This is a genomic window from Sulfurimonas lacustris, from assembly GCF_059705355.1.
The window spans coordinates 856774-971712 of record NZ_AP046125.1; the positions used below are offsets into that span (position 1 = coordinate 856774).

Consider the following 114939-nt stretch of genomic DNA (forward strand, 5'->3'; position numbering starts at 1 on the left):
GGAAGAGTTTTTAGGCAGAGGAAATTACCTCATACTTAAGGTGCAAAAAGTTGAGATTACTACATGGGACATGATAGCCGTATTTGCAGAGTTGCTCGATGTTCCTGCCCAAAAGATAGGTTATGCAGGGCTTAAAGACAAACACGCAACGACAACGCAGTATATTTCGCTAGAGTCAAAACATGAAAGAGCATTGATTAACTTTCAACATAAACAGATAAAGATTTTAGAAAAAACACGTCACTCTCACTCCATCAGAATGGGAGATTTGGCTGGAAACAGGTTCAGTATCAACCTTTATGAACTAGATGCCATGGATGCAGGCAAGATAGAAAAAGTTGCCAGAAAAATCGCTAAAAGCGGACTTCCAAACTACTTTGGCTACCAGAGATTTGGGCGTGATGCGGGCAGTATAGAACAAGCCAGAGAGATGATAAAGGGTGAACTTTTCATCGAAGACGCAAAGCTCAAGAGCTTTTTAATCTCTGTTTATCAGAGCTATTACTTTAACGAATGGTTGAGAGAGCGAGTGATGCTGAGCAAAGAGAGCGGTTCATCGGAGTTTATGCTTCTTAGCGGTGATGTCTTTGTCGCAAAAGATGGCAAACTCTCCACGCCAAAGCTCATACCATCAAAAGAGTTTGCAGCAAAAAAAGTTGTTCCAACAGGGCTTTTATGTGGCAGAGATACATTTCGTGCAAAGTATGACGCTGTCGAGATAGAAAACAAACATGATGATGCTTTTTTACAAGAAAAAGGGCAGAGACGTGAAGCGCTTGTTTATCCAAGCGACATCGATTGTAAGTATGTAAAAAAAGAGACTATGATGCAACTCTCCTTTACTATGCCAAAAGGCTCTTATGCAACGGTGTTTTTAGAGAGCATTGCAGGGAAAAACTATAGTGCAAAAGATGTGAAACAGGAGAAAACGAAAAAAAAGTAGATAAAAAATCTACTTTATTATGAAAGTTTAATCCAAGTTTTACTATAATCACACAATTTTTACGAGACAGGGAGTACACCTATGGGTGAATTGTTTACATTTTTCGGTCTAATTTCTCACGAAAAGACCTTTATCTATATGACACATATGCTACTTGCAGCAGGTATCGCTTTGATGCTTGTGAAGATGGCTATGTCAAACTTGAAAGTAGTTCCAACAGGAACTCAAAATGTAATGGAAGCGTACATCTCAGGTGTTTTGAAGATGGGAACGGATGTTATGGGACAAGAAGCTGCTCGTCGCTATCTTCCGCTTGTTGCTACTATCGGTCTTTTTGTTGGTATCGCAAACCTTATTGGTGTTATTCCAGGGTTTGAAGCTCCTACTGCATTTTTAGAGTTTGCATTTACACTTGCTCTTGCTGTATTTGTTTACTATAACTTTGAGGGTATCCGTCGTCAAGGTGTTGTAAACTACTTCAAACACTTCTTAGGACCTGTTTGGTGGTTATACTGGTTGATGTTCCCGATTGAAATCGTTTCTCACTTCTCTCGTCTTGTTTCTCTTAGTTTCCGTCTTTTTGGAAATGTTAAAGGGGATGATATGTTCTTGATGGTTATTTTGATGCTAGCTCCGTGGGTTCTTCCTATGATTCCTTATGCACTTCTAACTTTCATGGCGTTCTTACAAGCGTTCATTTTTATGATGCTTACGTATGTTTATCTCGGTAGTGCTATCGCGGTAGAAGAGCACCACTAACAAATACTTTTGATGCAAAAAGAAAAATTCGACAGAATTATCAGCTTTTTGCTCGGAGCATCATGGGCGATAGTCGTCTTTGGTGCTCTTATAACCTTTCAACTCTTCTCTCCTTTTGGAGTTTCACTCGCACTTTTTATCACAATCTTTTTTGTAGTTGTTGCTTTTTTCCTTATCTTGGCACTTGATGCATTTGCTATCAACAGAGAAAAACTCTACGAAGCACAAAAACAGACACAGCTTTTAGAAAAAATCTACGCTAAACATACAAAATAACAGATTTTTATCAAAATATTGCCAAAAATAGAGACATTTTAAGATTTTTTTGTTAAAATCTAAAAAGTAACTTAACTTCAAATTTTTAACTCAAAGGTCTTTTATGCGATACTTTATCTCCGTTCTTGTTTTTGTACTCTTCATGCTAACTCCACTAAGTGCCAACAGTAGGGCTGATGTTTTTCATAAAATAGAAAAAGACCTTGATTCTATCATAGTAAAAGATTTATCAAGCAATAAAACAATCTTCAAAAAAAATGAAGAAAAGTCGGTAAGACCTGCAAGTTTAACAAAGATAATGACATCTATTTTGGCTATTGAGAGTGGCAAGATGGATGATGTAGTGACTATAACAAAACCTATGATAGATGTTGAGCCAACAAAGCTTGGTTTACAAGTAGGAGACAAAGTTAGACTTAAAGATTTGGTACATGCCGCACTTATAAGATCAACAAACGATGCTGCGTATTCGATAGCTTACTACTTGGGTGGTGGAGATAAAAATAAATTTTTAGAGATGATGAACAAAAAAGCAAAAACGATTGGAATGAAGCGCACAAACTTTTCAAATCCTGCTGGTTTTGATACACCAAATCATAAAAGCACAGCATCTGATTTAATGCAATTGACCGAGTATGCTATAAAAAGCACTACATTTAACAAAATCGTAAATTTAAATACCTACAGCTTTTCGACAGTAAACACAAACAAAAGATTTCAGGTTTTCACAAGCAATAAATTAAAAAGAGCAAACAAATACGTAGTCGGAGTAAAAACAGGCTATACAAATGAAGCAGGTGCATGCCTAATCGCAAGAGGCAAAAAAGATGGAAAAGATATTTTGCTCGTCATGCTCAATGCCGACAACAGATGGGTAAATGCGAAAAAAGCACTCGATGAGCTAGTAAATGAAAAAAAAGTAACTACTACAAAACAGAAAAAACGACACGCGTGATGCATTTGCTAAGTATGAAAGAGAAGTAAAAAAACTCTCTTTATATTTATCTATCTAGCCTCTTCCTTCACGCTTTTACGCTAACTCTTAAAAAAAATCATCAAACACTAATCAAACACTCTTTATTTATACTTCGCTTTTAATCCATAGAAGTTCGTAAAGGAAAGAGTTTATGCAGTATGTAAAGTATGGAACTGTAAACGAAATCTTAGAACTCTTTGATGCGCATACCAAGCAGATAGAAGCACTTGTCTTTACTATTGAGATACGAGATGCATACACACAAGGGCACTCTAAACGAGTGGCTCAGTATGCTGCACATTTGGCAGAGTGGATGCAGATGGATGAGTATTTTATAAAAGCTATTTATATAGTCGGTATGCTTCATGACTTAGGTAAGATAGGAATCCCAGATGAAATTTTACTCAAACCAAGTGCGCTGACTGAGATAGAGTACAATCTTATAAAATTCCACAGTACGCTCTCTGAAAAAATCATTCAAAAACTAGAGCTCTTTCCAGAACTTCTCTTAGCGGTACGTCATCATCATGAAAATTTTGATGGAAGCGGGTACCCTGATGGGCTAGTAGGAGAAGCTATCCCCTTGATGTCAAGGATGATTTGTGTTATGGATGTATTTGACGCGCTCACTACAAGAAGAGTTTATAGGGATTTGATGCCTATGGAACGGGCTATGGAGATTATGGAAGAGGAGTTTAAAAAAGGAAAATTTGATCCCGAGATTTATGAGATTTTTAAAAAAAATATCTACCAACTCGGCGTTTTAGATTTGGGGCATCTTTTGGAGTTTCAATACCCTGAGCTTGAAGAGAGGCGCAACACTTTTTACTTTAAAAATCCCATTACAAACTTGCCTAACAAAACTGCATTGTTGACTTTGTTAAGCAAGGGTGCGAGCAAAGACCAATCTGCGTTTTTAGCAGAGATAAATATAAGTGCCTTTAGCGAATTCAACAAAACATACGGACTGTTGCGAGGGGATGAGTTGTTGAAAAAAGTCGGAACTTTTTTGATGAAAAAATTTGGAAATCCAAATGAGTTTGAAATATCGCTTAGTCATAAAATCTCTATTTTTCATGGATATGCGGATAAATTTTATCTTTTAGAGTTTGGTTTTAGAGATACCTACCTTAAGATGAGATTGGACAAAGTTGTTACAAGTGCGCAAGAGGAGATAAACACTCCACTTTACTATAAAGTGCTGCTTCAAGGTGAAAAGATTCCTAAAAATATCCACAATAAAGTGGGGTATCTCCTATGAAACGTATTTTTAATTGCGCCATAACCAACCAAATCGAACTCCTCTATGCAAAAACGAGCTTGAAAAATTTTCTAAAAAGCTACACCACGCCAGATGCGCATTTTTTGGAGTTTGCGGTTATGGAGCTTGGTACAAATCTGATCAAGTATGCCAGTGGAGGAGAGTTGTGGTTTTTGCTTATCAACGAGAAACTCTCTCTTGCTTCTGTTGATTTTGGAGTTGGGGCAGATGATATAGATACGATTGTGCAAAGAGGCTACTCTTCATCAACGCAAGAGTCTTTGGGGCTTGGTCTTTATTCGTTGGTTTCTCATGACTCTTATGTGTTAGAAATAGCCTCTTTTTCGAAACAAAACAGCAGTTCTATCACAGGAAGTGTTTTTGTGCTTTATGAAAAAAATCTTGAACAAAGCTCTTTTTGTTCTATGAGTTTGCCTCTGTATGACGCTATGTACAATGGAGATTTTCTTGTACAAAAGGGGAAATATGTTTTTTTTGGAGATGTTGCAGGGCATGGAAAAAAAGCTTTTTTAAGTGCATCGGAGATTATAAAACACTTTTTTGAGAGTTCGATTGGTGAGGGTCAAGTTGATGCATATTTTCAAAAGTTGCATACGTTTATCATTGAGAACTCACTTCGCAGTGTTGTTGGGGCTTTGGTGGAGTGCAACAAAGATTTTTGGAGGATTTATGGTGTTGGAAATATATCTTTAGCGATGAAGCAAAAAAATGATTGCACTCTTAATGCATTTGCGCAAGGGATAGTGGGAGAGACTTTTAACCATGTCTCCTCTTTTGAGTTGTTCAAGGAACAAAATATGATGCTCATACTTATGACGGATGGCATAGATGCAAAAAAAGCCATAGAGGTAGTGCAGAGATTTGGCAATCTCTCCAAAGAGTCTTTAGCCATTGCAATTACACATTTTGCAGGTGTGCATGATGATAAAACAGTTGCACTATTTATTTAAATTGGGAGAAGAAGAATGAATCAAAAAATAAAAGAACAGTTACAAAATCTCATAAAAACAGACTCATCGGAGCTTATAGAAGAGTGGGTGAAATTTTTTTAGTGAGAGCCAAAAAGAGGTGCAAAGCCGTTATTACGATGACTTTTTAGGTTTTTTTGAAGAGTGTGTCGAGGAAAATTTGGATGTACAGAGCGAATCGGCACAAACGATGTCCATGTTTTTGGGCAAACTTTATGAGATACTCGGCGATGAGTACTTTTTTAATTTTCAAGAGTCTGTCTATACGTGCTATATGAAGTTTCCTATATTTGCTATTTTAGATAAAAGAGATGAGTTTCATTATGAGATTGCAAAAACGCTCACGGCATTTTTTGAATCGATGACTTCTAAAATGATTATAAAGTTGTTATATAAAAATCAAGAACTTGTAGAGTCAACCAACTCTGAACTAGAGGAGCGAGAAGCTCCCATGAGCGAGATATCTGAGGGTGTTTTGATGGTTACTCTTGTGGGAACGCTTGATTCAAACCGTATCTTAAAGATTATCGATAAGGTTTTGAAAAACTTAGAAAATGTCAATATTACTGATGTTATTGTCGAGATAAACTCTATCTTTGATATCAACAGTGAAATAGCGCAGCAGATTGTTAAGCTAAACAATGCTATCCATTTTATGGGTTCTCGCTCCTACATAAGCGGTGTCAATGCAAATATCGCTAAAAGTCTCACGCACCTTGGCATATCTTTGGGTGATGTAAAAACGTATAGAACCACCAAAGAGGCTATGAAGAGCATCCAACTCTCTAAAGGAGTAGGGACAAATGCTTGATTTTATAGCTGCTGGAGCGCTTTTTGATGCTTCTACAAAAAAGATAGTTGAATCGACTCAGACTTTTAGTGTCATGTTTGGGGAACAGATATCTTTAGAGAAACTTTTAGCAAACCTCGACATAGAGGCAGATCCTGATGAACTCCCCTATGCAGAGTGGAGAATTATCAACAATGAGAACTATTTTTTTACTATAAGATTTCTGCAAAAGTCCATAGCTGTGATTTTATATCACGATCCGCTTATCGAAGAGCTTTATGTAACGCTTAGAAATGAATCGCTTTATGACTCTTTAACAGAGGGGCTTTACAAAAACCACGGAGAAGCGCGTATTTGCAATGAGTTAAAACTCTATTCACGTTACTCTGAAAATGCCTTTTGTGTTTTGATCTATGATATCGATTTTTTTAAAAAAGTCAATGATACGTACGGTCATTTGGCAGGTGACTTGATACTCAAAGAGCTCTCTTTGAGAGTTAAAACGATTTTAAGAGATACAGATGTCTTTATTCGCTTTGGAGGAGAGGAGTTTTTGATACTTCTGCCCATGACAAAAACAGCGGGTGCAATGGTTATCGCAAAGAGGATTTTGAGCATTACAGCATCTGAGACTTTTCTTTTTCAAAATCATAAAATCGATGTAACGGTGAGCATAGGGATAACTTCTCCTCTGAAGAGTGACACGATAGCAACACTTATAGCAAGGGCAGATGAAGCGCTTTATAAAGCAAAAACAAACGGTCGCAACAGGATAGAGTATCTTTAGGAAAAATTTAAGCACTTTTCAAACATAGCAAAGGGAGTTTTTAAGATGATTCACATCGATTTTAATAAAAAAATTTTTTGGGTTATTGCCATTTTTGTGGTTTTGTTTAACACGCTTCTTACATATGAGATGTACAAAAAAGAGAAAAAAAATATCGAAGTAAGAGCGCTAACAAAAGCCCAAAATCTTAAAAACTATTTTATCTCGATGCGAACTATTTACCATCATCAGTTTTTAGATAGTAATCTTGAAATAAACGAATCAACCGTAAAACTCCTGCCTGCATATGCTTCTACTATCATTAGCGATAAGTTTGCGGAACTCTCACATGATGGAACAACCATAAGAAGTGTAACAGACAGAGTTAGAAATGTAAAAAACACAGCGGATAGTTTTGAGCTAGAAGCCATTGAGTACTTTAAGAAAAACCCTCACAAAACCATGCTTATGAAAAAAATAAAACAAAATAACAGAGATTTTTTCAATTTTACTTCACCACTTATCATAGAGCCTTACTGTCTTATGTGCCATGGGAAAAAAGAGGAAACATTACCATCAATTCAAAAAAATTATGATACTGCTTATGATTATAAAGTAGGCGATATACGTGGTGTTGTAAGCATAAAAATTCCCTCTGAAAAACTAGCTTACGAGAGTATGCATAGTTTTTACAATATAGCGATTTTTAGTTTTATCTCTACATTTTTCTTGCTTGTCATCATCTACTATGTCATTAGAGAACTCACCATTAAAGACGTGGAGCAGAAAAAAGCTCTTGAAAATGAGATTGACAAACTCTCTTACTATGATCAACTCACAAATCTTCCCAATCAAAATCTTTTTGAGCAGCATCTCAAGGAGGCGTTTATGAAAAGCAGTGAGAGTTTAAAGCATGGGGCTGTTTTACTGTTGGATTTTGATGATTTTAAAAATGTAAATGACCTTGTAGGCAAAGAGAGAGGGGATGAAGTTTTAAAAGAGATGGCAAAGAGACTTGTCTCAAAAACAGATAAGCTCTCTATGGTTTCGAGATTTGGCGGAGATAAATTTTTTATTTTAGTCAAAGAGCTCTCACGGGAAGAACAAGAGTCTGCAATTATCTTAAAACAGCTTGCAAAAAAAGTAGTTGCAGCCGCAAAAGAACCATTTGTCTTAGATAAAAAAACGTTTCATCTAACGTGCAGTGTGGGAATTGCTCTGTTTTTTGACAATAAACTTGCTCCACAAACAGTTCTCAATCAAGCAGAGCATGCTATGCGTGTTGCAAAAAAGAGTGGAAAAAACCTTATAAAATTTTATGACCAAACACTTCAAGATATGACAAATGCACGTTCTTTGATGTTACAAAATCTCAAAGAGGCGGTTTTGGAGCGTCAATTTGTCCTTTACTACCAAAAACAGGTGGATAACGATGCCAATGTTGTAGGTGTTGAAGCGCTCATAAGATGGCAGCATCCAAAGCTTGGTTTTGTGCCTCCAAACGAGTTTATCCCGCTTGCAGAGGAGAGTGATATCATCAAAGAGATAGGTGCGTATGTGCTAGATGAAGCTACAAATCTCATCATAAAATGGTCCAATGATGAGGTAAAAAAAGAGTGGCGCATCTCTGTCAACATCAGCCCAAAACAGTTTAGAGATGAAGGCTTTGTGGAAAATATCAAAAACTTAGTTATCTCAAAAAATATAGACCCAAAGAAGCTGAGAATCGAACTAACAGAGAGCGTCGCCATAGATAATCAAGAGAGCGCCATGCAAAAACTCGATGCATTAAATAGCTTTGGTGTCTCTATCTCGATTGATGATTTTGGGACGGGATACTCAAATCTGAGGTACCTCAAGCACCTGCGCATAGATGAGCTAAAAATAGACCAATCATTCGTCTTTGGACTAGGCAAGAACTCTTCGGATAAAACCATCATAAAAACCATTCTGATGATGGGAGAAGAGTTTGGTTTTGAGGTGATTGCAGAGGGCGTTGAGACAAAAGAGCAGCTTGAAGAGCTTAAAAATCTCGGATGCAGCTATTTTCAAGGCTATCTTTTTGCAAAACCATGCCCAGAAAATGAGCTTTAAAGAGTTAAAAGTTACAATATTACAAAATATTAATACCATTTAAATAGAAAAGGAAATATCAGATTGGACTATTTACTACTTATCGTGCCTCTTGCTTTGGTAGCGGTTTTTTACTACAGAGGATTGTACAAAAAAGAGAGCAAAGAGAAGCAAGATATCGCAAATGAACGTGATTTGCTTGGAAAACAGCAGGTTTTTTTTGTACGCAAAATGATTCACGAGATGAAGACGCCTCTAAGTGCCATAGAGTTGCATCTCTCCATTATGGCAAAAGAGCATTGCAGTGCGAAAAATGTTGCCATGATAAAAAGTTCAACCCGTATGCTTGCCACCATTTATGATGATATCGCCTTTCATGCAGGCAAAGAGAAGCTCTGTTATCCTGCTGAGTGGATAGAGCTAGAGGAGTTTATCGCCGATAGAGTGCTCTACTTTGATGCGATGGCGAGTGTGAAAAATATTTTTCTGGATTTTTACGCGGATAGTGATTTGTATATCCTTATGAGCAGGGTAGAACTCCAAAGACTCATCGACAATACACTCTCAAACGCCATAAAGTACTCAACAAAATCATCTGCAGTTGTAGAAATTATCATCGCAAGTGATAACGAAGAACTGAACCTCATAGTCAGAGATAAAGGTGTCGGCATGAGCCAAGAGGAGGTTCAAAGCCTCTTTAAAGAGTACTACAGAGTGAGCAGCAACATTCAAGGGCTTGGGCTTGGAATGAGCATCATCAAAGAGATTTGTGATGACTACGGCATCGCTATCAAAATCCAAAGTATTAAGAAAGAGGGGACGACTTTTGTCTATAAAATTCCAAAAGAGATAGTCAAAAGAGAAGCAAAAAGTAGGGATAAAGTATGAAAGTGCTTCTTTTAGAGGATGATTTTAGCACCAATGCCGCCATGGTAGATGAACTTGAGGAGTTTGGATTTATCGTGGACTCTTGCTTAGATGGGGAGAGCGCTATGAATCTTGTATATGAAAAGAAGCACGACCTTTACGTTCTTGATATCAATGTTCCCAATTTTGATGGTTATGAGGTTTTAAAATTTATTGTCGAGAAGTATCCCAATGCTCTGACGATTATGATTTCGACGCATATCGAAATTGAGTATCTTAAAAAAGCTTTTGCTCTTGGGAGTAACGATTTTTTGAAAAAACCTTTTGAGATGGAGGAGCTTCTTCTTCGCATTAGAAATATCATGCGTCTTGTGAATCCTCAAGGGAACCAAGAGGGGTGTGATTTGTCGCAAGGATATACCTACTCACTTCTTAGCGGCGAACTTCTTTACCATGGGATAAACGTAAAACTGACAAAAAAAGAGTCTCTTTTACTGCGTCTTTTGGTGCAAAATTTGGGAAATGTAGTGAGTTTTGAAACGATACAAAACTACGTTTGGGACAACGAAGAGGTCTCCGCCATTACCATCCGTTACTGGGTTTGTGCGCTCATAAAAAAGCTAAAAAACGGGATGATTGTCAACGTAAGAGGAGAGGGGTATCGCTTAAGAAAACTCTCCTAAGCGATTGTAGCAAACAACCTGATTGCGACCCCTCTCTTTGGCTCTGTAAAGCGCTTTGTCGGCATTGTCTATGAGGGATTGGATGTCGTCTTGCTCTATAGCGCTTTTTGAGCGGTTTATGAAACATAAAAGCATTAATTGGATAAAATCTCCCTAATATTGCCATTTTTCACTATGAAGGAAAACTATGTTTGAAGTAGTTATCGGACTTGAAGTCCATGTTCAGCTCAACACAAAAACAAAACTTTTTTGCTCATGCCCTACGAGTTTTAACCACAAACAAAATACCAACACATGTCCAACGTGTCTCGCACTCCCCGGTGCGCTTCCCGTTTTAAACAAAGAGGTGCTTCATAAGTCTGTTATGTTTGGTACGGCGATTGATGCTACTATCAACCAAACATCTTATTTCGATAGAAAAAGCTACTTTTATCCAGATAGCCCCTCTGCGTACCAGATTACACAGCTCTATACTCCTGTAGTTGAGCATGGAAAACTCCGCATTGATTTTGAAGACGGCTCACATAAAGTTGTCCGTATCAACCGTGCGCATATCGAGGCGGATGCGGGGAAAAACATCCATGACGGTGCTATCTCAAAAGTCGATTTGAACCGTGCGGGAACGCCGCTTTTGGAGATTGTAAGCGAACCTGATCTAAGAAGTGCGGAGGAGGTAACGCTCTATCTTAAAAAACTTCACTCCATCATCCGCTATCTTGATATCGGCGATGCAAACATGCAAGAGGGGTCGTTTCGTGTGGATGTAAACGTCTCTATCCGTCCAAAAGGGGATGAGAAACTCTACACTCGTGTTGAGATAAAAAACATTAACTCATTTCGTTTTATCCAAAAAGCAATAGAAGTTGAAGTTGAACGCCAGATAGAGGCTTGGGAAGACGGAGTTTACGATAAAGAGATAGTTCAAGAAACACGCCTTTTTGACCAAGTAAGACAAGAGACTCGCTCTATGAGAGGCAAGGAAGAGGCGGCGGATTATCGTTACTTTCCTGAGCCGGATTTGCTTAAAGCGGTTATTACCGATGAGATGATGCAAGAGTTTAGCGTGATTCCTGAACTTCCTGATGAGAAGATGGAGCGTTTCGTGCGTGAGTATGGCATGAATGAGTACAACGCAAGTGTGCTTACATCGGCGGTGGAGATGGCACACTACTTTGAGAGTATGATGGAAGAGGGCATTAGCACTAAAAATGCACTGACATGGCTCACCGTCGAGCTTCTTGCAAGATTTAAAGGCGAGGTAAATATCTCAAATTCTCCTCTTGAAGCGAAAAAACTCGCTCTTTTAGTTAAGAGAATTGAGGATGGCACTATAAGCGGCAAAGCGGCAAAAGAGGTGCTTGACTCTCTTATGGAAAAAGGCGGCGATGTAGATAGCACGATTGAAGCACTTGGGTTGAAGCAGGTAAGCGACACTGGTGCTCTTGAAGCGATTTGCGACACGGTTATCGCTGCTAATGCTGATAAAGTGACAGAGTACAAAAATGGCAAAGAGCAGCTTTTTGGGTTCTTTGTCGGTCAAGTGATGAAAGCGTCTAAAGGGAGTGCAAACCCTGCAGCAGTCAACGAGATACTAAAAGCAAAGCTGGGGTAGATGAATTTTTTTACAAGGTTAGTGGTCGATTTTGCCTACTTTTTAAACGCGTCCATAGCCTATCAGCGTCAAAAACGTTTCTTTTATGATGTCTTAGAAAACGACAAATACCCCTACAAAAAACACTTTGATATCTTTATGATAGCGCTTATCTTCTCAAGCGTTGCCATTTTGATAGTGGAAGTAAAGTCTGAGATAAACATCTATCTCAAGATTTTTAACATCTATGTTATCTCCATAATATTTCTTGTTGAGTATGTTCTAAGGTTTTGGATAAGCAGCAGTGTCAGTGATATGATTATCAAAAAGAGTGAACATGCTGTTGCGCTGGGCAGGAAGTTTTATCTTTACAAAGCGCTCTTAAGTGCTGCAAAAGAGAAGCTTCGGTTTGTGTTGTCTATAAAAGCGATTATAGATTTACTGGCCATCTTGCCACTTTTCCATGAACTTAGGCTGTTGCGCCTCTTTGTTGTTTTTAGAGTTTTTAAATTTTTTCGTTATACAAAGAGCTTTCAAGCTTTTGTTTCCGTTCTTGCTACGAAAAAATTTGAATTTTTCATCCTTTTCATCTTCTCCTCTATCGTTATTTTCGTCTCTTCCGTACTTGTCTATGTCATGGAAGCCCAAAACCCAAAATCTCCCATCAACACTCTTTTTGATGCGCTTTACTGGTCTATAGTGACCATAGCGACGGTTGGGTATGGCGATATAGTCGCTGTAACGACTGAGGGGAGGATGGTTGCTATCTTTGTCATCATCGCTGGTATCTCTGTTTTGGCATTTACAACATCCATCGTTGTCTCCGCTTTCACCGAAAAACTAGATGAGGTAAGAGAGATACGAACAGTGGACACTATCCGAGGATTGAAACATTTTTATCTTATTTGCGGCTATGAGAGTGTGGCGCAAGAGGTTGTAAAAAAACTCAAAAATACAAAGTACGGTGTTATCGTTTTGGATGAAGATGCCCAAAGAGTAGAAAATGCGAAAAAAGATGGGCTTATAGCCATAAACTATGACCCAGGGGACGTGGAGAGTTACGAAAAGCTCGGCATAGATATCAACCTGCAAGTCAAGACGATTCTTTGTCTAAGAGAGAGCGACATAGAAAATGTTTATACGACACTGACTGTACGCTCCATCAGCAAGGATGTCAATATCATCTCTCTGCTTATGGATGATGCGAACCGAAAAAAGCTCATTTTTGCGGGTGCAAATGAGATTTTTTATCCAAAAGGATTGGTGGGCATGATTGCAAAAGAGCTTACAGGACGACCTGTTGCTTTTGAGGTGATTCATGCGCTTCGCAATGACTACTATGGTGTGGACGTAGAAGAGATTTTGGTGGATGAGAGAATGAGCCAAAATATCCTCTATGTGAGTGAGTTAAACTGCGCCAAATTTAGAATTATCTTGCTTGGAATCTATAAAAAAAATACAAAGAGATTTTTCTTCAACCCCCTAGAAGAGACGATGCTTGAGAGTGGTGACTACCTGCTTTTCATAGGAAATAACGCTTTTATGGGAGAGTTTGAAAAATATCTACACAAGAAGATAAGACGATGAAAAAAGCAGCCTTGATTTTTGGATATAACGATTACGCTTTGGAGATTGCTAAAAATCTTAAGAGTGGATACGAAAAAGTCACTATTTATGCTCTTGGCAGTGAGGTGGACGCACTCAAAAATAGCCATGATGTAGAGATAAAGAGTTTTGATTTGAGCGATAACTGGAGCAATATCGATGAAGATACCGATAGAGAAAACTCCATCGCATTTTGTGTTTTAGAAGATAGCGCGGAAAATATCTTTTTAACGATTTCGCTACGCTCCTCTTTTGAAAACCTTAACATCATAGCACTCTCAAACAACAAACAAACTGCAAGTAAACTCCAAATGGCGGGTGCTAACAAGGTGATACCACTTGTGCAAACAACCGCTGAAATGATTGCTGAGATGCTTCAAAAACCCATAGTTAAGGAAGTTTTTCATAATATTTTATTTCAAAATAGTACACTCAAAATAGCGCAAGTCAAAATGAACGAGGGAAATATTTATGTGGGTAAAGAGATTTCTGAGATAGACTGGAGCATCAAGTATGGTGTGGTAGTTTTGGCACTTGTGCACAAAGATATGAGCAGTGAATTTATCTATTCGTACAAAATAAAGCATCATATCATCGATAAAGATGATGTTTTTATCGTCGTGGGATATGCAAAAGATATCAAAGAGTTTGAAGAGATGACAGGGAGCAGATGTGACTAAAGTAGGAGTGATTGGAGCTGGAAAATGGGGAAGCGCTTTGGCTTTTGCGCTGAGTGAGAAGTGTGAAGTATATATAACTTCAAGGAGACCCAGAGAGCTAAAGAACTTTGTTTCATTGGATGAGATTTTAAAGTTGGAGTATCTCGTTATCGCCATTCCTGCACAGCAAATCGCATCGTGGCTAAGGGACAATTTTGTCTATAACAATCACAAAATATTGGTTGCGGCAAAAGGGATAGAGGCGAGTTCTGGAAGATTTTTAAATGAGATTTATGATGCCTATGTTCCACAAAACAACATCGCTTTTTTGTCAGGTCCCTCTTTTGCCGCAGAGGTTATGCGCTCACTCCCAACCGCACTCGTGGTCAATGCCAAAAACGAGGAGTTAAGCAAAACTTTTGCCTCCTTTTTCCCATCTTTCATCAAAACTTACACCTCTACAGATGTTGTTGGTGCTGAGGTGGCGGGGGCGTACAAAAACGTTATCGCCATAGCAGCGGGCATTTGTGAAGGTTTAGGGCTTGGTAAAAATGCCGCGGCTTCACTTATCGCAAGAGGGCTTGTAGAGATGCACCGTTTTGGTCTCTCTTATGGAGCAAAAGATGAAACATTTATAGGACTTAGCGGAGCAGGAGACCTTTTCTTGACTGCATCATCGACTATGAGCAGAAACTTTCGTGTGGGGCTTGGCATCGCAGAGGGCAAATCTAAAGAACAGATAGTCAAAGAGCTAGGAGAGGTCGCCGAGGGCGTAGGAACTGCTTATGCACTTCATAAAATAGCTAAAGATAAAGATTTGTATCTTCCAATCGCACGAGAAGTTTACAATATGCTTGAAGGCTTAGACCCGCGCATAAGCCTCCGCAATTTTCTTGCTAATTAAAACTTTTTCTCTAAAATGTAAGTTGAAATCTGTCTGATTTCCTCTTGGGTTACTTTGCCTTTAAGTGAAGGCATTACACCAAACTTCTCTTTTGTCTCTTTTGGAAAAAGCATCTTGTCTTCTGTCGGAGAAAAAGCGTAGTCAACGATATATTTGATCTTATCTTCCTCTTTTTCGTACTTCTCTCTTGCCTTTTTAGCAATCGCCCAGTAAGGAGGCGCTTTCATATTACTTAATTTCTCTTTTGTTATCTCACCCATAAGATGACACTCACCACATTTCGCAACCGCCAAAGCCTCTATCTCCGCATCTGAAGCAGACGCTAAAACAAGAGTGCCTATAATCAAAGATAAACTTACAATTTTTTTCATGACAACACCTTTTATAAATTTGAATAATTAGGATTATAACATACTATTATTAAAAGAGTGCAAGTTTTTTAAGAGCTTATATATGGAAAAAAAGATAAGATAAATAAATTTTACTGAATTTACTTATACACGATGATATTAATACATAAGCAGTGAATATGAATCTAAACCTTAACGAATCACAAAACATCGAATTTAAACAAATCTGGAAAGATGAGTATATCAAGTGGCTTAGTGCATTTGGTAATAGTGACGGCGGGAAGCTCTATATCGGTGTAGATGATGATGGAAAAATCGTCGGCATTGATAATGCAAAAAAACTCCTAGAAGATATACCAAACAAAGTGCGAGATATTTTGGGCATTTTAGTAGATGTCAATCTTGTGCAAGATGAAGATAAAGAGTACCTTGAAATCATCACAGATAAATACCCATACCCTATAAGCTACAGAGGTTCGTACTATTACAGAAGCGGAAGCAGTACACAAGAGCTAAAAGGTGCTGCGCTTGATAAATTTTTACTCTCCCGTCAAGGTAAAAAATGGGACGGTGTGCCTGTGCCTTATTTTGGATTTGATGATTTAGACCCTTTCGCATTTAGATTATTTAGAGATAAAGCAGAAAAAAAGAAGAGAATCGATGCTGAGCTTTTAAAAGAGAGTGATGAGGTGCTAGTGGATAAACTTCATCTCAAAGAGGGTGATTATCTAAAACGAGCAGCAACACTTCTTTTTGCAAAAGAGCCTCAAAAGTATGTAACCGGAAGCACCATAAAAATAGGATATTTTAAATCAAATAGCGATTTAGTTTATCAAGATGTTATAGAGGGAAATCTTTTTGAGCAAGTAGATAAAGCTATGGAGCTTATATTTACAAAGTATCTAAAAGCTATCATCTCTTATGAAGGGGTGCAAAGGGTTGAGAGTTTTCCTATCTCTGAACTAGCCTTTAGGGAAGCTCTTATCAATGCGGTAGTTCATAAAGATTATAGCTCGCAACAAACTATTCAAATAAGTGTATATGATGATAAATTGCTTATGTGGAATGCGGGAGATTTACCGCCACACTGGACGCTAGATACCTTGATGCAAAAGCATAACTCAGAACCTCATAACCCTGCTATTGCCGCTCCTTTTTTCTTGGCAGGTTATATAGAATCTTGGGGAAGAGGGATAGAAAAGATAGTTGATGAATCACGAAAATTTAATGGAATCACACCACAGTTTAGATGGCTAAATGGTTTGTGGGTGGAGTTTTATTTTAATACTAAAAAAAGTTTACCTAATAGGTTGGGTGAAAAGTTGGGTAAAAAGTTGGGTGAAACACAGAAAAACATCATAAAGTTTATGCAAGGCAATCCAAAAATTGCAATTACGGCACTTGCGAGTGAACTTGGAATAAGCACAACGGCGATAGAAAAACATATCAAAACACTAAAAGAGCAAAATATCATTAAACGAATCGGCGGCGCTAAAGGCGGGCATTGGGAGATTTTAAGCATATAAAAGGGAAAAAATGGGCGAAAGTAGCGTGATTTATAAAAAACTAGCCGTAGCGTTTTTGGTGGCATTTGGAATTTTTGCGGCGGCGTTTATGCTTTTTTCTCCCATGCAGTCACTCCTTTTAGGGGTAATTGCTTTTTTGGTGACACTTTGGACAAATGAAGGATTGCCTCTTGGTGTGGTCTCTTTGCTTCCCATCATCCTGTTTCCCTCTTTTTCTATCCTCTCTGTATCGCAAACTACACAAAACTATGCAAATCCCATTATTTTTCTTTTTTTGGGTGGTTTTTTGCTTGCTATCGGTGTTGAAAAGACGAAGCTTCATGAGTGGATAGCGCAAAAAATGTTCTCTTTTTTTCCGGCAACGCCCAGAGGTATTATCTTCTCTCTTGTCATAACATCAGGACTTCTTAGTTCACTTCTCTCAAACACCACAACAACGCTTCTTCTTATCTCTATAGCACTCTACCTTACGCAAAATCCAAAACTCAAGATGCGTTTTGCCCTCTCCATCGCCTATGGTGCGAGTATCGGCGGTATTTTAACGCCCATCGGAACGCCTCCAAATCTTATTTTGCTTGGATTTATGCAAGAAAAAGGGATGGAGTTGTTCTCTTTTATGGAGTGGAGCTGGATGATGTTGCCTCTGGTTTTTACCATGTTCTTTGTTGCCGCTTTTTTGCTTAGTATCGGCGTAGATGGAGTTGCGATAAAGGTAGAAAATGAGAGCAAAAAACTCACAAAAGAGCAAAAAAAGGTACTCCTGCTCTTAGGAGGAGTCGTTTTACTTCTTCTGCTCAACGCTCCTTTTAAACCCTATTGGAATGGGCTTGGATGGAGTGAAACCGTCATCTTGCTTGGGTTTGGTCTTTTGTTGTTTGTGCCGCCGTTTCACACGCTTAAATGGATGGACGACAAAGCAAAGATTCCATTTCGCATTATGTTTTTATTTGGGGCAGGATTTTCCATAGCCTCTGCTTTTAGTGCCACAGGTTTGGCAGACAGTGTTGCTTCCTATCTTGTTGCTCTAATGGAACTTGAACCCATTTTGATACTTTTAGCCGTTGCTGTTCTTGTCACATTTACAACCGAGATAACATCCAACACTGCTCTTATCTCTGTTATGTTGCCCATCATTTATGCTCTCTTGCAGCAGTCTGGTTTGGATGCAAAACTCTTTATGATAGTAGCAACGGTATGTGCTAGTTACGCCTTTATGCTCCCCATAGCCACCCCGCCAAATGCCATCGCCATGAGTTCTGGAACACTCAAGGTAAGTGACATGGCAAAGTACGGATTTGTACTCAATATAGCTGGCATTTTGCTTGTGGTCTTTATCGCGGAGTTTTTTTGGAAGTAGAAGTCTCCTTAACAATTTTTAGCTAAAATTTCGCAAAAAAGGAGTTTTGCATGGTAGTTCATATTGTTATGTTTAGATTTAAAGAAGAGAATAAAGAGGCAAATATCCAAGCGGTTGCAGTGAGACTAAATGCACTCGTAGCACTTGTTCCATCACTCATATCGATGGAAGTAGGGGTAAACTTTACAAACTCTGAGAGGGCGTTTGACCTCTCTTTATACTCCACTTTTGAGACCAAAGAAGACCTTGATGCTTACGCTATCGACCCAGAACACCTCAAAGTGGTAGAGTTTATAAAGTCTGTGACTTTGGAGTCAAAAGTGGTTGACTATATTTTATAAATGCTAGAATTGCGAAAAATTTAAACCCTAAAGGCAGTTTTATGGTAATGAGTATTGTAGGAATCTATACGCTTTTTGTGCTTCTGACTATCTATATCAGCGTGATGCAGATAGGTTATGTAAACCAAGCAAAACGAGGCAAAGCAGTTCTTCTTAGTGAGAGTGAGTTTATAAAGGCTGGAAACTACGCTATCGCTAAAGAGAAGATGAGCATAGCTTCGACATTTGTGGAGTATATCGCTTTTTTGTTTTGGGTCGGTTTTGGGATAAAGTTTTTAGAGAACAGCTTCTCTTTTGAGAGTGAGACACTTTTAAGTGTCTCTGTTGTAATGGGCTTTTTGGTTATAAACTCTCTTGTTTCGCTTCCTTTTGGCTATTATGAGAAGTTTGTACTTGACGCACAGTTTGGTTTCAACAAATCAACTATGAAGCAGTGGATTAAAGATACGGCGATATCTTTTGCCATGACGCTTCTTTTTGGCTCACTTGTCGTTTGGGGTGTTTATGCCATCATCTCAAGTTTTACACTTTGGTGGCTCTGGAGTTTTCTCTTTATCTTTGGTGTTGTTATCCTTGTCAATATGCTCTTTCCAACCTTTCGTGCGCTCTTTTTCGACAAACTTACACCTCTTCAAAATGAGGAGCTTGATGCGCAGATAAAAGAGTTGATGGACAGAACAGGTTTTGTAAGTTCCGGCGTTTTTATGAGCGATGCTAGCAAGAGAGATGCGAGGTTAAATGCCTATTTTGGCGGACTTGGCAAGACAAAAAGAGTGGTGCTTTTTGATACGCTTATAGAAAAACTGACCACCAAAGAGCTTTTGGCTGTTTTGGGGCATGAGCTGGGACACTTTGCGCATGGCGACATCTACAAAAATATCGCTATGGTGGGTGCGATGCTCTTTGGTATGTTTGCACTATTTGGTAACCTTCCATCCTCACTCTACGTGGAGCTTGGCATCAAAGAAGCTCCTTATGCGATTATGATTTTGCTACTTCTTTTTATGCCTGTTCTTGGCTTTTTGATGATGCCGCTTATGGGGATTGTGAGCAGACACAACGAGTATGCGGCAGATAGAATGGGAAGTGAGCTTGGCGGAGCAGCTGGAGCGATTGAGCTTGCAAATGCACTCACAAAGCTTGTCAATGAGAACAAAAGTTTTCCGCTCTCTCATCCGCTTTATATCTTTTTTCACTACACACACCCGCCGGTTTTGGAGCGTCTCAAAGAGCTTGGTGTGGCACTGGATGGAGTTGACAAAAGTGCTTTAGGGGCGGCATGTCAAGCAGATATCTAGTCAAAGATGCCATCAGAGAGATAACCGATGCTCTTTCTCACATACATAGGGCTTCAAGAGAGGCGCAATTGCTTTTGATGTACCATCTGAGCGTGGATGAACTCTGGCTTTTGACGCATCAAGAAGATGAGGTCAAAGAGAGTGAAAAACTTCTGGAGTGGGTAGGGCGCAGAGCCAAAAATGAGCCGCTTGAGTACATAACGCAGAGGGTAAGTTTTTATAGCGAGGAGTTTTTTATCGCCAAAGGCGCACTCATCCCACGCCCTGAGACGGAGCTTCTTATAGATGAGGTTTTAAAAAATAGTGAAGACAAAAACGCACCCCTTACCATCGTCGAGGTGGGTGTGGGTAGCGGTATCATCTCTATCATGCTTGCAAAATTTTTACCAAATGCAAGATTTATAGCGGTGGATATCTCTAAAGATGCCCTTGTTATCGCACAAAAAAATATCGAGAAATTTGGACTCTCGCATAGAATAGAACTAAGAGAGGGTTCGCTTTTAGAGCCTGTAACTGAACATGTAGACTATCTTGTCTCCAACCCTCCCTACATCGCAAACGCTGCACCGCTAGAATCAAACCTCTCCTATGAGCCGAAAAATGCGCTCTTTGGAGGAGAAGAGGGGGATGAGATCATCAAAGAACTTCTTGATGAACTCTTAAAGAGAGAGATTAACTTTTTTAGCTGTGAGATGGGTTATGACCAAAAAGATAAAATACGCAACTATTTAAAAAAAACGCCCATAAAATCACTCTCTTTTTATAAAGATTACAGTGATTTTGACAGGGGTTTTACACTAAGGTTATAGCTATGAAGCGCAATGTTTATATGGATTTTAGTTACCTGCTTCTTTTGGCTGCAACTTTTGGCGCAGTTATCATTCTTGGTGCATTCGTCGCTCCTGTCGTTTTTAACACCCAAAACCTTCTTTTTGGAGTAGAGTTAAGCAACTACAACGAGGGAGTTATCATGGCAGAGATTTTTCGCCGTTTTAGCTACTGGGTTACTATTTTAGCTTTTTTTATAGCTCTTTATGAGATAGTAATGTACAAAAACGGGCAAAGAGATGCAGTTGTTTTTGGTGCTTCTGTTACTGCCATCTTCTCAGCTTTGATGTTTAGCGGGGTTTATGCGCCAAAAATCGTCTCCATGCAAAGACTTGGTGAAGAGGCGACACTGAGTGATACTTTTATCAACCTCCATCAGGCGAGTGAGCTTGATTTTAAGATTTTAGCAATAGCAATACTTATATTATTTATAAGAAGATTAATGCTTCTTAGGATAAAATAGCCTCTTAAATTTCTCAAAAAGAGGCTCTTCATGTTAAAAAAAATCCTTGCCCTTCTTTTTTTCTTCTGTGTCAGTATTTATGCTGATAGTTTTACAAAGTCTGCTACAACTCCCCCTGAGCTAGTTCAAAAAGGGTCACAAAAAGAGTGGTGTCCCGTATGTGGTATGAAACTCGAAGCCTACTATAAAACTTCCCATGCCGCAAAAATCCACGACCATCCGCAAAGACAGTATTGCTCCATCAGATGTTTGGCGGTAGATATGCAGGAGTTCAAAATCGACACAAACGATGTGCAGGTTGTGGATGTGGTTTCACAAAAGCTTATAAGTGCAAAAGATGCCTTTTATGTTGTCGGCTCAGACGTGCAGGGAACTATGAGTAAGGTGAGCAAACTTGCCTTTAAAGACAAAGAGGCGGCTGAGGATTTTAACATGGAGCATGGCGGAGAAGTCGTCTCTTTTGAAAAAGCACTCTCTATGGCAAAGGCTTCTTTAGACGCAGATGTTGCCATGGTGCAGATGAAAAAAGAGAAACAAATTTATCCTATGGGTAAAAAGATCTTTGAGAAAAACTGCAAAAAAGAGATAGACATCAACACTTATCTGCAAATCAACGAACTCAAAGCAGACCTTGTAGCTAAAAAACTTTGCGGCGAACTTGCAGAGCAGGAGCTTCAGCCGCTCTCGCTTTATATGTGGGAGGTAAAAAGATTTGGTGAAGGTGCATCCAAGCAAGATACTATTCAGGTAACAAAAGATGAGAAATGTCCTGTTTGCGGTATGTTTGTTTACAAATATCCAAAATGGGCGGCGCAGATTTTTTACAAAGATACGCACTTCTCTTTTGATGGCGCAAAAGATATGATGAAGTACTATTTTGACCATAAAGATGGGATTTCTAAGATGCTGGTTTCAGACTACTACTCCCAAAAGGCACTTGATGCGACAAAGGCATTTTATGTCATCGGAAGCGATGTTTATGGTCCTATGGGCAATGAGCTGATTCCGTTTGCTACCCAAAAAGAGGCATCAGCTTTTAGTATGGATCATAAAGGGCATAAAGTAATCGGGTTTGAGGCAATCACAAAAGAAGAGATTGAAAAACTTGACAAATAAAAAAAGTGCTTTTCTTCTCTGGACTTTTTCTCTGCTCTTTTGCTTTATAGCGGCGGAGATTTTTTATCTCTCCTCTACAAAAAATGAGGAGAGTTTTGGACTCAAAAGAGAGTTTGTAGCTACTCTCGGACTTAGCGATTTGGCGATTTCAACGGAGGCCTCTTACATCAGACATAGAAGTTTGAGCGATTTTTTCTCTATTTATCGGGATGACGGTGCGCTGAGAGACTATTTTGCTTCGACCTATGTTTACAAGGCAAATGATGCGAAGTAGGATTAACTTTTATATTGTTGAGTACGCCATCAACTCGCTCTTGCGTCAAAAATACAAAACTGTTTTTGTCACTCTGGTTTTAACGCTTCTTATTTTTCTGCTCTCATCCATCTTTTTTATCACAAGCTCCATGAAACACGAACTTCATGCAACGGTGGACGCACTCCCTGAGATTACCGTGCAAAAGATAAAAGCAGGACGGCATGATGAGATAGATGTTGATGTCATTGATGCGATTTTAGAGCTTAACGGAGTAGAGAGTGCTGTTGCAAGGGTGTGGGGGTACTACTACTTTGAAAATGCGGGGGTAAACTTTACGCTTATGGGCATTGATGAGTATGAGGAGCAGTATAAAAAATCTTTTGTTGCCGCCGTATCAAAACTTGACTTTACCAAACCGTCCATGCTTGTTGGTGAGGGGGTAAAGCGGGTCATGGATACGAACTACTACAAAGAGTACTTTAACTTTATTAAGCCAGACGGTACACTCAAGCGAGTAGATATCGATGCTGTTTTCAAAGCAGAGACTGAACTTGAGTCTAACGATGTTATCCTTATGAGCAAAGAGAGTGTGCGAGAGATTTTTGAGATGAAAGAGAACAAAGCGACCGATATCGTCGTGCGTGTAGCCAATTTCAACGAGGTAGCAACCATCGCTTCAAAAATCAAACTTCTCTATCCCGACACAAGAGTTATCACAAAAGATGACCTTAAAATCAGCTATCAAAATATCTTTGACTATAAAAGCGGTATATTTTTGGCACTCTTTACCACCGCTCTTTTTGCTTTTTTTATCATCATTTATGACAGGGCAAGCGGGCTTAGCAGTGAGCAAAAACGGGAGATTGGCATACTAAAAGCTATCGGTTGGAGAGTGGATGATGTGCTGAGAGAGAAATTTTATGAGGGCTTTATCGTCTCTCTTTTGGCGTATGTCCTTGGTATCGCTCTTGCACTTGCGTTCGTCTATATCTTTCATGCACCGCTTTTACGGGAGATATTTTCGGGGTATTCGCAGCTTAAAACCTCTTTTGCGCTACCTTTTGTGCTAGATGTGCAGACATTTGCACTTCTCTTTTTTCTTACCGTGCCGCTCTATATCGCCGCTATCATCATCCCTTCATGGAGAAGTGCAACACTTGAAGCAGACGAGGTAATACGCTAATGATACGCTTGGTAGATGTAGTCAAAAAGTATGAGGTAAACCAAAACGAGAGCGTAATCGCACTTGATAATATCAATCTTGAGATAAAAAAAGGAGAAGTTGTTGTGCTTCGAGGTTCTAGCGGGAGCGGGAAGAGTACGATTCTCTCACTTGTTGCCGCACTTAGTAAACCCACAAGCGGCGAAGTGGTTGTAGGAGATGAACGCATCTCCAAACTTCCAGATAGTTTCGCTTCCGACTTTAGGCGTAACACCATAGGGTTTGTTTTTCAAAAGTACAACCTTATCCCAACACTTAGCGTAGAAGAAAATATCATCTTGCCGCTTGTGCCGATAAATCTCGATGCCAAAGAGATAAAAGCAAAGCTTGAGCGTGTTTTGGGGATGTTTCATATAGCGCACAAGGCAAAACAGCTTGTCAAAAACCTCTCAGGCGGAGAACAGCAGAGAGTGGCGATTGCCAGAGCCAACATCAACAACCCGCAAATCATCCTAGCTGATGAACCAACCGCAAACCTTGATGCCAAACTCTCCCTCTCTTTTGTAGAGATAGTAAAAGAGCTTAAAGCGGAGGGAAAAACCATCGTTATAGCGACACATGACCCGCTTTTTTTTGGGCTTGATGTGGTCGATAGAGAGATAGAGATCTCTCAAGGAAAGCTTCTCTGATGCTTCTTACTCCCGAAGTTCTTGCCATCCTCGTGCTAAATCTGCTCTTTGGACTCTTTGGTGCGGTGGCATTTGTGCTAAGTCTTAGGATATTTTTAAAATGGGATGCAGATGCAACAACGCCGCTGCAATACACTCTTGAAAAACAGAGTTTTTTAGCCGCAACTATCATCAAGTATATCTTTAGCGTCAAAGTGGTGCTTTTTGCCTTTTTCATCTTTACGCTCGACAAAATATCGGGCGTTATTACGGGAGCTATGTGCGCTGCCGGTGTTGTGGATGCTACGCAAAGCGGGATGTACCTTATAGCACTTAAAATCATAAATCTCTATCTCTTTGCCTCTTGGCTCAAGCTGCACACCATAGATATGAGTGACAAAAACCAACCCTACACAAAGCTTAAATTCGGACTTTTTTTGCTCTTTTTTCTCTCTCTTTTGCTTGAGTTGGTGCTTGATTTTAGAATGTTTCAAGATATAGAGATAGACAAGATGGTGAGCTGTTGCGGTAGTATCTACTCAAGCTCTTCCACTTCGGCACTCTCAACCCTTTTTAAGATAGACAACTCTCTTTTACTGCTTGCTTTTTATGGTAACTATTTTTTGATTCTTCTCTTCTTTTTTTTGAAAAAAAAGTATCTCTTTAGCGCGCTAAATACCCTTTTTCTCCCTGTTTCGCTTATCTCGCTTATCCTCTTTTTCGGAACTTATATCTATGAGCTTCCGTCACATCACTGCCCGTTTTGTTTTTTGCAGGGTGATTACCATTATGTCGGCTATTTTCTCTATATCTCTCTGTTTTTAGGAACATTTCACGGGATGATTATCGGTTTTATGCCAAAGGTTGAAAATGGGTATAAAATCTCACTTTTATTTAATTCTCTTTATGTTATATTGCTGACACTTTATGTACTGTTTTACTACTTTAAAAACGGTGTTTTTTTATAAGGAATGTTGATGTTAAAACTCTTTTTACTCTCTTTTTTGTTGTTTTTAGGATGTGAGCAAAAGCCTACAAACGGACCCGCAAAGATACATTGGGACAGAGATATGTGTGACCGTTGTGTTATGGTACTAAGCGATAGAAAAAACACCGTGCAGTTGCAGCATCCAACCATGAAAAAAACATACAGATTTGATGATATCGGGTGTATGGTTTTATGGTTTGAAGAGGAAAAAATCGACTTTAAAGATAGCGCAAAGATTTGGATTACAGATGCTATCACAGGAGAGTGGATTGATGCAAGAAGCGCATTTTATAGCTCAGAAAATGTCACTCCTATGGCATTTGGTTTTAGTGCACATGCCTCAAAAGAGAGCATTAAAGAGGGCTCAGAAATTTTGACGTATGATGAGGTTGTAAAAAGAATAAAATGAAAGTACATCTAAAAAACACTATCCTTTTTCAAAATTTAGACGATGAAACCATCAAAAAGATAGAGAGCTTTACGACAGAACATAAGGTCGGTAAAGATAACATCGTCTTTTACGAGGGTGATGAGCCAAAGTATCTCTACCTTTTGGTAAAAGGTGTTATAAAACTCTACAAAACAACCTCAAGCCATAAAGAGATAGTGCTTAAGTACTTTCATGAAAATGAGCTTATCGGTGAGGTTGCAAACTTTGAGGATATCCCTTATCCTGCCACTGCAAAGGCGTACAGTGATGTAGAGTTTTTAAAAATAGATTTTGAAAAGCTCAAAGAAATCATCTTTCTTAACCCAAATCTAGCTTTTAACATCCAAACATCGCTAATCAAAAAGATTAAAAATCTTGAAAATATCATCTCTACCAACTTAGTTCTAGACTCAAAAGAGCGAGTAGCAAAGTATATCTACAACCACTGGGAAGATTTTTTTGAGACAAAAAACATCGAGATAGCTGAGATTTTGGGTGTTTCACCAGAGACACTCTCACGCATACTCAAATTTTTTAAAGATAACGGCACCATCAATGTAAAGAAAAAGTACATAGACAGAGACGCCCTTGTTCAGTATTTTTAAGCTTTACTGATACATATCAATAGCTAACTGTTAAGAGTTTGTTACAATATAAAAATTTTTTATATTAGGAAGACCATGCGCATCTTTTTTTTATTTTTGCCACTCTTTTTTCTTTGCAACGCTCTCTATGCAAACGAGAGTAAAGTTTGTCAAAAATGTCACCCAATTATCTATGAAGAGTACTACACCTCTTCCCATCGCAATAGCTCAACGACAAATAACCCTATCCATAAAGCGATGTGGGAAGCGTATCCAAAAGATGAAAAAGGTTATACATGCGCAAAATGCCACTCTCCAAGTGATAGTGAAGCACTGCAAAAAGGCATTTTGTCGGAGAATGAGATTCAGTCTGAAGAGCCTATCTCATGTGTTTTTTGTCACACTATCAAAAATGTGCAAGAGGGTGAACATGCAAATATAAACATCACGACGGGTGAGAAACAGGAATTTTATACAGCAGAAAATGGGAAAAAAGGAAATGCTACATATGAAACAAAATCCTCTTGGTTTGGGCTTTTAAAAGAGCCAAAAAGCTCACCATATCATAAAATAGACTATGACAATGAGGGCTACTATAGTGGCAATATCTGCATGGGATGCCATTCGCACACTAACAATGAACATGGTTTTGACATCATAATGCTCGATGCCCTTATAAATAAAGAGGATAAAAACAGCTGTGTCACTTGTCATATGCCACAAGTGCTAGGCACAAAAGTAACCATCAATGGCACACAAACACATGCTTACCATGGCATTGCCGGTATTCACCAGATGAGTGAGAAGATGGGTGCATATATCGAGTTTCAAATCTCCAAAAAAAGCAACGCTTTTGTCGTAACGCTCATTAACAAAGCAAACCACGCACTCTTTGGTCACTCTTTAAGACAGGGAATCTTAAAGGCAACCATCAATAGAGGCGGAAAAAATATCGAACTAGAACCTTTTGTTTTTGAGAGAGTTCTCGCTAAAGACGGCAAAGAAGCAATGCCATGGAATGCCAATAGTGTTTTAAAAGATACGCTCATCTATGCAAAAAAAGATGTCACATTTGCACAAGAGCTCCAAAAAGGAGATAAGCTAACCCTCACGCTCACAGCACAGAGAATCTCCGAACAAGGAGCAAAAAAACTAGGAGTTGAGGCAAAGAAAGAGCTCACGAAGTCTAGAGTTTTAAAATCAGAGAAATTTGAGTTTTAAGTAAAAAAATCTGTATCCTAATTTTTTGAAAAGGGAATAACTCTATAACCGATTCCATAAACACTCTCAATGCAGTTGTTTGAGAGTTTTTTTCTTAATTTTGAGACGAGTTTGCGTATATTAAGCGTATCTAGGTTTTCATGAGATGCGATATAAGAAGCCGTTATTTCTTCGTTTGAGTAGATTTTTCCTACATTATTTGTGAGTATTTGTAAGAAAAGTATCTCATATTTTGTAAGAGGAACGATGGTGTTGTCTATTTCTAAAATATGTGTCTCTTTGTCAAAAGTACACGTTTTATGTAGTTTGACAAGAGAAGATGGCGTAAGTTGGTTTTGTGCATCACCATTCAAGAGTAGCTTTTTTGTTGTTTTTTGAAGGGCACTAAGCAAATCTTGGTAATCGATAGGTTTTTTTATAAATTGCTCTATTTTTAGATTGATGAGTGGTATGAGATACTTTGCATCATCATGGGCTGAGAGCATAATGATAGTTTGGTTTGGGTTAAGAGTGTAGATTTGCTCTACAAGTTCAACGCCACCTAACTTTGGCATCTGTATATCTGAGAGAACAATGTCATAATATTTGGATTCTTGAGCATAAAAATCCCTATACTGTTTGAGTGCCTCTTCGCCATTTCTTGCGCTATGCGCATTTTCAAAAAATTTATTTAAAATCTCTCGTGTATTTTCACGCAACTCATCATGGTCTTCAACAAAGAGAATGGAGAACTTTTTTGTATCGTTGATTAACTCTTTAAATTTCAAAGACAACCTCATACTGTTTTTATTTATTAGACTTCTTGCATAACCTAACATTTTATTCCAAATCCTCGATCTGCGTTAATTAAAGCACATATCAGATTGAAGCGTAAACCAAATCGTTTTCTGCGATTTCGGTACTTTTCTCCAAGTATTTTAAATGTTTTTATTTTAGCATTCACATGCTCAACGCATATGCGAGCAGATGCTTTCATTTTGTTGGAAAGCTTATCTTCTTTTGTAAGAGGATGAAGTTTGGTTTTTTTCTTTGGAATATCACTATTCATATGAAGAGAATTGATTCCAAGATAGCCAGTATCTACTTTTACATTGGTCTCTTTTTTGATTGGCAATCTCGATTGTTTGAACAGCTTAAAATCGTGGATATTATGTACGCTAACAGCGGTACAAATAATGCGTTGATTGCTATCAATCACGATTTGTCCTTTGGCTGTATGTCGCTTTTTCTTTCCACTGTAGCATCTTTGTTGCCTTTTTTTGGGCGTTGAACTGAGCATTCAGTTGCATCGATAACGATATAATCAAGTTCAATTCCTCCATCTTCATATAAGGCTTTTTTACCAGGTAGTGAAAATTTACCTGATTGTATCAATACGCTCTCCATCTCTTGAATCACTCTTGATACTGTCGCTTCACTTACGCCATAGTCAAATGCAATATGTGCCATACTCCTATACTCTCGATAGTATCCCAACATAAGCAATAGCTGGTCTGCAATCGACAAAGTATTTGGTTTCCCGCCTCTGCTCTTTTTGGCTTTATGATACTCTTGGCATACTTCAAGCATCAACCCAAATGTCTCTTTTTTTACCCCTACCAATCGTTTAAAATCAGTCGGTTTCATTTTTTGCAATCGTTCATATTTTTCCATACAAACAAAAAGCAATTTCTGAACCGCTTTTTGGGTTATGCAAGAAGTCTATTATATCCATTATTGATTCCATATTCAATAAAATTGGATACTATAACGAAAAAAAGAGAGAAAGATGAAACTGACTATCAATGGCGAAATAAAAGAGTTTAAGGCGCAAATAACGCTAGAGAGCATGTTGGAAGAGTTGCATATAAAAGATCAAGTTATGGCAGCAGCTGTCAATATGCAAATTGTTAAGCAAAATGAGTGGGTAACATATAAACTGTCTGATGGAGATAAGATAGAGTTACTTGATTTTGTTGGTGGAGGCTGATTTTAAATAAGAGATTGTTTATGCCCTCTTACTTATTGCCACAACGGCAATAGCATACTCTCCATCATGTGTGATAGAGAGGCTTATATCTGAAATAGCAAATTTTTCAACAATTTTTTGTGTAAGTTGGAGTTTTGGAGCACCAGTTGGAGTTTTGTAAATCACTATATCGTGAAATCCACACTCGGCACCGATGCCCACTCCAAGAGCTTTAGAACACGCCTCTTTAGCTGCCCAAAAACCTGAAGCAGTTTTGTGGTTTTTGACAAGATCTATCTCACTTTGGGATAAAAACCTCTCAAGCGCTCTGTTCTTAAATCGTTCAACAAGCCGCTCCATACGAGAGATTTTGATAAGATCAATGCCAATCATCTACTGGATAACAAACTCTGTAAAGTAAATCCCCTCAATGCTTCCATCCGTAATCATAGAGTTAAGCGTGTCCATAATCTGCTCTGAAATTTTTTGTTTTCCCTTTTTAGAGGAGATCTCTTCGAGTGTTTTAGAGGTTAAGATTCTGATGATTCTATCTCGTATAACAGGTGTTTTACTATCAAGCTCTAAGCTGAGCTCTTTTCCGTTGAGTTCAAGGGAAATGGTAGTTTTTAGATAACGGCGTCCAGCGTCACTCTTTAGGTTGACAGTAAAGGCATCTAGCGGGTAGAGGGTGCCGATTTGACTGAGTTTTTTCGATCCCATCTCATCGCCATCATCTTTAGATCTGCTTGATGTGCTCTTTTGCTGTGCTTGAGGTGTTGCTGCTTGCTCAACTTGCTGTGGAGTTTGTGCAGTTTTTTCATCTTCACCCATCAAAAGAAATGCTACAACAGCACCTGCGATAATAATGAGCAGCAACACAACAATGATGATAATCATCAATGTATTTGACTTTTTACCCTCGCTGCTTGTGCTCTCTTCTTCTTTTTTCTCTTTATCAGCCATAATTTCTTCCTTGAATGTAGTCTCGTTAGTATAGCAAAATTTAAACTTTAGTCACAAATTTCTATATTAAGTGTTTTGATAATCTCTTCAAATATCGCTCCAGCTTCTCTGTTGACATCGTCATGATACTCAAGCACAACAACATTTTTTGCATCAGAGATGTGACATGTGTATGATTCAGGTTTCATTGCATATTTTGAAGTGATTTTGTCGATTGTGGAGCATACAAGCTCTCCCTCTTCTCTTCCCTCGTAAGCTATTGATAACTTATAAAATTTCTCTTCGCTTCTTACTTGTGCATCCATAAAACTATTTCCTTTAAAAAATTTTAGAAATTATACTACCATCTAAAGCAAAGGAGGTTTAAAATTAGTACCATTCTAGCAGTTTTGTTACTTCATCGACTATAAATGTTTTGATATTTGTTTTTTCCAAAGGTTTTTTGCAAACAAGTGCTTTAGTGATATTTTGCATATTTGCCTCTTTGAGTCTTGCATCCATGCCATAAACCTCTCTTACATCCCCGACAAGCGTTACCTCACCTATGAAGATGGTCTTTTTTGAGATGGCACGGTTGCGAAAACTGCTGATAATGGCTGCAAGTACCGCCAAATCCGCCGATGTTTCACTAATCTTGATTCCGCCTGTGACATTGATAAAAACATCATACCCCGATAGCGGAATTTCTAGTTTTCTCTCTAAAAGCGCTAAGAGCATATTGAGCCTGTTGTTGTCAAAACCGGTTGCTTGGCGTTTTGAGTTTGCGGTGTGTGACTCTGAAACAAGTGCTTGAACTTCAAGGATGATTGGGCGTGAACCCTCCATAATGACTGTGAGTGCAGAACCTGCCTGCTCTGAATCACGGTTGAAAAAGCGTGAACCGATGTCTGTAGCCGAGACAAGCCCATCACTGCGCATCTCAAAAACACCAATCTCGCTTGTCGGTCCAAAACGGTTTTTAAATCCACGAAGGATTCTAAGCTCTTGCGAGGAGTCGCCCTCAAAGTAAAGAACAGTATCCACCATGTGTTCTAAAACTCTAGGTCCAGCGATAGAACCCTCTTTTGTGATATGGCCTATGATGAAGATGGCGATGTTTTTATCTTTTGCTATGCGCATCAACTCAAATGTTATCTGTCTGACTTGAGTAACGGAGCCGGGGGCGGAGGCGATATTTTCCGAGTAGAGCGTTTGGATGGAGTCGATAATCAAAAAATCATACGCTCTATGTTCCAGCTCAACCAAAACCTGCTCCAGACGAATCTCACTTAAGAGATAAAGAGAGCTTTGGTTTGCTCTAAGGCGATTTGCACGCAGTTTTATCTGTGAGCTAGACTCTTCCCCGCTTACATAAAGAACATTTTGTCCGCTTGAAGCTATGTCTCCGCCAACTTTTAAAAGAAGTGTTGACTTGCCAACCCCAGGGCTTCCGCCGATAAGTGTAAGTGAACCCGGAACTACTCCGCCGCCAAGAACGGTATCTAGTTCAGGATTGCCTGAACTAAAGCGAAATATCTCCTCCTCCTCTATATCGTTGATGCTGATGGCTTTTGCCGATGAAGAGGTTGATTTGGCATGTTTTACAACCTCTTGCTGCTGCTCATTTAGCTCTACAAAAGAGTCCCACGCTCCGCAATTTGTACATTTGCCCATCCATCTTGGAGTAGTAAGCCCGCAATGTTGACACTCAAAAAGGATTTTTTTCTTAGACATCGACAACAACCTTTTGAAAATTTAGGACAATTATAAAAGCAAAATCGAAAAAGATATAAAAATATGACAAATTGCCATATTTGTTTGCTAGGCGGGGCTAAAGCCCCACTTCCGATAAGACTGTGCGGAGTAAATTCTTTAATTTTCCTCTTGCGAGTAGATAGCGTCTAGCAAGCCATCGACAAACTCATATTTGTCAAATGGTGTGAGATTTTCTGGTTGTTCGCCTGTTCCGACATAGAGGATAGGAAGCTCAAGCGCATAAGCGATGCTAAAGACGCTGCCGCCCTTTGCTGTTCCGTCAAGCTTTGTGATGATGATGCCGTCAATCCCTATCATCTCATTGAAGGCTTTTGCTTGCGCTATGGCAGAGTTGCCCTGTGTGCCGTCAATGATAAGGATAGTTCTGTGTGGTGCGCCGTTGTGGGCTTTGTCGCAGATTCTATGGATTTTTTTGAGCTCATTTGCTAGGTTTGTTTGCGTGTGCAATCTTCCTGCCGTATCGATGATAACATGGTCAAACCCTTTTGACTTTGCCGAATCTATGGTGTCATAAGCAACCGCAGAGCTGTCATGTCCCTGTTTTGAGGCGATGATTGGGATATCTAGCTTTTTCGCCCAAAGAGTGAGCTGTTCAATGGCTGCTGCACGAAAGGTGTCTCCTGCTCCAAGGATGACCTTTTTTCCCTCGCTCTTGTAGCGGGCTGCAAGTTTTGAGATGGTTGTTGTTTTGCCCGCACCGTTGACACCGACAATGAGTTCTACAAAAGGTGCCGTAAATTTTGGCTCTTCGTATGTTGTGTAGGCAAGTGTAGCAAGAAGTTTTGAGCGCAAAATATCGCGTGTTACCTTGCTTTGGTATATCTCATTTAAGATAATCTCTACAAGCGAGTACTCAACATCTGCTTCAAGCAAAATCTCTTCAATCTCCTCCTTAGTGAAGGAAGTTTGTCTTTTTGGAACTATAGATTTTATAGCCTCAGCTGTTTTGCTGAGTGATTTTTTTATAAATCCAAACATCACTATTTGCCTAAAGCGTTTTTGATGTCGCTTTCAATAAACTCCTCTTCAGTTGCGCCCACGTAGTGGTTGATGAGTTGTCCATTTTTGTACATCGCCATCGTCGGGATTGGGTATCTCTCTCCAAGGTCTAGCTCTTTAACGATAGCATCGCTTAGGCGTCTGTTTTGTTCAGAGTTGACTAAAACATAGTTTGCTTTGTAAGTGGACGCGAACTCTTTGAGTTTCTCGTTTGCTACATTTTCTTCGATGGTTATACCGATAATGATAAGATTTTCTTTGTATTTTTCTTGAAGTGAGCTGAGATGTTGTGCTGCAGCGCGGCATGGCGGGCACCAAGTTGCGAAGATATCAAAGATAACAATCTTATCTTGTGCGCCATCAAGCGTGAAACTTTGCCCAGATTTTTTGACAACATACTCTTTGCCATCCAGTCCTTTGAGTGGAAAATCGGTAGTTGCTATCATTTGATTCGCATTTGCCGCAGTGCTATCACCCTCTTTTTTGTTATCTGAACAACCATGAAAGAGGAGTGCAGAGAGCACGCTCAAAAGAAGAATATATTTTTTTGACATTGTAAGACCTTATTTTTAATTTTTAAAGTAAAATAGCCAAAATTATATCCATAAAGATTTGAGATGGCTCTTACAAAAACAATTTTTAGAAAAAAATGTCTGGATAAAATCAAAAATAGCCCCAAACATAACCGCTTTTATAAAAATCAAAAGATTCATGTGCAGCTTTTAAAAGAGCTGAAAAAAATGAAAAAGAGAAAGATTCTTTTTTATACTTCACTCCCTTTTGAAGCAGATACCGCAAAAGCAATCAAAAAAATGAGAAAAAAATATACAATTTTTGTTCCATTTATGCAAGGCGAAAGTTTTAAGATGGTACCATTTAGGTTACCGCTGAAGAAAAAAAAATTTGGTATTTATGAAGCGGGAACGAGTTTAAGAGATATTAAAAAAATTGATGTAGCTATAGTGCCTGTTGTCGGCGTGGATGGAAATTTACAAAGAGTTGGTTTTGGAAAAGGGATGTATGATCGTTTCTTTGCAAAGTTGAAAAAGAGACCATATACAATTTTTATTCAATCAGAGTTTTGTTATACAAAAGAGTTCATTTGTGATAGTTACGATATCGCTTGTGATGTGATAATTACGCCAAATATAAAAGTGCAAAATATGGCTAAAATAAGGAATAGAAGTGCTAAACGAGATACTAATTGGAGGCTCAATCGCCTCCGTTAGTGGGCTTGTAGGTTTTTTGATTTCTAAAAAAATAACGAGTGCTAATTTTGATATATATGTCGAAAAAGCAAAAGCTCAGGCAAGTGCGATAGAAAATGAAGCGCAGTTGCTTCTTTATAAAGCAAACATAAAATCTCAAGAGATAGAGTTAGAGGCTACAAAGTTGTATGAAAATGCAAAAGAGAGAGCCAAAGCCGACCTTGTGCAAAGAGAAGATGATGTTGCAAAAAAAGAGCAAACTTTTAAACGCTATAAACAAAATGAAGAGAGACGGCTTCAAGATGAAGTCGCTACTTTAAAAGCAAGACAAGTTGATTTAAAAAGAAATGAAAAATCTCTGGGTTTACTAAAAAAAAGATACGAAGAAAAGATAGACGAGGCGCTCAGTGCAGTGCAGCACTGTGCAGGAATGACAAAAGAGGAGGCGAAGACGCTTCTTTTGCAAAAAGTAGAAGAGAAGTCTCGTGCCGAGATAGCGCATGTCGTGCGACGTTATGAAAATCAGGCAAGAGAAGAGGGCAAAAAAAGAGCAAACTATATCTTAGCACAGGCTACTAGCCGTTTTGCGGGAGAGTTTGCAGCAGAGCGTTTGACAAATCTAGTTTACCTCTCTGATGATGAGCTTAAAGGGCGCATTATCGGAAAAGAGGGGCGCAATATCAAGACGCTTGAGACGCTTTTGGGTGTGGATATCATTATAGATGATACGCCAAATGCGATTTTGGTAAGCAGTTTTAACCTTTATCGTCGTGCTATTGCTACAAAAACGTTGGAGCTTTTGATTCAAGATGGTCGCATTCAGCCTGCGCGCATCGAGGAGATTTACACAAAAGTTTGTGATGAGTTTGAAGCAGAGACGCTGGCTGAGGGTGAAGAGATAGTCATCGACCTTGACATTGGTGTGATGCACCCTGAGCTTGTCAAGCTTATAGGAAAACTTCGTTACCGTGCGAGTTACGGACAAAATGCTCTTGCGCATACGCTTGAAGTTGCACATTTGGCGGGTATGATGGCTGCTGAGATGGGTGGAGATATAAGACTTGCAAAAAGAGCGGGACTTCTCCATGACATCGGTAAAGCACTTACTCATGAGCATGAGGGAAATCATGTCGATTTGGGAGCGCAAATCTGTAATCGCTACAATGAACATAGCGTGGTTATAAATGCGATTTACGCGCACCATGGACACGAGGAGATAAACTCCATCGAGTGTGGTGCGGTTTGTGCGGCAGATGCACTCTCAGCAGCGAGACCCGGAGCAAGACGTGAAGTGCTTGAGAGTTTCTTAAAGAGAGTAACTGCCATAGAAGAGATAGCTTCTGAGCATACCGGTGTAAAACAGGCGTATGCCATAAATGCCGGACGAGAGGTAAGAGTTATCGTCAATGCTTCACTTATAAATGACGATGAGTCGATTCTTTTGGCAAAAGAGATAGCAAAAGAGATTGAAGAGAAAGTTCAATACCCGGGCGATATAAAAGTAAATGTTATCCGTGAGAGCAGAGCAGTGGAGTTTGCTAGATAAACTAGTACAAATCCTCTGCATCATTAATTTCTGAATCATCGTAAGGGTCCATGTGCATAAGAACATGGGCTTTTTTCTCTTTAAAATGCTCTTTGATTTTAAGCTCTAGTTTGTCCGCAACAAGATGGGCATCGTAGAGCGAAATGCTGACGTTATAGACAAGATGTACAGAGATAAAAACGTGCGAACCTGACTCTCTTGTGCGAAGGTGGTGGAAGTTTGTCACTGCTTTGTCGCTTTGCAAAATAGTTTTGATGGTTTCTATCTCCTCTTCAGGAAGTGCCGCGTCAAGTAGCATCAAAATCCCCTCTTTGATGATAGGCATAGCCGAGTAAATCATATAAATACCGATACCGACACCAAGAATAGGGTCAAAAAGCTGCTCCCCGCTTATAGCGACAAGCCCAAGAGCCGCAAGAACTGCACCGTTTGAGATAATATCCGTTTTGTAGTGCAGAGCGTCTGCTTTTATAACCATATTGCCCGTTTTTTTTGCAACTTTGTTTAAAAAGAGTACTAGAAAAGAGGTAATGATGATAGAGATAACCATCACGGCAATGCTTATATCCATATGTTCCATCTCTCGTGGATGCGCAATCTTTACAAGTGCTTCATAGAGGATAAAAAGAGCGGAGAGTGAGATAACCGTCCCCTCGATAACTGCCGCAAGCGGTTCTATCTTGCTGCGTCCGTAGTTGAAATTATCATCTGGGTCTTTTTCTGCGTTGTGAAGAGCAAAGTAGTTAAATAATGAGACCGTCAAGTCAAGCAAAGAGTCGATAGCAGATGCCAAAACAGCGATAGAGCCGCTGAGTATCCCGACCGTCATTTTCATTATCACAAGAAGTGTAGCTACCGACGTAGAGACAACCGTCGCTTTTTTTTCTATTCTCATTTATGCTCCTGCCTATTTTAAGGTACAATTATAATAAATTTAACATATTACAGTGATTAAGATGAACATAAAAGAGTTAAGAGAAGAGCGTGCAAAGTGGATGGAGTGGAAAAATATAGCTCCACTTAGAGAGGCTTTGGCAGGTTTGCCTGATGGTTCATGGGATGTAACGCTTGGTGATGCAGTGAGCGTTAAAGGTGAAGCCCCTCAAAATATAGAAGAGACGGCAAGACTTATGATGCCTTGGCGCAAAGGACCATTTGCGCTTTTTGACACATACATAGACTCAGAGTGGCGAAGCAATGTAAAATATAACCTTTTGCGAAAACATTTTGATTTAAAAGATAAGAGAGTTGCCGATATAGGATGCAACAATGGGTATTATCTCTTTAGAATGCAAGAGGATGCGCCAAAACTCCTCGTTGGTTTTGACCCATCGCCGCTCTTTAAGACGCAATTTGATTTTATAAACCATTTTGTAAAGAGCGATATCGTTTATGAGCTCTTAGGTGTGGAACATGTCGAGTTTTACGAGCAGAAGTTTGACACTATCTTTTGTTTGGGGGTTCTTTACCATAGAAGCGACCCTGTGGCGATGTTAAAATCTCTCTATAAAGGGCTTGACAAAAAGGGCGAACTCTTTTTAGATACTTTTTACATTGAGGGAGAGGATGAGATGTGTTTAACTCCTGCATCGTCCTACTCAAAGATACCAAATATCTATTTTGTACCGACTATCAATGCTCTCAAAAACTGGTGTTTGCGTGCGGGATTTGAGAGTTTTGAAGTTTTGGAGACTTCCAAAACCGATGCAAGCGAGCAGAGAAAGACTTCATGGATAGAGGGGCAATCTTTGGAAGATTTTTTAGATAAAGAGGACAGTAGTAAAACAGTAGAAGGCTACCCTGCACCCGCTAGAGTCTATATTAGAGCAAAAAAGGAGAAGAAATGAACCAAATGCGACAAGAGATGGAAGATGATGATTTGGAGATAAATGAGTATCAAAACAAAAATGAGGTGCTTCTTACAACACACGAGAGAATCAACCAAGATTTATGCGGTGAGATAGAAAAACTAGAACATGGCTATGTCAATCTCAAACTTGTCACAACACATGAGATGATTGCTGATTCGATGGGGCTTATCCATGGCGGATTTATCTTTAGTGCGGCTGATTTTGCGGCAATGGCGGCGGTAAATGAGAAAAATGTCGTTTTGGTGGCGAGTGATTGTCAGTTTTTGTCACCAGTAAAGTTTGGAGATATCGTCAACTTCACGGCAAAAGTGCGCCATAAAGAGGGAAGAAAAAGAAATGTTCATGTAACAGCAAACGTGCTTGATATCAAGGTTTTTGAGGGTGAATTTAAAACTGTCGTGACAGAGCGACATGTGCTCAAACTCAAACTCAGCGGCGAAGAGAGTGACGAGGAGTAGCGTTAAAGATTCGCTATCCAGTAGTCACTGTACTGCTGCTCCTGTTTGATGGTGGTTGTGCCACCGTGTCCTGGGTAGATGGTTTTGTCGTAAGGTATCTCTTTAAATCTTCTTAGCGACTCTCTCATCTCTTTTGGCTCTGAGTAGGGAAAGTCTGTACGCCCTATGGAGCGTTCAAAGATAAAATCACCGCTAAACATAGCATCTCCTATCTCTATCATCGAACATCCGGGAGTGTGTCCGGGAAAATGTAAAAACTTTATCTTGACACCATCAAAATCAAACTCTTGATTTGCTTCTACTTCTACATCTGGCTTAGAAGGTGGCAGGTCTGGCATCCAAGAACTCTCTTGAAGCAGCATAACATCTGCCTTTGGAGTGTAGAGCGGGATTTTTAGCTTCTCTTGCAACTCGGTATTGCTCCAAACATGGTCAAAATGCCCATGAGTGTTGAGAATGGCTACCGGATTGGTCACATTTTGCATCACCCATTGTGCCGCCCCCATACCAGGGTCTATGATAAAATCTTTTCCACCCACACTTACAATATAACAATTTGTCTGATAATCACCCATAGGTTTTACTTTTATATGCATAGTTCACTCTTTTTTTGTGAAAGTATAACATCGGTTACCAAAATTCGATATAATAATTTTTTTTAAAGTTTACCAAAGGTTATCGATGCAGAAGTACGAGCTTATAACAGAACATCTTTGCTGTTTTTTGGATGATGAAGTTCGTAAGACGGGTATCCAAAATGTTGTTTTGGGACTAAGCGGCGGGGTTGACTCTGCTGTTGTGGCACTGTTGGCACAGAGAGTTTTCAAAGAGAAACTGCTTTGCGTGATGATGCCTTCGCACTACTCTTCACAAAGTTCTCTTGATGATGCAAAAGAGCTTTGTGATGCTTTTGGGCTTCGCGTTATCGCTGCTTCGATTGAGGGGATGCTTAAATCCTATGAGGAGCAAAATCCTGACATGGATAACCTCCGACGTGGCAACCTCTCAGCACGCCTTAGAATGGCTACTATCTTTGATATCTCGGCAAAAGAGAGAGCTTTGGTTTTGGGTACTAGTAACAAAAGCGAGTTGATGTTAGGGTACGGAACGCTTTATGGCGATTTGGCGAGCGCGCTTAACCCGATAGGCGATTTGTATAAGAGTGAAGTGTATGAACTAGCCGAGTATTTGGGCGTGACGGAGGCTATCATCCATAAAGCACCATCCGCCGATTTGTGGCATGGACAGAGTGATGAAGCCGACCTTGGCTACAGTTATGCCGAGTTGGATGCGGTGCTAAAGCTATATGTAGAAGAGCGGTTAAGCAAAGAGGAGATTATCGCACGAGGACATGATGCCCAGATGCTTGAGATGATAATAGAGCGGATTTTTCGCAACCAGTTTAAGAGAAAGATGCCCCTTATCGCAAAGCTCACCTCTCGAACGATAAACCATGATTTTAACTACCCACGAGATATTAGACTTTAGAGATACCATTATAAGGAGAAGAGATGAAAGTTGCATTTTGTAAGTATGAGAGCAGTAGAGAGGCACACTCAAATGTGAGTGATGTACTTGACGGCGAAGAGATTGATCAGGTAAAAGAGCTTGAAGAGGAGTTCGCCTCTTATGTGGATGCCGAGTACGCACTTGCCTCGTCTCATGGAACGGCGGCACTTCATTTGGCAATGTTGGCACTTGATCTCAAACGAGGCGACAAGGTTGTCTGCTCTGTAAACGCACATCCAAGTGTGCCTGAAGTTGTACGCCATTTTGATGCCGAACCTGTTTTCATCGACATCGATGCGCAGACTTACAACATCAACCTTGACAAACTAGAAGCCTATCTTGAGGATAACAAAGCCAAAAAACTAAAAGCTGTTATCGTTACGCATGTGGCGGGTTTGTGTGTCGATTTGAACAGACTTTACTCTATGGCAACCATCTATGATGTCAAAATCGTAGAAGATGCAAGCGAGGCTCTGGGTGCAACATATAAAGGCAAAAAGATAGGCTCAACTGGTGCAGACATCACCTGTTTTAACTTCTCTTCACACCTAAAAAAAGATATCTGCAACGGCGGTATGCTTGTGAGCAACTCTGAGGAGATTATCACAAGAGCAAGACTTTTAAGCTCTCATGCCATGGTGCGTGATGAGGACTCTTTGGAGTATGTTTACGATGTAACCGATATCGGTTTTGACTACTCCATGAGCCAATTAGATGCGGCATACATAAGAGCAAAGATTGGTGAGCAGGATGCAAATCTTGCGAGAATCCAAGAGATAGCGCAGATGTACAACAAAGCACTTGATGGAGTAAACCACATCTCCATACCAAAGACAAATGCGGAACATCCGTACTCTCTTTATATCATCAAAGTGGACAAAAACAGAGACTCTTTTGCGTTGGAGCTTAAGAAACATGGCGTTGAGGTCGGTCTTCACTACATCCCGCTTCACTTTTTGTCATACTACAAACATAAGTATCTCTTAAAAGTAAACAACTTTCCCGTAGCACTCACGACTTATCAACAGGTGATGTCGCTTCCTATCTATCCTAGCATGCAAAACAAAGAGGTGCAGTATGTGATTGACAAAGTCAAAGCAGTTGCCGCAACAAGAGTATAGTGTTTGAAAAAAAAGCTTATCTTTTGGGTTGAGGAGTATTTCTACAACCCAAACCTCTTCCAAAAAATCGTCTCGTTTCTCTTTTTGCCGCTAAGTTTGCTCTACTGTTTTGTGATGTTTTTGCGCTTTAGAGGCAAAATGGCGGAGGATTTTGACATCACAGTTGTAGGTGTGGGAAATCTCACGGTTGGCGGAAGCGGCAAAACTCCGCTAGTAACCGCTCTTGCTTCACACTATGAGGATGCGGCGGTTGTTTTGAGAGGTTATGGACGAGAGAGCCATGGACTTTTTGTAGTGAGCGATAGAGGTAAAATCCTTTGCGATGTTGCCACAAGCGGCGATGAGGCGATGATTTATGCACGCAAACTCCAAAACGCAGTTGTGATAGTTAGTGAAGATAGAAAAGCAGGGATAAAAAGAGCAAAAGAGATGGGCGCAAAAATCATATTTTTGGATGATGCCTACTCCAAACATGAGATAAAAAAGCTTGACTTTGTTATAGAAGTAGCAAGCAAAAACTCCTCATGCCTGCCATCAGGTCCATTTAGAGAGAGACTTTGGAGTACAAAAGAGGCTGTTGTGCTAAAAGAGGGAGTTGATTTTAAAAGAGTGGTTACTCTTCAAAATAAAAGTGATAAAATGTCGCTTTTAACTGCCATCGCAAGACCGCAACGGCTTGATGCGTATCTGCCGGAAGTTGTTAGCAAAAACTATTTTGAAGACCATCATGCTTTTGTCAAAGATGAGGTTCTGGAGATTTTAGAGAGAAACGCTTCAGACTCTCTTTTGGTAACTTACAAAGATTTTGTAAAGCTGGAACAGTTTGGCTTGCCGCTCTCGCTGCTTGACTTGGATGTGCAGGTGCGTGAAGATATTTTTAAAATTATAGATGATTACAGGGGAAAATATGCAAAAAAAGATTGAAACAGTTCAAACGCTTCTTGAGGCTCTGCCTTTTATAAAAGAGTTTCAAGGCGAGACTATCGTCATAAAGTACGGCGGTTCGGCGCAGGAGACACCACAGCTAAAAGAGAAGTTTGCAGAGGATATCTTGCTTATGTATCTTGTGGGCATCAAACCGGTTATCGTTCATGGCGGCGGCAGACAGATAAATGAGATGCTTGATGCACTCAAAATCGATACCAAATTTATCGACGGTCAGCGTGTAACTTCCAAAGAGGTTATGCGTATCGTTGAGATGGTGCTTAGCGGTGAGATAAACAAAGAGATAGCTTCACTTCTCAACTCTCACGGCGCAAAAGCCATCGGTATCAGCGGAAAAGATGCACACTTTATCTCCGCAAAGTCAAAAGATTTCGCAAAATGGGGACTTACGGGCAATATAACAAATGTAAAAGCAGAGGTAATTGAGAACCTTATAGCAGAGAAGTTTATCCCCGTCATTGCTCCCATCGCCGCAGGTGGAGAGCTTGGACACCCTGGGTTTAACATAAATGCAGACTTGTGCGCTTCTTATGTCGCAAAAGCCATTGGTGCGAACAAAATCATCTTTTTAACAGACACGGCAGGCGTACTAAACAACAACAAAGAGCTTTTCAGCACACTCACAAAAGCCGAGATAGAAGCACTCAAAGCAGACGGAACTATCCACGGCGGTATGGTACCAAAGGTAGATGCGTGCCTTGAAGCCATCGAGGGCGGAGTTCATAAAGCACACATTATCGACGGCAGGATAGAACACTCCATGCTCTTAGAGCTTTTCACATCCGCAGGTGTAGGAACGCAGATAACGCTTTAACTTTTTCTCGCCATCTTATAAAAGAGCTTCTCACTTGATAGCTCTTTTGGGATGGAAGTGTCATGCAATATGTTTTCGCCCAGTATCTTTGCAAGGTAAGGAGCGAGGACAAAACCTCTTGAACCTAAAGCGTTGATGATGTAGGCGTTTGGATAGCACTCCAACAAAGAGGGTGGTATCTTTGTACCGTTTTTTATGGATGGGTACTTCTTGAGGCTTGCATCAAAATCATAAATCTTGCCGATAACAGGAAAATAGCTCTTTATTGTCGCTCTTGCACCTCTATATACTTTTACGACCTCTAAATCTTTTAGTTTTATAAGCTCATCTGCTTCTCTCAGTAGCGTTTCAACTTGCCCCGCCTCCGTGTTTACATAAAAAGGGCATTTGTCGCATGAAGTGAGACACTCCATTTTTGCAGTGTCATGCCTCTCTTTTGTCGCACCGATGGCAACTGTACCGTCACTTTTATTGGTGGAGATAGAGATGGATTTGTGGATGTTAAACGGCACTTTTGTGGATGTTTTGACATCTATCTTTACACCAAAAATCGGTGCTATCTCTATGTAGGGAGTTTGCACTAAAGGCTTGATAACCCCTTGGGCAAGAATGATATTTTTTGCTCTAAACTCTCCAAAAACATAAAACCCATCTTCAAAGCACAGCTCTTTTACATCTTGTCTGTAAAAATCACACCCTCTCAAAAGCTCCTCACAAACCTCAAGAGGGTTTAAAATAGCGGCATTTTCATAAAAATAACCATCAATATCTCTGAAATTTGGCGTGATAGTTTGCAACTCCTCAGCAGAGAAAAAGCGGCTCTCTATAGCACTAGAACTTAATTTGCTCTCATCAAAATTCTCGTTTGCAACTCTTAAAACTCCTTTTTTGCTTAACGCATGAGGCAAAAGTTTTTCATAAAACGCAAGACTAAAAGAGAGAGCTTCATTGACAAACAAGTTGTATGGATTTGCTTTTCCGGGAAGCGGAGACAAAAACGCCCCCGCCGCCCCGCTACCGCCACCGGCAACCCCCTCTTGGTCTATCACGGCAACTCTCTTGGAGTTTTTTTGCAGATAGTGCGCCACATTACACCCCGCACTCCCAGCTCCGATAATCACAAAATCGTATGTTTTCATTTGCGTATTGTAATGTGTTGTGCGTTAAGGCTTTATTAGAATAGTGATGTTATAATCCCGCCCTATTAAAATCGAGGATAAAAAATGTACGGATTATTTGAAGACGAAGATGATATATTTATGGGATCACCAAAAAGCAAGTTAATGGATGTTGTGTTTAACGCAAACAATGATGTGGTCAGACACGAACTTGAAAAATTCATCGATAGAGCTGCTGCTATGGAGATGATGATGCGTGAGAAGTGTGGCGAGGAGTTTAGTGATGATGGTGATGAGATAGAAAAAGAGATTCGCTCTTACATTCTCACTCGCAGAGATGAAGTGGATAATTTTGCTAAAAATTTATATATAGAGCTGATGGGTTCGATTTTATCGCAAAGTGAATAATTGAAAAAAATTTTTGTTTTTTTTGCTCTTTTAGTGCTTAATTTTACTCCTGTTTTTGCTTCCCAGTTTAAAGAGAGTAAAGAAATTTTGCTGAAAAAAGATGAGCAAAAGGATATTTTTGTAAAATACGCTGATAAAAAAAAGCTTTTTACTTTTAGATGGACACTCTACAAAGATGGTGCTCTTGTCATTTTTCGTTCTTATGATAAGATAGTCGCACAAAATGTCCTCTCTTTGAGACATGAAAACCAAAGTTTTCGTCTGGAGTTGATGCCAAAAGGGGGCAAATATCCCCAAAGGGCTTATCTGCTTGTAAAGTTTAAAGAGTTCAAAGAGGAGTCTAAAGAGGCTCTTTTTGAACTTTTTCTTTTTGATAAAGATAAGCTTGTAGAGTTGGAAGAATTAAAAAATGGATAAAGTACAATATGCAAAGAGTTGAAAGAGAGATAGCAAGGCTGATTCAAGAGATAGATTATGACGTCGTCACTCATCTTTTTGAGAAGCTTCAAGGCGGAAAAAGGCTTCGCGCAAAACTGATTTTGAAAATTGCAACCTCAAGCGAACAAGCTCCTCTTCTTGGCGCAATTGTAGAGCTTGTCCACGGGGCAAGTCTGCTTCATGATGATGTTATCGATGAGGCAACACTTAGACGCGGTACACCTTCAGTAAATGCGACAGATGGCAGTAAAACAGCAGTTATGCTTGGCGACATCCTCTACTCAAAAGCTTTTAGCGAGCTTGTTTTGTTTGATAGAGAGATTGCAAAGGTCGTTTCATCCTCGGTTACAGCTCTAAGCAAAGGCGAGATGATGGATGTGAAGATGTCGCAAAATTTCAATGACGATGCGCAGATATATCTCGATATGCTCTACCTTAAAACAGCTACCCTCATAGAAGCTGCCGCTCAAGGAGCTGCTCTTTTAGAGGGCAAAGATGCACAAAAGCATGCTTTATACGGGAAAAATCTTGGGCTTTCGTTTCAAATCATAGATGATATTTTAGATATTACCGCCGATGAAGCAACCCTTGGCAAACCTGCTATGAATGATTTTGTAGAGGGCAAATGCACACTCCCCTATATCTACCTCTACCACGCACTAAATACACCAGAACAAGAGAGACTTCGCAGGCTTCATGCAAAAGTTTTAGACAAAGAAGAGACGCTTTGGATAAAAGAGAAGATGCAAGAGCATAAAAGCATAGAAAAATCTTTTGCTTTAGCGCAAAAACTATCCAACGAAGCGATGCAAGCCGTCAAAGAGGATGCAGGACTGATAGAAATTTTAGAAACCATGATAAAAAGAAGTTACTAATGCACTACTTAAACATAAGTTTTTCACACAAAAATTCAACGCTTGAGATAAGAGAAAAACTCTCCTACAAAGATGAAAACGCCACAAAAGGGTGTTTGACAAAATTAAATGCGGGCGAAGCTATCAACGAATCCATCCTTATCTCTACATGCAACCGTATGGAAGTTTTTTGTAGTTGCAGCGATATTGCGGGGGCAACGCAGCATATTTTTGAGATGCTTGCGGCAAGATCGGGCATCTCTATCGAAGAACTTGAGGGAAGAGCTGATATCTTTGATGACAGCAGTGCGATTCACCATCTCTTTAGCGTTGCATCCTCTCTTGACTCGATGGTTGTTGGTGAAACACAAATCGCAGGACAGCTTAGAGACGCATTTCGTTTCTCTTATGACAACGGATTTAGTGGGCAAAAACTTGCACGTGCGATGCACCACGCTTTTAAATGTGCTGCAAAAGTAAGAAACGCAACAGATATCTCCTCAAAACCGGTCTCCATAGCAAGCGTTGCAGTTGCAAAACTCAAATCTGTTTTAGAGAGTGTTGAGGGTAAAAAGGCTCTTGTTATTGGTGTTGGCGAAATGTCGGAGATAACGGCAAAACATCTTCTCTCAAGCGGAGCGGATGTTTATATCATGAACAGAACAGGAGAAAATGCCCAAAAACTCGCATATGATTGCGGTGCAAAAGTGCTAGAGTATAGCGAACTTGCAAATGCCATCAATGAGTTTGAGATTTTATTTACCGCAACTTCTGCTCCAGAGCCTATTATCACTGATGAGATTATCAAATCATGTGATTTTGAGAGATACTGGTTTGATTTGGCTCTTCCACGAGACATCAACTACCACAAAGGCGATAAAATCAACCTCTATGTGATAGATGATTTAAAAAGCATAGTAGATGAAAATATCGGGATTCGAGAAGATAGCGCGCGAAAAGCTCACGGGATTATTGGCAGAAGTACGGTGGAATTTTTTGAGTGGCTTAGTACGCTTAATATTGAGCCGATGATAAAAGAGATTTATCAAAAAGCTTTTGAAGCGGCACAAATCGAGAGTGAGCGTGTTATCAAAAAAGGGTATATCCCAAAAGAGTATGAAGCGCAAGCAAAAAAGATGGCACAGCAGGCGATGAAACGTTTTTTACACCAAATGAGCTCTAAAATGCGCTCTGTTTCAGAGGAGTCAAAAGCTGACATGCTTACAAGTGCAGTACAGTTTTTGATACAAAAAGATAGAAGCGAGATGCCAGACAAATACAAGTGCGAACATGCATTAAACATCATAGAAGGAAAAACAAATTGAGAAGAAGTAGAGCTTTTATTCCCACAGCAAAAGAGGCGCCCTCTGATGCAACACTGCCAAGCCACAAGTTTTTGGTAAGAGGCGGTTTTATCAACCAGCAGGGTGCCGGACTTTACAACTTTATGCCACTTGGCAAGATTGTTTTGGAGAAAATCAGAGCTATTGTCAAAGAGGAGCTAGACCGTGCAGGTTGCCAAGAGGTACAGCTTAGTTTTGTCACACCTATAGGATTATGGGAGAGAAGCGGTCGTTCTGAAGCTATGGGTAAAGAGATGCTCCGCATCCATGACAGACATGAAAACGAGTTTGTACTTAGCCCGACAAATGAAGAAGCTATGGTGGAGATGGTAAAAAACAGAGTGACCAGCTACAAAGATTTGCCGCTTAACCTCTACCAGATAAACACAAAGTTCCGTGATGAAGCAAGACCGAGATATGGATTGATGCGTGGTAGGGAATTTTTAATGAAAGACGGCTACTCTTTCCACTCAAGTACCCAAGATATGGTGCGAGAGTTTGACCTTATGGAAGAGACTTACAAAAAGATTTTCACAAGACTTGGACTTGACTTTAGAGTAGTTGCGGCAGATAGCGGTGCAATCGGCGGAGAGGGAAGCAAAGAGTTTCACGTTTTGGCAAACAGCGGTGAAGATACGCTTGTCGTATGCGAGGCGTGCGAGTACGGCGCAAATATCGAGACGATTTATGAGAGCGAAGAGGAGATTGATGCACTTAAAGCAAAATCTTACGAGGAGCTTCAAGAGCTAAAAATTGATAAAAAATGCTCTTGCGGTGCGGCACTTCACTTCAAAAAAGGGATAGAAGTCGGGCATATTTTTCAGTTAGGTACTAAGTATTCTGCACCGCTTGAAGCACATTTTAATGATGAAAACGGCAGAGCAAAACCTTTTGAGATGGCGACATTTGGCATAGGTGTGAGCAGACTTGTAGCGGCAGTTATCGAGCAAAACCACGATGAAGACGGGTGTATATGGACAAAAGCAACTGCTCCGTATGTGGTAAATATCATGGTTTCAAACATTAAAGATGAAGCTCAAATGCAATTAGGCGAAGAGCTTTATGCGAGACTTAAAAACTCTGGAGTCGATGTAATACTTGATGATTCTAAAGAGCGATTTGGTTTTAAGATGAAAGATGCGGAACTCATTGGTTTTCCATACACTATCATCATCGGAAAAGAGCTTGAAAACGGTATGGTGCAGGTTTACGAGAGACGCACAAAAGAGACATTGTCTATTGATGCCAAAACCGTTTACGGCAAGATTGTGGAGCTTCTCTCTTAATGCTCTATTTTTTGATTTATCTTTTTTTTGAAGTGCTTGTTTCTGTCAACATCTCTTCAGCTATCGGCGGATTGGCAACTTTTTTTGAGATAATTTTTAGCGCATTTTTAGGTTTTGCTATACTTGCAAATTTCCGTACAACTTTAAGAGAAAATTTGATGGCAGTCTCTTATAGCACTATAGATTTAAACGAGCTTCAAAGACTTAATCTTTTTACGATTGTTGGTGCTATCTTGCTTATCGTTCCGGGTTTTTTGACGGATATTATAGGTATTTTACTTCAGTTTAGCGTATTTACGTCTATGCTTGTTAATCGTTATGATGTAAAATCAAAGTATAAAAAATATAACAAAGAAAAGGATAGTGATGTCATTGATGTTGAAATTATTAGCGACAATTCTCATACTAAGTAGTTTTTTACGAGCAGATGCTTCGAGTGAGCAAGTTGAGGGTTTTTTAAAGAAGATGTTTGCGGGAAACCAAAGCATAAAGTCACTTAAACTCAAAGTTACTAACGTGACTGATGTCAAAGGGCATGATGATTGGAAGGCTTACTATGTTGAGTTTGACGCAATTTTAAAAAAGGATGGGCGACAGGTTGTTCAAAAAATGGTTTGGTTCTCTAATGGTGAGGTTATCGCAAAAGAGATTTTTGACTTAGAACAAGCAAAAGATATGAACGAGATGGTCTCATTGCCGATGAAACCTGAGCATTACAAGAAAGAGAATCTTATCTATGGAAATGAAAACGCAAAGTACAAGATAGCTATTTTTTCAGACCCACTATGCCCATTTTGCAAAACTTTTGTTCCTGAAGCATTGGAGTATATGAAAAAAGAGCCAAATAAATTTGCCATTTACTACTACCATTTTCCACTAGAATCGCTCCATCCAGCAGCAGTCGAACTTGTAAAAGCGGCAATAGCGCTTGAACTAAAAGGTGCAAAAGATGTTGTACTCAACCTTTACAAAGTCAACGTAAATCCTAAAGAGAGATCAAATGAAAAAATTTTAGAAGAGTTCAACAAAGTGATGCACTCTAACATCCAACCTTTTGAGCTTCTCTCAAAAGAGGTATCAGAGCATCTGCAAAGTGATTTAAAGATAGCTGACTCACTTATGGTAAATGGCACTCCGACTCTGTTTTTTGACGGTGTGATAGATAGAACAAAAATGAAATATAAAGAGGCAAAATAGATGAAAAAATTAGTTATAGCAACAAGAGGATCACAACTGGCACTTTGGCAGTCAAACCATATCAAAGCTGTTTTAGAGGAGCAAAATCCGGGGCTTGAGGTTTCACTTAATGTTATCGTTACAACGGGAGACCGCATACAAGACAAAGCACTCTCAAAGATAGGCGGCAAAGGTCTTTTTCTAAAAGAGCTTGAAGAGGCGATGCTTCGTGGCGAGGCGCAAATCGCTGTGCACTCACTCAAAGATGTTCCGACGGTTATGCCTGATGGTTTGCTCCTTGCGGCTATTACTGAGAGAGAAGATGCAAGAGATGCGCTTTTGTCTGAAAAATATACCAACATTGATGCACTTCCACAAGGTGCCGTTGTAGGTACATCATCACTCCGCCGTCGTATGCAGATACAAAAATTGCGTCCAGATTTGATTATCAAAGATTTAAGAGGCAATGTTGACACACGTATCAGAAAACTAAAAGAGGGTGAGTTTGATGCTATTATTTTGGCATCTGCAGGTATTAACCGTCTCTCTCTTTTAGATACAGTTAAGCATGTTTACCCGATTTCTCTTGAAGAGATGGTGCCTTCCATGGGGCAGGGAGCTTTGGGAATTGAAGCGGTAAATGACCCAGAAGTGCTTAAAATCATAGCATGTCTTGAAGATGAGTACAGCAGAATTGAGACGACTATTGAGAGAGATTTTGTCGATGAGCTTCAAGGCGGATGCCAAGTGCCAATAGGTGTCAATGCGACAGTTTTGGACGATGGAAGCATCAGTATTAGAGCGACATTGGGTCTTCCTGATGGTACAGAGATGTTGAGCGATATGAAAACTGCATCTAAGAGAGGGTATGAAAACATCGGTAGAGAGATAGCAGCAGAGTTTATCGCAAAGGGAGCAAAAGAGCTTCTTGTGCGTGCTGAAGCTATGATGGAAAATAAATAAATATGCAAAAAACAGTTGAGCTACTGAGAAAAAATGATGAGTTAAGAGTAATCGAGCAGGAGCTTGATATCTACCTTGAAATCCCTCATTTAGCCTATGCAGAGGTAAAGAAAAAAGATGGTGGTAAAGCGCTTCTCTTTACCAACGTTGTCGATAAAAAAAGTGGCAAAAAGTTTGAAGAAAATATTTTGATGAATGTTTTTGGGTCGTATAGACGCTGTGAGCTTCTTTTTGGAAGAACCATAGAGTCTGTTGCCGATGAGATTACAAAGCTTCTTCACATGAAGATGCCTGCTGGTTTTTTCAACAAACTCTCCATGGCGAGTGAGCTTTTTTCACTCAAAAATATCTTTCCAAAACGCACAAATATGAAAGCTTCATGTCAACAAATTCGATATCTCGATGATGCAGTTGACCTTTACAAAATCCCTGTACTCACGACATGGGAACAAGATGGTGGTCCTTTTATCACGATGGGGCAGACTTATACACAAAGTCTTGATGGCGAGATGGTAAATGTCGGGATGTATAGACTTCAGATTTACGATAAAAACCATCTGGGACTTCACTGGCAGATTCATAAAGACTCTTCGCACTTTTTTGACCAGTACCAAAAGGCGGGTAAAAAGATGCCCGTAACCATTGCTATCGGCGGAGACCCGCTCTACACTTGGTGTGCAACAGCGCCACTTCCTTATGGTGTTAATGAGCTTTTGATGTACGGGCTTATCAAAAAAGAGAACGCTAAACTTGTCAAATCCCTTACAAATCCGCTCTATATTCCCCATGATGTTGACTACGTTATCGAGGGATGGGTGGACACGGCAGAGATGCGTATAGAGGGACCTTTTGGAGACCATACGGGTTACTATACACTTGAAGAACCTTATCCGGTTCTTGAAGTAAGTGCCATCACTATGAAAAAAGAGCGAACTTATCTAGCGACAGTTGTAGGCAAACCGCCGCTTGAAGATAAATATATGGGCTGGGCAACGGGGAAGATATTTTTCCCGCTTCTAAAAACAACTGCACCGGATTTGCTTGATTATCATATGCCTGAAAATTGTGGCTTTCATAATCTTATTTTGGCAAAAATGCAGCCGCTTTACAAAGGACATGCAAAACAGTTTATGCATGCTTTTTGGGGTGCGGGGCAGATGAGTTTTGTCAAACATGCGATTTTTCTGGATGAAAAAGCTCCAAATTTGGAGAGTTATGAGGTGCTGAGTGCTTATATTCTTGATAGATTTACACCGAAGTCTCTTTATATCACCGATGGGATTTTAGATGCACTTGACCACTCTTCTCCAGAAGCACTAGTCGGCGGTAAGCTAGGCATCGATGCAACAGCAGCAAACAAAGTAGAAGCGCCAAATCTTTTAGGAGATGAAGAGTTGCTTCAAAAGATTCAAGAACTTATCCCTGACGCGCTAACTTTGCATCAGTTTATGCGAAGAACAAAAAACCCAATCACTGTAATAGCAATTCGAAAAACAAAAAATGCGAAAAACTACTTTGATGCCCTTCTTCCTTTAAGTATGCATCTACGGGTTGTTGTTTTTGTAGATGCTTTTAAAAATGACATTCATAACGCCTATATGCTTCTGTGGAGAGTGACGAACAATATGGACGCCATGAGAGATGTTTTTATCTCTGGTCTTATGGTTGGAGTCGATGGAACAAATAAAAATGCACTCGATGGATTTGAGCGTAGATGGCCTGATGATGTTGAGTGTACACCAAGTGTTGTAGAATCGCTCAAAAGTAAAGGCGTGTGGGATTTGAGTGAAAACTTGTATGAAAAGTTTCAATTAACGTGATTTAATATCATTTTAAAAGATTCTAAGGTTCGTATAATAAAGTGTAATGTAATATAAGCAATTATTATAAGGGTTAAGCATATGAATAAATTTTTAATTTCTGTTTTATCTCTGTCGATTTTTGCATCTTGTGCGTTGGATGCAGCTGTTTACAAAGGACAAAATGAGTTTGTCAAGAAATGTGTCAAATGTCATAAAGCTGGTCAAGCTTTTGTTGCCACGAAGAAAAAAAAAGAGTGGAATAGCATTATGAAAAATAAAGGTGAAAAACTTATTGAGATGCATTTGCAAAGCAAAGAGGCAGATGCAGAGCCTTCTCGTGAATATTTTGAGAGCAAAGATTTTTCAAAAACATCTAAACATCTCAAGGATTTTTTACTTGAGTATGCAAGCGACAGCGGCAACGTTCCTGCTTGTAACTAAACCATCTTCTTTTTGTAAGATAGAAATTTCTATCTTGCCACCCCATTTTATATAAAGATTGGCTAAAATACGAAACTTTTTCATATTGGAGAACTCATGGATAAAATGTGGTCAGGTCGCTTCAGTGCGAGTACTTCTTCCCTCTTAGATCAATTCAACGCTTCTATAATGTTTGATAGAAAACTTTACAAAGAGGATATTGAAGGCTCTTTGGCGCATGCAAAGATGCTTACAAAGCAGGGTATCTTGACCTCTGATGAACTTGCGCAAATTGAGCAAGGGCTTTTACAGGTAAAAGAGGAGATTGAATCAGGTGTTTTTGAGTGGAAGATATCGGATGAAGATGTTCATATGGGGATTGAGAAGCGTTTAACTGCCATTATTGGTGATGCAGGCAAAAAACTCCATACGGCAAGAAGCAGAAACGATCAGGTTGCAGTTGATTTTCGTCGCTATGTGCTTCGTAAAAACTTAGAGATTGTTGATGGGTTGAAGTTTTTGATGCGTGAGATTTACGAAGTGGCTTCAAAGCATACAACAACTATCCTTCCAGGAATGACGCATCTGCAGCATGCACAACCTATCAACTTCGCATTTCATTTGAGTGCCTATCTTTCGATGTTTAAGAGAGATATTGAGAGATTTGAGAGCTCGCATGCAAGAAATAATATCTCTCCGCTTGGATGTGCCGCACTTGCGGGAACACCGCACAAGATAGACAGAGATATGACAGCTCAGCTTTTAGGTTTTGAGAGTGCAAGTGTAAACTGCCTTGATACCGTAAGTGATAGAGATTTTGCACTTGAGATACTGTTTAATATTGCAACCATGATGATGCACATCTCACGTTTGAGTGAAGAGCTTGTTATGTGGTCTAGCTATGAGTTTAGATTTGTTGAGCTTAGTGATGAGTACTCGACCGGCTCTTCTATCATGCCGCAAAAGAAAAATCCAGATGTTCCGGAACTTTTACGTGGTAAAACAGGACGGGTTTATGGCTCTTTGATGGGGCTTCTAACCGTCATGAAAGGGCTTCCGCTTGCTTATAACAAAGATACGCAAGAGGATAAAGAGGGCGTTTTTGATGCGGTAGAGACTGCCCAAATTTCACTTGAAATCCTTAAAGAAGCGATCAAAACCATGACGGTTAAACCGCACTATATGAAAAATGCCTCTAAAATCGGTCATTTAAGTGCTACAGATTTGGCGGATTATCTAGTTCAAAAATGCGATATTCCTTTTAGAGAAGCACACTTCATCACAGGAAAAGCGGTTGCAAAGAGTGAAGAGCTTAAAATTGATTTGAGTGATATAGAACTAAAGTATCTTCAAGAGATAGATGAACGTATAAGTGCTGACGTACTGCCGTTTTTGTCGATTGAAAACTCTATGAACGCAAGAACATCTGCCGGCGGAACTTCTACGCAAAGAACAGAAGAACAGTTGGCGTATTTTAAAAACTTTTTGGAGCAATAAGCATGAAAGTGACGATATCACATTTAAATGAGATGAAGTTTGAGGCTAAAACTGAGAAGAGCAGTTTTATCATTGATTGTCCGCAGATAACACCTATCGAGTACTTTTTATCAGGCATCATCTCATGCAGTGCAACAGATGTTGTTTTGCTTCCAAAAAATCAGGGCAAAACAGTCTCTAATCTTGTTATTGAGGGTGATGCCGTGCGTAATGAAGATTTTCCAAAAAAGTTCAACACGCTTCATCTGGAGTATAGTTTTGATTCGGATGGTGATGATATGATGGCTGCTAGATGGGTTATGGCATCTTTAGAGACCTACTGTTCAACCATAAATACCATAAGAGATAGTGTCTTGATTTCATACTCTATTACACACAATGGAATAAAAATCAGAGAAAATGAGAAGATGATTTCAGGTGGTGGAAGCAAGATAGATTTAGGAGAGATAGAGAGCTGCCCGTCATAGTAGGGCATACTCTACTTTTTAAATCATCTCTTTTGGATGTGCATCGCTTAGGTGTGACCATGCAAGTTTTGCACCACCTAAGACGTGGAAATGGAGGTGCTTGACCTCCTGACCGCCATCTTCCCCTATATTTGTTATCACTCTGTATCCATTTTTGTCAAGACTTAACTCTTTTGCAACTTCTTGTATAAACGGAGTTATCCCATTCATAACTTCTCCAGAGACTTCATGAAAGCTTTCCACATGCATTTTTGGAATAACCAAAATATGAACTGGTGCTTTTGGATTGATATCATGAAATGCTAAAAAGTCCTCATTTTCTAAGATGATATTTGAGGGTATTTCACGGTTAATTATTTTACAAAACAGGCACATTCTGCATCCTTTTTTTGTTTTATTGTAACATACTAATTGACAAATGAAGCTATATATAAATTATTTTTGACTATAATCGCATAAAATTTAAGAGGGAGTTTCCCTCTAGTATGGGTGAATCTATTGAAACAGTGGTATGATGCGATACAAGAAGCGCAAAGTGTTGATAAAATCGAAGAGATTCGTATATCTGTGTTTGGTAAAAAGGGTGTTCTAGCAGCAGAATTTGCCAGAATGAAAGAAGCACCGGATGAAGAAAAATCAAAAATTGCACAAGAGTTAAATGTCCATAAAAATGCACTTATGAACGAACTTACTGCTAGAAAAATAGTGCTTCAAACATTAGAACTCCAAGAAAAGATGAGAGCTGAGGCGATAGATGTAACGATGTTTAGCATGTCTTGTGAAGCTGGCGCGCTTCATCCTGTAATGCAGACGATGGATAGGATAGTAGAGTACTTCTCGTCTATGAATTTTGCCGTTAAAACAGGAACGATGGTAGAGGACGATTTTAACAACTTTGAAGCACTCAACCTTCCAAAATACCACCCTGCGCGTGATATGCAAGACACTTTTTACTTTAAAGACGAGATGCTTCTTCGCACGCACACCTCTCCTGTTCAGATAAGAACGATGATGTCCTCAAAACCACCTATCCGCATGATAGCTCCGGGGGCTGTTTTTAGAAGAGATTATGACATAACCCACACTCCGATGTTTCATCAAGTGGAGGGACTTTTGGTTGATGAAGAGGGCAAAGTCTCTTTTGCAAATCTTAAGTTTATCTTGGAAGACTTTTTAAAGTATATGTTTGGCGATGTTCAAGTTCGTTTTCGTCCTAGCTTTTTCCCTTTTACAGAACCATCTGCTGAAGTGGATATCTCTTGCGTTTTTTGTAAAGGCGAGGGGTGTAGAGTTTGTTCAAAGACAGGATGGCTCGAAGTTTTAGGCTGCGGTATCGTTGATCCAAATGTTTTTGCCGCGGTAAAGTATGAAAATGTAAGTGGTTATGCGTTTGGTTTAGGCGTTGAGAGATTTGCTATGCTGATTCATCAGATTGGAGACCTTCGCTCACTCTTTGAGGGAGATATTAAGTTGTTGGAGCAGTTTAGATGATAGTTACAAGAAGTTGGTTAAACGAGTGGATAGACTTAAGTGCGATTTCTACAGAGCGATTGCTAAAAACACTTAACTCCATTGGACTAGAAGTTGATAGTGTAAAAACATACGAAGTTCCTCAAAAGATACTCTTTGGAAGAGTTTTAGAGTGTGAAAAACATCCCGATGCAGATAAGTTAAATGTTTGTAAAGTGGATACCGGAGATGGCGTCAAGCAGATAGTTTGCGGTGCATCAAACGTTAGAGCTGGACTTGATGTCGTTGTTGCAACTTTGGGTGCTGTTATGCCCGATGGTACACTTATCAAGCCAGTAGTGCTTCGTGGCGTCGCATCGGAGGGTATGATATGTTCTTCCAAAGAGATTGGTTTTGGTGATGTTCAAGAGGGTATTCTTGAATTAGATAGCAGCATAGGCAAATACAAAATAGGTGAAGAGCTCTGCACAAATCCTCTCTTTAGTGATTCGGTTATCGAGATAGAGTTGACTGCAAACCGTGGAGATTGCCTTAGTATAAGAGGCGTAGCAAGAGATTTGAGTGCAGCTTTTGACAAGCCGCTTCGCGAGAGAGTTTTGCGTGAAGATGAGGACAAACGAGTTGGTATAGGACGTATTTTATCGCTTTCGCATGAAAATAATTTAGACGTTGAGATTCGTTACAAAGCAGTGGATATTAAAAACTTTGTTCTGCCGCTTGTTATGAAAATGAGACTTGCTCAAATTGAAGAGAAAAAAGAGTCTGCTATTGAGTCTCTTATGGTTTATGCAACACACAGCAGTGGGGTAGTTTTAAGAGCATATGAGCATGCTTTCTTTTGTGCTGCAGGTGAGACAATGGCAAAAATATCTCTTAGCATGGATGCAAATGGCTTTGCTTCCATTAAGACAAAAGAGAAGGTGGCTTCTATTGTTGGCGTGTCACAAGAGGATATCTCAAAAGTAACTTTTAGTGAGGGACTTGTACTGATTGAGGCAACTTATATTGCACCAGACGTAATTTCCAAGAAGATGCAAGAGAAAAAAATCCCATCAGGAACCGCTTACTATAGAGCTTCAAGAGGGAGTGAACCAGAGCTAAATCAGGGATTGGATTACTGCATAGGTATGATAGACTCCCATTCAGACTCCTTGGTGTACGGCGGAACTATAGAGATAGAAGAAGCATATGACGATAAAATTATTAGTGTAAGCAAAAAAGAGATTGATGCAATTATTGGTGCAAATATCGATAAAGCAAAAATTACAAAAATACTTAAAAATCTAGGGTTTGATACAACAAAATCTCTAGCAGATAATTTTATTATTGTAGTGCCAAGATTTAGACATGATATCCTCAACAAGCAAGATATCGTTGAGGAGATTGTTCGTTTGGTGGGGATTGACAACATTGCATCTAAGCCATTTACTTTTACAGAAGCAAATAGTTTTGGCGATGACTACTTTAACTACAAAAAAAGAGAGACATACAGACACAAAGCTGCCTATAACGGCTTTTTTGAGTCTGTACATTTTGTTTTTGATGAAAAAAAAGTTTTACAACAGTATGGATTTGAGACGATTGATGCAAACAAAGAGTTGTTAAACCCAATAGTAAATACACTAGATACACTAAGAACTACGCTTCTTACAGGACTTCTCAAGGCAGCATCTAATAACAGCAAAAATGGCTACGCCTCAGTAAGACTCTTTGAAGTCGGTTCTGTTTTTGATGCACAGCGAAATGAATCTTTGAAAATGGCTCTTCTTTTATGTGGCGATAGAGAGGCTCAGAGTTTATCCAATGCAGGAAAGCCTTCAAAAGTAGATTTTGCATTTTTTGCGCAGAAACTCTCAAATATCATCGGTTCATTTGAACTTCGTGAGTTTACGACTAAGCATATACTTTCACACCCTTATCAGTGTGCTGCAATATTTGTAGATGGTGAGAGTGTGGGCGAGATGTTTCGTCTGCATCCAGATGTTGAAGAGAACTATGACTTAGATACAACCTACATGTGTGAGCTAAATTTTGAAGGGTTGCCATACGCACTCAAAACAGCAAAAACAACTTCAAGATACCAAGCCTCTTTTAGAGATTTAAGCGTGGTTATGCCCAAAAGTATGCTTTATGAAAAGATAAAAGAAGTTATTGAGACTTGTCAAATTAAAGAGCTTGTGCGTTTTTACCCAGTGGATAAGTACAGCGATGCGACGTTAGGGAATAACATGAGTCTCTCTATCCGTTTTGTGCTTCAGTCGAATGATAAAACACTTGAAGAAGAGGACATCACAAATGCAATGGACGCTGTTTTGACAGCTCTTAAGCGTGAACTTGAGGTAGGCATCAGATGAGAAGCATAAAAGTGAGCAAAGCGGAGAGATTTTCGCTCCGTACTTCCCAAATTGCACCCGATAAATCGATTTCTCACAGATGTGCAATGTTTGCCATGTTGGCGGATGGAACAAGCGAGATAGAGAACTTTTTAAGAGCGGAAGATACGCTCAACTCCCTTCAAATCGTAAAAAATCTAGGTGCAACGGTAGAAGATGACGGAGTGGTTATCAAGATAAGTTCTGAGGGCATCAAAGAGAGCAGTGAGATACTCGATTGTGGCAATTCCGGAACTGGAATGAGACTTTTTTGCGGACTTTTGAGTTCGGCAGAGGGACATTTTGTCCTAACGGGAGATGAATACCTTCGCCGTCGCCCAATGAAGCGGGTAACTGCTCCGCTTCGCGATATCGGTGCAAAGCTTGATGGCAGAAACAACGGCGATTTGGCACCGCTAAGCATTAGGGGAGCATCTCTTAGTGCATTTAAGTATGAGAGTAAAATCGCTTCGGCACAAGTCAAGAGTGCGATGATTTTGGCGGCTTTGCGAGCTGATGGAGAGTGTAGCTACAGCGAGCCGGAACTTAGCCGAGACCATACGGAGAGAATGCTTAAAGGTATGGGTGCAGAGATAGAAGTAAACGGGCTTGTAACTAAAATAAAACCGATGAAAAAACTTCTCTCACCACTAAAGATAAGAGTTCCAGCCGACCCATCAAGTGCATTTTTCTTTGGAATTGCCGCTGCAATTACTCCAAATTCTGATGTTGTTTTAGAGGGCGTTACGCTCAATCCTACACGCATTGAAGCATTTGAAGCACTCCGCAGAATGGGTGCGGATATAACTTATGAAACGACCGATAGCAAATATGAACCTATTGGCAACATACATGTCAAGTATGCTCCTCTTCGTGCTATAACGGTTGAAGATAATATCTCTTGGCTTATCGATGAACTTCCGGCACTCTCTATCGCTTTTGCGTGTGCAGAGGGCGTAAGTGTCGTAAAAAATGCAGAGGAACTTAGAGTCAAAGAGAGCGATAGAATCTCAACTGTAGTAAACGGACTTAGAGCTTGTGGGATTGAAGTAGAGGAAGTTCATGACGGCTATAGCGTACGAGGTTCTGAACTAAAAGCCGCTACCATCAACAGTCATGGAGATCACAGAATCGCTATGAGTTTTATGATAGCGGGTCTTAGATGTGGGATGGAAGTGGAAGATATCGCGTGTGTAAACACCTCTTTTCCAAACTTTTTTGAGCTTTTACAAAAAATCACAAAGGTGGAGTTTGCGTAGATGAAGATAGAGCTGGCTGAGAGTTACGGTTTTTGTTTTGGTGTTAAACGAGCCATTAAAATAGCTGAAGAGAATAGAAACTCTGCAACATACGGTCCGCTTATCCACAACTCTAAAGAGATTGAGCGTTTGGAGAAAGATTTTAATGTTGGACTCTCTGACAATCACAACAGTTTTGCTTCAGGCGATAAAGCAGTCATCAGAACGCATGGCATACCAAAAAATGAGCTTGAAGAGCTTAGAGCAAAAAAAGTGGATGTTGTGGATGCAACCTGTCCTTATGTCACAAAACCGCAGCAGATTTGTCAAGAGATGAGCGAGCAAGGGTATGAGATTATCATCTTTGGAGATGATGCCCATCCTGAGATAAAAGGGGTGAAGAGTTATGCAAAGTATGGCGCAACTGTTGTAACCGCACCAAAAGATTTGGAAGGTCTAAAACTTAAAGAGAGAATCGCGCTTGTAGCACAAACAACCAGAAGCGTTGAAGATTATTTGGAAATTGCCAACTATCTTATACCAAGATACAAAGAGGTAAGAGTTTTCAACACCATTTGTAACGCAACATTTGAAAACCAAGAAGCAGCACGAAAACTTGCTAAAAAAGCCGATGTTATGATTATTGTCGGCGGTAAAAACTCATCCAACACAAAAGAGCTTTTTAAAATCGCACTAGATAATTGTAAAGAAAGTTACCATATTGAGGACGAAAAAGAGCTTGATTTTGCTTGGTTTGATGGCAAAGAGCTTTGTGGTATCAGTGCAGGTGCTTCTACCCCTGATTGGATTATACAAAATGTTGTTAATGCAATTCAAAATAGTCTTTAGGGCTATTTTGTAAGCTTTTTTTTGCTTCTTTATTCTATCTTAGACCCTTATTTTCAAATAATTAATAAAAGTATTATTCATAATTGGATATACTCACGAAATTTTTATGTAACAGAGGATAGGTAATGGCGTTCGATAACGAATCATTTGAAGAAGAAGAAAATTTTGCAGAGATGTTTGCTGCAAGTGAAAAGCAGCAAGAAACAAGCCGCATTGTTGAGGGTGAAATTGTTGAAATCCAAGCGGATGAAAACAGAGCGTTAGTAGGTGTTGGCGATAAACTAGAGGGAATCCTTAGTTTAGATGAAATCAGCGAAAATGGCGCATTGAAGTTTAAAGTTGGTGATAAAATCAAAGTTATGGTAACAGGATACTACAATGAGCGTCCTAAGATATCATACAAAAAAGTTTTAGAACAACAAAAAACTATTGATTTCATTGACAAGTACAAAGAGAACTTCGAAGATATCGTAATCGATGGCGTAATTACTAAGAAAAACCGTGGTGGTTATGTAGTAGAAGCTGATGATGTAACATTCTTTATGCCTAAATCTTTAGCGGCTTTTAAAGAGAGCGAAGATGTTGTTGGTCGCAAAATCAAAGCACAAGTTGTAAAAATTGATGAAGAGCAAAACTCTATCGTTGTCTCTCGTCGTAAACTTTTCAACGATGAGCGTAAAAAGAAAAAAGAAGCTATCGACAAGCTTATGGAAGATGGCAACATCATCGAGGGAACTATCAAGAAAATTACAAGTTATGGTATGTTTGTTGACGTTGGTGGTGTTGACGGTTTAGTTCACTACAATGAGATAAGCTACAAAGGACCAGTAAATCCTTCAAAACTTTACAAAGAGGGTGATACTGTAATGGTAAAAGCTATCTCTTACGATAAAGACAAGAGACATCTTTCACTCTCTATCAAAGCAGTTCAGTCTGACCCTTGGGCAGAAGTTGAGAGCGAATTGGATGAGGGCGATACTATCACTGTAACTGTTTCAAATATCGAAGCATATGGTGTTTTTGTTGATTTAGGAAACGACATAGAAGGTTTCTTACACATTTCAGAAATCTCATGGGATAAAAACGTTAAAAATCCAAATGATTACCTAACAGTTGGTCAAGAGATTGATGTTGAAGTTATTGAAATCAATCCTAAAACACACAAGCTTCGTGTTTCACTAAAGAGACTTTTAGCAAAACCTTTTGATGAGTTTATGAAAAATCATAAAGAGGGTGATGTTATCAAAGGAACTGTTACTTCATTGACAGATTTTGGTGCTTTTGTTCGTATCGATGGCATTGAAGGTCTTTTACACAATCAAGATATCTCATGGGACAAAAATGTCAAGTGTAAAGATGTTTTGAAAACTGGAGACGAAGTTGAAGTGAAGATTGCAAAAATTTCTCCGGATGACCAGAAGATTTCTCTTAACAGAAAAGCACTTTTAGAGAGCCCGATTGATACATTTGCTAAAAAACATAAGCTTAAGAGCGTTGTAACGGGAACTATTCGTGATATCAAAGATTTTGGCGTTTTTGTTTCACTAGAAGATGGTGTGGATGCTCTTATCCGTGATGAAGACCTTGCACCACTCCAAAAAAGTGATTTGGCTGTAGGTCAAAAAATCGAAGCAGCAATCGCAGTTATTGATACACGCCGTGACCGTATTCGTTTATCTGTAAAGCAATTAGACTATATAAAAAATCAAGCAATGCTAGATGAAATCAACGATGATGAGTCACACTCTTTGGGTGATTTGATTAAAGATAAATTCAAGTAATAATGTGCGAAAAATTCTAAGATGGCTCACTCCTCTCATTGCAGTAGGAGTGGCTGTTTTTATCCTTTTTTTTCTCATTTCAATAAATTCAGACGAAACATCCGTAGCACTAACCCCCTTAGAGCATAAAAGTGATGTCGTTGTAGAACAACCACAACAAGTGTGGTTGAACCATTTTTCTAAAACAGAAAAATTAGGATATTTTTACCCCGTAAATGAAGTTTTAATTCAAGTTGATTTGAATGAGAAGATTGTTGTAACAAAACCAACGATTTACAAGCTCTCTGCCCCTTTAATGGATCCTTATCAGCTCTTTTGCTTAAAAGAGGAGTTAAAACGTCATAATTTAAAGTATTATCTGAAAAAAGATAAAAACTCTGCAGAGTTGCTTATTTACTCAAAAGAGAGAGAGAAGTTAAACTCTCTTGTAGAAGTGTTAAAAAATTATCAAATTTCAGCCACTGTTGGGCTGTACAAAGAGGATACATAATGCAAAAACATACTATAGTAGTTTGTGATCATATACATGAAGCTGGTTTAGAGATGCTTCGCAATGATAAAAGCATCCATTTTATCATGGCAGCGGATGAAGATAAAGAGAAACTTTTAGAAATTATTGAGCAAGCAGATGTTGCTATTACGAGAAGTTCCACTGATGTTGATGATAAATTTATTGCGCATGCAAAAAACATGAAAGCTATCGTTCGTGCTGGTGTTGGCGTGGATAATGTGGATATTCCTGGGTGCTCTAAAGAGGGCATCATCGTTATGAACGTTCCGACTGCAAACACAATCGCAGCAGTTGAACTAACAATGGCACACATGCTCTCTTGTATGAGAATGTTCCCATACTCTCATAACCACCTCAAGCATGAGAGAGTTTGGAAAAGAGAGAAGTGGTATGGGTATGAGCTAAAAGGTAAGAAACTTGGCGTTATCGGTTTTGGTAACATCGGTAGCCGTGTAGCAAAGAGAGCGCAGGCGTTTGAAATGGATATCGTGGCATACGACCCATATATCAACCCTTCCAAAGTAACAGACCTTAATATGGTCTATACGAAAAACTTTGAAGATATTTTGGCATGTGACATCATCACTATCCATACGCCAAAAAACAAAGAAACAACAAACATGATAGATAAGCACGAAATTGCAAAGATGAAAGAGGGTGTTGTTCTTATCAACTGTGCAAGAGGCGGTCTTTACAATGAAGAGGCTCTTTATGAGGGGCTAACAAACGGTAAAATCCGTTTTGCCGGTATTGATGTATTTATGAAAGAGCCGGCAACAAACCATCCGCTTTTAGACTTAGACAATGTTACAGTTTCACCTCACTTAGGCGCAAATACATATGAGTCTCAGTATAACATCGGTGTGCAGGCGGCTGAAAATGCTATCGCTGCGGCAAAAGGTATCTCTTATGCACACGCTATGAATCTTCCAATTGATGAGACAAAGATTCCTCCGTTTGTAAAGCCATTTTTAGAGATGGGACAAAAAATCGGTTTCTTGGAGTCTCAGCTTAACAAATCTCAAATCGTTGCGATAAAAGTAAGCGGACAGGGTGAGATAGCAAAATATGTTGATTCACTTGCGACATTTGTTGCAGTTGGTGCGATGAGCCAGATAAGTGACGATACTATCAACTACGTAAATGCTGACTTTGTAGCAAAAGAGAAAGGGATAAAAGTTGAGTTTGAAGCACTTCATGACTCATCTGTTTATAAAAACCTTATCACTATAAAGCTTACAACTGCTGAGGGTGGAACGACAACTATCAGTGCAACGATTTTTGATGACAATATCTTTAGAATCGTATCTATTGATGGATTTGATATCGAGGTCGCGCTTAAAGGGGATATGATTATTCTTAAAAATCAGGATGTCCCAGGTGTTATAGGCAATATCGGCACAACGTTAGCAAAATACAATGTCAATATTGCAGACTTCTCACTTGCTAGAAATGACAAAAAACAGGCACTTGCAGTTATCTTGGTTGATAACATTATCAGCGATGAAACGCTTGGTGAACTTCTTAAAATTGACGCTTGCTCAAGCGTTCAATACGCAAGACTATAACTTGGAAGTGAGGCTTTAGCCTCGTCCAAAAGTTACGGTTTTTTGCGGGGCTAAAGCCCCACCTCCATTTTACTCATCATTCAAATTGAAATGTCTCTCTAAATCTGCTTTAAAAAGAAGTATCGGAACGATAATCAAAGAGGCTATTACCGCTGCGATTGTTCCAAAGATAAGAGCAACTCCAAGCCCTCCAAAGACCGCATCACCTGCTAGAAGCGTTGAAGCGAGTATGATGGCTGCGGCAGTTAAGAAAATGGGTTTTGCACGTGTTGCTGATGCATATGCGATAGCTTGTGCTTTGTCCATGCCACTATCTCTCATGAGTGAGGCAGTAAAGTCGATAAGTAAAAGCGAATTTCTCGAACTGATACCAATAAGCGCAATAAAGCCGATAAGTGATGTAGCCGTCAAGAAAAAGGTATCTTTTGTAAACAAATCCATAATGTAATGCCCGACAATTACGCCGATAATGGATAGAAATGAGCCTAAAAGAATGATGCCACTAAGTGTATAACTCTTGTAGTAAACCACCATAAGCAAAAAGATAAGCACAAGTGCAGCGATAAAAGCGGCGCCAAGTTCGACAAAAGTATCTAGCGTTACTTCCATCTCTCCATCCCAGATAATTTCATAAATATCTTTAGAAGTTTTGTCTGTTAGTCTAAGGTTGAAAAGCCCGATTTTTTCGATGTCATACTTTTCTTTGAATGTATCAAGGATAGTATCTCTTGCGTCCATAAGAGGATAAACTTGCGAAACCATGTCGGTCTCCGCCATAACATTGGTCATTTTATGGAGGTTTTTGCTCATAATCATCGGATTTGACTTTTTAGGAACGATGGTAACGAGTTCTGTTAGCGGTGTCATCATCCCCATCTGATTCATCAGTTTAAGAGAGGATAGTTTTGCTTTGATAGTGTTTATATCTTTCGATGAGAACTTTTTGGACTCTCTGCTTAGTGAAAGAAAGATGGGAATCTGATCATTTGCAATAGCAGAGTTTTTTACCGCAATCTGCATACCCTCAAAAGCTAGATATAAAACATCGTTAAGTTGTTTGACGTTTATGCCTGATAGTGAGACTTTTGTGCTATCGACTTCTACCTCAAATGTATCGTAAATCTCATCTTGCATAATCTCCACATCTACCAAGCCTTCCGTCTTTTCAAACACGCCTTTGATGTTTTTTGCAAGCTCTCTTATGCCATCGCTGTTTTGTCCATAAACCTCGGCAACAATAGCCGCTAAAACAGGAGGACCCGCTGGAGGCTCTACAAAAGTGATGGTTGTGTTGTTAAAAAGAGCGGTACATTTTTGCTGGATGTCAGGTCTGATTCTTTGAACCATAAAGTAAGACGGCTCTTCTCTGTGATGTTTTTTTGTAAGGTTGACAACAATCTCGGCAACGTTTTCGCTGTTTTTGAAGTGTGAGCCTTTGATAAGACCCGCAAAGTCAAGCGGTGCGCCCATCCCTAAAAAAACCTCAAAATCAGTTATCTCCCTCTCTTTTTTTAGAAAATCGGCAACACACTCCGTTACTTTGTTTGTCTGCTCGATGGAACTTCCCTCAGCAAGCGTGGTATAGACGGTAAAAGTGTCGTTGTTTTTCCCCGGAAGCATCTTTGCCAAAACCATTCTGCTAGGGGCAATCATAAGTACGGAGAGTACAAAAGCGACAAAAGTTGCAAAAAGAATGAAGTTTCTTTTTTTAGGATTTTGGATTCCCTCAAAAACCGTATCTTGAAATTTTTTAAACATGTTTGTCCTCACTGTGAAACTCTGGTTTTTTTAGCATTCTTGCCGCTAAGTATGGCGTAAAGATGTAAGCAACAAAAAGCGATGCTATGAGTGCTACAGGAACGTTTGCAGGGATAGGTTTCATAAACTGTCCCATCATCTGCCCGACAAACGCCATTGGTACCATGGTCATAATAATCGCCAATGTTGCGATGTTGGTTGGCGGTCCGATTTCATCTGTAGCTTCGACCATAATGTCATCCACACTTTTATGTGCGGACTCTTTGGAGTGGTAGTGTCTGTGGATATTTTCTATAACGATGATAGCCGCATCCACAAGAAGTCCAAGCGAGAGTAAAAAGGCAAAAAGGGTGATGCGGTTGATAGTCTGCCCTGTGAGATATGCTACAAAGAGCGTGATAGCCAAGATGGCAGGAACGGTAAAGGTGACGATAAGCGACTCTCTCCATCCAAGCACCAAGATGAGCAAAATGGCGATGATAACGATGGAGAGAAGGAGGTGAAACACAAGCTCGTTAACTGCCTCGTTTGCTCGCTCGCCGTCATTTCTAGTGATAACATAGCCTATATTGTTGTTGTTTAAAAACTCTTTATAGCTCTCTAATTCGCTTTTTACTGCATCGGCAATCACGACTGCATTTGTGCCTTGAAGCTTTGAAACTGTGAGAGTAACTTGATTTTGGAGTGGCGAAAATGTGCCATTTTCCTCTTTTTTGCTGATTGTTGCTGATTTGAAGTTTTGTATATCATAAGAGGAGGTGACACTTGCGATTTGTCTTAGATAAACTGGAGAACCCATGTACTGAGCGATGATAATGTTACCGATATCTTCAGCACTCTCGATGGCATTTTTGACGCCAAGCATAATGATTTCATTCTCTTTTGTTCTGTTTTTTACGGCCGGAACACTATAAGAGAGGGACTGGACGCCTTGAACTATCTGCCCCATAGAGATGTTGTAACCAGAGAGCTTATTAAAGTCAACTTCGATGTTAAACTGCTGCTTGTTTCCGCCTTTGAGCTCTGTAACGGCGACATTTTTCAGACCATTGATATGGTGTTGTATCTCTTTTGCTCTCTCATAGAGTTCAGTTTTGCTCATATTTGCATCTTTTGAGTAAAAAGCTACAGATACTACAGGGATATCGACGTCTATATCAAGCGGTTTGATGATTGGGTTCATCGCACCTTTTGGAAACATGTCTGAGTTTTGCATGATTTTGTCATAGACTTTGAGGTTTGAGTCCTCTTTCTCTTCGCCTATGAAAAATGCGGCATTGACAACGCCGACGTTGTCCATGGACATGCTCATGATGTTTTCAACGCCTTTGACTTCTTTGAGTTTTCTCTCAAGCGGTTTGACGATAACTTTCTCAATTTCAGCGGCACTCGCCCCTGGAAGGGCAACGATAACGGTTGAACCGCTCACGACCATTTGCGGGTTCTCTTCACGAGGCATGATGTTAAGAGCGAGATAACCGATGGAGAGCAAAAAGATGCCAAGTACGATGGTAAGAGGATTTCGCAAAAATCCGGATGCCAGTTTGCCTGCTATGTCTGTGGGTTTATAGTGAATCATAGCGAAGCCTTACTCAATGACGACGGTGGCATACATGCCAGGGTAGATGGATTTGTAAACGTTTTGGAAGGAGATTTTTATCTTAAATGAGTGCGTCATCGGGTTAGAACTTGGGATGATAGCACTGATGGTTCCAACTGTTTGGATGTTTTGTGATGGGATGTTGACAACTACCTTTTTACCCTCTTTGATAAGCCCTAAGTTGTCCTCGGCGATTTCGGTAGAGATTTTGAGTGTGGAGAGGTCGGAGAGTTCAAGTGCAGGCATTCCTGGCATTGCCATCTCTCCTACGTTGATGTTCTTAGCTACGATAACGCCATCATTTGGTGCTGTGATATTGAGGTATTTGTACTGGTTTTTGACCTCTTCAAGGCGTGCCTGTGCTTGTGCAACCTGTTTTTTTGCGATGATAATCATATTTGCCAGATTTTCTTCCGCAAGCATAAGGTTTTCTACTTCAAACTTTGAAACCATATCTTTTTCAAGCAGTCTTTTGTGTCGCTCAAGGTTTAGTTTTACGTTTGTGTATTGGTTTTGATACATTTGAAGAGAGAGTTGGGCTTGAGAGATACCAAGTTCTACTTGTGTAAGCGCAGAATCAATCTCTTTAGAGTCTATGGTGTAGAGGAGTTCGCCTCTTTTGACACTGTCTCCCTCTGCAACATTTACATCCGTGACAAAGCCCATAAAACGGCTTGTAATCATCTTTTTGTTGTCACTTATAACCGTACCTGAGAGGGTTATCCCCTCAGCGGCAAGCAGCGCGCTAAGAACTACTAAAAGTGTTGCTATTTTTCTCATTTTTCTTCTCCGTTTGCTAGTTTTTCAAGTGCGAAAATACGCTCGTTTCGCTTGTTTATAGTCTGTTGTAGCTGCAGTATCTTTTGAATCTGTTCTGATTGTTTGATGATGACATCACTCATAGAGGAGAGTTTTTCCCTATATCTCGCCTCATAGTTGTTGTAAATCGCATCTGCTAAAAGAAGCTCATTTTTGAGAGACTCTATATCTTTGCCAAGGCTCTCTATCTCAGTTCTTATCTTTTGAATTTGAAGCTCGATGCCGCTGTTTGCAAGAGCGACTTGCGATTTTGTTTTCATATATTCAAGGCGAGATTTTTCAATATTTGCACCATCGATGCCACCGTTGAAGAGATTGAACGTAAGTCGTGCTCCAAGGGTGTAGGATTGGTGATCTTCGGCATGGTTTAAGAACTTATCATCCGCAGTAGCAACCTCCGCAAAAGCTCCAACCATAGGGTAGTAAGAGGATTTTGCAACATCAATCATGCTTTTTTTGACGGCAAGTCCGTTGTTCGCCTTTTGGATATCAAGGTTGTTTTGGAGTATCTCGCTGTTTGAGAGGGCTGGTGCTGTAATCTCAAGTGAAGGTGTCTGGATGGAAGTCACTTTTTGGTTGAGTAAAAAGCTAATGTAGTGGTAAAGCAACTCTTTGTTGGACTCCATCTGAGAGAGAAGTCGCTCTACATTTCCCTTTTTTGCTTGGACTTCAAGCAAATCGACTTTTTTTGCGTACCCAACTTCAATCATCTCTTTTGTCATCGTCTCTAAAGTCTCTATATTTTTCAATATGACTTTTAAATTTGTCATAGAATCATCAAGAAGCGCCATATCGTAAAAACTTTTTCTTAGCTCATAAATCTTTTCGCTCATCACTTGAGACTTCTCAAGTTTTTTGATTTTTATGACAGAATCCATAATCTCTTCATAGCTTGATATCTTAAAGCCCGTAAAGAGCGGAACTTCATACTTGAGTTTGCTTTGGAAGTAGTTTCTAGCATCTGGGTAGTTTAGGTCGTGTGGCGGAGTGACATAATCACCTTGTCCTGTCGTTGAAAAGACATCCATAAACTCTTTTGCCCCAAAATCCCCGAAATTAGCCTCACGTGAGCTAAGTTTAAATCCAAAGACATTTCCAGCATCATCAGAGTTGGCGAAATCTTGGATAAAGTCAAGTTTGCCGTAGTGGTTTCCAGAGGCAATTTTTGCATCTTGAAGCGCACTCTCTATATCGATGTTGGCGGCTTCAATCTCTAAATTTTGCGCTTTGAGCAGCTCAATACCCTTTTGGAGGTCAATCGTCTGGGATGCACTGACTCCAGATGTACCAAAAAAGAGTGTTATAGTAAAAAAAGCAGATAAATATTTCATAAGCATTTTTCTCCTTAAAATTAAGTTCAAATAATAACATATATTTTGTTTTATTATAATGATAATTTGAATTCTATGTATTTTATTATAATTTGTATAAAAAAGTCATTATCCCTTTGGGGGAGAAGTTTTTAGAGAAGTTTGAGCGCTATGAGAAGATACTTTTGGTTGAACTGGTTAATCATTTCAGAGTCTTTCATCATCATCTTGAGCGCTTCAAATGAGGAGTACTGTTTTCTATGTGGTCTCGCACTCGTTAGTGCATCAAAGACATCACATATGCTCAAGATAGAAGCAAAATCACTCATCTCGGTCTTTGTAAGGTTGTTTGGATAACCGCTGCCATCGTAGCGTTCATGGTGGTGCATGATGGCATCTAGGATGTAAGGGTCGTGAATCTTGTTTTGTTTGACGATTTCAACACTATACTGTGAGTGTTTTTGTACGCTTTTACTCTCTGATTCGCTTAGTTTTGTTGTTTTTTCAATCACCGTGTGGTCTATCTTTTTAAGACCTACATCGTGCAAGAGTGCTGCAGTGCCGAGTTGTAAGAGTTGCGTATCATTAAATTGGAGTTTGTTGCCTAGGATGAGAGCGTAGATGGCAACATGGAGCGAGTGGTTCGCCAAAGCATCGTTGTTGATAAAATGAGGCATGGTGTTGCGTGCAAAATCTGCATCATGCTTGACAAGATAGATGATTGATTTAAGAATAAGTGTGACGCAATTGGCATGTATCTTGTTTTCAGGACTGCTCATAAACATATCAAAAAGTTGCTCGGTAACATTATAAAGCAGTGCTACTCTTTTTTTTGGGTTGTCTCTGTTGTGACGTATGTAGTATTTGAGGCTCTCACATGAGAGAATCTGTTTTGTCTCGTCCTCTTTTGCGATATAGAGTGCTTCTTGATTTTTCAGTTTTGCGTGGAGCGCCTCAGAGATAAGTGTACCCGCTTCAATGATAATAACATACTCTTCACTTTTTTTTATAAAAATGTCATAAGGAATAACTTCACCAACTTTAATGGTGTTTATGTCCAAATGAGTATAAAGATGAGAGTGATCTAGCTTTGTTTTTATGATTTTCATTGGCGGAATTATAACAGTCAAATCTTAGAATAAATCTATAGCTAAAGCAATTTTTTGCTAAAATTTCATTTTTAGACAAAGGCAACAAAATGCAGATAATAGTTGATTCTCTTCGCAAAAAAGGCAAACTTTATAAAAAAATGCAAGAGATAGCCCCAAATGAACTTGGTATAAGAAATAAAATCAAGATATATAAGGCTACAGATATCAGCGGCTATTTTTGGGCGATTTTTGCTATAAGCCAAAAGAGCAAACTGCTTATGAAAGATGTGCATAAGTTTGAAGAGATTTATGCAAAACTCACGCTCTACATGGGACACAACTTCAAACATAGAGTTCTCTTTATCGACGCACCGCTTTGCTCAAAGGCAAAAGAGGCATTTTTGCAGCAGGGTTGGAAAATTCACTAATGCTTCTTTGCGACATCGGCAACACAACTTACCATTTTTTTGATGAAAAAAAATCCTATAAAGAGGATGCAAAACTCTTTAATCCGCTTCTTATAAGAGAGAGAGTTTTTTATATCTGTGTCAATGCAGAGGTGAAAGAGCGCATAAAGCCTCTTGAAAACTGGGTGGATTTGTCGCTTTATATAGATAAAAAAAAGTACTATGAGACGATGGGGATTGATAGGATTATGGCTTGTGAGGCTATAAAAGATGGTGTCGTTGTCGATGCCGGAAGTGCCATCACTGTGGATAGAGTAAGGGATGGGGTGTTTGAGGGCGGTTTTATCTATGCGGGGGTAAAAGCGATGCAGAGTTGCTACAAAAACATCTCTGTGGCACTTGAGTACTCATTTAACTTTGAGCTTGATTTGGATAAAATGCCAAAAAATTCCCGTGATGCCATCAGCTACGGATACTTGAAGCCATTTTGCGCTGAAGTACTCTCTTATGGCATGCAGATATATCTTACAGGCGGCGATGCAAAGCTTTTTGAGAGGTTTTTTGCAGATGCGGTTGTGGATGATACACTTCTCTTTAAAGGGATGAAAAATATTATGAAAAAGGCTAATTTATGCTAACAGTTGCACTTCCAAAAGGTCGTATCGCAAAAGAGACGCTGGAGATTTTTGAGACTATCTTTGGAGAGGGTTTTGCGTTTGATGACAGAAAACTCATTTTAGAGACGCCAAAGTTTCGTTTTTTGCTTGTTAGAAACCAAGATGTTGCGACTTATGTTTTTCATCAAGCTGCAGATATCGGTGTTGTGGGGCTTGATACGCTAGAAGAGCAGGGGCTTGATGTTATCAGGCTTCTTGATTTGAAACGCGGTATCTGCAAAGTGGCTATCGGCATGAAAAAGGGCGAGAAATTTGACCTTGACAAGCCTGAAATCAAAGTAGCGACAAAGATGGTAAACATCACAAAACGCTACTTTGAAGAGCGTGCGGTCTCTGTTGATATCATCAAACTTTACGGCTCTATCGAACTCGCACCACTTATAGGGCTTGCGGATATGATAGTAGATGTGGTTGAGACGGGTGCGACTATGAAGCAAAACGGTTTGGAAGTCGTGCAAGACATGATGACATCGTCCACTTATCTCATCGCCAACAAAAACAGTTATATCGCTAAAAAAGATGAAGTTTTGGATATCTACGAGAAGATAAACGCAGTCATAAAAGCAGAACAAAATGACAAATCTTGACCTTTACGCAAAAGCCGAACATCTTCTTGGCATAGAAGAGGCGACAGAAGCGCTTTATGACCTCTACCGCTCTGAGCTGGATGGGTATGCGGTAAAAACGCTTTTAGATATCGGCTGTGGGCGTGGCGGTTTTATGCAGCGCATGCAGAGTGATGGCGTTGTCTGCAAGGGAATCGACCTTAGTGCTGTTATGGTGGAAGAGTGCAGAGCGGTTGGTTTGGATGCCGAGTGTGTAGATGTAAGTCAAATCGGCGGCAAATATGATGCCGTTGTGGCTATCTTTGATGTGCTTAACTTCTTAAATGAAGAGGAGCTTTTGCTCTTTTTGGATGCAGTTGCGCAGAGGCTGAATGATGATGGTGTTTTTATCGCAGATATCAACACGCTTTATGGTTTTAGAGATGTGGCTGAGGGTACGATGAGCAGTGAAAATGAGAGTGAATTTCTCGTGGTTGACGCTGTTTTTGAAGATGAAAAACTCTTTACAAAGTTTACTCTTTTCGAAAAAGGTGATGATGCACGATATACAAAGTACCAAGATACCATCGTGCAGTATTTTCATAAACTAAAACTATTTGAGAAGCTCCCGACACTCAAACTTATAGACAAACAGACTTTTTCACTTTACGATACAAAAGACAAAACGCTTCTTATATTTAAAAAGCGTTAGGTTTATTCCATCCACGTCAAAAACTCTATGGTAAAGACAGCTCCATCTTTAGAGTTGGAAGCTGTGATGACGCCACCATTTTTTTCTACTAAAATTTTTGCAAAGTAAAGACCCACACTTGCATCATCGCGCATATGTGCAGGAAGTTGGCAAGATAAAAATATTTCTTCAAAAGATTTTCCCTGTATGCCGCCGCCATTGTCGCTAACGCTTATCTTTTGGTTTTCTATGGCGATGTGAATCTCAGGGTTGATGGTGTTTCTGAGTTTTAAAATCTCTCGTGCATTGTTTAAAAGAGTGAAGATGACTTGAGAGAACTCATTTGGATTGCCAAAGACATTTTCATTTTCGTGGGAGATAATATAGATTTTGATATCATCAAAGTAGAATGTTCCCTCAACGATAGTGAGAATTTCAATGACGGCATCTGTAAGGGAGAAAGATTTTTTGTTGGAAGAAGGTCTGTAGAAATTTTGGAATGTGTCGATGGTTTCACCCATAAACTCGATGATATCTCCTGCTTTTATAAGAAATTTTAAAAACTCATCTTTGTCGCATACATCGGGAGATTCAAGTTTTGTTTTTGAGAGGTTGTTGATAGAGCTCAGTGATGCAAGTGGCTGTTTCCACTGATGTGCGATGTGCATCAAGAGCTCACCCAAAGCTGCTTGTTTGGACTGTTGGTACATCATCTGCTCTTTTATCTTGTTTTTTTGCACCTCTTCTTGCACTCTTACTTCAAGATTTTTCTCATACGCTCTTAGTGCAAGGTGTGTTTTTACTCTTGAGAGAAGCTCATCGATGTAAAATGGCTTTGCGATGTAGTCCACACCACCTGCCTCAAATCCTCTTTTGATATCCTCTTGAGAGTTGTTTGCACTTAAAAAAATGATAGGAATATGAAGCTTTTTTGGCTCTTGTTTTAAGAAACGGCACACTTCAAGACCATTGACTTCAGGCATCATAATATCAAGAAGAATAAGGTCAATCGCATCTTCTCGCATCGCTATCTCTATAGCCTCTTTGCCGCCAGTGGCTTTGAGAAGATGATACTCACTCAACAACTCTACAAGTATGTCAATGTTGTACTCTACATCATCTACGAGAAGTATGGTCTGTTTTTGCTGCATGGAACACCTTTTGAAATCTATTTCTTATTATATCTTTTTTTGTGGGAAAATAATTATCTCACTTATCTCAGCAGTTGCTCCAAGACGCATCGGAGGACCCCAAAATCCTGTTCCTTTGTTGACATAAATCTGTAGCTTTTCGTTGTGTTTATAGAGTCCACTGATATAAGGCTGCTGGAGTTTTACCAGAAATCTAAACGGATAGAGCTGTCCGCCGTGAGTGTGCCCACTTAGCATCAAATCCACCCCATCAAAAACCTCTTCTATAAACTTTGGTTGGTGTGCTAAAAGCACCGTTGGGCTGTTTTGAGTTTTGTGAAGCGCTTTTTGTAAATCCGGCATATGGCTTTTGAGCCTATACCCTATGATGTCATAGACACCTGCAAGATAAAATCCCTCTCCTTCCGCCCCGATATAGATATTTTCGTTTTCTAAAACTCTAATGCCAAGAGATTTTACGCTTTGTAAAATTGTCTCGATGTCATGAAAATATTCGTGATTGCCAACGACATAGTAGGTTCCAAAGGTGGAGTTGAAATTTTTTAAGGCACTCAGTGCCTCTTTGGCTTTGGAGACATCAATATCTATCAAATCGCCTGTGATAACAACGATGTCTGGATGCAGCGCATTGACCTTTTGCACAATCGTTTTGATAAAATCCTCATCAATCAAACCGCCGATATGAATGTCGCTTATCTGTGCGATAGTGTAGGGTTTTTTAAGCTCTTTGATGTGGACATGAACCCTCTGAACCTCTATAAATCTTGCCTCGTATAAAGAGCGCAAACTTAGTGCTGTTGCAGCTGCAAAAGAGGAGATGTCGAGTGTTTTTTTGAAAAAGTTTCTGCGTGATTGTGAGAGTGGAACAAGTTGCAGCAGCGACCTTGAGATATCATAAACAACGGCTGTACAAAAGAGTAAAAAGAGTACTCCAATGGGGATGGAGAAGAGAAAGTAGAGCCAGTTTGGGATGTGAAGAGAGTAGCGTGCAAGCATATAGCCTGCAATACCAAAGAGATTTGTAAGTAAAAAGATATAAAAAAAGAGTTTTGTTTTTTCTGAGATATCTAGTTTTTGAACAAAACGTCTCCAAATATAGAGATGCAGTAAGATAAAAACGCCTAAAAATGCACTAAAAAAGAGGATATGATTCATACTGTAAAGTATAGCATTAACTTTAAAACATATGATAATGTAAAGAAAGAAAAGGCTAAAATTTGTCAAAATTATGTCAAGGAATGAAAAATGAAAAAAAGTTTAGTAGCTGTGTTGATGGCGTTCACACTTCTCTCTAGTGCAAATGCGAGTGAAAAAACAGGATGTGTGCTAGCGCAAAGTGGTGATGTTGAGGTAAGTTGGATAGGGTATAAAACGCCTAAAAAAGTAGGTGTGGGCGGGGTTTTTGATAAGGTTGCTTATACACCGGTTACAAAAGAGGGAGAGAACTTTCGCTCTATTTTGGTAGGGTCGTCTGTTGTTATCGATAGTTCAAGCGTAAACTCAAAACATGCAGACCGTGATGCAAAACTTGCTAAATTTTTCTTTGGCATGATGAAAGACAAAAACATCAACGCAAAAATCGTTGATATCAAGGCTGATCCTAGAGTCAAAGATGCACCAAGAACGGGTGTTGTAGATGTAGAGATAGAGATGAACGGTGTGAAAAAAGTTGTTCCGATGACATATAGTTTTGCTAATGAGACTTTTGAAGCAAAAGGAAACATCGATATCTTAGATTTTCAAGCCAACAATGCACTTAAAGGCATAAACGAGGCGTGTTTTGATCTTCATGAGGGAAAAACATGGAGCGAAGCGGGGATTGGCTTTAAGATGAAAATCCTAGCGACACTTTGTAAAACTAAGTAGTAAAATTCAGAGCACTCTTGATAGCGTTCATATAGCTAAGAGTGCTTGCTTTGCCTTGATAGGCGATGTCAAACGCCGTTCCGTGATCTACCGAGGTTCTGATGATAGGCAGGTTTAGCGAGACATTGATGCTCTCATCAAAGTAGAGTGCTTTGAGCGGTGCCAAACCTTGGTCGTGGTACATGGCTACAAAATGGGAAAATCTCTCTCGTCCATGTGGCGTAAAGGCGGTGTCGGGAACAAGTGCGCCGATAAACGCCTCTTTGCCGATACTCTTATTTGCTTCTTCTATCGCCGCTTCTATAACCCTCTCCTCGTCTCCCAAAACGCCGTTATCTCCCGCATGAGGGTTTAGCCCCAAAACGCCAAATTGTTTATCTGGAATGGCTCTGTTTAAATCAAGAAAAAAGCGTAAAAGCTCCTCTTTTTTGATGTGGCTCGCAACTTCTCTTAATGGGATATGTTCGGTGTAGAGTGCGACAAAGAGCCTTTCGCACCCAAGCATCATAATGGCATCTTTTTTAAAGTAGTCACGGAGCAGGTCTGTATGCCCTTTGTACTTCAAGCCACAGAGCATCCACGCCTCTTTGTGGATAGGAAGTGTGACAACAGCATCTGCTTTTTTTGTCTCGCATAGTTTGATGGCACTTAAAAATGAATCATAAGAGTATTTTCCTGCATCCGCATCGACACACCCCTCTTTGATGTTAAAACTGCCAGCAACATCAACTGTCTCAAAATCAGCAGGCGGAGTGATATCCAAAAGTTCGCAAGCCTGATGGAGCATGTAGGAGTTGATGCAGTAGAGCGGTTTGCATATCTTTGTGACCTCCGCATGTGCTTTGAGTGCTATCTCAATTCCAACACCGTTTAAGTCGCCTATGCTTATGGCTATGGTTTTTTTCATCTCGTTGTAAGTCTCTTCATCTCTCTAACTGCCTCTGCCAAGCCGCTAAAGACGCTTTTTGCGATGATGCTTTGACCTATGTTTAGTTCCGTGATTTCGGCGATTTTCATCATCTCATAAACATTGTGGTAGTTTAGTCCATGTCCTGCGGCTACTTCAAGTCCTATCTTTTTGGCATGTTTTGCCGCCTCTGTGATGGCTGAGATGGACTTTTCAAGTCTTATGGAGAGTTCATAGCGTGGAAGCTCTAGCTCTTTTACAGAATGATTTGAGTATTTTAGCGATGAGTTTAGCATGGCAAAGATATTTGCAAAACTCCCAGTGTGAAGCTCCACCATCTCTGCACCCAGAGCTTTTGACTTCTCAACCGCCTCGATGGTTGGGTCGATAAAGAGTGAAACGGGGATAATGTAGTCATGTAAAAGTTCGATGGCATAGGCTATCTCATCTTCATAGCCAAAAACATCAAGTCCGCCCTCAGTGGTTACTTCTTCTCTTTTTTCAGGAACTAGCGTTGCACGATGTGGTTTTAGGTCTGTAACAATCTCCAAAATGCTTTTGTTGATGGAACACTCCAGATTTACGGGCAGGGCAGAGTGCTTCATGATGGAGTAGGCATCCGCATCTTGAATGTGGCGTCTGTCTTCTCTAAGATGAATCGTTATCTGGTCCGCACCGCTTTGGCAAGCAACAAAAAGTGCATTTAAAATATCGGGATCATTGACCTTTCTCGCCTCTCGCAAAACCGCTATATGGTCTATGTTTACGCCAAGTTTCATGCTGCTCATTATTTGTTTCTGTGCATAGGATGTTGGTAATCATTTCTCTCACACCCGCTCATCGCAACCATCATTCCAAGTGCTAAAAATGTAATAAATATAATTTTTTTCATCGTCAATCCCTTAAAAAGTTTTTTGAATTATAGCATCGATTTCATTTATGCTTTTTGTGTTAGCAAAGCAGCTTTTGCTACCGCAAATCATAAATCCATCATCGTCTGAGGCTTTTTTGAGTACAAACGGATAGGCGAGTGAAGCAAGGGCAGTGCTGTTTGCTTCAAGGTTTCGTATGTTTGACTTAACAACCCTGTCGCCTCGTACATAACGCAAAGTTTGACGAAGCATGGCAGGATAGACTATAGGGCGTCGTCCCAGCTCATAAGAGTTGTACTCTAGTGTTTTAAAGGCAAAATGGGTGTATTTTTCATCTTCTAGCAGTGTGCCAAGAGAGAGGAGAACATCGACTATGACGGCTACAGAGCTTGTGTAGGTGTTGTCCGAAATCTCCGCTTTTGTCTCAAAATCGCCTCTGCTAAATCGCCACACTCCTTTGTTGTAGAACTTCTCCAGTGCCATGTTTGTGAACTGTTGCGCACGGATGAGGTAGAGTTCATCGCTAGTTGCGTCAAATGCTTCAATGAGTGCCTCAGATAAAAAGGCGTAATCCTCCAAAAACGCCTCTACTTTTGGGGTTTTGTGGATAAGCGTGGTGTGATAGAGTGTACCATCGACAAACATACTCTCTAAAAGCGCATCAAGTGCGGTAATGGCTCTTTGTTTGTAGCGTGCATCGACTTTGCCTAAGAGGAAGAGTGCTTTTATCATCATGCCAGACCATGAAGTTTGGATTTTTTTGTCCACAAACGGGTACTCTCTTTTGGCTCTTATGTTTTGAAGAGTGCTTTTGATGCTCTCAAAATCCCTCGGCGGTGTGCCGTCTCTAAAGCGGATGATATTTTTGCCCTCAAAGTTCCCATTTTTACTCACGCTTAACTCTTCTAAAACTTCTTTGTCAAGTGTAGAGAGTTCATCGTAACTGTAGGTGTAGTATGTTCCCTCCTCGCCCTCGCTGTCGGCATCGCTCGCACTATACATGAGATTGTCTTGGCTCATATGGTTGTGCCAAAAGTCGGCAATCTCTCTTGCTATGCGCAGAAAATCCTCGTCTTTATAGGCAAGATAGGCGTTTGTATAGAGTTCGCAAAGCAGGGCGTTGTCGTAGAGCATCTTCTCAAAGTGAGGAACAAGCCACTTTTCATCCACGCTGTAGCGGCAAAATCCGCCATCGACTACATCATACATGCCCCCTTTTTTCATCTGTTCCAGAGTGTTGATAACCATCGCTTTTGCGGCTTTATCGCCGTAGAGTTTGTCTATGACAAGAAGCGTGTTAAGCGTGGAAGCGTGTGGGAACTTTGGTGCAACGGAAAAACCGCCGTAGGTTGTCTCGTAGTTGTTTTTTGCTTGGTGCATAAAGTTTTTGACAAAATCCTCGCTCAGAACCGTTGCCTCTTTTGGATGCTCTTGATGTTTTATGTACCCCTCAATCTCATCTGCATTTTGAAGAAGTTGTGCATCGTAAGAGGAGATTTTGTCCGCTATAAGTTTGGTCAGCTCCACAAAGCCCATCGCATTTGAGTTTGTCTCTTGTGTGTGCGGCGGTATGTAAGTTCCTGCATAAAAGGGCTTGTTTTGCGGTGTGCAGAAGATAGAAGTAGGCCATCCGCCGGCTCGACGGTTAAGCAGCATATAGACCTCTTGATAGTGCTTGTCTATGTCGGGACGCTCTTCACGGTCAACTTTTATGCAGATAAAGTGCTTGTTGAGTATGTCGGCACACTCCTCATTTGTAAAGACATTCTCCTCCATAACATGACACCAGTGGCATGAGCTGTAACCGATGGAGATGAAGATAGCTTTGTTCTCATCTTTGGCTCTCTCAAATGCCTCGTCACACCACGGATACCAATCTACTGGGTTATCTTTGTGCTGTTGCAGGTAAGGGGAATCTTCATTTTCTAATCTATTGGACATTGTTTTCTCTTTTGTTTTTTGGGTAGAGTAGGAAAATCTAGCTAATTTTGTGCTTAATAGAAACTATTATGCGTTATAATTTTTTTCAAATTCATCATAATATGGAAACTTCAAAAAATGAAAAAACTCTTTTTACTTCTCTTTACCTCTCTTTACCTCTTTGGAGCGCAGCCGAAATTTTTGATGCCTGATGAAGCTTTTAAGCCCTCTGCCAAACTCAACGAAAAGATGCAAATAGAAGCTACAATCGAACTTGGAAAAGAGATATATCTCTATGATAATGCACTCAAAATTGTTCTTAAAAAGGGTGATGGGCTTGAGATACTCGAGGTTCTAAAACCAAAAAGTGTAGAACATCATGAAGATATGGTCTATCTTGAATCTCCTACTTTTGTAGTCACGCTTCAAAAACAAAGCGGTGTGAGCGGGGTAAAGAGTGTTGATATAGAACTCTCCTATCAAGGGTGTTCGGAGCAGGGGCTTTGTTATGAACCAGAGACGAGAGTTTATAGTTTTGAAGTTGATAGTTCTAAGCTCACAAGTGGGGCAAAAGAGCAAAAAAGTGAAGCAGTGCAGAAGCCGCTTGAGAAGATAGAGCCTCAAAAACTCTCTGAGAGTGATTCTATAGCAAAAACGATGCAAGAGGGCAATATCGCACTTATACTTTTGACCTTTTTAGGTTTTGGGCTTCTTTTGGCGCTTACACCGTGTACATTTCCTATGATTCCTATCATTTCAGGCATTATCATCTCTCAAGGCGAGGGGCTAAGTACCAAAAAAGCCTTTACGCTCTCTATGGTTTATGTCCTTGCTATGGCTGTTGCTTACACCATTGCAGGGGTTTTGGCAGGACTTTTTGGCTCTAACCTTCAAGCCGCGCTTCAAGCACCGTGGGCGATTTACTCCTTTTCTGCTATCTTCGTGGCACTCGCACTTAGTATGTTTGGATTTTACGAGCTTAAACTTCCAGACTCGTTTGTAGCAAAGATAAGCTCAAACCACGGCGGTAGTCGTGGCGGTTATGTCGGTGTGGCTATCATGGGCTTTTTGTCTGCACTTATCGTAGGACCTTGCGTTGCGGCACCGCTTGCAGGTGCGCTTGTCTATATAGGGCAAACAGGGGATGCGGTTCTTGGCGGAGCGGCACTTTTTGCGATGAGTATGGGGATGGGCTTCCCGCTCATTTTGGTTGGTGTGAGCGCAGGAAAGTTTATGCCTCGCCCTGGAGCATGGATGACGATGGTAAGTGCTGTCTTTGGCGTTATGATGCTCGGCGTTGCTATCTGGATGCTTGAGCGTGTGGTTGATGAAGCCGTTATCATGCTTCTTTACTCCATCCTTGGCATAGGTTTTGCGACCTACTTTGGAGCGTTTGACAAAGAAGCGCATATCTTTAGAAGAACCGTCTCTATCGTTCTTTTTATCTATGCAGTTGCTCTTTTTATAGGCGTAATGGCAGGCTCATACAGTATGACAAAACCGCTTGGATTTTTAAAATCATCCGCCGTTGTGAGCAGTACCACGCTAGAGCAAAAAGAGCTGGCGTTTACAAAAGTAACCTCCATCCCTGAACTTGACAAGGTTTTAGAGGCAAACAAAGGCAAAAAAATCCTCCTAGACTTTAGTGCCGAGTGGTGTGCCGTCTGTAAAGAGCTTGACAAAAAAACCTTCTCTGATGCAGCGGTTCAAGCGAAGATGGGTGAGTTTGTTCTCATCAAAGCCGATGTAACACAAAATAGCCAAGAGCAAAAAGAACTCAGCAAAAAATACGGAGTTTTCGGACCACCCGTCATCCTGTTTTTTGATGCAACTTCAACTGTTTTAGAGTCAAAAACGATTGTCGGCTTCATAGATGCGCAGAAGTTTTTGGAGCATTTAAGTAGCATTTGAATCAGATGTTATGTACTCTCTTGGAAATGGGGTTTTAACCCCGTTAAAAACTCAGCGAGGCTAAAGCCTCACTTCCAAAAAGAGTGTTTTTGCATACAAATTTTACAATAGCATATAAAGTCAGGTATAATTTCGCAAAAAAAAGAGAAAGGAGAGAGGATGTTACAGTATTTTAGCGGTACTTATGAGCTCATCGTATCAAAACTTGCATATTTTTTCTCTTCTAAACCATGCCACTGCAACCTCTTTTTTAAACGTAAAATCCGTCTTGTTCTTTTGCTGAACCATTTTATACCTCGTTGTCCATACTATGCAACACATTTTGCATTTAGACGCACAGGCGTACATCCTCCTCTTTAATATCCTTTTTTACAAAATCATTACAAAAAAATAAAAAATAAAAAAAGTACAAGGATATTTTAATGTCAAAAAATTACATAGTAGGTTTCCCACGCATCGGGGAGCAAAGAGAGTTGAAAAAGGTTTTAGAGGAGTTTTGGGCAAAAAAATGCTCATTTGATGTCGTTTTAAAAGTTGCAAAAGAGCTAAAGGCGAGACACTGGGCGTATCAAAGAGATGCGGGAGTGGAGTTTATAAGCTCAAATGATTTTTCACTTTATGACAATATGCTCGATACTTCCGTTATGCTGGGTGCGATTCCAAAAAGATTTCACCACCTAAAGGATGAGGAGCTTTACTTTGCAATGGCAAGAGGCAACGAGGAGTGCGTGGCTATGGAGATGACAAAGTGGTTTAACACAAACTATCACTACATAGTTCCTGAACTAAGTCTTGAAGAGAGTTATACACTTAATGCTTCAAAAATTATAGATGAGTACCGTGAAGCAAAAGCTCTTGGCATTCAAACAAAGATAAATATCATCGGTCCTATAACATATCTGGGGCTTAGCAAAAGAGTTGACCGCGGCGATGTTTATGAGCTTTGGAGCAAAATAGTGCCGATTTATGAGGAGCTTTTAAAAGTCATAAACACTCTTGATGATGAAGTGGTCGTGCAGATAGATGAGCCGATTTTTGCAAAAGGACTAGGTACTAAAGTTCTTAGTCTTATAAAACCGACTTACGATAGACTTGCAAGAGTTTCGCCAAATATAAAAATTGCGGTTGTAACCTACTTTGAACACTCAAATGAGGCTACAAAGATTTTGGTACATACGCCTATCTGGGCTATCGGACTTGACTTTTTATATGGAGATGAAAATCTAAAATCTCTTAATATCATCGCCATGAGCGGCAAAAAGCTTATAGCGGGAGTTGTTGACGGCAGAAATATATGGAGATGTGACATAGAAAAAACTACGTATATTTTGGAGAGTATCTCAAATTTTGTAAGCAAAGAGAATATCTTGATAAGTTCGTCTTGTTCGCTTTTGCATGTTCCCTTTACTCTGAAATATGAAGAAAAAATGAGCGGCGAGATAAAAGAGTGGCTAAGTTTTGCACTTGAAAAACTCTCTGAGATTTCGCTTCTGTCAAAACTCTTTTTTGACGGAGAGGATAGCTTGGACGAGAGAGAAAAAGAGACTCTCTCAAGCAATATAAAAGCAAATCAAAGCAGAAAGAATTCGCCTCTTATTCATGATAAAACCGTACAAGATAGGGTAGAAAATCATACAAAACTCCAAAGAGAGGGCGATGCAAAAGAGAGGCTAAAACTCCAAAGAGAGATTTTGGGATACAGCGATTTGGTGACCACAACCATCGGCTCATTCCCGCAAACTCCACAGCTACGATGTGCCAGAAGCGATTTTAAAGCTGCTCTTATCTCAAAAGAGAGCTATGAGGCAGAGATGAAAAGATATATAGATGAGTGTGTGGAGTTTCAGGAGGAGTGCGGTTTGGAGATTTTAGTCCACGGCGAGCCTGAGAGAAACGATATGGTCGAGTATTTTGGCGAACAGCTAAGCGGATATGGATTTAGCCAAAACGGATGGGTGCAGAGCTATGGAAGCAGATGTGTAAAACCGCCATTTATCTACGGAGATATCAGCAGACCTCGCCCTATGACGGTGGAGTGGATAGCTTATGCACAGAGCAAAACAAAACGCATCATGAAAGGGATGTTGACGGGACCCGTAACCATACTAAACTGGTCGTTTGTGAGAGACGATATGCCAAGAGGCGAAGTTTCAAAACAGATAGCCGTGGCACTCAGCGATGAGATAGACGACCTGCAAAAAGCGGGTATCAAAATCATTCAAGTTGATGAAGCGGCGTTTAAAGAGGGGTATCCGCTAAGAGGCGAGAAGATAAAAGCGTATGAAGCATGGGCGACAAGAGACTTCAAAATCGCCGTGAGCAGTGCAAAAAAAGAGACGCAAATCCACACTCATATGTGCTATAGCGAGTTTAACGACATCATAAACACCATAGAAGATATGGACGCAGATGTTATCTCCATAGAAACAGCTAGAAGCGGCAACGAACTGCTAAAAATCTTTAAAAAAGTGGGTTATACAAAAGAGGTCGGGCCGGGAGTTTATGACATCCATAGCCCAAGAATCCCAAGCGTTGAGGAGATAGTAAAGCAGATAGAGCTTCTGCTTGAAGTTCTGCCAAAAGAGCAGTTGTGGATAAACCCTGATTGCGGACTAAAAACAAGAAAATGGGAGGAGGTAAAACCCTCACTTCAAAATATGGTTGAGGCGGTTAGGATTGTAAGAGAAAAATTAGAGAGTTAAAAAAAGTAGCATGCGATTTTGCATGCTATGTGAACGATTTAAAGATTGCTAGAAGCCACAAAGGATGACAACCTTTGTATAAACTCATTTGGGTTGGTGTCGGCTATCTCTTGGGCTAAAATCTTGTCTGCGCCGTCTCCTAGTATCTGTTTGAAAACTGATTTGATTTCCTCTATATCGCCTCTGTTTTCAAGTCTTCTTCTAAGTCCGATAACATTTAAGCCTTTGATGGTCGCTTTGTTACCCTCGACCAGCATAAAAGGAGGGATGTCTGAAGCTACTACGGATGCTCCGCCTATCATCACTCCTGTTCCTATCTTGTTGTTTGCCTCAACCGTGCTAAGTCCACCGATGATAACTCTCTCTTCACAGGTGACGTTTTCATGAAGTCTGACGGCATTTGTTATGATGCAAAAATCGCCAAGTGTTACACCGCCAAAAATCTGTACATATCCCATAAGAAAGTTGTTTGCGCCGATAATTATTTGTCTATTCTCACTGCTTATATCTTGCGTGCCGATTTGCACAAACTCTCTGATATGTGTTTTTGTCCCTATATGAACATCAGACTCTTCAGAACCTATGACGGCAAAACTAAAAATCTTTACACCCTCATCGATTTGAAGTTTGCCTTTGAGGATGATGTTTGATTCTAGCGTGCATCCTGCTTTGAGTACGACATCTTTGCCGATAAAACAAAACGGACCGATGGTAACGTCTGGCGCAATGGTTGCACCTGCTTCTATAATGGTGGTTGGATGGATTTTTTGCATTATTGACCTGCGATTTCTAGGGTTATGATACTATCTTCTATGGATGCCAAAGAGCCTCTCTCACCGCTATTTAGGTAGTGGACAAAGGCTTCAAGCTCATCATGAAGTGCGTTGCTTCTGCCCACAAAACAGTTGTTTGTGATGTGTGCATTTGGGTTGATATTGACACGTTCTGTAAGTGTTTGTGAGAGTAGGTCGGCTTCAAAAAATTTGATTTTGCTCTCTTTGTCTATCCTACATGCAACACTTATGCTTCTTTTGCGGTAAGGGGTAAGCCAGTTTGTTGCGATATCGCCGATAACATTGCCCTCAAGCTCAAACGCCAAAATAGCGTTGTCTTCGTGTGTTTTATGAATCTTTTGTGATTTAAAAACGGCACTTTTTACTATCTCTTTTTGTGTGATAAAGCGAATCAGGTCGCTATCATGCACAGAGAGGTCGGTAAGGATGCCCACATCTGCGATGCGCTCTGGAAAAGAGCCGCTGCGAACGATGGAGATGGAGAGGATTTCATGGTTTTTTATCTCATGCATAAGTGATTTTACGACGGGATTGAAACGCTCTATATGCCCGACACAGCTCTTGATACCGCTCTTTTGAACTGCCTCAAAAATCTCTTGTGCATCTGCAACGCTTGAAGCGGCAGGTTTTTCGATGAATATATCTACACCACGAGCGGCACATATAAGAGCGGCTTCTTTATGCAGAAACGTGGGCGTAACGATGATAAGCGCATCAGGTTTGGCGGTATCAAGCATGGTATCTAAATCATAAAAAAACGGCTCTTCAAATTCGCCGTTTTTGACAACATCACAAAGTGCTACAATCTGCACTCCAGCTAGTTTTTTAAGCGTGTTATAGTGGTTTTTCCCCATAACACCAAGACCAAGAATGGCGATTTTTTTCAATGCTTACCCTTTGATGGCGTTAACGACAAAATCTTGCTCTGCTTCGCTTAAAAAAGCACTCATAGGCAGGGACATAATCTCTTTTGCGACCATTTCGCTTACAGGAAAATCGCCCTCGCTATAGCCCAAATCTGCAAAAGCCTCTTGCAAATGAAGCGGAAGAGGGTAGTGAACAGCAGTCGGAACGCCGGCAGTAGAGAGTTTTGCAACCATTGCTTCTCTATCTTTTACTCTCACGGAGTACTGTGCATAGACACTTGTGTTGCCCTCCGCGATTTTTGGCGTGATAACATCTGCATTTTCAAGAAGGTCGCTGTATCTTGAACCAATCTCTTCTCTTGCAGTTGCTTCCGCCTCAAAATGTTTGAGTTTTACATTTAAAACGGCTGCTTGAATAGCATCAAGTCGTCCATTGATACCGATATATTTGTGTTTGTAACGCTCATTTTGTCCGTGGTTGAGAAGCATACGCATCTTTGCGGCAAGTGCATCATCGCTTGTAAATATCGCTCCGCCGTCGCCATACGCACCAAGTGGTTTGGATGGGAAGAAGCTTGTGCATGCTATGGTTGAGAGGTTGCATGATTTTTTGCCTCTGTAAGATGCACCAAAACTCTGGCACGCATCTTCAATAACAACAATATTGTGTTTTGCGGCGATTGCATTGATAGCGTCCATATCTGCACACTGTCCATAAAGTGAAACAGGGATGATAGCTTTTGTTTTGCTTGTGATGGCATTTTCTATTTTTGTAGGGTCTATGTTGTAGCTCTCTTCGTCAATGTCAACAAAAACACTTCTAGCCCCCAAAAGTGCGACAACTTCGGCAGTTGCTATAAAGGTAAAAGGAGTAGTGATGACCTCATCGCCCACGCCGATATCAAGAGCCATTAGCGCAAGAAGAAGAGCGTCCGTGCCGCTGCTGCAACCGATGGCGTGTTTTGCGCCCGTATAAGAGGCAAGACCTCTCTCTAGCGAGTTAAGCTTCTCTCCGCCGATAAACTGTGCAGAGGACATAACCTCTAAAACTTCGCTGTTTATCTCTTTTTCATATCTTTTATACTGTGCCTGTAAGTCTATAAAATTAATCTTCATCTCTATCCTCTATAATATGTGCTACTCTTTTGGAACTGCCGTGTTTAAGATACGCTCTTAGTGCTTTTGAATCCTCTAAAAATCTGCTTCTCTCATATGTTTCATACGCTTTTATAAGATTTGCTGCGTTTACATCTTTTTGTATAAACTCAGGGTGCAAAGCTCTATTTTGAAACTTTGAAAACATGATATTTGCAAGACCGATATACTCTAGCTTTACAAGTCTGCTTGCAATGAAATAGTCAAACGGTTTGGCAATGTAGGTCAAAACAAAGGGAATCCCGATGAGTGACGCCTCCAGTGTCGCCGTGCCGCTGCATATAAATGCAAAATCAGCTCTTAGAAGTGTTTCGTGTGCATCATAAGCTATTTTAAAATCCGTAAGGTTACCATAAACTTCTTTTATCTCTTCTTTAGAGAAGTGTTTTGGGATGATGATAGTTGCATCAACACCTAGCTTTTCTTGAACCTCTTTAAAGATGGGAAGGAGTTTTTTTATCTCCCCTTTTCTGCTTCCGGGCATAAAAACAACGCTCTTTGCCTCATCGTTTAGATGCTCTTTAAACTCCGTTATCTGGTCAAGCAGAGGGTGTCCTACATACTCGATGGGTGCATTTTTGGAGTAGTAGTCACGCTCAAAAGGTAAAATGGAAGCGAGATGGTCGATGGTTCGTTCTAGTACAGGAATCCGTTTTTGTTTCCATGCCCATGCTTGAGGCAAGATGTAATAGATAATCTCTTTTTGCGGGTACTTTTTTTTGATTTTTTTGGCAAGAGGGAGGTTAAAACCGGAGGAGTCTATGAGTAGCACTTTATCGGCATCACGTGCCAGTTCCACCATCTCATCGCCTAGTTTGATGAAAAAGAGAAGTTTTTTGAGTGCATCGACAAACCCCATGATAGCAAGACTTCTAAGGTCAACTATGCTCTCTCCAAGCTCTCGATCAAAGATGCCGATAAACTCCGTTTTCTCGCTCAACTCCTTTTTAAGAGATTTGAGGTGTACATTTGCCGAGTGTTCAAGTGCGCTTACTAAGATTTTCATGAGCCTCCGTGTCCGTGTGTTTGAAAGCTGTCATCATAACGATTTTTGGCATCTTCTGGGACAAATTCATTCATATAGATAGCAAGATTTTCTATATCTTTGTCACTTAAGCCTACCGCAAAAGGTATCATCATCTCTTGTTGTTGGTTGTCTGAGAGTTTGGAACGAAAACGCTTAAGTTTATACTTCATATAGCCCTTTGCACGGTTGGCAAGATAAGGATACCTGTGAAGTCCCTCCAAATTTCTGCCGTGACACCCAGAACAGCCATTTTGCTTATAAAGCCGCTTGCCGTCTTCATACTGGGGCGAAGCATCCAAAAGAGAGAGAAGAATCAGAACTAAAGATATAAAACGCAACTCTAAGCCTTTGTCTAATATAATTTTGGAATTATACCAAAGCAAGGCAGTTTTTATGATTATCAAAAGTGCGAGAGTATGCGATGCAAATGGCGAGAGAGAAGTTGATGTTAGGGTGGCAGATGGTGTCGTCGTGGAGATGGGGGCAGATCTTCAAGGAGATGAGTTTATCGATGCAAAAGGTCTCTATCTTCTGCCGCTTTTGGTGGACACAAACATAAGAGTTCAAGATGCAGCACTCAATGCAAAAAATATCAAATCGCTCTCACAAGAGGCACTTGACGCCGGCATAGGGCATATTGTCTTAAATCCGGAGTGTTCGCCCGCTCTTGATAATGAGATTGTTTTGGAGTTTGCACAAAACGGGCTTCATGGTTTGGAAGGTGCAAAAGTTGATTTGATGATTAGTGCTTTAAGGGAAGATGCAACTCTTAGCAATATCGCTATCTTGCTAAAGCGTGGCGCAATCGCTCCATATATGAGTACCATCGCAAAGAATGATTTGGCGATTAAAATTGCACAATATTGCCAGATGTACGGTGTAACGCTCTTTTGCAAAGCCGAAGACAACTCTCTTATCTCAAGCGGTGTGATGCTTGAGGGTGATGTGAGTTCACAGCTCGGGCTTGCGGGGATTCCTGATTTGAGTGAAGTTTTGCATGTCTCTCGAATGATAGAAATCGCTAGACACTTTAAGATAAAGATTCTCTTCAAGTCCATCGCCTCTCCACGCTCCATCTACCTTATAAGCAAAGCAAAACAAGAGGGTGTTGCGGTAAGTTGTGAAGTCTCTATCCACCATCTTTTAAACTCTGATGAGGCATGCAGAAACTTCAACACCACCGCAAAACTAAACCCGCCTTTAGCATCAAGCACAGATGTCGTGCTTTTACAAGAGGCACTTAAAAACTCTCAAATCGATATCCTCACAACCCTGCATCAGCCAAGCTCACCTGTAAACAAAGAGGTCGCATTTTACGATGCGGCGTATGGGTGCGAGGGGCTGAAAAATGCGATGAGTCTCTACTATACCAAGCTAGTTAAGGGCGGTTTGGTTTTGATGAGCCGTCTTGTAGAACTATGCGTGCAAAACCCTGCAAAAGCTCTGGGGCAAGAGTGCGGCGTCATAGAAGTCGGCACAAAAGCGCAGATGATGCTTTTTGACCCAAATGCTAAAGTTGTGATGGATGAAAAGCTCTCTCTCTATAATTCAGAAGAACTTTACGGAGAGATTAAAAAGATTTTTGCCTGAAATATGGTAAAATTCCAAAAAAATTAAGGATTGCCCATGTTACATGAATACCGTGATATCATTACTCATATGAAAGAAAACAGTGCTGCAAACGCTCACTTTTTAAAAATTTTCGATAAGCATAATGAGCTTGACGACCAAATCACAAAAGCTGAGAAAGGTGATGTTCTTTTGACTGACCTAGAACTTGAGACACTTAAAAAAGAGAAGTTGATGTTAAAAGATGAGGCGTATGCTGCTATTTTAAAATACAAAAAAGAGAACAATCTCTAATTTTGGATCCTGAATCAAGTTCAGGATGACGGTAAAGTGTCATGCCGAACTTGATTCGGCATCTCCTAGCTATTACTTGACCTTTTCGCATAAAACTCCGCTTTAAACTCACTGTATCTATCTTCCAAAATCGCCTCTCTGGCTTCTCTCATCAGATTTAAGTAGTAATGAAGATTATGAATCGTTGCAAGTCTGAAGTATGTTATCTCCCTTGCACGGAAAAGATGGTTGAGGTATGCACGGCTGTATCTTTTGCAAGTAAGACACTCACACTCGCTATCTATGGGAGTATTGTCCTCTTTGTATACCGCACCTTTGATGTTTAGCCTTCCAAACGATGTAAAAAGCGTTCCGTTTCTGGCATTTCGTGTCGGCATAACGCAGTCAAACATATCGATGCCTCTCTCGATGTTCTCTACCAAATCTTCAGGAGTTCCAACACCCATAAGGTAGCGTGGTTTATCTTGCGGCATATACTGCACGGTATGTTCCACCGTGTTGTACATCTCTTGATTTAACTCGCCCACACTAAGCCCGCCTATGGCAAAACCGTCAAAATCAAGCGCACAAAGTTCCGTTGCACTCTTTGTTCTAAAAGCTTTGTCCGTTCCGCCTTGTATGATAGCAAATATATTTTGCTCCAAGCCGACACCCTCTTTTTGTTTTGCTCTAAAGTAGTCGATGGACTCTTTTGCCCATGCCGTTGTTCGCTCAATGCTAAGTGCTATGCGTTCCTGAGTTGCAGGAAGTGCGACCAAATCGTCCAAAATCATCATGACGTCAGAACCTAAGTTGTGCTGGATGTCTATAACTTTTTTTGGCGTAAAGAAGTGTTTGCTTCCGTCTATGTGGCTTCTAAACTCTATGCCGTTTTGCGAAGCTTTGGAGATGTCGCTAAGGCTAAAAGCCTGAAAACCGCCGCTGTCGGTCAAGAAGCTTTTAGGGTAGGTCGTAAAGCCGTGAAGTTTGCCCATCTTTGCTACCGTCGTATCTCCGGGGCGAAGATACATATGGTAGGTGTTTGCCAAGATGATTTCAGCACCAAGAAGCTCTAAAACATCCTCCATGTCAAGTGCTTTGACGCTTCCTAGAGTTCCTACAGGCATAAAAACCGGAGTTTTGATGGTAGAGTGAGCGGTTTTTATGGTGCAGGCTCTTGCATTTTTTGAAGTGGCATCAAGTGTAAATTGCATTATTTTTTCCTTTGTTTAAATAAAATGAGTGGTTTGTTAGTATGAAGAAGCATCTTTAGTGCCCTCCCATTATTTTTTCTATCTCTTCTGGTTTGTCATGAATGCCAAATCTGTCTATAATCGTTGCGTTTGCCTCATTTTGACCGACAACTTCAACTTCAGCTCCCTCTCGTCTGAGTTTGATAACTGCTTTGTCCAGTGCATAGACCGCCGATATATCCCAAAAGTGAGCCCTTGTCAAATCTATGATAACTCTATCGACAACCTCTCTAAAATCAAAAGTTTTATAAAATTTGTCGCTGCTGTTGAAAAACACTTGACCGACAAACTTATACGTTTTTATCTTATTATCTTCAGAGTAAGATGTTTCACAATACATAAAGTGAGAGATTTTGTTTGCAAAGAAGAGTGAGGCTAGTAAAACGCCGGTAAATACGCCTGCCGCAAGATTGTGCGTTCCGACTGTCACTCCAACTGTTGCGAGCATGACTATATTTGTAGAGAGCGGCAAAGTTTTTAATTTTTTGACACTGCCCCAGTCAAAAGTACCGATGGAGACCATTATCATAACTGACACAAGTGCAGCCATAGGGATAATGGAGATAATATCGCTTAAAAACACGACCATTATAAGCAAAAACAGACCTGCCAAAAAAGTTGACAACCTTCCACGACCCCCTGATTTTACATTGATAACTGATTGTCCTATCATAGCACATCCTGCCATGCCGCCCATTAGTCCTGATGCGATGTTTGCTACACCTTGACCCTTGCACTCTCTGTTTGCGTCACTCGTAGTATCTGTCATATCATCGACGATAGTTGCAGTCATCAATGATTCAAGTAGTCCGACAGCGGCAAGAGAGATAGAGTAAGGCAGGATAATCATCAATGTTTCAAAGCTGAGCGGAATGTCAGGAAACAAAAAGATGGGAAGTGTGTCAGGGAGTTGTCCCATGTCTCCCACGGTTCTTACATCAATGCCCATAACATAAACGACAATCGTTAAAACTACTATTGTAACCAAAGGAGATGGAAGCATTGTCCCGATTTTTGGGATATAAGGGAAGAGATAGATAATCCCAAGTCCTGCAAGTGTAAGCGCATAGACATGCCAAGTAACATCGGTAAGTTCTGGAAGCTGCGCCATAAATATCAAAATCGCCAGAGCATTGACAAACCCTACAACAACGGCGCGAGGTACAAAACTCATAAAGCGTCCAAGTTGCAGATACCCTGCTACTATCTGAAAAAAACCTGTAAGAAGCGTTGCTGCTAGTAAATACTCTAAACCGTACTCTTTTACTAAAGTAACCATAAGTAAAGCCATAGCACCCGTTGCCGCACTGATCATCCCAGGGCGACCGCCAAAAAATGCCGTAACTACAGCGATACAAAATGAAGCGTAAAGCCCCACCTTTGGGTCAACTCCGGCAATAATGGAAAAAGCGATTGCTTCAGGAATGAGTGCGAGTGCCACGACAAGCCCAGAGAGCGTGTCGTTTTTGACATTGCCAAACCACTCCTCTTTCTTAAGCAATCGTTTTATCATCTTTTCTCCATAGTTTTAAATCTTTGTGATTGTACAAAAAAGCTGCTTTATACCAAATTCAAGTATGTATAGTAAATTGAATTTGGTATTAAGTCCATTTAGTGTAAAATTCGCAAAAAATTTTTCTTAAGGTAAATCCAATGGCAACTGTAGGAATGAGTGATATCAAAAAAAATGTGCGTCTTATAATCGGTGAAGTACCGTATAAAGTCGTCGAGTTTCAACATGTTAAACCTGGTAAAGGTGCGGCATTTGTTCGTATGAAAGTAAAGAGCTTTTTAAACGGTAAAGTTGTTGAAAAAACTGTACATGCCGGCGATAAGTTTGAAGTTCCTGAGATAACTTACAAAACTATGCAGTATCTTTATGATGATGGCGAGGCGTTTCAGTTTATGGATCAAGAGTCTTATGAGCAGATGTCTCTTTCGTATGAGCAGTGTGACGACGCTTCAAAATGGTTCAAAGACGGTATTAACGTAGATATCATTTTTTACAAAGGAAACGCTATCTCTGTAAGCGCTCCTGAAGTTATGGAACTTGTTATCACAGACACTCCGCCAAACTTCAAGGGCGACACATCAAGCGGCAGCAGAAAACCTGCAACTCTTGAGACAGGTGCGGTTGTTCAAGTGCCTTACCATGTTTTAGAGGGTGACACTATCAGAGTAAATACTGTTGAGGGTGAATACTTGGAGAAAGTAAAATAAATCCTCTTTGATACGAGTTTTCTCGTATCGAAAATCCCGCTTATCTATTTAAAATTCTTATCTTTTAAGTTTAAAAAAATAATTCAAAGATATAATGATTTCCTTTAAAAAAAGGGGAAAAATAGATGCCTAAAATGCCTAAAAAACTCAAGAATTTTATCTTTTCTATCAATGTAGCACTTCTTTCAACACTCTTTGTTGTAGTTTTTGTTTTTACGGCGTATCTTCATACGTTACTAGCACAAGAAAATGCCATAAAGCACGCAAATGTCGTCTCAAATCAAATCTTCTCTTCAATGTACCAAGTTATGAAAAAAGGGTGGAGTAGGGAAGATTTGAATGATTTTACGGACTCCATAAAAGAGAATTTTAACGATAGCGACTATACCGTAAATATCTACCGCGGCGAAAAAATAAAAGAGCTTTTTGGAGAGGTTCAAGAGAGGCAAAAAGATGATTTGGCGAACACTGTTTTGGCTAGCGGGGAGAAGATAACGCTTACCGAAATGGGCAAGCTTAGAAATCTTATGCCGCTAAATGCCAAAAAAGAGTGTCTTAGCTGCCATGTAAACGCAAATGTAGGCGACACGCTTGGCGTCATAGATGTAGAGCAAAATTTTGTTGAAGTCATAAAAGAGACATTTTTGGATTATGTTTACTTTTTTCTTATCATCCTTCCATTGTTCGCATTTATAGCCTTTATAGCTTCAAGATATACGACTTCAAAAATCACAAATTCGCTTAAGCTGTTTAACAAAAAAGTTCAAAATATCAACTCTATCAAAGATTTTAAAGAGTTTGACCCGACGGAAATTGATCTGAAATTTGATGAGGTAAATGAGATTATCGTACATGTAAATGAGCTTGCGCAAAAACTAAAAATTATCGCAGTAGATAAAGATTTACTTGAGTTTGAAGTGCAACTACTCGATAAATTTATCATTACCTCCGAGGTTGTTCAGGATTGGCGTGACTTTATCAACGAACTTTTGGTGGACATCAACAAAGTAATGCCAACATATACGCTTATGACTATATTTAGAATCGGGGATGATCAGTTTGAGGTGGATATCTTTTGGTTTGGTGTTCCAAAAGAGGATGTAAAACTTCTTTTTGAGATTTACGTGCGAGAAGCTATCAAAACAAGCAACCACTTTTTGGGATATACAGACTATACTATCCGTCACAATATCGCAGATTATAATCGTCATATCACCACTGCAGAGTATGAAAACTTTGCCCACAGAACCAAATCTCTCTTTTTGGATAGTCCAAAAATAGGCGGCATCGTCGGGCTTAGCGTGCAGTCGGACATGGCAACAGATCCTATAAAGCATATCGTTATCGACAGTATCTTAACCACGATGGCAAACCTCGTAGGCTCCGTAAAAGCCATCAACAAATATACAAATGACTTAGAGTACTATGCCGCACATGACCCGCTTACGGGGCTTTTTAACCAAAGAGTTTTTGTGGATTTTTTGGAGTATGAGATCAAAAGGGCGGAGTCTCATGGCTATGAGTTTGCGCTTATGATGATAGATTGTGATAACTTTAAACCCATCAATGACAAATATGGGCACGCTTTTGGAGATCTCTTTTTGCAAGAGTTTGCAAGAACTCTTGTGGAATCTAAAAGAAGCGAGGATATCCTCTCTCGTTATGGCGGTGATGAGTTTACGCTTATCTTGCCGGAGTGCGGTCTTGAGGGTGCTACTGCCGTCGCTCATGCCATCGCCAAAGCGGTAGAGGAGTTTAAACTTCTTACAACCGATGGAAACTATGCAGGCGTTACCGTTTCTATAGGAATATCGGTCTATCCGCAGCATGCAACAACACAAAAAGAGCTTTTTGTGATAGCTGACGGTATGATGTATAAGGCAAAAGAGGATGGTAAAAACAGTGTAAGAGTGCCATCCGGCGATGATATCGTTACCATGATAAAAGAGCAAAAAGCAAAATCCGCACTCCTCGTGGATGCAGTTGCAAACAACCGTATTGTTCCCTACTTCCAGCCTATCCAAACCACACTGACTGGTAAAAACGAGATTCATGAACTCCTTATGCGCATCGAGGTGGACGGTAAAATCGTTCCTGCATATGAGTTTATCGAAGTGGCGGAGAGCATGAGCATCATTAACCGTATGGACTTGATGGTTATAGAAAATGCGTTTAAAAAGATAAAAGCGGAGAGTTACGATGGCATTTTGTTTATAAACCTCTCCCCAAAATCCCTTGTTGTCGGTAACTATGCAGATGCGATAACGCAGCTTATCAAGCAGTATGAGATATCAAAAGACCACATTGTTTTTGAGATAACAGAGAGGGAAACGGTTAAAAACTTCTCTGTTTTAGAAAAATTTGTTATGAACCTGAAAATGGCAGGATACAAGTTTGCCATTGATGACTTTGGCTCAGGCTTCTCGTCGTTTCACTATATCAAAAAATTCCCGATTGACTACCTCAAAATTGACGGTGAGTTTATCATAAACATCAACAAAGATAAAAAAGACAAAGCCTTTGTCCACAGTATCTTAACGCTTGCAAAAGAGCTAAATGTCAAGACGGTTGCAGAGTATGTAGAAGATGAGGAGATAGTAAAAACCCTAAAAGAGATGGGTGTTGACTATCTGCAAGGGTTTCACATAGGAAGACCGCAAAACCATTTTACGATTAATGGTTAGCGTTTAAGATAGCATTTTATCAGCAGTTTATATTTATAACTATATAATACATTGTATGTATATAAAAAGGGTTTGCATTGTTTGCTTATGGAAAAGAAAAAAATGAACTCCTCAAACAAAGCAGGGGAATTGGGTTTGAAGAGATTATTTCGGCGATAGATGCCGGAAAGATTTTGGATGTTTACGACCATCCGGATCAAGCAAGCTATCCAGGGCAAAAGATTTATGTTGTAGAGGCATTAGATTATGTATATCTTGTTCCATTTGTTTGCAATAATGAAGAGATATTTTTAAAAACAATCATCCCAAGTCGAAAAGCTAAGAGGATTTACAAAGGAGAAGACAATGTTTGATGCTGAAGAGATAGCGATTTTAAACGCACTGGAGAACGATAAGCTTACAAAAAGTATAGATGCCGATGAGGAGATAGCACTTGCTCGCAAGGCGGCTAAAGAGTATTTGTCCAAATCAAAAAACATCACAATCCGTCTAAGTGTCGGGGATGTTACAACAATCAAAAATAGAGCGCAAGAGACGGGAATCCCTTATCAAACGATTATCTCATCGTTAGTACATCAGTATGCGACGGGAAAAATTAGGCTAGAGGCTTAAGCACACATGAGCGCACAACCATTTACCCATCTACATCTCCATACCGAATACTCCCTGCTTGACGGTGCAAACAAACTCTCAAATCTTGTTAAACAGGTTAAAAAGCTCGGCATGACATCGGTTGCTATGAGTGACCATGGCAATATGTTTGGTGCTATTGATTTTTACAAGCAGATGAGAGAAGCGGGGATTAAGCCTATCATCGGGATGGAGGGGTATCTTCATAACGGCGAGATGCTTGATGACAAAAGTACGAAACAGCGGTTTCATATCTGCCTTTTTGCCAAAAACCAAAAGGGGTACGAAAACCTTATGTACCTCTCATCTAAAGCCTTTATCGACGGGTTTTACTACTATCCCCGCATCAACAAAAAAGAGCTAAAAGAGCATAGCGAAGGGCTTGTTTGTACCTCTGCTTGTCTTCAGGGCGAGGTTAGCTGGCACTTAAATACGGCAAACGAGAGAAATATAAAAAACGGTGCGCTTGGGTATGAGGGTGCAAAAGCAGTTGCGCTGGAGTATAAAGAGATTTTCGGGGATGATTTTTATCTTGAACTTATGCGTCACGGCATAGGCGATCAGCTCTTTATCGACGACCAACTTTTACGTCTTGCAAAAGAGCTGGACATCAAAGTAGTCGCTACGAACGACACCCACTACACCTTTCATGACGATGCGCAGTACCATGAAGCGTTTATGTGTATCGGGATGAACAAACTCTATGACGACCCAAAACGGATGCGCCACTCCGTTCATGAGTTTTACCTCAAAAGCCCCGAGCAGATGGCAAAACTCTTTGCCGACATCCCCGAAGCCATAGCGCATACGCAAGAGATAGTTGAAAAGTGTAACTTGGAGTTGAAACTTGGCGACCCCATCCCTCCAAACTTCAAGTTTACGAGAGAGTATGCGTTAGCAGACGGTCTAAATATAGATAATGTTGATGATGCCACTTTGAGCGAAGATACCTCAAAAGAGCAAAAAAGAGGATGGAAGAGTGCGGCGGACAAAAACGATGCCGAGTATTTTATCTATCGTTGCCGTCTTGGATTGCAAAAGCGGCTTGTGCATGTACCGCAAGAGCGACATGAAGAGTACAAAGAGCGGCTAGAGTTTGAGATGAATGTCATCAACTCCATGAAGTTTCCGGGCTACATGCTTATCGTTTGGGATTTCGTCAAAGTTGCCAAAGAGATGGGTATAGCGGTAGGTCCTGGACGAGGGAGTGCGGCGGGGAGTTTGGTTGCATATTCGCTTGAGATTACAGATATCGACCCGATGAAGTATGACCTTCTTTTTGAGAGATTTTTAAACCCAGAACGAGTAAGCATGCCCGATATAGATATGGACTTTATGCAGGCTCGTCGTGGGGAAGTTATAGATTATGTCGTCAAAAAGTATGGACGAAATCAAGTGGCGCAAATCATCACTTTTGGTTCGCTTCTAGCCAAAGGGGTTATCCGTGATGTCGCCCGTGTTCTTGACATGCCGCTCTCTCAAGCCGACAAAATGGCAAAGCTTGTTCCCGATGAGCTGGGCATAACACTAAACGGCAAGACAAAAAACGGCGAGTTTATAGCAGGTGCATTTCAAAAAGAGCCAAAACTAAAAGAGCTTATAGAGAGCGACGCAAATGCGGCAAGGGTTTGGGAGTTTGCAAAAAGACTTGAGGGGCTTAAGCGAAACTCAGGTATCCATGCGGCGGGGGTTGTTATCTCCAACGAAGAGCTTTGGAAGAAAACTCCCATCTACAAACCCGCAGGCGAGGATGTTTTTGTAACGCAGTATTCGCTTAACTATCTTGAAGATGTTGACCTTATAAAGTTCGACTTTTTAGGACTTAAAACGCTTGATGTTATCGACAATGCTATCAAGCTCATCAAGGCACGATACGGCAGAGATGTCGTTTGGCACGAGATAGACGAAAACGACCCAAAAGTTTATGATGTTATCCGCAGCGGCGACACGGTGGGAATGTTTCAGATAGAGAGTTCTGGTATGCAGGACTTGAACAAACGCCTAAAACCCGATAGTTTCGAGGACTTGATTGCGGTTTTGGCACTCTATCGCCCCGGACCGATGGAGTCGGGGATGCTTGATAGTTTTATCGAGAGAAAGCACGGCAGAGAGAAGATAGAATATACATTTGATGCCATGGAGCCTATCCTTAAAAATACTTACGGGGTCATCGTCTATCAAGAACAGGTTATGCAGATAGTTCAGACTATCGGTGGTTTTTCTCTAGGCTACTCAGACATCATCCGCCGTTCTATGGGGAAGAAAAAAGATATGTCCGTTTACAACGACGAGTTTGCAAGCGGCGCGCAAAAGCAGGGACTTGACTACAAAGAGGCTTCCAAGCTCTTTGACCTTATCGAGAAGTTTGCAGGGTACGGTTTCAACAAATCCCACTCCGCTGCCTATGCGATGGTTACTTTTCAGACCGCATGGCTAAAGACATACTATCCAAACGAGTTTATGGCGGCACTTTTAACTTCTGACAAGGACAACACGGACAAGGTTGTGCGCTACATCGATGAGACCAAAAGAATGGGCATCGAACTCTCTCCGCCCGACATTTGCGACTCACAGCTTGAGTTCTCAGCTATCACAAAAGAGGATAAGGAGGTCGTTCTTTTTGGTTTGGGCGCTATAAAAGGAGTGGGTGAAGCGGCGGTTTACTCCATTTTGGAGACCAGAAAAGAGGGCGGTGATTTTAAGTCCGTAGAGGATTTTGTAAACAGAATTGAGCCTTCAAAAGTAAACAAAAGAGTTATAGAGTCCATCATAAAAGCGGGCGGATTTGACAGATATGGCTTTTCAAGAAAGGCACTTTTAGAGCAGATAGAGAAAATCGTCGAAACTGCAAAAGATGCTTCAAATGCTAAAAAAAATGCGCTTGGAAGTCTTTTTGGAGACGACAGCGAGATAACAAGTGTGGAGCTAAAGCTTCTGAATTGCGCTGAATATGAGCTAAAAGAGATTTTGGAGTTTGAGAAAGAGACCATAGGTTTTTACATCTCAGGACATCCGCTTGATGAGTACAGAGAAAAACTTGACGAGCTAGACTATACACTCTCCTCGGAGATAGAGAGTGTAAAAGACGGTTCATACGCCATCTTCATAGGAAAAGTGGAGGAGATAACCAAAAAAACCTCCAAAAAAGGGAGCCAGTTTGGCATAGTAAACCTCATGGACTTCCACGGAAACATAGAAGTGATGCTATTTTCAGACAAACTAGAAGAACTAACCCAAATGAACCTAAACGAGCCAATCGCCATCAAGGTAAAAGTGACGCATACTGACATGTTCACAAGAACAAATGTCGTTAAAATCATGACACTAAAAGAGGCAAAAAAAGAGACGCAAAAGACCAAAAAAGAGGTTCAAGAGAAGCCGCAAGAACCGATAGCTCTTTGTATAAAACTAGACAGCGATATGCGAGTACTCGAAGAACTATACAGAGTGGTACGACAAAACCCAGGTAACAGAGAACTCAAGCTAACCATCGTTTCAAAGCTACAAAATGTCCTTATAGACTCCGCCATCAGGGTAAGCAGTAAACTTTTAGAAGCACTGGATGGGAATGAGTTTGTAGATATCGTGGCTTCATAGGGATTAGTATGAAAAGAGAAGGTGTAGATACAACCATATACGAGTTGGTTTATAAACTGTATAATTTAAGCGATCAAAATCCTACAAGGAGAGCAAAATGGTAGCCTATAGAGAAATAGTAAGAAACGGTGATGATATTATCCATATAACAAATATGCTAAAAGAGATGAAAACAGTGAGTGAAGTTATCATTGTGCCGCTTGGAGAGACAAAAGAGAGAGATATAAAAGATTTGCAAATAGCATCCATGTCAAAAACTTGGGATAACAGTGAAGATGAGGCGTGGAATGAGTTATAAAAAAGGGGATATTTTACTTGTGCATTTTCCTTTTACAAATCTCTTAGATTCTAAAAAGCGACCCGTGTTAGTGGTAAAAGATGAAAATGAATACGGTGATATAGTTTGTTTTCAAATCACATCAAAACAAAACCAATCAAATATTATAGAAATCACTTCAAGTGATATGAATGAAACTTTAAAATTAAAATCTTTTGTCAAATATGACAAATGTTTTACAATAGACGCAAAAATAGTAGATAAAAAATTAACTTTTACTACAAATAATTTTTTAGTGAGTTTAAAAGACCTTTTTTGTAAAGAGATTTTTTGATGTATTTCAAATGAAACAAAAACTAAAAACCAAAGCAAAAGCCATAGCGCAAAACCCACACACAAAACAAGCCCTTGCGTCCATGAAACCAGAGAAAAATTTTTGGGGCATAAGCGGGGTAGTCCTCTTCTTTTTCGTTCCTGAAATCATCGCCTTTTTTTGGGGTGCAGATATCACGGCTTATGCTAAAAACGAACTTTTAACGCCGCATGATTTTTTAGAAACACAGTACTATGAAATGTTGGTTATGCTCTTTGAAGAGGGAGTGAGTTACCTAAACCTCTCCATCGGCATGGCACTTTTGGTTTGGTTGTTTTTTTAATGAAAGCACGAGATTTAAATCATATTTTTTATGAATGGGACGGGGATATTTTGGTTTTAAATATCTTAGGCACACCCATGGCGAAGCAGGATGCTGTGCTTAAACCAAAGGGCAATCAGCTTAAAGTCAGCGTCAAGGCACAGCCGCAAAATGGTCGGGCGACGGACTATATGGTGGACTTTTTGGCAAAAGAGTTTGGGGTAAGCAGCTCTGCCATTGAAGTGGTTTATGGGCGGGAAAGTATCCATAAGCAGTTGCGCATCAAAGCACCGAAAAAAGTTCCAAATGGGGTAAAATTTGAGTCAGACGAAGGAGATGAAAAGTGAACAAACAAGATTTTAACGAGGGATTATTGGGATTTTTGGATGCCTCGCCTACACCTTTTCATGCGGTGCAAAATATGGCTGGAATGTTTGACAATGCAGGGTTTGAGAGGCTATTTGAGGAGAAAAAATGGGCTTTAGAACAGGGCAAAAAATATTTTGTTGTGCGAAATGACTCCTCTATCATCGCTTTTACCTATCCAAAAAACAAAAATTTCTTGATGGTTGGTGCGCACACAGATTCGCCAAATCTCAGACTTAAGCCAAATCCTCTTATCAAAGAGCATGGTGTCGTAAAGTTTGGAGTGGAGAGTTACGGCGGGCTTTTGCTCAACTCTTGGTTTGATCGTGACCTCTCTTTGGCTGGGCGTATCTCTTATCTGGATGCAAACAATCTCATAAAAGATGCGCTTGTCGATGCAAAAAAGTCTATTGCTATCATCCCGTCTCTTGCGATTCATCTTGATAGAGAAGCAAACGAGAAGCGAAGTATCAATGCGCAGACAGACATCTGCCCTATCGCCACAACAGATAGCGAGTTTGCATGGAATGCGTTTTTGAGAGAACTTTTAGCCCAAAGCGGCGTGGAAGATGTTCAAGAGATTTATGCGCATGAACTCTCCTTTTATGACACGCAAAAAGCCTCTTTTGTGGGGCTAAAAGAAGAGTTTATCGCAAGTGCAAGGATAGATAATTTGCTAAGTTGCTATGTCGGGATGCTCGCACTTTGCAGTGTGGACGAGGCAAAACCTATGCTTTTTGTCGCCAATGACCATGAAGAGATCGGCAGTCAGAGTGCAGTCGGTGCGGAGGGGTCTTTTCTGCATAGCGTACTTAAAAGAGTTTTTCGTGAGCATGAGGAGTTTGAGCAGATGATTCGTGCCTCTCTTTTTGTGAGTGCGGACAATGCCCATGCCATCCATCCAAACTTCCCCATAAAACATGATGCCGCTCACGCACCACGCATCAACGGTGGGACGGTTATAAAAGTAAATGCCAACCAAAGGTACGCCTCAAACGCAAAAACCATTGCCAGATTTTGCAATGTCGCCGCTTCTTTGGGCGAGGTGACACAGAACTTTGTGATGAGAAGCGATATGGCATGCGGCTCAACCATCGGTCCTATCACCGCCGCAAAACTTGGCATAGATACGCTAGATGTCGGCGCACCAACCTATGCGATGCACTCCATAAGAGAGCTTTGCGGCAGTGATGATGCGCATAGCCTTTACAAGATTTTAGTCGGACTTTGTGAGCGATGAGCAGCATTTCTGCGGAGGAACTCGCTCTTCTCATTGAGCAGACGTACAAGGTAGAAAAGGAGTTTAACGACCTCAAAGCCTCTTACGCGCATCTGCAAGAGACGGTGGAGGAGATAGTAGAGTTTTTGCCAAACGCTATCTGGATTTTGGACAAAAACGGTGCTGTTTTTTTGCAAAACTCACAGGCAAAATCTCTTTATGAACTTTTTGAGCTTTTAGAGTCCAAAAAAAATGATTATGAGGTCTCATTTGACTCAAAATCATACCTTATCAAAAGCTCCTCTTACAAAGATAAAATCATGCTCAGCGCAACCGATATTACAGAACAAAAAAGAAAGGAAAACCTCGCAACCATGGGACAAATGGCGGCACATCTCTCTCATGAGATACGCAACCCCATCGGCTCTATCTCGCTTCTAAGCTCAACGCTCAAAAAAAGGGTGCTTCCAGAAAATGTAGCTATCGTAGAGGAGATACAAAAGTCCGTTGCACGCATAGAGCGCATCATTAAAGCCACGCTTATGTTTAGTAAAGGTGTGAGTGCAAACAAAAGTACATTTTTATGGAGTGAGCTTCAAGAAGCGCTTACTTTGGCGGTTGGGTATTATGGATATACCAAAGATATCACGTTTCTGTTTCCTGAGCAAAAATTTAGCATGTATGCCGATAAAGACCTCTTAGAGATGCTTTTTTCCAACTTTTTGACCAATGCTATTGATGCCATTGAGCTTGATGAGAACGAAGACGGAGTGGTGGGGTTGGTCTATGAAAACGATGCAAAGTTTCATAAATTTAGCATCTATGACAGCGGTATCAAAATTGAGAACGAACAAGAACTTTTTGAGGCGTTTAAGAGTACGAAAGTCAAAGGAAACGGGCTGGGGCTTGTACTCTCAAGACAGATAGCAGAGGCACATGGCGGCAGCGTAGAACTGCTGGGCGGTGAGAGAAAAGGGTTTGAGATAAAACTTGCAATTTGACAATGATTTTTTTATAGCAAAAAGATAAAATTACAAAAATAACAGGAGTAAAAAATGCAAAAAGAGAAAATAGAACTTCCAAGAGCGACACTAGATTTTTACAGATATGAAGAGGATGGTTTGACCATTTATGAGTATGACGCTACAGAGTGTCAGCCACCAGAACCGATGGTAAACACGATGGTGGGGCTCTCACTGCTTAAGAGCAAAAACGACAGACTTGTGGGTATCTTCTTTCATGAGCCGTTTCCGCTTTATGAGCGTATCCCTTTTACGATTGCTCATGAAGCAAAACAGCTAGAAAGCGGGGATTTTAGGATAACTTTTAAACTTGCAGAATAAGTATGTAAAGTTATATTTCATTATCTAACTTTTACTAGAATATCCTTTTTCATTTAAGGATATTCATGAAACAACTTCTCTCGATTTTGAACTCTCTAAAAAGTACAATTGTTATGATGCTCATTTTTGCAGCAGCGATTGGTTATGCTACTTTTATAGAGAACGATTATGGAACGATGACTGCAAAAGCGGAGGTTTACAACGCTTTGTGGTTTGAAATACTTATGGCTCTTTTGGGTCTGAATCTCGCCTTAAACATGTACAGATTTAAGATGTTTAGCGTAAAAAAAGCTCCTATCTTCATCTTTCACCTCTCCTTTTTAATCATCCTCTTAGGTGCCGCGGTAACAAGATATATCGGCTTTGAGGGAACGATGCATATTCGCGAGGGGGATACAGCAACCACGATGGTTAGTATGGAAAACTACTTTAGTGTCAGTGCAAAAGTGGGTGAAGAGGTTGTCTCTACTTCTAAATCAGTCTATCTCTCTAAAATGAGCAAAAACACACTGGATGCTTCTCTTGATGCGAGTGGCAAAAAAGTAGAAGTTTCACTCTCACAGTATATTCCAGATGCTATTGAAACCCTTGTAGAGGGCAGTGAGGGTGGAGAAGAGGTGCTTGAGATGATGGTTGCAACGAATGAATCAAGCCAGCCTTTACGACTTAAAAAAGGTGAATTTTACGAAAACAGTGAGTTTGCCATCGATTTTGGTTCAGGAAAAATGTTTTTAGTTCCTACAATCTCTATCTTTTCACAAGACGGCAAACTTTTTATGAAACATGAAATACCGCTACGATTTCTCAACATGGATAGTAAAGAGCAGGGCGAAATCGCTCCAAGCCAAGAGAGCAAACTCCACTCAAGAACCCTTTTTGGAACCCAGAGCGGCAACTTTGTAGTCCGAAGCTACTTCAAGCATGCGACACCAAAAATCGTCTCCGATCCAAACGCCTCTCCTATGCGCCCTGGGCGTGATGCGTTTGTCTTTAACGTAAAAGTTGCAGACGTGGCTAAAGAGGTGATGGTTTTTGGACAAGCTGGCAGAGTTGCTAAAGAGAGCCACGATATTATCAATGGCGTGGATGTCCATATCTCGTATGGTGCAAAGAGGTTAGAACTTCCTTTTGGAGTAAAACTTATCGATTTTCAGCTAGATAGATACCCAGGGTCAATGTCTCCTGCATCGTATGCAAGTGAAGTTGAGCTTGTTGATAATGAAAAAAATATCCACATGCCTTATAGGATTTACATGAACAACATTTTAGAACACCGTGGATACCGCTTTTTCCAATCCTCTTATGATCAAGACGAGATGGGAACAGTGCTCTCGGTCAACAACGACCCTGGGACACTTCCATCATACATAGGCTATTTTCTTCTAGGTTTGGGGATGTTTTGGGCGCTCTTTTCGAGAAGCAACCGCTTTGCGCAACTCTCGGAACGTGCTAGAAAAGCGAGTGCGCAGCAGATGCTGAGTGCTCTTCTTGGGTTGGGACTACTCTTTAGTACTGTACCGTCGTACGCAGAAGAGTTAAATCCTGCTCTTAAAACCATCCTTTCTTTTGACAAAGAGCATGCCGCAAAATTTGGTGAGCTTATCATTCAAGACAGCGGCGGAAGGATGAAACCGCTCGATACTCTCTCAAGAGAAATCGTTGCAAAGATTCATAAAAAAGCTTATGTAGCTATTGGCGAAGAGAAGCTAAACAACAATCAAGTTATTTTAGGGATGATGCTCAAACCTGATGTTTATAGAGATTTAAAAATTATCGCAACAAAAAATGAAGAGGTCAACAAAAGAATCGGCGTACCCGCAGATACGAAACATGCCTCTTTTTCACAGTTTTTTCTAAGCCCAGAGACGCTTGAGGGGTACAAACTTGCCGAAGCGGTCAATGAAGCGATAAGAAAAGAGCCAAAACATAGAGACCTTTTCGATAAAGCAGTTTTAGAAGTAGATGAGCGTGTTAACATCTCCTATGCTGTTTACTCTGGCGCACTTATCAAAATCTGGCCAAAGCCAAATGATGTGAACAACAAATGGTATGAAACAGTAGAAGCGCTCCAGACGTTTGAGCCTGAAACTGCAGAAAAAATCAGAACTATCGCATTTGACTACTTCTCAGCACTAGATAGTGCTCTTGCTGGTGGCAACTGGAGCGGGGCAAACAGTGCGATAGAGAAAATAGTAAGCTACCAGACGTTTTACGGTGCGGCGGTTCTTCCATCAGAGGAGCACATCAAGGCGGAGATGTTTTACAACTATGCAAATATATTTGAACGCATCTACCCTCTGTACTTTTTAGTGGGCTTTATACTTCTTATAGCGAGTTTTATCAAGATACTTAAACCAACGCTCAACATCAACATTTTGTCAAAAGTCTCACTTGGAGTGCTGAGCATCTTTTTTGTCGCACACACTTTTGGGCTTGGACTTCGCTGGTACGTTGCAGGACATGCACCGTGGTCTGACGGATATGAGTCTATGATTTACATCAGCTGGGCAACTATCTTAGCGGGGATGTTCTTCTCAAAACGCTCTTCCATGACGATGGCATCCACAGCGGTTTTAACTGGACTTATCCTCTTTGTAGCACACCTAAACTGGATGAACCCGCAAGTGACGAACTTAGTGCCAGTTCTTAACTCCTACTGGCTAAGTATCCATGTTGCCGTTATTACCGCAAGTTACGGATTTTTAGGACTTGGTGCACTTTTGGGATTTGTAACGATTCTTCTCTTTGTCTTTAAAACTCAGAAAAATGAAAAACATATCTCACTTTCCATCAAAGAGCTTAACTCCATCAATGAAATGGGACTTATGATTGGTCTTGCATTGTTAACACTTGGAAACTTCATCGGTGGTGTCTGGGCAAATGAGAGTTGGGGACGCTACTGGGGATGGGACCCAAAAGAGACATGGGCTCTGGTAACGATTTTGATCTATGCTGCTGTTGTTCACTTGCGATTTGTCAAATCCATTTATAGCGAGTTTAACTTTAGTGTTATTTCGTTGCTCTCTTATACTTCGGTTATCATGACATATTTTGGAGTAAACTACTATCTAGCAGGTATGCACTCCTACGCAAAAGGCGACCCAGTGCCGATTCCTGATTTTGTACCTATAACCTACACAATTCTCTTTATCGTGATAGCTGTAGCGTTTAGAAATAGAAAATTGGCATAGAGGTTAAAGGTGGAATTTCAAGGTTTTAAAGGTACGCTTGATTTTTTAAAAGAGATTCGCAAAAACAACAACAAAGAGTGGTTTGAGGCGCATAGGGATGTGTATGAAAAAACTATTCTAAATCCCTCAAAAGCGTTTGTCGTTGAGATGGGGGAGCATCTTTTGGCACTAGAGCCAACTGTTGAAGCAGAGCCTAAAATGAACAAATCACTCTTTAAGATGTACCGAGATGTAAGACGTATGGGTGAGAACAAAGAGCCTCTCAAGTCTAAAATCGGTATCATTTTTCCTCAGGGTGGATGGAATGGGTGCAGACTGCAAAAGTCATCATTTTACTTGCACTTTTCTCCAGAGGAACTTTTTGTAGCTGTTGGTGTGAGATGGTTTAACAAGCCGATGCTTGATGCTTACCGTGAGTATATAAAAGAGGATAAAAGAAGAGCCTCCCTTGCTAAAACACTTCAGAACCTCACCCAGATGGGATACAGTACGATAGAAAAAGGGTACAAAAAGTATCCAAAAGGGTTTGCTGCAGAGATGGCTAATGTTGAATTGAGTTTGCAAAAAGGGATGGCAACGTATAAAGTGTTAGACCCAAGCATCATAGAAAATGGTGAAGAACTCATCAACACACTCTATAAAATCTATGAAGAGATGCTACCCTTGCAGCAAATAATGTATGAAGTAAGTCAAAGAGCAAAAGGAGATGGAAAATGAAAAAAGAGGCAATCGTTTTGCTCAACATGGGCGGACCAAACAACTTAGAAGAGGTCGAAGTTTTTTTGACCAATATGTTCAATGATAAAAATATTATCACCGTTGGAAGCTCATTGCTGCGAAGTTTTATCGCGAAGATGATTACTTTTACACGAACGGAAAAGTCGCAAGAGATTTATAGACAAATCGGCGGTAAATCTCCGATAGTCGGACACACAAAAAATCTTGTTGCAAAGCTTCAAGATAGAGTTGGAGAGAACATTATCGTCGATTTTGCGATGCGTTACACTCCGCCTTTTGCTTCTGAAGTTATTGCGCGACTTCAAGGGCAAGATATCGAGAAAATCTACCTTATCCCGCTCTATCCACAGTGCTCTACGACGACAACAAAGTCATCATTGGAGGACTTTGAAGAGCAGTACCACCTCAATGGCGAGGATGCGATTTTGGTAGAGATAAAGCACTTTTTTGAGAACCAAAACTACAACAAAGCGATTTTAGAGCGTATAAAAGAGAGAGTAAGTGTGGGCGAATCTGCTGAGTTTGACATCATCTTTTCTGCTCATGGGCTCCCAGTAAAAGTAATCGAGCGTGGCGATGTGTATCAGCGACACGTAGAGAAACACGTTAGGATTTTGACAAAAATGCTAGAAGAGGAGGGGATGCAATTTGCGAATGTGCATCTTGCGTACCAGTCAAAAGTAGGACCTATGGAGTGGCTCAAACCCTCTTTAGAGGAGAAGCTCACAGAGATTAAGAGCCGAAATGTCGTGATTTTCCCCATAGCTTTTACGATTGACAACTCCGAGACTGATTTTGAGCTTGAGATAGAGTACCGTGAAGTTGCCCATGAATTAGGGTTTAAAGAGTACAGAGTTTGCAGATGTCCAAATGACAGCGACTACTTTGTAGAGGCACTTGTAGAGCTTTATGCAAAGATGAGATGATGAAAATCGTTATCTTTGATATGGACGGCACACTGCTTGATTCTAAAAAAGATATCACGATTTCTATCAACTACGTAAGAGAAAAAAACCACAACCTCCCGCCTGTAAGTGAAGATTATGTTGTCGATGCGATTAATGCGGAGGTACGCAACCTCTCACAGCTTTTTTATGAGACAGAGATTTATCTTGAGCGTGACAGAGAGCTTTTTGAGAGCCATTATGATGTGCAGTGCGTCCAAAACGTCACGCTTTATGAGGGTGTAGAGGAGACGCTCCAAAAGCTCATAGAGTATGGTGTCAAAATCTCCGTTGCCACTAACGCACCTACGCAGTTTGCCCTAAGAATGCTTGAACACCTGAGTGTGAGAAACCTTTTTGATGTTATCATAGGCGCAGACAGGGTTGTAAACTCCAAACCAAGCCCAGAGATGCTTCACTACATCCTCAACCACTACCGATATGAGAGCGCAAAGCACCAAGCGTGGATGGTTGGGGATAATTCAAAAGATGTCTTGAGTGCTAGGGCAGCAGGCATAAAACCCATCTTTGTTACATGGGGATTTACCTCTTCAAGTGATGAGGAGAGAGTCGTAAAAACCCCAAAAGAGCTCCTCGACATCGTTTTATAAATTTTTATGATACAATATTTTGACCCCATCTTAAGGATGTAGAGATGTTTGATGCTGATTTGCTTGTCGCGTTTGCTTTTATGGGCGCGCTTTTTTTAAGACAGATTTCGATTTATAAAGAGCCAAACAAGATAAACTACGCACCACTCATGATAGGCATTGGCGCCATTAGTGCGACGTTGCACTTTATCACGCACCCAGAAGCCACACAAACGCTCCTTGTACTCAAAGAGAGCCTTTTTCCTATTTTAGTCTCTTCCATCCTCTTTTTTATCATTAACATCTTGCATCAAACCCAGATTTCAGAGGATGCGAAAATGCAGCAAGAGTTCGCAAAGGTGCTCATAGAAGAGCTTCGAGAACTCAAAGAGTTTAGTGCAGAGTTAGAGAAAAAGATGATTTTAAGTCAACAAGAGGAGAGAGAATCGCAAGAGCAACAGCGAGAGAAGTTTCGCCATGACATAAAGATACTTGATGCGATTTTGGAGAATCAAAACAGATTTTTAGAGGAGTTTGGAAAGTTGCAGACGTGGCATGAGGATGTCAGTAAATCGTTTGAAAACTTTACAGAGGTGCAGCTTCCATCACTTGATAATGTCGTGCATAAACATATAGATATCTTCCGTGTCGCGGAACAAGACCACTTTAACAAGGTAAAAGCAACCTTAGAGAGAACACTCCAAACCAAAGAGAGTATCGCAAAAGAGATAAATGAGCTCAAAGGCGATATGCAAGAAATCGGCATGATGGCGCAAACGATAGCAAAAACCATCACAAAGCAGACGTTTGAGCAACTTGTGGATGTAGTAAGACCTTTTGAAAAAGAGCTTTTTGCTTTAAAATCGCACACGGAGGGCGTCAATACTGCACTTTATGAGAGCGAAAACAAGCTTGGCGGCATACGAGAACAGAGCGAGATGATTATGAAGCAGATGCTTCTCTCTTCTAAAAAAATGAGCGAACTCCAAACACAAAACAGCTCCTTGCACGATGTTTATGCGATGATGCGAGAGCTTATCAAAGAGATAGAGACTATCCGCTTAGACTACATAAAAGCGCAGTCGCAACTGAGTATGATTGTTGCAGAGTTACAACACGTACAAGCAGACCAGACGCAGAAAAACAAAGAGCAGATGGAGACATTTTTGGCTACACTCAAGGGCGACATAGATGCATCTTTGGAGAAGATAAGCACGCATAGCGGCGAGACAGACGCTATCTCTTCAAATCTAAAGTTTTTATCCAAACAGGCGCAACTTAAAAACAGATATACAGAACTGGAGAGCTAGTCTCAAATGCAAGAAAATGAAAAACAAAAGATACTTAAGCAGGTTATTTTTTTAAATATTTCGCTTGTTGTTGCTGAGATAAGTGCCGGAGTTTATAGTGGTTCGATGGCACTTTTGGCAGATGCACTTCATAATCTCGGTGATGTTTTAGCGCTTATCATCTCCCTTGTTGCGCTTATCTACGGAGCGAAAAAAGCAACAGATTCGATGACGTTTGGGTACATAAAAGCGGAGATGATGGCTGCTTTTCTCAATGCACTCTTTTTGGTTGTGACTATGCTTTTTATCTTGGCAGAGTCACTCCATCGTCTCTTTGTGCCAAACGATATAAACGCCCCCATCGTCATAGCTGCATCCCTCATAGCGCTTCTTATCAATGCGCTTAGCACATGGCTTTTAAGCCAAAAAAACTTAGAACACCACCACCATGAACATGACGACCATCACCATGATCATCACCATGAAGATATGAATATAAAAGCAGCGTATCTGCACATGCTTAGTGATGCGGCACTCTCACTAAGCGTCGTTGTAGGCGGGGTGGTTATCTACCTCTTTGGTATCGTGGTTATCGACACTCTTTTATCGCTTCTCTTTAGTATCTATATCATCAAAGAGACACTGCCGCTCCTTAGAAAGTCATTTTTTGCGTTGATGGATGCCAATGTTGACGATATCAAAGAGATAGAACAGCTTATCCTTGCTTCAAGTGAAGTCGCCTCTGTTCACGACTTGCATCTTTATCGTCCCAACTCAAGAGAGTGTTACGGATCTGCTCATATAGTACTGAGAGAAGATTTATGCTTAAGTCAAATAGAGACTATCTTAGAAACAATAAGAGAGCGGCTTAGTAACGCAGGAATAACCCACTTCGTCCTTCAGCCTGAGAGCATTAAATACAACCTCAAAACAGGATGCTGTTTTATGCACTAATACCAAAGTACTATTTACTTCCATTTCTCCCTGTGTTAGAATTTGCACATAATTTAATACGGAGGCGTAACATGGCAACTGGAAAAGTAATAGGACAGATACAAGTAACGGAGGGCAACATCAAGATTGTTGGTGTTGATGGAGTTGTTCGTGAGCCGAGTTATGAGGGTTATGTTTATGAAAATGAGCAAGTTATCAGCAGTGATGCAAATGCTCTCTTTCAAATCAAGTTTTTAGCACTTCCTGAAGCAGTGGCGTATGATGGTATCTTTAAAATCTTGGCAGACGGCTCGGTCGTACATGGTAGAGATGCGATGGAGAGCGTAGCGAGTGACGAGAGTCTTGCTGATGCCATTAAGACAGCATCGGGTGAAGGCGATATGGAAGACCTTGAGACCGCAGCTGGTGAAGAAGGAGCAGAGGGAAGCTCATCGTTTACTGAGACTGACATAGTGGCAAGCTCTAGTGTTCTTGGTTTTTTCAGAGGTACAAACGGTGAACTTGGCTTTGGTATAACTGAATTTGCAACGGTACCAAACGAAGATGCCGGAGAGATAGCACCGCCTGCTATCACATCTCCAAATGTTGTTATCTATGATGAAAATGATACTATTCCTGTCATTCAGGTTACAGCAACAGCTGAGGGTAGTGTCACGTACAGTATCGCTGGACTAGATAGTGAACATTTCAATATTGATTCTGCAACAGGTCTTATAACTTTCAAACAGTCTCCAGACTTTGAAAATCCAAAAGACACAGAGAGTGACAACGAGTATAATATGTATGTCACTGTAACAGATCAGTATGGAAACTACACAACACAGCTTCTCTCTGTCTCTGTAAACAATGTCAATGAAGCAGTGACTGCTGTTGATGATACAATCAGTGCAGTAGAAGATATGGTTATTAGCTCGACAATTGATTTGGATGCAAATGACTATGATGTGGATGGAGATAATCTTACTGTTGTTGCAGGTGAATTTACTACACAAGAGGGTGGTAACATACTCATCAACGCGGATGGAAGTTACACTTATACGCCACCTACGAATTTTAATGGTGCGGATAGTGTAAATTATACCGTTACGGATGGGGAGTTTACAGACGTGGGCTTATTGACTATAGATGTTGGAGCTGTTAATGATGCAACACAAATCAACAACGATAGCGCAACAACCGATGAAGATACGTCGGTTACTATAGATGTGTTGGCAAATGATACGGATGAAGATAGCCCGATATCTCCGGTTGCGTCAGTAACGAATGGTTCAAACGGAACGGTTGTAATAAACGAAGACGGTACGCTTACATATACCCCAGAACCTAATTTTAGCGGGGAAGATAGCTTTACCTATACAAATACGGAGAATAATACGGCTACGGTAAATGTGACTGTTAATGCGACTGCGGATATTCCGAATTTGAGTATAAGCATAAAAGAAACAGAAGAAGCAAAAAGTGAGCGGGTAATCGATGAAGAAGCAAATGAGGAAGCAGGTATTTATCAAGGAGAAGATGGACTCTATTATAAAGATGAAGCGGTAGTTATCAGTGATGAATATGGTATGAATAGCAAGCTTAATCAAGGTCATTTTATTACATTTGAACAATCAATGGAATTAGCAGATGTTGTGAAGTTGGCTACACGATTTACTGGAACTTCGTATGCAACGATTCAGTTCTATGAGGGCGAAACTCTTGTTGATGAATTACCATTACTAGGCGAAAAAGGTGTTAGTACTCTAAATACTTATACTCCTAACGAATCGTTTGATAAAATTGTTTTTGTTATAGATGGTGATCACACATCCGCAATTTTTCTGGAAAGTTATTCTTTTGAATATTTGGTGCCAACGGTAGTTGATCCAATTACAAAAGAAGTAATTACTACGGTTTATGAGTACACTATAACACCAGAATCTGAATTGACTGATGATAGTGAAGAGTTGAGTGAGGTTGAGATTAATTTGGGAGAGGCTCTTGAAGGAGTTGACTTAGTTGATAATGATGATGGCACTTATACTTTTGAATCAGACGAACAGTTGAGTTCTGATGTTTTAGATGGAATTACTGCAAGTATAACATCTACTGAAGACAGCAATGGAGATGAAGCAACCATCACTGTAAATCAAAATGGAATAGTAAGCATTGTAGGTGGAAGCGGCAGTGATGCTATCGAATATGATGAATATGATACATTTGATACTGAGATAGACGGTGGAGATGGATTTGATACAGTTATAGGAGATTCAGAGGAGATAGATCTCTCTAATGTATCAAATATTGAAGTTATTCAGCTGAACTCAGACGCAACAGTGATTGGTAGTGGAGATGGCAATAGTATCAATCCTGATGATGTTTTAAGTGCAACGAATGAGGGTGTATTGATTATTCATTCAGATGATGGCGATGCTTCTACGCAGGCATATGCAGATAGCACATTTGGTGATGCTACCACAGTAGTTATTGATGGTAATAGTTATGCTCAATATATTAATGGAGATGCTACGCTATTGATTCAAATTGAAGATATAGATGCACCGTTATAAATAACTGCTATTTTGCCCATAAGCGCTTTTATGCGATGGGTAAAAATTTAGTTACTTAAACTTCAACGCAAGTGAGATTCTATCGCTCACTCCTGCTTTTTCAAAGATATGATGCACATGA

General features: G+C 40.2%; 118 protein-coding genes (2 of these 118 cut by a window edge). 86 read left to right on the forward strand and 32 right to left on the reverse strand.

Annotated elements, in window-relative coordinates; translation table 11 throughout:
• The 11 genes from AC6H4V_RS04575 to AC6H4V_RS04625 form a co-directional block, all read left to right on the forward strand.
• A protein-coding gene (locus AC6H4V_RS04575; RefSeq protein ID WP_497607908.1) for a tRNA pseudouridine(13) synthase TruD crosses the window boundary here: on the forward strand, positions 1-943 show its 3' portion. The gene continues 98 nt to the left of window position 1, outside the view; 943 of the gene's 1041 nt are visible here — the last part of the coding sequence; the start codon falls outside the window, past its left edge; it ends in the stop codon at positions 941-943.
• An 81-nt stretch (positions 944-1024) separates the two neighbouring features.
• Complete coding sequence (locus AC6H4V_RS04580) at positions 1025-1702, forward strand: F0F1 ATP synthase subunit A (RefSeq protein ID WP_497607658.1); 678 nt, start codon at positions 1025-1027, stop codon at positions 1700-1702.
• 12 nt (positions 1703-1714) lie between these two features.
• A complete protein-coding gene (locus tag AC6H4V_RS04585) occupies positions 1715-1978 on the forward strand; it encodes a hypothetical protein (RefSeq protein WP_497607659.1) in 264 nt (87 codons plus the stop codon).
• A 103-nt stretch (positions 1979-2081) separates the two neighbouring features.
• Positions 2082-2933 (forward strand): D-alanyl-D-alanine carboxypeptidase family protein, encoded by an 852-nt coding sequence (locus AC6H4V_RS04590; RefSeq protein WP_497607660.1) that lies wholly within the window; start codon positions 2082-2084, stop codon positions 2931-2933.
• Between the two features lie 172 nt (positions 2934-3105).
• Entirely contained in the window at positions 3106-4215 is a 1110-nt protein-coding gene (locus tag AC6H4V_RS04595) for an HD-GYP domain-containing protein (protein ID WP_497607661.1), read from the forward strand.
• Positions 4212-5186 carry an ATP-binding protein gene (locus AC6H4V_RS04600; RefSeq protein WP_497607662.1) on the forward strand — a complete coding sequence of 325 codons (975 nt, stop codon included), beginning with the start codon at positions 4212-4214 and terminating at the stop codon, positions 5184-5186. The genes AC6H4V_RS04595 and AC6H4V_RS04600 overlap by 4 nt, the downstream gene beginning before the upstream one ends.
• Positions 5187-5304: 118 nt before the next feature.
• Positions 5305-6015 (forward strand): STAS domain-containing protein, encoded by a 711-nt coding sequence (locus tag AC6H4V_RS04605; RefSeq protein WP_497607663.1) that lies wholly within the window; start codon positions 5305-5307, stop codon positions 6013-6015.
• Positions 6008-6781 carry a GGDEF domain-containing protein gene (locus tag AC6H4V_RS04610; protein ID WP_497607664.1) on the forward strand — a complete coding sequence of 258 codons (774 nt, stop codon included), beginning with the start codon at positions 6008-6010 and terminating at the stop codon, positions 6779-6781. The genes AC6H4V_RS04605 and AC6H4V_RS04610 overlap by 8 nt, the downstream gene beginning before the upstream one ends.
• A 45-nt stretch (positions 6782-6826) precedes the next feature.
• Positions 6827-8854, forward strand: a complete 2028-nt coding sequence (locus AC6H4V_RS04615; RefSeq protein ID WP_497607665.1) for an EAL domain-containing protein — start codon at positions 6827-6829, stop codon at positions 8852-8854.
• A 63-nt stretch (positions 8855-8917) separates the two neighbouring features.
• Positions 8918-9721, forward strand: coding sequence for a sensor histidine kinase (locus AC6H4V_RS04620; protein ID WP_497607666.1), 804 nt, complete (start codon positions 8918-8920; stop codon positions 9719-9721).
• Positions 9718-10383 (forward strand): response regulator transcription factor, encoded by a 666-nt coding sequence (locus AC6H4V_RS04625; protein ID WP_497607667.1) that lies wholly within the window; start codon positions 9718-9720, stop codon positions 10381-10383. The genes AC6H4V_RS04620 and AC6H4V_RS04625 overlap by 4 nt, the downstream gene beginning before the upstream one ends.
• Here AC6H4V_RS04625 and AC6H4V_RS04630 read toward each other — a convergent pair.
• Positions 10366-10518, reverse strand: coding sequence for a hypothetical protein (locus AC6H4V_RS04630; protein WP_497607668.1), 153 nt, complete (start codon positions 10516-10518; stop codon positions 10366-10368). The genes AC6H4V_RS04625 and AC6H4V_RS04630 overlap by 18 nt on opposite strands.
• 52 nt (positions 10519-10570) lie before the next feature.
• Between AC6H4V_RS04630 and gatB the strand changes: the two genes are divergently transcribed.
• From gatB to AC6H4V_RS04650, 4 genes are read left to right on the forward strand one after another with little or no spacing between them, the layout of a single operon-like run.
• Complete coding sequence (gene gatB / locus AC6H4V_RS04635; protein ID WP_497607669.1) at positions 10571-11995, forward strand: Asp-tRNA(Asn)/Glu-tRNA(Gln) amidotransferase subunit GatB; 1425 nt, start codon at positions 10571-10573, stop codon at positions 11993-11995.
• Positions 11996-13561 carry an ion transporter gene (locus AC6H4V_RS04640; RefSeq protein WP_497607670.1) on the forward strand — a complete coding sequence of 522 codons (1566 nt, stop codon included), beginning with the start codon at positions 11996-11998 and terminating at the stop codon, positions 13559-13561.
• Positions 13558-14259 carry an NAD-binding protein gene (locus AC6H4V_RS04645; protein ID WP_428729804.1) on the forward strand — a complete coding sequence of 234 codons (702 nt, stop codon included), beginning with the start codon at positions 13558-13560 and terminating at the stop codon, positions 14257-14259. Before AC6H4V_RS04640 ends, AC6H4V_RS04645 begins: the two co-directional genes overlap by 4 nt.
• Complete coding sequence (locus AC6H4V_RS04650) at positions 14252-15142, forward strand: NAD(P)H-dependent glycerol-3-phosphate dehydrogenase (RefSeq protein WP_497607671.1); 891 nt, start codon at positions 14252-14254, stop codon at positions 15140-15142. Before AC6H4V_RS04645 ends, AC6H4V_RS04650 begins: the two co-directional genes overlap by 8 nt.
• Here the strand turns inward: AC6H4V_RS04650 and AC6H4V_RS04655 are convergent.
• The gene (locus tag AC6H4V_RS04655; protein WP_497607672.1) at positions 15139-15513 is read right to left on the reverse strand and encodes a cytochrome c family protein; all 375 of its coding nucleotides are present in this window, start codon (positions 15511-15513) and stop codon (positions 15139-15141) included. The genes AC6H4V_RS04650 and AC6H4V_RS04655 overlap by 4 nt on opposite strands.
• 158 nt (positions 15514-15671) lie before the next feature.
• On the opposite strand from AC6H4V_RS04655, the gene AC6H4V_RS04660 reads away from it, so the two are divergent.
• The 14 genes from AC6H4V_RS04660 to AC6H4V_RS04725 all read left to right on the forward strand — a co-directional run bounded on the left by AC6H4V_RS04660 (position 15672) and on the right by AC6H4V_RS04725 (position 27730).
• Positions 15672-17018: an RNA-binding domain-containing protein gene (locus AC6H4V_RS04660; RefSeq protein WP_497607673.1), complete on the forward strand. Its 1347-nt coding sequence runs from the start codon at positions 15672-15674 to the stop codon at positions 17016-17018.
• Between the two features lie 10 nt (positions 17019-17028).
• Positions 17029-18375, forward strand: coding sequence for an SLC13 family permease (locus AC6H4V_RS04665; protein WP_497607674.1), 1347 nt, complete (start codon positions 17029-17031; stop codon positions 18373-18375).
• Positions 18376-18425: 50 nt separating this feature from the next.
• Complete coding sequence (locus AC6H4V_RS04670) at positions 18426-18716, forward strand: Dabb family protein (protein WP_497607675.1); 291 nt, start codon at positions 18426-18428, stop codon at positions 18714-18716.
• A gap of 41 nt (positions 18717-18757) precedes the next feature.
• On the forward strand, positions 18758-20014 hold the full coding sequence (locus tag AC6H4V_RS04675) for a M48 family metallopeptidase (RefSeq protein ID WP_497607676.1): 1257 nt from the start codon (positions 18758-18760) through the stop codon (positions 20012-20014).
• Positions 19996-20823, forward strand: coding sequence for a peptide chain release factor N(5)-glutamine methyltransferase (prmC, locus tag AC6H4V_RS04680; protein WP_497607677.1), 828 nt, complete (start codon positions 19996-19998; stop codon positions 20821-20823). Before AC6H4V_RS04675 ends, prmC begins: the two co-directional genes overlap by 19 nt.
• 2 nt (positions 20824-20825) lie before the next feature.
• A complete protein-coding gene (locus tag AC6H4V_RS04685; RefSeq protein WP_497607678.1) occupies positions 20826-21305 on the forward strand; it encodes a DUF4149 domain-containing protein in 480 nt (159 codons plus the stop codon).
• 30 nt (positions 21306-21335) lie between these two features.
• Positions 21336-22421: a nitrous oxide reductase accessory protein NosL gene (locus AC6H4V_RS04690; protein ID WP_497607679.1), complete on the forward strand. Its 1086-nt coding sequence runs from the start codon at positions 21336-21338 to the stop codon at positions 22419-22421.
• Complete coding sequence (locus tag AC6H4V_RS04695; RefSeq protein ID WP_497607680.1) at positions 22411-22695, forward strand: hypothetical protein; 285 nt, start codon at positions 22411-22413, stop codon at positions 22693-22695. Before AC6H4V_RS04690 ends, AC6H4V_RS04695 begins: the two co-directional genes overlap by 11 nt.
• A complete protein-coding gene (locus AC6H4V_RS04700) occupies positions 22685-23860 on the forward strand; it encodes an ABC transporter permease (protein WP_497607681.1) in 1176 nt (391 codons plus the stop codon). The genes AC6H4V_RS04695 and AC6H4V_RS04700 overlap by 11 nt, the downstream gene beginning before the upstream one ends.
• Positions 23860-24528, forward strand: coding sequence for an ABC transporter ATP-binding protein (locus AC6H4V_RS04705; RefSeq protein ID WP_497607682.1), 669 nt, complete (start codon positions 23860-23862; stop codon positions 24526-24528). The genes AC6H4V_RS04700 and AC6H4V_RS04705 overlap by 1 nt, the downstream gene beginning before the upstream one ends.
• Positions 24528-25475: a hypothetical protein gene (locus tag AC6H4V_RS04710; protein ID WP_497607683.1), complete on the forward strand. Its 948-nt coding sequence runs from the start codon at positions 24528-24530 to the stop codon at positions 25473-25475. The genes AC6H4V_RS04705 and AC6H4V_RS04710 overlap by 1 nt, the downstream gene beginning before the upstream one ends.
• Positions 25476-25484: 9 nt before the next feature.
• The gene (locus AC6H4V_RS04715; protein WP_497607684.1) at positions 25485-25904 is read left to right on the forward strand and encodes a hypothetical protein; all 420 of its coding nucleotides are present in this window, start codon (positions 25485-25487) and stop codon (positions 25902-25904) included.
• Complete coding sequence (locus AC6H4V_RS04720; RefSeq protein WP_428729818.1) at positions 25901-26530, forward strand: Crp/Fnr family transcriptional regulator; 630 nt, start codon at positions 25901-25903, stop codon at positions 26528-26530. The genes AC6H4V_RS04715 and AC6H4V_RS04720 overlap by 4 nt, the downstream gene beginning before the upstream one ends.
• A 75-nt stretch (positions 26531-26605) precedes the next feature.
• Entirely contained in the window at positions 26606-27730 is a 1125-nt protein-coding gene (locus tag AC6H4V_RS04725) for a multiheme c-type cytochrome (protein WP_497607685.1), read from the forward strand.
• A gap of 17 nt (positions 27731-27747) precedes the next feature.
• Here the strand turns inward: AC6H4V_RS04725 and AC6H4V_RS04730 are convergent, their stop codons facing one another.
• Both AC6H4V_RS04730 and AC6H4V_RS04735 read right to left on the reverse strand, forming a co-directional pair.
• Complete coding sequence (locus AC6H4V_RS04730) at positions 27748-28497, reverse strand: response regulator transcription factor (protein WP_497607686.1); 750 nt, start codon at positions 28495-28497, stop codon at positions 27748-27750.
• A 44-nt stretch (positions 28498-28541) separates the two neighbouring features.
• Positions 28542-29383 (reverse strand): IS5 family transposase gene (locus AC6H4V_RS04735; RefSeq protein ID WP_497606173.1). Its coding sequence is split into 2 segments (ribosomal slippage): positions 28542-28984 and positions 28984-29383, totalling 843 coding nucleotides; the frame shifts between segments, so codons are not numbered across the junction.
• A gap of 115 nt (positions 29384-29498) precedes the next feature.
• On the opposite strand from AC6H4V_RS04735, the gene thiS reads away from it, so the two are divergent.
• On the forward strand, positions 29499-29699 hold the full coding sequence (thiS, locus tag AC6H4V_RS04740; protein ID WP_497607687.1) for a sulfur carrier protein ThiS: 201 nt from the start codon (positions 29499-29501) through the stop codon (positions 29697-29699).
• Positions 29700-29717: 18 nt separating this feature from the next.
• Here the strand turns inward: thiS and acpS are convergent, their stop codons facing one another.
• From acpS to AC6H4V_RS04770, 6 genes are all read right to left on the reverse strand, one after another.
• The gene (gene acpS / locus AC6H4V_RS04745) at positions 29718-30071 is read right to left on the reverse strand and encodes a holo-ACP synthase (protein WP_497607688.1); all 354 of its coding nucleotides are present in this window, start codon (positions 30069-30071) and stop codon (positions 29718-29720) included.
• Positions 30072-30641, reverse strand: a complete 570-nt coding sequence (gene fliL / locus AC6H4V_RS04750; RefSeq protein WP_428729823.1) for a flagellar basal body-associated protein FliL — start codon at positions 30639-30641, stop codon at positions 30072-30074.
• A 47-nt stretch (positions 30642-30688) separates the two neighbouring features.
• Positions 30689-30946: a hypothetical protein gene (locus AC6H4V_RS04755; RefSeq protein ID WP_428729824.1), complete on the reverse strand. Its 258-nt coding sequence runs from the start codon at positions 30944-30946 to the stop codon at positions 30689-30691.
• 64 nt (positions 30947-31010) lie between these two features.
• The gene (radA, locus tag AC6H4V_RS04760) at positions 31011-32354 is read right to left on the reverse strand and encodes a DNA repair protein RadA (protein ID WP_497607689.1); all 1344 of its coding nucleotides are present in this window, start codon (positions 32352-32354) and stop codon (positions 31011-31013) included.
• 138 nt (positions 32355-32492) lie between these two features.
• Complete coding sequence (gene ftsY / locus AC6H4V_RS04765; protein WP_497607690.1) at positions 32493-33374, reverse strand: signal recognition particle-docking protein FtsY; 882 nt, start codon at positions 33372-33374, stop codon at positions 32493-32495.
• Positions 33375-33376: 2 nt separating this feature from the next.
• Entirely contained in the window at positions 33377-33949 is a 573-nt protein-coding gene (locus tag AC6H4V_RS04770; protein ID WP_497607691.1) for a TlpA family protein disulfide reductase, read from the reverse strand.
• Positions 33950-34012: 63 nt separating this feature from the next.
• Between AC6H4V_RS04770 and AC6H4V_RS04775 the strand changes: the two genes are divergently transcribed.
• Together AC6H4V_RS04775 and rny are read left to right on the forward strand one after the other, a co-directional pair.
• Positions 34013-34624, forward strand: a complete 612-nt coding sequence (locus tag AC6H4V_RS04775; protein ID WP_497607692.1) for a 5-formyltetrahydrofolate cyclo-ligase — start codon at positions 34013-34015, stop codon at positions 34622-34624.
• Entirely contained in the window at positions 34581-36149 is a 1569-nt protein-coding gene (gene rny / locus AC6H4V_RS04780; RefSeq protein ID WP_497607693.1) for a ribonuclease Y, read from the forward strand. The genes AC6H4V_RS04775 and rny overlap by 44 nt, the downstream gene beginning before the upstream one ends.
• Position 36150: 1 nt before the next feature.
• On the opposite strand, the gene AC6H4V_RS04785 is transcribed toward rny, so the two are convergent.
• Positions 36151-37044: a cation diffusion facilitator family transporter gene (locus AC6H4V_RS04785; protein ID WP_497607694.1), complete on the reverse strand. Its 894-nt coding sequence runs from the start codon at positions 37042-37044 to the stop codon at positions 36151-36153.
• A gap of 61 nt (positions 37045-37105) precedes the next feature.
• Here AC6H4V_RS04785 and cmoB point away from each other — a divergent pair, with 61 nt between their 5' ends.
• Positions 37106-37996 carry a tRNA 5-methoxyuridine(34)/uridine 5-oxyacetic acid(34) synthase CmoB gene (cmoB, locus tag AC6H4V_RS04790; RefSeq protein ID WP_497607695.1) on the forward strand — a complete coding sequence of 297 codons (891 nt, stop codon included), beginning with the start codon at positions 37106-37108 and terminating at the stop codon, positions 37994-37996.
• Entirely contained in the window at positions 37993-38478 is a 486-nt protein-coding gene (locus AC6H4V_RS04795) for a PaaI family thioesterase (RefSeq protein ID WP_497607696.1), read from the forward strand. Before cmoB ends, AC6H4V_RS04795 begins: the two co-directional genes overlap by 4 nt.
• Positions 38479-38480: 2 nt before the next feature.
• Here the strand turns inward: AC6H4V_RS04795 and AC6H4V_RS04800 are convergent, their stop codons facing one another.
• Complete coding sequence (locus tag AC6H4V_RS04800; RefSeq protein WP_497607697.1) at positions 38481-39074, reverse strand: MBL fold metallo-hydrolase; 594 nt, start codon at positions 39072-39074, stop codon at positions 38481-38483.
• An 85-nt stretch (positions 39075-39159) separates the two neighbouring features.
• Here AC6H4V_RS04800 and AC6H4V_RS04805 point away from each other — a divergent pair, with 85 nt between their 5' ends.
• Genes AC6H4V_RS04805 through argB form a run of 4 tightly spaced genes read left to right on the forward strand, consistent with a single transcriptional unit; the run spans position 39160 to position 42867 of the window.
• Entirely contained in the window at positions 39160-39966 is an 807-nt protein-coding gene (locus AC6H4V_RS04805) for an NAD+ synthase (RefSeq protein WP_497607698.1), read from the forward strand.
• Positions 39967-39989: 23 nt separating this feature from the next.
• Positions 39990-41108, forward strand: a complete 1119-nt coding sequence (locus tag AC6H4V_RS04810; RefSeq protein WP_497607699.1) for a DegT/DnrJ/EryC1/StrS family aminotransferase — start codon at positions 39990-39992, stop codon at positions 41106-41108.
• 3 nt (positions 41109-41111) lie between these two features.
• Positions 41112-42032: a tetraacyldisaccharide 4'-kinase gene (locus AC6H4V_RS04815; protein ID WP_497607700.1), complete on the forward strand. Its 921-nt coding sequence runs from the start codon at positions 41112-41114 to the stop codon at positions 42030-42032.
• A complete protein-coding gene (gene argB / locus AC6H4V_RS04820; protein WP_497607701.1) occupies positions 42016-42867 on the forward strand; it encodes an acetylglutamate kinase in 852 nt (283 codons plus the stop codon). The genes AC6H4V_RS04815 and argB overlap by 17 nt, the downstream gene beginning before the upstream one ends.
• Here the strand turns inward: argB and AC6H4V_RS04825 are convergent.
• Positions 42864-44006 carry an NAD(P)/FAD-dependent oxidoreductase gene (locus AC6H4V_RS04825; RefSeq protein ID WP_497607702.1) on the reverse strand — a complete coding sequence of 381 codons (1143 nt, stop codon included), beginning with the start codon at positions 44004-44006 and terminating at the stop codon, positions 42864-42866. The genes argB and AC6H4V_RS04825 overlap by 4 nt on opposite strands.
• Positions 44007-44090: 84 nt before the next feature.
• On the opposite strand from AC6H4V_RS04825, the gene AC6H4V_RS04830 reads away from it, so the two are divergent.
• The 12 genes from AC6H4V_RS04830 (at position 44091) to AC6H4V_RS04885 (ending at position 54639) form a co-directional block, all read left to right on the forward strand.
• The gene (locus AC6H4V_RS04830; RefSeq protein ID WP_497607703.1) at positions 44091-44393 is read left to right on the forward strand and encodes a DUF2018 family protein; all 303 of its coding nucleotides are present in this window, start codon (positions 44091-44093) and stop codon (positions 44391-44393) included.
• Positions 44394-44810: a hypothetical protein gene (locus tag AC6H4V_RS04835; protein ID WP_497607704.1), complete on the forward strand. Its 417-nt coding sequence runs from the start codon at positions 44394-44396 to the stop codon at positions 44808-44810.
• A gap of 8 nt (positions 44811-44818) precedes the next feature.
• A complete protein-coding gene (locus AC6H4V_RS04840; protein ID WP_428729839.1) occupies positions 44819-45706 on the forward strand; it encodes a polyprenyl synthetase family protein in 888 nt (295 codons plus the stop codon).
• Positions 45706-47010, forward strand: a complete 1305-nt coding sequence (hemA, locus tag AC6H4V_RS04845) for a glutamyl-tRNA reductase (protein ID WP_428729840.1) — start codon at positions 45706-45708, stop codon at positions 47008-47010. The genes AC6H4V_RS04840 and hemA overlap by 1 nt, the downstream gene beginning before the upstream one ends.
• Positions 47007-48314, forward strand: coding sequence for a proline--tRNA ligase (gene proS, locus AC6H4V_RS04850; RefSeq protein WP_428729841.1), 1308 nt, complete (start codon positions 47007-47009; stop codon positions 48312-48314). The genes hemA and proS overlap by 4 nt, the downstream gene beginning before the upstream one ends.
• The gene (locus tag AC6H4V_RS04855) at positions 48314-48727 is read left to right on the forward strand and encodes an FxsA family protein (protein WP_428731056.1); all 414 of its coding nucleotides are present in this window, start codon (positions 48314-48316) and stop codon (positions 48725-48727) included. The genes proS and AC6H4V_RS04855 overlap by 1 nt, the downstream gene beginning before the upstream one ends.
• Positions 48690-49511, forward strand: coding sequence for a DsbA family protein (locus AC6H4V_RS04860; RefSeq protein WP_497607705.1), 822 nt, complete (start codon positions 48690-48692; stop codon positions 49509-49511). The genes AC6H4V_RS04855 and AC6H4V_RS04860 overlap by 38 nt, the downstream gene beginning before the upstream one ends.
• The gene (gene hemC, locus AC6H4V_RS04865) at positions 49512-50453 is read left to right on the forward strand and encodes a hydroxymethylbilane synthase (protein ID WP_497607706.1); all 942 of its coding nucleotides are present in this window, start codon (positions 49512-49514) and stop codon (positions 50451-50453) included.
• A gap of 2 nt (positions 50454-50455) precedes the next feature.
• Complete coding sequence (locus AC6H4V_RS04870; protein WP_497607707.1) at positions 50456-52273, forward strand: menaquinone biosynthesis decarboxylase; 1818 nt, start codon at positions 50456-50458, stop codon at positions 52271-52273.
• 81 nt (positions 52274-52354) lie between these two features.
• The gene (locus tag AC6H4V_RS04875) at positions 52355-52696 is read left to right on the forward strand and encodes a cytochrome C (RefSeq protein ID WP_497607708.1); all 342 of its coding nucleotides are present in this window, start codon (positions 52355-52357) and stop codon (positions 52694-52696) included.
• A gap of 96 nt (positions 52697-52792) precedes the next feature.
• On the forward strand, positions 52793-54172 hold the full coding sequence (gene argH, locus AC6H4V_RS04880) for an argininosuccinate lyase (RefSeq protein WP_497607709.1): 1380 nt from the start codon (positions 52793-52795) through the stop codon (positions 54170-54172).
• Positions 54173-54174: 2 nt separating this feature from the next.
• Positions 54175-54639 carry an OsmC family protein gene (locus tag AC6H4V_RS04885; RefSeq protein WP_428730488.1) on the forward strand — a complete coding sequence of 155 codons (465 nt, stop codon included), beginning with the start codon at positions 54175-54177 and terminating at the stop codon, positions 54637-54639.
• An 18-nt stretch (positions 54640-54657) separates the two neighbouring features.
• Here the strand turns inward: AC6H4V_RS04885 and AC6H4V_RS04890 are convergent, their stop codons facing one another.
• Entirely contained in the window at positions 54658-55014 is a 357-nt protein-coding gene (locus tag AC6H4V_RS04890; RefSeq protein ID WP_428730487.1) for a histidine triad nucleotide-binding protein, read from the reverse strand.
• A gap of 123 nt (positions 55015-55137) precedes the next feature.
• Between AC6H4V_RS04890 and pheS the strand changes: the two genes are divergently transcribed.
• The 7 genes from pheS to serA all read left to right on the forward strand — a co-directional run bounded on the left by pheS (position 55138) and on the right by serA (position 64428).
• Positions 55138-56130 (forward strand): phenylalanine--tRNA ligase subunit alpha, encoded by a 993-nt coding sequence (pheS, locus tag AC6H4V_RS04895; RefSeq protein ID WP_428730486.1) that lies wholly within the window; start codon positions 55138-55140, stop codon positions 56128-56130.
• On the forward strand, positions 56127-58463 hold the full coding sequence (gene pheT, locus AC6H4V_RS04900) for a phenylalanine--tRNA ligase subunit beta (protein WP_497607710.1): 2337 nt from the start codon (positions 56127-56129) through the stop codon (positions 58461-58463). Before pheS ends, pheT begins: the two co-directional genes overlap by 4 nt.
• Positions 58460-59740, forward strand: a complete 1281-nt coding sequence (aroA, locus tag AC6H4V_RS04905; RefSeq protein WP_497607711.1) for a 3-phosphoshikimate 1-carboxyvinyltransferase — start codon at positions 58460-58462, stop codon at positions 59738-59740. The genes pheT and aroA overlap by 4 nt, the downstream gene beginning before the upstream one ends.
• Positions 59741-60568 (forward strand): 4-hydroxy-3-methylbut-2-enyl diphosphate reductase, encoded by an 828-nt coding sequence (locus AC6H4V_RS04910; protein WP_428730483.1) that lies wholly within the window; start codon positions 59741-59743, stop codon positions 60566-60568. It abuts the gene before it with no gap.
• 125 nt (positions 60569-60693) lie between these two features.
• On the forward strand, positions 60694-62349 hold the full coding sequence (locus tag AC6H4V_RS04915; RefSeq protein ID WP_428730482.1) for a 30S ribosomal protein S1: 1656 nt from the start codon (positions 60694-60696) through the stop codon (positions 62347-62349).
• 4 nt (positions 62350-62353) lie between these two features.
• Positions 62354-62839, forward strand: a complete 486-nt coding sequence (locus tag AC6H4V_RS04920; RefSeq protein WP_497607712.1) for a hypothetical protein — start codon at positions 62354-62356, stop codon at positions 62837-62839.
• Complete coding sequence (gene serA, locus AC6H4V_RS04925; RefSeq protein ID WP_428730480.1) at positions 62839-64428, forward strand: phosphoglycerate dehydrogenase; 1590 nt, start codon at positions 62839-62841, stop codon at positions 64426-64428. Before AC6H4V_RS04920 ends, serA begins: the two co-directional genes overlap by 1 nt.
• 69 nt (positions 64429-64497) lie before the next feature.
• Here serA and AC6H4V_RS04930 read toward each other — a convergent pair whose 3' ends face one another.
• The 5 genes from AC6H4V_RS04930 to AC6H4V_RS04950 form a co-directional block, all read right to left on the reverse strand.
• Complete coding sequence (locus AC6H4V_RS04930; RefSeq protein ID WP_497607713.1) at positions 64498-66186, reverse strand: efflux RND transporter permease subunit; 1689 nt, start codon at positions 66184-66186, stop codon at positions 64498-64500.
• Positions 66179-67765, reverse strand: a complete 1587-nt coding sequence (locus AC6H4V_RS04935; RefSeq protein ID WP_497607714.1) for an efflux RND transporter permease subunit — start codon at positions 67763-67765, stop codon at positions 66179-66181. The genes AC6H4V_RS04930 and AC6H4V_RS04935 overlap by 8 nt, the downstream gene beginning before the upstream one ends.
• A 9-nt stretch (positions 67766-67774) precedes the next feature.
• On the reverse strand, positions 67775-68566 hold the full coding sequence (locus AC6H4V_RS04940; RefSeq protein WP_497607715.1) for an efflux RND transporter periplasmic adaptor subunit: 792 nt from the start codon (positions 68564-68566) through the stop codon (positions 67775-67777).
• Positions 68563-69936, reverse strand: a complete 1374-nt coding sequence (locus AC6H4V_RS04945; RefSeq protein ID WP_497607716.1) for a TolC family protein — start codon at positions 69934-69936, stop codon at positions 68563-68565. Before AC6H4V_RS04945 ends, AC6H4V_RS04940 begins: the two co-directional genes overlap by 4 nt.
• Before the next feature lie 131 nt (positions 69937-70067).
• A complete protein-coding gene (locus tag AC6H4V_RS04950; protein ID WP_497607717.1) occupies positions 70068-71024 on the reverse strand; it encodes an HD-GYP domain-containing protein in 957 nt (318 codons plus the stop codon).
• Positions 71025-71113: 89 nt separating this feature from the next.
• Between AC6H4V_RS04950 and AC6H4V_RS04955 the strand changes: the two genes are divergently transcribed.
• Genes AC6H4V_RS04955 through AC6H4V_RS04970 form a run of 4 tightly spaced genes read left to right on the forward strand, consistent with a single transcriptional unit; the run spans position 71114 to position 73347 of the window.
• Positions 71114-71434 carry a hypothetical protein gene (locus tag AC6H4V_RS04955; protein ID WP_497607718.1) on the forward strand — a complete coding sequence of 107 codons (321 nt, stop codon included), beginning with the start codon at positions 71114-71116 and terminating at the stop codon, positions 71432-71434.
• Positions 71419-72051, forward strand: a complete 633-nt coding sequence (locus AC6H4V_RS04960; protein WP_497607719.1) for a type III pantothenate kinase — start codon at positions 71419-71421, stop codon at positions 72049-72051. The genes AC6H4V_RS04955 and AC6H4V_RS04960 overlap by 16 nt, the downstream gene beginning before the upstream one ends.
• Positions 72045-72677, forward strand: coding sequence for an ATP phosphoribosyltransferase (gene hisG / locus AC6H4V_RS04965; RefSeq protein ID WP_497607720.1), 633 nt, complete (start codon positions 72045-72047; stop codon positions 72675-72677). The genes AC6H4V_RS04960 and hisG overlap by 7 nt, the downstream gene beginning before the upstream one ends.
• Positions 72664-73347: an SAM-dependent methyltransferase gene (locus AC6H4V_RS04970; protein WP_497607721.1), complete on the forward strand. Its 684-nt coding sequence runs from the start codon at positions 72664-72666 to the stop codon at positions 73345-73347. The genes hisG and AC6H4V_RS04970 overlap by 14 nt, the downstream gene beginning before the upstream one ends.
• 2 nt (positions 73348-73349) lie before the next feature.
• Here AC6H4V_RS04970 and AC6H4V_RS04975 read toward each other — a convergent pair whose 3' ends face one another.
• Complete coding sequence (locus AC6H4V_RS04975; protein WP_428730774.1) at positions 73350-74477, reverse strand: response regulator; 1128 nt, start codon at positions 74475-74477, stop codon at positions 73350-73352.
• 27 nt (positions 74478-74504) lie between these two features.
• On the reverse strand, positions 74505-75632 hold the full coding sequence (locus AC6H4V_RS04980; protein WP_497607722.1) for a metallophosphoesterase: 1128 nt from the start codon (positions 75630-75632) through the stop codon (positions 74505-74507).
• Positions 75633-75722: 90 nt separating this feature from the next.
• Here AC6H4V_RS04980 and AC6H4V_RS04985 point away from each other — a divergent pair, with 90 nt between their 5' ends.
• Positions 75723-76343: a YceI family protein gene (locus AC6H4V_RS04985; protein ID WP_497607723.1), complete on the forward strand. Its 621-nt coding sequence runs from the start codon at positions 75723-75725 to the stop codon at positions 76341-76343.
• Here the strand turns inward: AC6H4V_RS04985 and pdxA are convergent.
• From pdxA to AC6H4V_RS05000, 3 genes are all read right to left on the reverse strand, one after another.
• The gene (gene pdxA, locus AC6H4V_RS04990; RefSeq protein ID WP_497607724.1) at positions 76336-77250 is read right to left on the reverse strand and encodes a 4-hydroxythreonine-4-phosphate dehydrogenase; all 915 of its coding nucleotides are present in this window, start codon (positions 77248-77250) and stop codon (positions 76336-76338) included. The genes AC6H4V_RS04985 and pdxA overlap by 8 nt on opposite strands.
• Complete coding sequence (locus AC6H4V_RS04995; RefSeq protein WP_497607909.1) at positions 77247-78029, reverse strand: pyridoxine 5'-phosphate synthase; 783 nt, start codon at positions 78027-78029, stop codon at positions 77247-77249. Before AC6H4V_RS04995 ends, pdxA begins: the two co-directional genes overlap by 4 nt.
• Positions 78030-78152: 123 nt before the next feature.
• The gene (locus AC6H4V_RS05000; RefSeq protein ID WP_497607725.1) at positions 78153-80063 is read right to left on the reverse strand and encodes a thioredoxin domain-containing protein; all 1911 of its coding nucleotides are present in this window, start codon (positions 80061-80063) and stop codon (positions 78153-78155) included.
• 117 nt (positions 80064-80180) lie between these two features.
• Between AC6H4V_RS05000 and dsbD the strand changes: the two genes are divergently transcribed.
• The 3 genes from dsbD to metE all read left to right on the forward strand — a co-directional run bounded on the left by dsbD (position 80181) and on the right by metE (position 84655).
• Positions 80181-81953, forward strand: coding sequence for a protein-disulfide reductase DsbD (gene dsbD, locus AC6H4V_RS05005; protein ID WP_497607726.1), 1773 nt, complete (start codon positions 80181-80183; stop codon positions 81951-81953).
• Between the two features lie 159 nt (positions 81954-82112).
• The gene (locus AC6H4V_RS05010; protein WP_497607727.1) at positions 82113-82313 is read left to right on the forward strand and encodes a hypothetical protein; all 201 of its coding nucleotides are present in this window, start codon (positions 82113-82115) and stop codon (positions 82311-82313) included.
• A 62-nt stretch (positions 82314-82375) separates the two neighbouring features.
• A complete protein-coding gene (gene metE, locus AC6H4V_RS05015) occupies positions 82376-84655 on the forward strand; it encodes a 5-methyltetrahydropteroyltriglutamate--homocysteine S-methyltransferase (RefSeq protein WP_497607728.1) in 2280 nt (759 codons plus the stop codon).
• A 38-nt stretch (positions 84656-84693) separates the two neighbouring features.
• On the opposite strand, the gene AC6H4V_RS05020 is transcribed toward metE, so the two are convergent.
• Genes AC6H4V_RS05020 through AC6H4V_RS05040 form a run of 5 tightly spaced genes read right to left on the reverse strand, consistent with a single transcriptional unit; the run spans position 84694 to position 88835 of the window.
• Complete coding sequence (locus tag AC6H4V_RS05020) at positions 84694-85428, reverse strand: acyl-ACP--UDP-N-acetylglucosamine O-acyltransferase family protein (protein ID WP_428730752.1); 735 nt, start codon at positions 85426-85428, stop codon at positions 84694-84696.
• Positions 85428-86336, reverse strand: coding sequence for a Gfo/Idh/MocA family oxidoreductase (locus AC6H4V_RS05025; RefSeq protein ID WP_497607729.1), 909 nt, complete (start codon positions 86334-86336; stop codon positions 85428-85430). Before AC6H4V_RS05025 ends, AC6H4V_RS05020 begins: the two co-directional genes overlap by 1 nt.
• A 3-nt stretch (positions 86337-86339) precedes the next feature.
• Positions 86340-87431, reverse strand: a complete 1092-nt coding sequence (locus AC6H4V_RS05030; protein WP_497607730.1) for a DegT/DnrJ/EryC1/StrS family aminotransferase — start codon at positions 87429-87431, stop codon at positions 86340-86342.
• On the reverse strand, positions 87421-88476 hold the full coding sequence (gene lpxB, locus AC6H4V_RS05035; protein WP_497607731.1) for a lipid-A-disaccharide synthase: 1056 nt from the start codon (positions 88474-88476) through the stop codon (positions 87421-87423). The genes AC6H4V_RS05030 and lpxB overlap by 11 nt, the downstream gene beginning before the upstream one ends.
• Entirely contained in the window at positions 88473-88835 is a 363-nt protein-coding gene (locus AC6H4V_RS05040; protein ID WP_497607732.1) for a c-type cytochrome, read from the reverse strand. The genes lpxB and AC6H4V_RS05040 overlap by 4 nt, the downstream gene beginning before the upstream one ends.
• A gap of 55 nt (positions 88836-88890) precedes the next feature.
• Here AC6H4V_RS05040 and AC6H4V_RS05045 point away from each other — a divergent pair, with 55 nt between their 5' ends.
• Positions 88891-90087 (forward strand): metal-dependent hydrolase, encoded by a 1197-nt coding sequence (locus tag AC6H4V_RS05045; RefSeq protein WP_497607733.1) that lies wholly within the window; start codon positions 88891-88893, stop codon positions 90085-90087.
• A 36-nt stretch (positions 90088-90123) separates the two neighbouring features.
• Positions 90124-90360, forward strand: a complete 237-nt coding sequence (locus AC6H4V_RS05050) for an HP1242/YdcH family protein (RefSeq protein WP_497607734.1) — start codon at positions 90124-90126, stop codon at positions 90358-90360.
• 65 nt (positions 90361-90425) lie between these two features.
• Here AC6H4V_RS05050 and tgt read toward each other — a convergent pair whose 3' ends face one another.
• Both tgt and AC6H4V_RS05060 read right to left on the reverse strand, forming a co-directional pair.
• Positions 90426-91553, reverse strand: a complete 1128-nt coding sequence (gene tgt / locus AC6H4V_RS05055) for a tRNA guanosine(34) transglycosylase Tgt (protein WP_497607735.1) — start codon at positions 91551-91553, stop codon at positions 90426-90428.
• A gap of 55 nt (positions 91554-91608) precedes the next feature.
• Positions 91609-93105, reverse strand: coding sequence for a SulP family inorganic anion transporter (locus tag AC6H4V_RS05060; protein ID WP_497607736.1), 1497 nt, complete (start codon positions 93103-93105; stop codon positions 91609-91611).
• 140 nt (positions 93106-93245) lie between these two features.
• Here AC6H4V_RS05060 and efp point away from each other — a divergent pair, with 140 nt between their 5' ends.
• The 19 genes from efp (at position 93246) to AC6H4V_RS05155 (ending at position 114818) form a co-directional block, all read left to right on the forward strand.
• Complete coding sequence (gene efp / locus AC6H4V_RS05065) at positions 93246-93812, forward strand: elongation factor P (RefSeq protein WP_428730320.1); 567 nt, start codon at positions 93246-93248, stop codon at positions 93810-93812.
• Between the two features lie 125 nt (positions 93813-93937).
• A complete protein-coding gene (locus tag AC6H4V_RS05070) occupies positions 93938-96496 on the forward strand; it encodes a putative bifunctional diguanylate cyclase/phosphodiesterase (protein WP_497607737.1) in 2559 nt (852 codons plus the stop codon).
• A 77-nt stretch (positions 96497-96573) separates the two neighbouring features.
• Positions 96574-96849, forward strand: coding sequence for a toxin (locus tag AC6H4V_RS05075; protein WP_428730318.1), 276 nt, complete (start codon positions 96574-96576; stop codon positions 96847-96849).
• Positions 96842-97108, forward strand: coding sequence for a hypothetical protein (locus AC6H4V_RS05080; protein ID WP_428730317.1), 267 nt, complete (start codon positions 96842-96844; stop codon positions 97106-97108). The genes AC6H4V_RS05075 and AC6H4V_RS05080 overlap by 8 nt, the downstream gene beginning before the upstream one ends.
• Positions 97109-97114: 6 nt before the next feature.
• On the forward strand, positions 97115-100723 hold the full coding sequence (gene dnaE / locus AC6H4V_RS05085; RefSeq protein WP_497607738.1) for a DNA polymerase III subunit alpha: 3609 nt from the start codon (positions 97115-97117) through the stop codon (positions 100721-100723).
• Between the two features lie 97 nt (positions 100724-100820).
• Entirely contained in the window at positions 100821-101021 is a 201-nt protein-coding gene (locus AC6H4V_RS05090) for a hypothetical protein (protein ID WP_428730315.1), read from the forward strand.
• Positions 101011-101334 (forward strand): type II toxin-antitoxin system PemK/MazF family toxin, encoded by a 324-nt coding sequence (locus AC6H4V_RS05095; protein WP_428730314.1) that lies wholly within the window; start codon positions 101011-101013, stop codon positions 101332-101334. Before AC6H4V_RS05090 ends, AC6H4V_RS05095 begins: the two co-directional genes overlap by 11 nt.
• A 10-nt stretch (positions 101335-101344) precedes the next feature.
• Positions 101345-101656, forward strand: coding sequence for a hypothetical protein (locus AC6H4V_RS05100; RefSeq protein WP_497607739.1), 312 nt, complete (start codon positions 101345-101347; stop codon positions 101654-101656).
• Entirely contained in the window at positions 101656-101982 is a 327-nt protein-coding gene (locus AC6H4V_RS05105; protein ID WP_497607740.1) for a DUF167 domain-containing protein, read from the forward strand. The genes AC6H4V_RS05100 and AC6H4V_RS05105 overlap by 1 nt, the downstream gene beginning before the upstream one ends.
• The gene (locus tag AC6H4V_RS05110; protein ID WP_497607741.1) at positions 101979-103241 is read left to right on the forward strand and encodes a M18 family aminopeptidase; all 1263 of its coding nucleotides are present in this window, start codon (positions 101979-101981) and stop codon (positions 103239-103241) included. Before AC6H4V_RS05105 ends, AC6H4V_RS05110 begins: the two co-directional genes overlap by 4 nt.
• Positions 103238-104221: a sensor histidine kinase gene (locus AC6H4V_RS05115; RefSeq protein WP_497607742.1), complete on the forward strand. Its 984-nt coding sequence runs from the start codon at positions 103238-103240 to the stop codon at positions 104219-104221. The genes AC6H4V_RS05110 and AC6H4V_RS05115 overlap by 4 nt, the downstream gene beginning before the upstream one ends.
• A 54-nt stretch (positions 104222-104275) precedes the next feature.
• Positions 104276-104563 (forward strand): sulfurtransferase TusA family protein, encoded by a 288-nt coding sequence (locus tag AC6H4V_RS05120; RefSeq protein ID WP_428730309.1) that lies wholly within the window; start codon positions 104276-104278, stop codon positions 104561-104563.
• Positions 104564-104628: 65 nt separating this feature from the next.
• Positions 104629-107754, forward strand: coding sequence for a cytochrome c biogenesis protein (locus tag AC6H4V_RS05125; RefSeq protein WP_428730308.1), 3126 nt, complete (start codon positions 104629-104631; stop codon positions 107752-107754).
• Positions 107755-107763: 9 nt separating this feature from the next.
• The gene (locus AC6H4V_RS05130; RefSeq protein ID WP_497607743.1) at positions 107764-108471 is read left to right on the forward strand and encodes a DUF2461 domain-containing protein; all 708 of its coding nucleotides are present in this window, start codon (positions 107764-107766) and stop codon (positions 108469-108471) included.
• On the forward strand, positions 108468-109418 hold the full coding sequence (gene hemH / locus AC6H4V_RS05135; RefSeq protein ID WP_428730306.1) for a ferrochelatase: 951 nt from the start codon (positions 108468-108470) through the stop codon (positions 109416-109418). Before AC6H4V_RS05130 ends, hemH begins: the two co-directional genes overlap by 4 nt.
• Positions 109415-110047 (forward strand): HAD family hydrolase, encoded by a 633-nt coding sequence (locus AC6H4V_RS05140; protein ID WP_497607744.1) that lies wholly within the window; start codon positions 109415-109417, stop codon positions 110045-110047. The genes hemH and AC6H4V_RS05140 overlap by 4 nt, the downstream gene beginning before the upstream one ends.
• Before the next feature lie 44 nt (positions 110048-110091).
• Positions 110092-111336, forward strand: a complete 1245-nt coding sequence (locus AC6H4V_RS05145) for a coiled-coil domain-containing protein (protein ID WP_497607745.1) — start codon at positions 110092-110094, stop codon at positions 111334-111336.
• A gap of 6 nt (positions 111337-111342) precedes the next feature.
• Entirely contained in the window at positions 111343-112269 is a 927-nt protein-coding gene (locus tag AC6H4V_RS05150) for a cation diffusion facilitator family transporter (protein ID WP_497607746.1), read from the forward strand.
• Positions 112270-112340: 71 nt separating this feature from the next.
• Entirely contained in the window at positions 112341-114818 is a 2478-nt protein-coding gene (locus AC6H4V_RS05155) for a tandem-95 repeat protein (protein ID WP_497607747.1), read from the forward strand.
• A 51-nt stretch (positions 114819-114869) separates the two neighbouring features.
• Here the strand turns inward: AC6H4V_RS05155 and AC6H4V_RS05160 are convergent, their stop codons facing one another.
• Positions 114870-114939, reverse strand: partial view of a response regulator transcription factor gene (locus AC6H4V_RS05160; RefSeq protein WP_497607748.1) — the final stretch only. Its footprint extends 545 nt past the window's final position; 70 of the gene's 615 nt are visible here — the last part of the coding sequence; the start codon falls outside the window, past its right edge; its stop codon occupies positions 114870-114872.

Excerpts from the sequence above, each read along its gene's own strand:
- AC6H4V_RS04795 (WP_497607696.1), top strand. The coding sequence starts at position 37,993 with ATGAACCAAATGCGACAAGAGATGGAAGATGATGATTTGGAGATAAAT.
- AC6H4V_RS04640 (WP_497607670.1), top strand. The coding sequence starts at position 11,996 with ATGAATTTTTTTACAAGGTTAGTGGTCGATTTTGCCTACTTTTTAAAC.
- argB (WP_497607701.1), top strand. The coding sequence starts at position 42,016 with ATGCAAAAAAAGATTGAAACAGTTCAAACGCTTCTTGAGGCTCTGCCT.
- AC6H4V_RS04705 (WP_497607682.1), top strand. The coding sequence starts at position 23,860 with ATGATACGCTTGGTAGATGTAGTCAAAAAGTATGAGGTAAACCAAAAC.
- gatB (WP_497607669.1), top strand. The coding sequence starts at position 10,571 with ATGTTTGAAGTAGTTATCGGACTTGAAGTCCATGTTCAGCTCAACACA.
- AC6H4V_RS04600 (WP_497607662.1), top strand. The coding sequence starts at position 4,212 with ATGAAACGTATTTTTAATTGCGCCATAACCAACCAAATCGAACTCCTC.
- AC6H4V_RS04700 (WP_497607681.1), top strand. The coding sequence starts at position 22,685 with ATGCGAAGTAGGATTAACTTTTATATTGTTGAGTACGCCATCAACTCG.
- pheT (WP_497607710.1), top strand. The coding sequence starts at position 56,127 with ATGATAGTTACAAGAAGTTGGTTAAACGAGTGGATAGACTTAAGTGCG.
- AC6H4V_RS04710 (WP_497607683.1), top strand. The coding sequence starts at position 24,528 with ATGCTTCTTACTCCCGAAGTTCTTGCCATCCTCGTGCTAAATCTGCTC.
- AC6H4V_RS04870 (WP_497607707.1), top strand. The coding sequence starts at position 50,456 with ATGCAAAAAACAGTTGAGCTACTGAGAAAAAATGATGAGTTAAGAGTA.
- serA (WP_428730480.1), top strand. The coding sequence starts at position 62,839 with ATGCAAAAACATACTATAGTAGTTTGTGATCATATACATGAAGCTGGT.
- AC6H4V_RS04875 (WP_497607708.1), top strand. The coding sequence starts at position 52,355 with ATGAATAAATTTTTAATTTCTGTTTTATCTCTGTCGATTTTTGCATCT.
- AC6H4V_RS04950 (WP_497607717.1), bottom strand. The coding sequence starts at position 71,024 with ATGAAAATCATAAAAACAAAGCTAGATCACTCTCATCTTTATACTCAT.
- AC6H4V_RS05155 (WP_497607747.1), top strand. The coding sequence starts at position 112,341 with ATGGCAACTGGAAAAGTAATAGGACAGATACAAGTAACGGAGGGCAAC.
- AC6H4V_RS04785 (WP_497607694.1), bottom strand. The coding sequence starts at position 37,044 with ATGAGAATAGAAAAAAAAGCGACGGTTGTCTCTACGTCGGTAGCTACA.
- AC6H4V_RS04625 (WP_497607667.1), top strand. The coding sequence starts at position 9,718 with ATGAAAGTGCTTCTTTTAGAGGATGATTTTAGCACCAATGCCGCCATG.
- AC6H4V_RS04665 (WP_497607674.1), top strand. The coding sequence starts at position 17,029 with ATGGGCGAAAGTAGCGTGATTTATAAAAAACTAGCCGTAGCGTTTTTG.
- AC6H4V_RS04915 (WP_428730482.1), top strand. The coding sequence starts at position 60,694 with ATGGCGTTCGATAACGAATCATTTGAAGAAGAAGAAAATTTTGCAGAG.
- AC6H4V_RS04970 (WP_497607721.1), top strand. The coding sequence starts at position 72,664 with ATGACAAATCTTGACCTTTACGCAAAAGCCGAACATCTTCTTGGCATA.
- AC6H4V_RS05150 (WP_497607746.1), top strand. The coding sequence starts at position 111,343 with ATGCAAGAAAATGAAAAACAAAAGATACTTAAGCAGGTTATTTTTTTA.
- AC6H4V_RS04855 (WP_428731056.1), top strand. The coding sequence starts at position 48,314 with ATGCTCTATTTTTTGATTTATCTTTTTTTTGAAGTGCTTGTTTCTGTC.
- AC6H4V_RS04955 (WP_497607718.1), top strand. The coding sequence starts at position 71,114 with ATGCAGATAATAGTTGATTCTCTTCGCAAAAAAGGCAAACTTTATAAA.
- AC6H4V_RS05030 (WP_497607730.1), bottom strand. The coding sequence starts at position 87,431 with ATGAAGATTAATTTTATAGACTTACAGGCACAGTATAAAAGATATGAA.
- AC6H4V_RS04980 (WP_497607722.1), bottom strand. The coding sequence starts at position 75,632 with ATGAATCATATCCTCTTTTTTAGTGCATTTTTAGGCGTTTTTATCTTA.
- dnaE (WP_497607738.1), top strand. The coding sequence starts at position 97,115 with ATGAGCGCACAACCATTTACCCATCTACATCTCCATACCGAATACTCC.
- AC6H4V_RS04930 (WP_497607713.1), bottom strand. The coding sequence starts at position 66,186 with ATGTTTAAAAAATTTCAAGATACGGTTTTTGAGGGAATCCAAAATCCT.
- hemC (WP_497607706.1), top strand. The coding sequence starts at position 49,512 with ATGAAAAAATTAGTTATAGCAACAAGAGGATCACAACTGGCACTTTGG.
- AC6H4V_RS04995 (WP_497607909.1), bottom strand. The coding sequence starts at position 78,029 with ATGAAACTTGGCGTAAACATAGACCATATAGCGGTTTTGCGAGAGGCG.
- AC6H4V_RS05020 (WP_428730752.1), bottom strand. The coding sequence starts at position 85,428 with ATGCAAAAAATCCATCCAACCACCATTATAGAAGCAGGTGCAACCATT.
- AC6H4V_RS04945 (WP_497607716.1), bottom strand. The coding sequence starts at position 69,936 with ATGAAATATTTATCTGCTTTTTTTACTATAACACTCTTTTTTGGTACA.
- prmC (WP_497607677.1), top strand. The coding sequence starts at position 19,996 with ATGTCAAGCAGATATCTAGTCAAAGATGCCATCAGAGAGATAACCGAT.
- AC6H4V_RS04805 (WP_497607698.1), top strand. The coding sequence starts at position 39,160 with ATGCAGAAGTACGAGCTTATAACAGAACATCTTTGCTGTTTTTTGGAT.
- AC6H4V_RS04610 (WP_497607664.1), top strand. The coding sequence starts at position 6,008 with ATGCTTGATTTTATAGCTGCTGGAGCGCTTTTTGATGCTTCTACAAAA.
- AC6H4V_RS04860 (WP_497607705.1), top strand. The coding sequence starts at position 48,690 with ATGTTGAAATTATTAGCGACAATTCTCATACTAAGTAGTTTTTTACGA.
- AC6H4V_RS04940 (WP_497607715.1), bottom strand. The coding sequence starts at position 68,566 with ATGAGAAAAATAGCAACACTTTTAGTAGTTCTTAGCGCGCTGCTTGCC.
- AC6H4V_RS05105 (WP_497607740.1), top strand. The coding sequence starts at position 101,656 with ATGAAAGCACGAGATTTAAATCATATTTTTTATGAATGGGACGGGGAT.
- acpS (WP_497607688.1), bottom strand. The coding sequence starts at position 30,071 with ATGATTGGCATTGATCTTATCAAAATCTCTCGTATGGAGCGGCTTGTT.
- AC6H4V_RS05090 (WP_428730315.1), top strand. The coding sequence starts at position 100,821 with ATGGTAGCCTATAGAGAAATAGTAAGAAACGGTGATGATATTATCCAT.
- AC6H4V_RS05140 (WP_497607744.1), top strand. The coding sequence starts at position 109,415 with ATGATGAAAATCGTTATCTTTGATATGGACGGCACACTGCTTGATTCT.
- AC6H4V_RS04890 (WP_428730487.1), bottom strand. The coding sequence starts at position 55,014 with ATGTGCCTGTTTTGTAAAATAATTAACCGTGAAATACCCTCAAATATC.
- AC6H4V_RS05120 (WP_428730309.1), top strand. The coding sequence starts at position 104,276 with ATGCAAAAAGAGAAAATAGAACTTCCAAGAGCGACACTAGATTTTTAC.
- AC6H4V_RS04800 (WP_497607697.1), bottom strand. The coding sequence starts at position 39,074 with ATGCATATAAAAGTAAAACCTATGGGTGATTATCAGACAAATTGTTAT.
- AC6H4V_RS05045 (WP_497607733.1), top strand. The coding sequence starts at position 88,891 with ATGATTATCAAAAGTGCGAGAGTATGCGATGCAAATGGCGAGAGAGAA.
- AC6H4V_RS05100 (WP_497607739.1), top strand. The coding sequence starts at position 101,345 with ATGAAACAAAAACTAAAAACCAAAGCAAAAGCCATAGCGCAAAACCCA.
- AC6H4V_RS04985 (WP_497607723.1), top strand. The coding sequence starts at position 75,723 with ATGAAAAAAAGTTTAGTAGCTGTGTTGATGGCGTTCACACTTCTCTCT.
- hemH (WP_428730306.1), top strand. The coding sequence starts at position 108,468 with ATGAAAAAAGAGGCAATCGTTTTGCTCAACATGGGCGGACCAAACAAC.
- AC6H4V_RS04655 (WP_497607672.1), bottom strand. The coding sequence starts at position 15,513 with ATGAAAAAAATTGTAAGTTTATCTTTGATTATAGGCACTCTTGTTTTA.
- AC6H4V_RS04675 (WP_497607676.1), top strand. The coding sequence starts at position 18,758 with ATGGTAATGAGTATTGTAGGAATCTATACGCTTTTTGTGCTTCTGACT.
- tgt (WP_497607735.1), bottom strand. The coding sequence starts at position 91,553 with ATGCAATTTACACTTGATGCCACTTCAAAAAATGCAAGAGCCTGCACC.
- AC6H4V_RS04685 (WP_497607678.1), top strand. The coding sequence starts at position 20,826 with ATGAAGCGCAATGTTTATATGGATTTTAGTTACCTGCTTCTTTTGGCT.
- hemA (WP_428729840.1), top strand. The coding sequence starts at position 45,706 with ATGCACTACTTAAACATAAGTTTTTCACACAAAAATTCAACGCTTGAG.
- AC6H4V_RS04885 (WP_428730488.1), top strand. The coding sequence starts at position 54,175 with ATGAAAGTGACGATATCACATTTAAATGAGATGAAGTTTGAGGCTAAA.
- aroA (WP_497607711.1), top strand. The coding sequence starts at position 58,460 with ATGAGAAGCATAAAAGTGAGCAAAGCGGAGAGATTTTCGCTCCGTACT.
- hisG (WP_497607720.1), top strand. The coding sequence starts at position 72,045 with ATGCTAACAGTTGCACTTCCAAAAGGTCGTATCGCAAAAGAGACGCTG.
- thiS (WP_497607687.1), top strand. The coding sequence starts at position 29,499 with ATGAAACTGACTATCAATGGCGAAATAAAAGAGTTTAAGGCGCAAATA.
- AC6H4V_RS04580 (WP_497607658.1), top strand. The coding sequence starts at position 1,025 with ATGGGTGAATTGTTTACATTTTTCGGTCTAATTTCTCACGAAAAGACC.
- AC6H4V_RS05010 (WP_497607727.1), top strand. The coding sequence starts at position 82,113 with ATGTTACAGTATTTTAGCGGTACTTATGAGCTCATCGTATCAAAACTT.
- AC6H4V_RS04840 (WP_428729839.1), top strand. The coding sequence starts at position 44,819 with ATGCAAAGAGTTGAAAGAGAGATAGCAAGGCTGATTCAAGAGATAGAT.
- AC6H4V_RS05000 (WP_497607725.1), bottom strand. The coding sequence starts at position 80,063 with ATGTCCAATAGATTAGAAAATGAAGATTCCCCTTACCTGCAACAGCAC.
- AC6H4V_RS05070 (WP_497607737.1), top strand. The coding sequence starts at position 93,938 with ATGCCTAAAATGCCTAAAAAACTCAAGAATTTTATCTTTTCTATCAAT.
- AC6H4V_RS04615 (WP_497607665.1), top strand. The coding sequence starts at position 6,827 with ATGATTCACATCGATTTTAATAAAAAAATTTTTTGGGTTATTGCCATT.
- AC6H4V_RS04775 (WP_497607692.1), top strand. The coding sequence starts at position 34,013 with ATGGCTCTTACAAAAACAATTTTTAGAAAAAAATGTCTGGATAAAATC.
- dsbD (WP_497607726.1), top strand. The coding sequence starts at position 80,181 with ATGAAAAAACTCTTTTTACTTCTCTTTACCTCTCTTTACCTCTTTGGA.
- AC6H4V_RS04715 (WP_497607684.1), top strand. The coding sequence starts at position 25,485 with ATGTTAAAACTCTTTTTACTCTCTTTTTTGTTGTTTTTAGGATGTGAG.
- AC6H4V_RS04825 (WP_497607702.1), bottom strand. The coding sequence starts at position 44,006 with ATGAAAACATACGATTTTGTGATTATCGGAGCTGGGAGTGCGGGGTGT.
- AC6H4V_RS05115 (WP_497607742.1), top strand. The coding sequence starts at position 103,238 with ATGAGCAGCATTTCTGCGGAGGAACTCGCTCTTCTCATTGAGCAGACG.
- pdxA (WP_497607724.1), bottom strand. The coding sequence starts at position 77,250 with ATGAAAAAAACCATAGCCATAAGCATAGGCGACTTAAACGGTGTTGGA.
- AC6H4V_RS04755 (WP_428729824.1), bottom strand. The coding sequence starts at position 30,946 with ATGGATGCACAAGTAAGAAGCGAAGAGAAATTTTATAAGTTATCAATA.
- AC6H4V_RS04670 (WP_497607675.1), top strand. The coding sequence starts at position 18,426 with ATGGTAGTTCATATTGTTATGTTTAGATTTAAAGAAGAGAATAAAGAG.
- cmoB (WP_497607695.1), top strand. The coding sequence starts at position 37,106 with ATGAACATAAAAGAGTTAAGAGAAGAGCGTGCAAAGTGGATGGAGTGG.
- AC6H4V_RS04660 (WP_497607673.1), top strand. The coding sequence starts at position 15,672 with ATGAATCTAAACCTTAACGAATCACAAAACATCGAATTTAAACAAATC.
- argH (WP_497607709.1), top strand. The coding sequence starts at position 52,793 with ATGGATAAAATGTGGTCAGGTCGCTTCAGTGCGAGTACTTCTTCCCTC.
- efp (WP_428730320.1), top strand. The coding sequence starts at position 93,246 with ATGGCAACTGTAGGAATGAGTGATATCAAAAAAAATGTGCGTCTTATA.
- AC6H4V_RS05060 (WP_497607736.1), bottom strand. The coding sequence starts at position 93,105 with ATGATAAAACGATTGCTTAAGAAAGAGGAGTGGTTTGGCAATGTCAAA.
- radA (WP_497607689.1), bottom strand. The coding sequence starts at position 32,354 with ATGTCTAAGAAAAAAATCCTTTTTGAGTGTCAACATTGCGGGCTTACT.
- AC6H4V_RS04770 (WP_497607691.1), bottom strand. The coding sequence starts at position 33,949 with ATGTCAAAAAAATATATTCTTCTTTTGAGCGTGCTCTCTGCACTCCTC.
- AC6H4V_RS04725 (WP_497607685.1), top strand. The coding sequence starts at position 26,606 with ATGCGCATCTTTTTTTTATTTTTGCCACTCTTTTTTCTTTGCAACGCT.
- ftsY (WP_497607690.1), bottom strand. The coding sequence starts at position 33,374 with ATGTTTGGATTTATAAAAAAATCACTCAGCAAAACAGCTGAGGCTATA.
- AC6H4V_RS04645 (WP_428729804.1), top strand. The coding sequence starts at position 13,558 with ATGAAAAAAGCAGCCTTGATTTTTGGATATAACGATTACGCTTTGGAG.
- fliL (WP_428729823.1), bottom strand. The coding sequence starts at position 30,641 with ATGGCTGATAAAGAGAAAAAAGAAGAAGAGAGCACAAGCAGCGAGGGT.
- AC6H4V_RS04810 (WP_497607699.1), top strand. The coding sequence starts at position 39,990 with ATGAAAGTTGCATTTTGTAAGTATGAGAGCAGTAGAGAGGCACACTCA.
- AC6H4V_RS04690 (WP_497607679.1), top strand. The coding sequence starts at position 21,336 with ATGTTAAAAAAAATCCTTGCCCTTCTTTTTTTCTTCTGTGTCAGTATT.
- AC6H4V_RS04935 (WP_497607714.1), bottom strand. The coding sequence starts at position 67,765 with ATGATTCACTATAAACCCACAGACATAGCAGGCAAACTGGCATCCGGA.
- AC6H4V_RS05095 (WP_428730314.1), top strand. The coding sequence starts at position 101,011 with ATGAGTTATAAAAAAGGGGATATTTTACTTGTGCATTTTCCTTTTACA.
- AC6H4V_RS04910 (WP_428730483.1), top strand. The coding sequence starts at position 59,741 with ATGAAGATAGAGCTGGCTGAGAGTTACGGTTTTTGTTTTGGTGTTAAA.
- AC6H4V_RS04595 (WP_497607661.1), top strand. The coding sequence starts at position 3,106 with ATGCAGTATGTAAAGTATGGAACTGTAAACGAAATCTTAGAACTCTTT.
- AC6H4V_RS05145 (WP_497607745.1), top strand. The coding sequence starts at position 110,092 with ATGTTTGATGCTGATTTGCTTGTCGCGTTTGCTTTTATGGGCGCGCTT.
- AC6H4V_RS04630 (WP_497607668.1), bottom strand. The coding sequence starts at position 10,518 with ATGCTTTTATGTTTCATAAACCGCTCAAAAAGCGCTATAGAGCAAGAC.
- AC6H4V_RS04830 (WP_497607703.1), top strand. The coding sequence starts at position 44,091 with ATGTACGGATTATTTGAAGACGAAGATGATATATTTATGGGATCACCA.
- metE (WP_497607728.1), top strand. The coding sequence starts at position 82,376 with ATGTCAAAAAATTACATAGTAGGTTTCCCACGCATCGGGGAGCAAAGA.
- lpxB (WP_497607731.1), bottom strand. The coding sequence starts at position 88,476 with ATGAAAATCTTAGTAAGCGCACTTGAACACTCGGCAAATGTACACCTC.
- AC6H4V_RS04590 (WP_497607660.1), top strand. The coding sequence starts at position 2,082 with ATGCGATACTTTATCTCCGTTCTTGTTTTTGTACTCTTCATGCTAACT.
- AC6H4V_RS05050 (WP_497607734.1), top strand. The coding sequence starts at position 90,124 with ATGTTACATGAATACCGTGATATCATTACTCATATGAAAGAAAACAGT.
- AC6H4V_RS04720 (WP_428729818.1), top strand. The coding sequence starts at position 25,901 with ATGAAAGTACATCTAAAAAACACTATCCTTTTTCAAAATTTAGACGAT.
- AC6H4V_RS04975 (WP_428730774.1), bottom strand. The coding sequence starts at position 74,477 with ATGCAGCAAAAACAGACCATACTTCTCGTAGATGATGTAGAGTACAAC.
- AC6H4V_RS04585 (WP_497607659.1), top strand. The coding sequence starts at position 1,715 with ATGCAAAAAGAAAAATTCGACAGAATTATCAGCTTTTTGCTCGGAGCA.
- AC6H4V_RS05125 (WP_428730308.1), top strand. The coding sequence starts at position 104,629 with ATGAAACAACTTCTCTCGATTTTGAACTCTCTAAAAAGTACAATTGTT.
- AC6H4V_RS05080 (WP_428730317.1), top strand. The coding sequence starts at position 96,842 with ATGTTTGATGCTGAAGAGATAGCGATTTTAAACGCACTGGAGAACGAT.